The sequence below is a fragment of the Micrococcus sp. H39-S4 genome (assembly GCF_027158145.1).
Taxonomy (GTDB): Bacteria; Actinomycetota; Actinomycetes; order Actinomycetales; family Micrococcaceae; genus Micrococcus; species Micrococcus luteus.
In genome coordinates, this window is the sequence record NZ_JAPVLT010000008.1 from 1 (window position 1) to 107,630 (window position 107,630).

General features: G+C 74.1%; 118 protein-coding genes, 3 pseudogenes and 1 other annotated feature (1 of these 122 running past the window's edge). Of the genes and pseudogenes, 62 read left to right on the forward strand and 59 right to left on the reverse strand.

What is annotated here, in order from left to right:
• Positions 1–363: 363 nt before the first annotated feature.
• The 6 genes and pseudogenes from O3T09_RS08755 to O3T09_RS08780 form a co-directional block, all read left to right on the forward strand.
• Positions 364–903 (forward strand): VOC family protein, encoded by a 540-nt coding sequence (locus tag O3T09_RS08755; protein ID WP_101966174.1) that lies wholly within the window; start codon positions 364–366, stop codon positions 901–903.
• Positions 904–938: 35 nt separating this feature from the next.
• Positions 939–1,241: a primase C-terminal domain-containing protein gene (locus O3T09_RS08760; RefSeq protein ID WP_373271570.1), complete on the forward strand. Its 303-nt coding sequence runs from the start codon at positions 939–941 to the stop codon at positions 1,239–1,241.
• Positions 1,238–1,486: an HTH domain-containing protein gene (locus O3T09_RS08765; protein ID WP_020626395.1), complete on the forward strand. Its 249-nt coding sequence runs from the start codon at positions 1,238–1,240 to the stop codon at positions 1,484–1,486. The genes O3T09_RS08760 and O3T09_RS08765 overlap by 4 nt, the downstream gene beginning before the upstream one ends.
• Positions 1,487–1,724: 238 nt before the next feature.
• Entirely contained in the window at positions 1,725–2,141 is a 417-nt protein-coding gene (locus tag O3T09_RS08770) for a hypothetical protein (RefSeq protein ID WP_144819257.1), read from the forward strand.
• Positions 2,142–2,605: 464 nt separating this feature from the next.
• Positions 2,606–2,845 carry a hypothetical protein gene (locus O3T09_RS08775; RefSeq protein ID WP_101966175.1) on the forward strand — a complete coding sequence of 80 codons (240 nt, stop codon included), beginning with the start codon at positions 2,606–2,608 and terminating at the stop codon, positions 2,843–2,845.
• Positions 2,846–3,005: 160 nt separating this feature from the next.
• Positions 3,006–3,335 (forward strand): annotated as a pseudogene (locus O3T09_RS08780) (helix-turn-helix domain-containing protein); the annotation flags it as partial.
• An 11-nt stretch (positions 3,336–3,346) separates the two neighbouring features.
• Here O3T09_RS08780 and O3T09_RS08785 read toward each other — a convergent pair.
• Positions 3,347–4,594 (reverse strand): IS3 family transposase, encoded by a 1,248-nt coding sequence (locus O3T09_RS08785; RefSeq protein ID WP_101966176.1) that lies wholly within the window; start codon positions 4,592–4,594, stop codon positions 3,347–3,349.
• Positions 4,187–4,316, reverse strand: a sequence feature (AL1L pseudoknot). It overlaps the preceding gene by 130 nt.
• A 103-nt stretch (positions 4,595–4,697) precedes the next feature.
• Here O3T09_RS08785 and O3T09_RS08790 point away from each other — a divergent pair.
• Positions 4,698–5,192, forward strand: coding sequence for a GNAT family N-acetyltransferase (locus tag O3T09_RS08790; protein ID WP_101966189.1), 495 nt, complete (start codon positions 4,698–4,700; stop codon positions 5,190–5,192).
• A 462-nt stretch (positions 5,193–5,654) separates the two neighbouring features.
• On the forward strand, positions 5,655–6,725 hold the full coding sequence (locus tag O3T09_RS08795) for a GNAT family N-acetyltransferase (RefSeq protein ID WP_135101532.1): 1,071 nt from the start codon (positions 5,655–5,657) through the stop codon (positions 6,723–6,725).
• Between the two features lie 24 nt (positions 6,726–6,749).
• Here O3T09_RS08795 and O3T09_RS08800 read toward each other — a convergent pair whose 3' ends face one another.
• On the reverse strand, positions 6,750–7,625 hold the full coding sequence (locus O3T09_RS08800; RefSeq protein WP_036381376.1) for an ArgP/LysG family DNA-binding transcriptional regulator: 876 nt from the start codon (positions 7,623–7,625) through the stop codon (positions 6,750–6,752).
• Between the two features lie 71 nt (positions 7,626–7,696).
• On the opposite strand from O3T09_RS08800, the gene lysE reads away from it, so the two are divergent.
• A complete protein-coding gene (lysE, locus tag O3T09_RS08805) occupies positions 7,697–8,311 on the forward strand; it encodes an L-lysine exporter (RefSeq protein ID WP_101963159.1) in 615 nt (204 codons plus the stop codon).
• A gap of 15 nt (positions 8,312–8,326) precedes the next feature.
• Here lysE and O3T09_RS08810 read toward each other — a convergent pair whose 3' ends face one another.
• The 4 genes from O3T09_RS08810 to O3T09_RS08825 are packed head-to-tail and all read right to left on the reverse strand — an operon-like array spanning position 8,327 to position 13,059.
• A complete protein-coding gene (locus tag O3T09_RS08810) occupies positions 8,327–9,358 on the reverse strand; it encodes a methionine synthase (RefSeq protein ID WP_061867627.1) in 1,032 nt (343 codons plus the stop codon).
• Positions 9,355–10,401, reverse strand: coding sequence for a DUF1852 domain-containing protein (locus O3T09_RS08815; RefSeq protein ID WP_144919323.1), 1,047 nt, complete (start codon positions 10,399–10,401; stop codon positions 9,355–9,357). Before O3T09_RS08815 ends, O3T09_RS08810 begins: the two co-directional genes overlap by 4 nt.
• A complete protein-coding gene (locus tag O3T09_RS08820) occupies positions 10,398–11,708 on the reverse strand; it encodes a cystathionine gamma-synthase (RefSeq protein ID WP_144860141.1) in 1,311 nt (436 codons plus the stop codon). Before O3T09_RS08820 ends, O3T09_RS08815 begins: the two co-directional genes overlap by 4 nt.
• A 1-nt stretch (position 11,709) precedes the next feature.
• A complete protein-coding gene (locus tag O3T09_RS08825; protein ID WP_036381364.1) occupies positions 11,710–13,059 on the reverse strand; it encodes an O-acetylhomoserine aminocarboxypropyltransferase/cysteine synthase family protein in 1,350 nt (449 codons plus the stop codon).
• A 296-nt stretch (positions 13,060–13,355) separates the two neighbouring features.
• On the opposite strand from O3T09_RS08825, the gene O3T09_RS08830 reads away from it, so the two are divergent.
• The 8 genes and pseudogenes from O3T09_RS08830 (at position 13,356) to O3T09_RS08865 (ending at position 17,979) form a co-directional block, all read left to right on the forward strand.
• Positions 13,356–14,084: a class I SAM-dependent methyltransferase gene (locus tag O3T09_RS08830; RefSeq protein ID WP_049145691.1), complete on the forward strand. Its 729-nt coding sequence runs from the start codon at positions 13,356–13,358 to the stop codon at positions 14,082–14,084.
• Positions 14,081–15,406, forward strand: a complete 1,326-nt coding sequence (locus O3T09_RS08835; RefSeq protein WP_269295501.1) for an MFS transporter — start codon at positions 14,081–14,083, stop codon at positions 15,404–15,406. Before O3T09_RS08830 ends, O3T09_RS08835 begins: the two co-directional genes overlap by 4 nt.
• 45 nt (positions 15,407–15,451) lie before the next feature.
• Positions 15,452–15,865: a VOC family protein gene (locus O3T09_RS08840; RefSeq protein ID WP_159833567.1), complete on the forward strand. Its 414-nt coding sequence runs from the start codon at positions 15,452–15,454 to the stop codon at positions 15,863–15,865.
• A 47-nt stretch (positions 15,866–15,912) separates the two neighbouring features.
• Positions 15,913–16,047, forward strand: a pseudogene (locus O3T09_RS08845) (GNAT family N-acetyltransferase); the annotation flags it as partial.
• A gap of 286 nt (positions 16,048–16,333) precedes the next feature.
• Positions 16,334–16,495 carry a hypothetical protein gene (locus O3T09_RS08850; RefSeq protein ID WP_153239435.1) on the forward strand — a complete coding sequence of 54 codons (162 nt, stop codon included), beginning with the start codon at positions 16,334–16,336 and terminating at the stop codon, positions 16,493–16,495.
• Between the two features lie 122 nt (positions 16,496–16,617).
• Entirely contained in the window at positions 16,618–16,797 is a 180-nt protein-coding gene (locus O3T09_RS08855) for a hypothetical protein (protein WP_158184041.1), read from the forward strand.
• Positions 16,798–16,858: 61 nt separating this feature from the next.
• A complete protein-coding gene (locus O3T09_RS08860; protein ID WP_167754990.1) occupies positions 16,859–17,431 on the forward strand; it encodes a DUF2812 domain-containing protein in 573 nt (190 codons plus the stop codon).
• Positions 17,428–17,979 (forward strand): hypothetical protein, encoded by a 552-nt coding sequence (locus O3T09_RS08865; RefSeq protein WP_227717955.1) that lies wholly within the window; start codon positions 17,428–17,430, stop codon positions 17,977–17,979. The genes O3T09_RS08860 and O3T09_RS08865 overlap by 4 nt, the downstream gene beginning before the upstream one ends.
• A gap of 52 nt (positions 17,980–18,031) precedes the next feature.
• Here the strand turns inward: O3T09_RS08865 and O3T09_RS08870 are convergent, their stop codons facing one another.
• The 3 genes from O3T09_RS08870 to O3T09_RS08880 form a co-directional block, all read right to left on the reverse strand.
• Positions 18,032–18,547, reverse strand: a complete 516-nt coding sequence (locus O3T09_RS08870; RefSeq protein ID WP_049145708.1) for a GNAT family N-acetyltransferase — start codon at positions 18,545–18,547, stop codon at positions 18,032–18,034.
• Positions 18,548–18,687: 140 nt separating this feature from the next.
• On the reverse strand, positions 18,688–19,128 hold the full coding sequence (locus O3T09_RS08875) for a hypothetical protein (RefSeq protein WP_119217719.1): 441 nt from the start codon (positions 19,126–19,128) through the stop codon (positions 18,688–18,690).
• Positions 19,129–19,252: 124 nt separating this feature from the next.
• Positions 19,253–19,822: an adenylate kinase gene (locus O3T09_RS08880; protein WP_049145716.1), complete on the reverse strand. Its 570-nt coding sequence runs from the start codon at positions 19,820–19,822 to the stop codon at positions 19,253–19,255.
• 59 nt (positions 19,823–19,881) lie between these two features.
• On the opposite strand from O3T09_RS08880, the gene O3T09_RS08885 reads away from it, so the two are divergent.
• On the forward strand, positions 19,882–20,499 hold the full coding sequence (locus O3T09_RS08885; RefSeq protein WP_036341240.1) for a hypothetical protein: 618 nt from the start codon (positions 19,882–19,884) through the stop codon (positions 20,497–20,499).
• On the forward strand, positions 20,496–21,269 hold the full coding sequence (locus O3T09_RS08890) for a class I SAM-dependent methyltransferase (protein ID WP_010080016.1): 774 nt from the start codon (positions 20,496–20,498) through the stop codon (positions 21,267–21,269). The genes O3T09_RS08885 and O3T09_RS08890 overlap by 4 nt, the downstream gene beginning before the upstream one ends.
• A 31-nt stretch (positions 21,270–21,300) precedes the next feature.
• Here the strand turns inward: O3T09_RS08890 and O3T09_RS08895 are convergent, their stop codons facing one another.
• Positions 21,301–21,765 (reverse strand): NUDIX hydrolase, encoded by a 465-nt coding sequence (locus O3T09_RS08895; RefSeq protein WP_036341256.1) that lies wholly within the window; start codon positions 21,763–21,765, stop codon positions 21,301–21,303.
• A 99-nt stretch (positions 21,766–21,864) separates the two neighbouring features.
• Between O3T09_RS08895 and O3T09_RS08900 the strand changes: the two genes are divergently transcribed.
• Both O3T09_RS08900 and O3T09_RS08905 read left to right on the forward strand, forming a co-directional pair.
• Positions 21,865–22,401: a DUF2243 domain-containing protein gene (locus O3T09_RS08900; RefSeq protein ID WP_145950790.1), complete on the forward strand. Its 537-nt coding sequence runs from the start codon at positions 21,865–21,867 to the stop codon at positions 22,399–22,401.
• Entirely contained in the window at positions 22,394–23,227 is an 834-nt protein-coding gene (locus O3T09_RS08905) for a cytochrome c oxidase assembly protein (RefSeq protein ID WP_010080013.1), read from the forward strand. Before O3T09_RS08900 ends, O3T09_RS08905 begins: the two co-directional genes overlap by 8 nt.
• A 97-nt stretch (positions 23,228–23,324) precedes the next feature.
• On the opposite strand, the gene O3T09_RS08910 is transcribed toward O3T09_RS08905, so the two are convergent.
• Complete coding sequence (locus O3T09_RS08910; protein ID WP_012751108.1) at positions 23,325–23,756, reverse strand: MarR family winged helix-turn-helix transcriptional regulator; 432 nt, start codon at positions 23,754–23,756, stop codon at positions 23,325–23,327.
• 121 nt (positions 23,757–23,877) lie between these two features.
• On the opposite strand from O3T09_RS08910, the gene O3T09_RS08915 reads away from it, so the two are divergent.
• Positions 23,878–24,306, forward strand: coding sequence for an organic hydroperoxide resistance protein (locus O3T09_RS08915; RefSeq protein WP_036341242.1), 429 nt, complete (start codon positions 23,878–23,880; stop codon positions 24,304–24,306).
• Here the strand turns inward: O3T09_RS08915 and O3T09_RS08920 are convergent.
• Positions 24,288–24,749, reverse strand: a complete 462-nt coding sequence (locus tag O3T09_RS08920; RefSeq protein ID WP_098094161.1) for a DUF805 domain-containing protein — start codon at positions 24,747–24,749, stop codon at positions 24,288–24,290. The genes O3T09_RS08915 and O3T09_RS08920 overlap by 19 nt on opposite strands.
• Before the next feature lie 82 nt (positions 24,750–24,831).
• Here O3T09_RS08920 and O3T09_RS08925 point away from each other — a divergent pair, with 82 nt between their 5' ends.
• Together O3T09_RS08925 and O3T09_RS08930 are read left to right on the forward strand one after the other, a co-directional pair.
• The gene (locus O3T09_RS08925; RefSeq protein ID WP_010080009.1) at positions 24,832–25,503 is read left to right on the forward strand and encodes an SGNH/GDSL hydrolase family protein; all 672 of its coding nucleotides are present in this window, start codon (positions 24,832–24,834) and stop codon (positions 25,501–25,503) included.
• A gap of 508 nt (positions 25,504–26,011) precedes the next feature.
• Positions 26,012–26,458, forward strand: coding sequence for a hypothetical protein (locus O3T09_RS08930; RefSeq protein ID WP_269295502.1), 447 nt, complete (start codon positions 26,012–26,014; stop codon positions 26,456–26,458).
• A 238-nt stretch (positions 26,459–26,696) separates the two neighbouring features.
• Here O3T09_RS08930 and O3T09_RS08935 read toward each other — a convergent pair whose 3' ends face one another.
• Positions 26,697–28,178, reverse strand: coding sequence for a PQQ-binding-like beta-propeller repeat protein (locus tag O3T09_RS08935; RefSeq protein WP_269295503.1), 1,482 nt, complete (start codon positions 28,176–28,178; stop codon positions 26,697–26,699).
• Positions 28,179–28,321: 143 nt separating this feature from the next.
• Between O3T09_RS08935 and O3T09_RS08940 the strand changes: the two are divergent.
• A pseudogene (locus tag O3T09_RS08940) lies at positions 28,322–28,492 on the forward strand (acyl-CoA dehydrogenase family protein); the annotation flags it as partial.
• A 43-nt stretch (positions 28,493–28,535) separates the two neighbouring features.
• Here O3T09_RS08940 and O3T09_RS08945 read toward each other — a convergent pair.
• Together O3T09_RS08945 and O3T09_RS08950 are read right to left on the reverse strand one after the other, a co-directional pair.
• Positions 28,536–29,768 (reverse strand): aminotransferase class I/II-fold pyridoxal phosphate-dependent enzyme, encoded by a 1,233-nt coding sequence (locus O3T09_RS08945; RefSeq protein ID WP_134416922.1) that lies wholly within the window; start codon positions 29,766–29,768, stop codon positions 28,536–28,538.
• 156 nt (positions 29,769–29,924) lie between these two features.
• Entirely contained in the window at positions 29,925–33,356 is a 3,432-nt protein-coding gene (locus O3T09_RS08950; protein ID WP_269295504.1) for a DEAD/DEAH box helicase, read from the reverse strand.
• Positions 33,357–33,491: 135 nt separating this feature from the next.
• Between O3T09_RS08950 and O3T09_RS08955 the strand changes: the two genes are divergently transcribed.
• Positions 33,492–35,177: an SDR family oxidoreductase gene (locus tag O3T09_RS08955; RefSeq protein WP_020626545.1), complete on the forward strand. Its 1,686-nt coding sequence runs from the start codon at positions 33,492–33,494 to the stop codon at positions 35,175–35,177.
• On the opposite strand, the gene crtX is transcribed toward O3T09_RS08955, so the two are convergent.
• The 9 genes from crtX to O3T09_RS09000 form a co-directional block, all read right to left on the reverse strand.
• Positions 35,162–35,953 carry a C50 carotenoid glucosyltransferase CrtX gene (gene crtX, locus O3T09_RS08960; RefSeq protein ID WP_020626544.1) on the reverse strand — a complete coding sequence of 264 codons (792 nt, stop codon included), beginning with the start codon at positions 35,951–35,953 and terminating at the stop codon, positions 35,162–35,164. The two genes, O3T09_RS08955 and crtX, sit on opposite strands and share 16 nt — an antisense overlap.
• Positions 35,950–36,501 carry a hypothetical protein gene (locus O3T09_RS08965; RefSeq protein ID WP_169577817.1) on the reverse strand — a complete coding sequence of 184 codons (552 nt, stop codon included), beginning with the start codon at positions 36,499–36,501 and terminating at the stop codon, positions 35,950–35,952. Before O3T09_RS08965 ends, crtX begins: the two co-directional genes overlap by 4 nt.
• A gap of 1 nt (position 36,502) precedes the next feature.
• On the reverse strand, positions 36,503–36,859 hold the full coding sequence (gene crtYh / locus O3T09_RS08970) for a C50 carotenoid gamma-cyclase subunit beta CrtYh (RefSeq protein WP_020626542.1): 357 nt from the start codon (positions 36,857–36,859) through the stop codon (positions 36,503–36,505).
• Entirely contained in the window at positions 36,856–37,245 is a 390-nt protein-coding gene (gene crtYg / locus O3T09_RS08975) for a C50 carotenoid gamma-cyclase subunit alpha CrtYg (RefSeq protein ID WP_020626541.1), read from the reverse strand. The genes crtYh and crtYg overlap by 4 nt, the downstream gene beginning before the upstream one ends.
• A complete protein-coding gene (locus tag O3T09_RS08980; RefSeq protein ID WP_020626540.1) occupies positions 37,215–38,099 on the reverse strand; it encodes a prenyltransferase in 885 nt (294 codons plus the stop codon). Before O3T09_RS08980 ends, crtYg begins: the two co-directional genes overlap by 31 nt.
• Complete coding sequence (gene crtI, locus O3T09_RS08985) at positions 38,096–39,796, reverse strand: phytoene desaturase family protein (protein ID WP_020626539.1); 1,701 nt, start codon at positions 39,794–39,796, stop codon at positions 38,096–38,098. Before crtI ends, O3T09_RS08980 begins: the two co-directional genes overlap by 4 nt.
• The gene (locus O3T09_RS08990) at positions 39,793–40,689 is read right to left on the reverse strand and encodes a phytoene/squalene synthase family protein (protein WP_020626538.1); all 897 of its coding nucleotides are present in this window, start codon (positions 40,687–40,689) and stop codon (positions 39,793–39,795) included. Before O3T09_RS08990 ends, crtI begins: the two co-directional genes overlap by 4 nt.
• Position 40,690: 1 nt before the next feature.
• Positions 40,691–41,767: a polyprenyl synthetase family protein gene (locus tag O3T09_RS08995; protein WP_010079993.1), complete on the reverse strand. Its 1,077-nt coding sequence runs from the start codon at positions 41,765–41,767 to the stop codon at positions 40,691–40,693.
• A 161-nt stretch (positions 41,768–41,928) separates the two neighbouring features.
• Positions 41,929–42,477: a hypothetical protein gene (locus tag O3T09_RS09000; RefSeq protein ID WP_020626537.1), complete on the reverse strand. Its 549-nt coding sequence runs from the start codon at positions 42,475–42,477 to the stop codon at positions 41,929–41,931.
• 146 nt (positions 42,478–42,623) lie between these two features.
• On the opposite strand from O3T09_RS09000, the gene idi reads away from it, so the two are divergent.
• Positions 42,624–43,253 (forward strand): isopentenyl-diphosphate Delta-isomerase, encoded by a 630-nt coding sequence (gene idi / locus O3T09_RS09005; RefSeq protein ID WP_020626536.1) that lies wholly within the window; start codon positions 42,624–42,626, stop codon positions 43,251–43,253.
• Positions 43,254–43,283: 30 nt separating this feature from the next.
• Here idi and trxA read toward each other — a convergent pair whose 3' ends face one another.
• Entirely contained in the window at positions 43,284–43,724 is a 441-nt protein-coding gene (trxA, locus tag O3T09_RS09010; RefSeq protein WP_051995255.1) for a thioredoxin, read from the reverse strand.
• A gap of 213 nt (positions 43,725–43,937) precedes the next feature.
• Between trxA and aroQ the strand changes: the two genes are divergently transcribed.
• Both aroQ and O3T09_RS09020 read left to right on the forward strand, forming a co-directional pair.
• Positions 43,938–44,390: a type II 3-dehydroquinate dehydratase gene (gene aroQ, locus O3T09_RS09015; protein ID WP_100058711.1), complete on the forward strand. Its 453-nt coding sequence runs from the start codon at positions 43,938–43,940 to the stop codon at positions 44,388–44,390.
• A gap of 96 nt (positions 44,391–44,486) precedes the next feature.
• Positions 44,487–44,969, forward strand: coding sequence for a pyridoxamine 5'-phosphate oxidase family protein (locus O3T09_RS09020; RefSeq protein WP_044659290.1), 483 nt, complete (start codon positions 44,487–44,489; stop codon positions 44,967–44,969).
• A gap of 75 nt (positions 44,970–45,044) precedes the next feature.
• Here O3T09_RS09020 and rlmN read toward each other — a convergent pair whose 3' ends face one another.
• Positions 45,045–46,442, reverse strand: coding sequence for a 23S rRNA (adenine(2503)-C(2))-methyltransferase RlmN (gene rlmN / locus O3T09_RS09025; protein ID WP_069941386.1), 1,398 nt, complete (start codon positions 46,440–46,442; stop codon positions 45,045–45,047).
• Positions 46,435–47,307 (reverse strand): oxygenase MpaB family protein, encoded by an 873-nt coding sequence (locus O3T09_RS09030; RefSeq protein WP_144819168.1) that lies wholly within the window; start codon positions 47,305–47,307, stop codon positions 46,435–46,437. The genes rlmN and O3T09_RS09030 overlap by 8 nt, the downstream gene beginning before the upstream one ends.
• A gap of 345 nt (positions 47,308–47,652) precedes the next feature.
• Between O3T09_RS09030 and O3T09_RS09035 the strand changes: the two genes are divergently transcribed.
• A complete protein-coding gene (locus tag O3T09_RS09035) occupies positions 47,653–47,925 on the forward strand; it encodes a three-helix bundle dimerization domain-containing protein (protein WP_223247481.1) in 273 nt (90 codons plus the stop codon).
• Positions 47,926–48,235: 310 nt separating this feature from the next.
• Here the strand turns inward: O3T09_RS09035 and O3T09_RS09040 are convergent, their stop codons facing one another.
• Positions 48,236–49,480, reverse strand: a complete 1,245-nt coding sequence (locus O3T09_RS09040; protein WP_102708757.1) for an isochorismate synthase — start codon at positions 49,478–49,480, stop codon at positions 48,236–48,238.
• 198 nt (positions 49,481–49,678) lie between these two features.
• On the opposite strand from O3T09_RS09040, the gene O3T09_RS09045 reads away from it, so the two are divergent.
• Genes O3T09_RS09045 through O3T09_RS09060 form a run of 4 tightly spaced genes read left to right on the forward strand, consistent with a single transcriptional unit; the run spans position 49,679 to position 53,612 of the window.
• Positions 49,679–50,446 carry an arsenate-mycothiol transferase ArsC gene (locus O3T09_RS09045; protein WP_102708756.1) on the forward strand — a complete coding sequence of 256 codons (768 nt, stop codon included), beginning with the start codon at positions 49,679–49,681 and terminating at the stop codon, positions 50,444–50,446.
• Positions 50,447–50,486: 40 nt separating this feature from the next.
• Positions 50,487–50,867, forward strand: a complete 381-nt coding sequence (locus O3T09_RS09050; RefSeq protein WP_100058590.1) for a metal-sensitive transcriptional regulator — start codon at positions 50,487–50,489, stop codon at positions 50,865–50,867.
• 41 nt (positions 50,868–50,908) lie between these two features.
• Positions 50,909–51,127, forward strand: coding sequence for a heavy-metal-associated domain-containing protein (locus O3T09_RS09055; RefSeq protein WP_100058589.1), 219 nt, complete (start codon positions 50,909–50,911; stop codon positions 51,125–51,127).
• Between the two features lie 4 nt (positions 51,128–51,131).
• A complete protein-coding gene (locus tag O3T09_RS09060) occupies positions 51,132–53,612 on the forward strand; it encodes a heavy metal translocating P-type ATPase (protein ID WP_144819169.1) in 2,481 nt (826 codons plus the stop codon).
• A gap of 51 nt (positions 53,613–53,663) precedes the next feature.
• On the opposite strand, the gene O3T09_RS09065 is transcribed toward O3T09_RS09060, so the two are convergent.
• On the reverse strand, positions 53,664–54,077 hold the full coding sequence (locus O3T09_RS09065) for a DUF4259 domain-containing protein (protein WP_036316745.1): 414 nt from the start codon (positions 54,075–54,077) through the stop codon (positions 53,664–53,666).
• Positions 54,078–54,187: 110 nt separating this feature from the next.
• Between O3T09_RS09065 and O3T09_RS09070 the strand changes: the two genes are divergently transcribed.
• Complete coding sequence (locus O3T09_RS09070; protein ID WP_144819170.1) at positions 54,188–54,745, forward strand: SRPBCC family protein; 558 nt, start codon at positions 54,188–54,190, stop codon at positions 54,743–54,745.
• A gap of 147 nt (positions 54,746–54,892) precedes the next feature.
• On the opposite strand, the gene O3T09_RS09075 is transcribed toward O3T09_RS09070, so the two are convergent.
• Together O3T09_RS09075 and O3T09_RS09080 are read right to left on the reverse strand one after the other, a co-directional pair.
• Positions 54,893–55,210 (reverse strand): putative quinol monooxygenase, encoded by a 318-nt coding sequence (locus O3T09_RS09075; protein WP_020624654.1) that lies wholly within the window; start codon positions 55,208–55,210, stop codon positions 54,893–54,895.
• Positions 55,207–55,647: a hotdog fold thioesterase gene (locus O3T09_RS09080; protein ID WP_020624653.1), complete on the reverse strand. Its 441-nt coding sequence runs from the start codon at positions 55,645–55,647 to the stop codon at positions 55,207–55,209. Before O3T09_RS09080 ends, O3T09_RS09075 begins: the two co-directional genes overlap by 4 nt.
• 165 nt (positions 55,648–55,812) lie before the next feature.
• Between O3T09_RS09080 and O3T09_RS09085 the strand changes: the two genes are divergently transcribed.
• From O3T09_RS09085 to O3T09_RS09100, 4 genes are all read left to right on the forward strand, one after another.
• Positions 55,813–56,820, forward strand: a complete 1,008-nt coding sequence (locus O3T09_RS09085; RefSeq protein ID WP_043279157.1) for an IS481 family transposase — start codon at positions 55,813–55,815, stop codon at positions 56,818–56,820.
• Positions 56,821–56,830: 10 nt separating this feature from the next.
• Complete coding sequence (locus tag O3T09_RS09090; protein WP_043280158.1) at positions 56,831–58,171, forward strand: sensor histidine kinase; 1,341 nt, start codon at positions 56,831–56,833, stop codon at positions 58,169–58,171.
• A 38-nt stretch (positions 58,172–58,209) separates the two neighbouring features.
• Entirely contained in the window at positions 58,210–58,902 is a 693-nt protein-coding gene (locus tag O3T09_RS09095; protein ID WP_020625618.1) for a response regulator, read from the forward strand.
• A 370-nt stretch (positions 58,903–59,272) separates the two neighbouring features.
• Entirely contained in the window at positions 59,273–59,539 is a 267-nt protein-coding gene (locus O3T09_RS09100) for a hypothetical protein (RefSeq protein ID WP_020625619.1), read from the forward strand.
• A gap of 13 nt (positions 59,540–59,552) precedes the next feature.
• Here O3T09_RS09100 and O3T09_RS09105 read toward each other — a convergent pair whose 3' ends face one another.
• Entirely contained in the window at positions 59,553–60,128 is a 576-nt protein-coding gene (locus tag O3T09_RS09105) for a TetR/AcrR family transcriptional regulator (RefSeq protein WP_020625620.1), read from the reverse strand.
• A 165-nt stretch (positions 60,129–60,293) separates the two neighbouring features.
• Here O3T09_RS09105 and O3T09_RS09110 point away from each other — a divergent pair, with 165 nt between their 5' ends.
• The gene (locus tag O3T09_RS09110; RefSeq protein ID WP_020625621.1) at positions 60,294–61,136 is read left to right on the forward strand and encodes an ABC transporter ATP-binding protein; all 843 of its coding nucleotides are present in this window, start codon (positions 60,294–60,296) and stop codon (positions 61,134–61,136) included.
• 2 nt (positions 61,137–61,138) lie between these two features.
• Complete coding sequence (locus O3T09_RS09115) at positions 61,139–63,673, forward strand: FtsX-like permease family protein (RefSeq protein WP_020625622.1); 2,535 nt, start codon at positions 61,139–61,141, stop codon at positions 63,671–63,673.
• A 158-nt stretch (positions 63,674–63,831) separates the two neighbouring features.
• On the opposite strand, the gene O3T09_RS09120 is transcribed toward O3T09_RS09115, so the two are convergent.
• The 5 genes from O3T09_RS09120 to O3T09_RS09140 form a co-directional block, all read right to left on the reverse strand.
• Positions 63,832–64,842 (reverse strand): bile acid:sodium symporter family protein, encoded by a 1,011-nt coding sequence (locus tag O3T09_RS09120; protein WP_020625623.1) that lies wholly within the window; start codon positions 64,840–64,842, stop codon positions 63,832–63,834.
• Positions 64,843–64,960: 118 nt separating this feature from the next.
• Positions 64,961–65,956, reverse strand: coding sequence for a hypothetical protein (locus O3T09_RS09125; protein WP_049147022.1), 996 nt, complete (start codon positions 65,954–65,956; stop codon positions 64,961–64,963).
• Between the two features lie 178 nt (positions 65,957–66,134).
• A complete protein-coding gene (locus tag O3T09_RS09130; RefSeq protein ID WP_101965878.1) occupies positions 66,135–67,997 on the reverse strand; it encodes an ABC transporter ATP-binding protein in 1,863 nt (620 codons plus the stop codon).
• A gap of 58 nt (positions 67,998–68,055) precedes the next feature.
• A complete protein-coding gene (locus O3T09_RS09135) occupies positions 68,056–68,526 on the reverse strand; it encodes an NUDIX hydrolase (RefSeq protein ID WP_060775137.1) in 471 nt (156 codons plus the stop codon).
• 25 nt (positions 68,527–68,551) lie between these two features.
• On the reverse strand, positions 68,552–69,382 hold the full coding sequence (locus O3T09_RS09140; protein ID WP_240756364.1) for a LysE/ArgO family amino acid transporter: 831 nt from the start codon (positions 69,380–69,382) through the stop codon (positions 68,552–68,554).
• A gap of 69 nt (positions 69,383–69,451) precedes the next feature.
• Between O3T09_RS09140 and O3T09_RS09145 the strand changes: the two genes are divergently transcribed.
• Positions 69,452–70,375 carry an ArgP/LysG family DNA-binding transcriptional regulator gene (locus O3T09_RS09145; protein ID WP_101965880.1) on the forward strand — a complete coding sequence of 308 codons (924 nt, stop codon included), beginning with the start codon at positions 69,452–69,454 and terminating at the stop codon, positions 70,373–70,375.
• Between the two features lie 94 nt (positions 70,376–70,469).
• On the opposite strand, the gene O3T09_RS09150 is transcribed toward O3T09_RS09145, so the two are convergent.
• The 4 genes from O3T09_RS09150 to O3T09_RS09165 all read right to left on the reverse strand — a co-directional run bounded on the left by O3T09_RS09150 (position 70,470) and on the right by O3T09_RS09165 (position 74,513).
• On the reverse strand, positions 70,470–70,895 hold the full coding sequence (locus O3T09_RS09150) for a WGxxGxxG family protein (protein WP_101965881.1): 426 nt from the start codon (positions 70,893–70,895) through the stop codon (positions 70,470–70,472).
• Between the two features lie 142 nt (positions 70,896–71,037).
• Positions 71,038–72,615, reverse strand: a complete 1,578-nt coding sequence (locus O3T09_RS09155) for a HAMP domain-containing sensor histidine kinase (protein ID WP_240756365.1) — start codon at positions 72,613–72,615, stop codon at positions 71,038–71,040.
• A 94-nt stretch (positions 72,616–72,709) separates the two neighbouring features.
• Entirely contained in the window at positions 72,710–73,438 is a 729-nt protein-coding gene (locus O3T09_RS09160; RefSeq protein WP_029248286.1) for a response regulator transcription factor, read from the reverse strand.
• Positions 73,439–73,769: 331 nt separating this feature from the next.
• On the reverse strand, positions 73,770–74,513 hold the full coding sequence (locus O3T09_RS09165; protein ID WP_101965882.1) for a ubiquinone/menaquinone biosynthesis methyltransferase: 744 nt from the start codon (positions 74,511–74,513) through the stop codon (positions 73,770–73,772).
• A gap of 202 nt (positions 74,514–74,715) precedes the next feature.
• Between O3T09_RS09165 and O3T09_RS09170 the strand changes: the two genes are divergently transcribed.
• The 6 genes from O3T09_RS09170 to O3T09_RS09195 all read left to right on the forward strand — a co-directional run bounded on the left by O3T09_RS09170 (position 74,716) and on the right by O3T09_RS09195 (position 80,606).
• Positions 74,716–75,792 carry an iron-siderophore ABC transporter substrate-binding protein gene (locus tag O3T09_RS09170; RefSeq protein ID WP_101965883.1) on the forward strand — a complete coding sequence of 359 codons (1,077 nt, stop codon included), beginning with the start codon at positions 74,716–74,718 and terminating at the stop codon, positions 75,790–75,792.
• 9 nt (positions 75,793–75,801) lie between these two features.
• The gene (locus tag O3T09_RS09175; RefSeq protein WP_078025657.1) at positions 75,802–76,857 is read left to right on the forward strand and encodes a FecCD family ABC transporter permease; all 1,056 of its coding nucleotides are present in this window, start codon (positions 75,802–75,804) and stop codon (positions 76,855–76,857) included.
• Positions 76,854–77,924, forward strand: a complete 1,071-nt coding sequence (locus O3T09_RS09180) for a FecCD family ABC transporter permease (RefSeq protein WP_078025656.1) — start codon at positions 76,854–76,856, stop codon at positions 77,922–77,924. Before O3T09_RS09175 ends, O3T09_RS09180 begins: the two co-directional genes overlap by 4 nt.
• Positions 77,921–78,790, forward strand: coding sequence for an ABC transporter ATP-binding protein (locus O3T09_RS09185; protein WP_101965884.1), 870 nt, complete (start codon positions 77,921–77,923; stop codon positions 78,788–78,790). Before O3T09_RS09180 ends, O3T09_RS09185 begins: the two co-directional genes overlap by 4 nt.
• Positions 78,787–79,842, forward strand: a complete 1,056-nt coding sequence (locus O3T09_RS09190; RefSeq protein WP_041104096.1) for a siderophore-interacting protein — start codon at positions 78,787–78,789, stop codon at positions 79,840–79,842. Before O3T09_RS09185 ends, O3T09_RS09190 begins: the two co-directional genes overlap by 4 nt.
• A 98-nt stretch (positions 79,843–79,940) precedes the next feature.
• Positions 79,941–80,606, forward strand: coding sequence for an SDR family oxidoreductase (locus O3T09_RS09195; RefSeq protein ID WP_041104097.1), 666 nt, complete (start codon positions 79,941–79,943; stop codon positions 80,604–80,606).
• A gap of 123 nt (positions 80,607–80,729) precedes the next feature.
• Here O3T09_RS09195 and O3T09_RS09200 read toward each other — a convergent pair whose 3' ends face one another.
• The 3 genes from O3T09_RS09200 to O3T09_RS09210 form a co-directional block, all read right to left on the reverse strand.
• Complete coding sequence (locus O3T09_RS09200; RefSeq protein ID WP_100058928.1) at positions 80,730–81,509, reverse strand: Pr6Pr family membrane protein; 780 nt, start codon at positions 81,507–81,509, stop codon at positions 80,730–80,732.
• Positions 81,510–81,634: 125 nt separating this feature from the next.
• Complete coding sequence (gene glsA, locus O3T09_RS09205) at positions 81,635–83,005, reverse strand: glutaminase A (RefSeq protein WP_020622111.1); 1,371 nt, start codon at positions 83,003–83,005, stop codon at positions 81,635–81,637.
• Between the two features lies 1 nt (position 83,006).
• Positions 83,007–83,669 carry a GNAT family N-acetyltransferase gene (locus O3T09_RS09210; protein ID WP_020622112.1) on the reverse strand — a complete coding sequence of 221 codons (663 nt, stop codon included), beginning with the start codon at positions 83,667–83,669 and terminating at the stop codon, positions 83,007–83,009.
• 86 nt (positions 83,670–83,755) lie between these two features.
• Between O3T09_RS09210 and O3T09_RS09215 the strand changes: the two genes are divergently transcribed.
• From O3T09_RS09215 to O3T09_RS09230, 4 genes are all read left to right on the forward strand, one after another.
• Entirely contained in the window at positions 83,756–85,219 is a 1,464-nt protein-coding gene (locus O3T09_RS09215) for an FAD-binding oxidoreductase (RefSeq protein WP_239074307.1), read from the forward strand.
• Positions 85,216–85,671, forward strand: coding sequence for an acyl-CoA thioesterase (locus tag O3T09_RS09220; protein WP_060974353.1), 456 nt, complete (start codon positions 85,216–85,218; stop codon positions 85,669–85,671). The genes O3T09_RS09215 and O3T09_RS09220 overlap by 4 nt, the downstream gene beginning before the upstream one ends.
• A gap of 65 nt (positions 85,672–85,736) precedes the next feature.
• Positions 85,737–86,579: a GTP pyrophosphokinase gene (locus O3T09_RS09225; RefSeq protein WP_036314511.1), complete on the forward strand. Its 843-nt coding sequence runs from the start codon at positions 85,737–85,739 to the stop codon at positions 86,577–86,579.
• 162 nt (positions 86,580–86,741) lie between these two features.
• On the forward strand, positions 86,742–87,539 hold the full coding sequence (locus tag O3T09_RS09230) for a TVP38/TMEM64 family protein (RefSeq protein WP_020624722.1): 798 nt from the start codon (positions 86,742–86,744) through the stop codon (positions 87,537–87,539).
• A gap of 17 nt (positions 87,540–87,556) precedes the next feature.
• Here the strand turns inward: O3T09_RS09230 and O3T09_RS09235 are convergent, their stop codons facing one another.
• From O3T09_RS09235 to O3T09_RS09245, 3 genes are read right to left on the reverse strand one after another with little or no spacing between them, the layout of a single operon-like run.
• Complete coding sequence (locus tag O3T09_RS09235) at positions 87,557–87,865, reverse strand: hypothetical protein (RefSeq protein WP_036314546.1); 309 nt, start codon at positions 87,863–87,865, stop codon at positions 87,557–87,559.
• Between the two features lie 39 nt (positions 87,866–87,904).
• A complete protein-coding gene (locus tag O3T09_RS09240) occupies positions 87,905–88,459 on the reverse strand; it encodes a TIGR03086 family metal-binding protein (protein WP_020624721.1) in 555 nt (184 codons plus the stop codon).
• 10 nt (positions 88,460–88,469) lie between these two features.
• On the reverse strand, positions 88,470–89,720 hold the full coding sequence (locus O3T09_RS09245; RefSeq protein WP_020624720.1) for a polysaccharide deacetylase family protein: 1,251 nt from the start codon (positions 89,718–89,720) through the stop codon (positions 88,470–88,472).
• A gap of 311 nt (positions 89,721–90,031) precedes the next feature.
• Between O3T09_RS09245 and O3T09_RS09250 the strand changes: the two genes are divergently transcribed.
• Together O3T09_RS09250 and O3T09_RS09255 are read left to right on the forward strand one after the other, a co-directional pair.
• Positions 90,032–90,172: a hypothetical protein gene (locus O3T09_RS09250; RefSeq protein ID WP_017488522.1), complete on the forward strand. Its 141-nt coding sequence runs from the start codon at positions 90,032–90,034 to the stop codon at positions 90,170–90,172.
• Between the two features lie 29 nt (positions 90,173–90,201).
• On the forward strand, positions 90,202–90,732 hold the full coding sequence (locus O3T09_RS09255) for an SgcJ/EcaC family oxidoreductase (RefSeq protein ID WP_020624719.1): 531 nt from the start codon (positions 90,202–90,204) through the stop codon (positions 90,730–90,732).
• 12 nt (positions 90,733–90,744) lie between these two features.
• Here the strand turns inward: O3T09_RS09255 and O3T09_RS09260 are convergent, their stop codons facing one another.
• The 3 genes from O3T09_RS09260 to O3T09_RS09270 are packed head-to-tail and all read right to left on the reverse strand — an operon-like array spanning position 90,745 to position 94,556.
• Positions 90,745–91,305: a GNAT family N-acetyltransferase gene (locus O3T09_RS09260; protein WP_020624718.1), complete on the reverse strand. Its 561-nt coding sequence runs from the start codon at positions 91,303–91,305 to the stop codon at positions 90,745–90,747.
• A 6-nt stretch (positions 91,306–91,311) separates the two neighbouring features.
• The gene (locus O3T09_RS09265) at positions 91,312–93,771 is read right to left on the reverse strand and encodes a YhgE/Pip family protein (RefSeq protein WP_020624717.1); all 2,460 of its coding nucleotides are present in this window, start codon (positions 93,769–93,771) and stop codon (positions 91,312–91,314) included.
• Positions 93,771–94,556 carry an ATP-binding cassette domain-containing protein gene (locus O3T09_RS09270; RefSeq protein ID WP_043279211.1) on the reverse strand — a complete coding sequence of 262 codons (786 nt, stop codon included), beginning with the start codon at positions 94,554–94,556 and terminating at the stop codon, positions 93,771–93,773. Before O3T09_RS09270 ends, O3T09_RS09265 begins: the two co-directional genes overlap by 1 nt.
• A 72-nt stretch (positions 94,557–94,628) precedes the next feature.
• On the opposite strand from O3T09_RS09270, the gene O3T09_RS09275 reads away from it, so the two are divergent.
• Complete coding sequence (locus tag O3T09_RS09275) at positions 94,629–95,237, forward strand: TetR/AcrR family transcriptional regulator (RefSeq protein WP_020624715.1); 609 nt, start codon at positions 94,629–94,631, stop codon at positions 95,235–95,237.
• A gap of 21 nt (positions 95,238–95,258) precedes the next feature.
• Here the strand turns inward: O3T09_RS09275 and O3T09_RS09280 are convergent, their stop codons facing one another.
• Positions 95,259–96,026 (reverse strand): sulfite exporter TauE/SafE family protein, encoded by a 768-nt coding sequence (locus O3T09_RS09280; RefSeq protein ID WP_020624714.1) that lies wholly within the window; start codon positions 96,024–96,026, stop codon positions 95,259–95,261.
• 74 nt (positions 96,027–96,100) lie between these two features.
• On the opposite strand from O3T09_RS09280, the gene O3T09_RS09285 reads away from it, so the two are divergent.
• Positions 96,101–97,363: an NAD(P)/FAD-dependent oxidoreductase gene (locus O3T09_RS09285; RefSeq protein WP_020624713.1), complete on the forward strand. Its 1,263-nt coding sequence runs from the start codon at positions 96,101–96,103 to the stop codon at positions 97,361–97,363.
• 12 nt (positions 97,364–97,375) lie between these two features.
• Complete coding sequence (locus O3T09_RS09290) at positions 97,376–98,065, forward strand: M23 family metallopeptidase (protein ID WP_020624712.1); 690 nt, start codon at positions 97,376–97,378, stop codon at positions 98,063–98,065.
• Here O3T09_RS09290 and O3T09_RS09295 read toward each other — a convergent pair.
• Positions 98,055–98,564 carry a GNAT family N-acetyltransferase gene (locus O3T09_RS09295; protein WP_044659331.1) on the reverse strand — a complete coding sequence of 170 codons (510 nt, stop codon included), beginning with the start codon at positions 98,562–98,564 and terminating at the stop codon, positions 98,055–98,057. The genes O3T09_RS09290 and O3T09_RS09295 overlap by 11 nt on opposite strands.
• A gap of 72 nt (positions 98,565–98,636) precedes the next feature.
• Between O3T09_RS09295 and O3T09_RS09300 the strand changes: the two genes are divergently transcribed.
• Positions 98,637–99,182: a GNAT family N-acetyltransferase gene (locus tag O3T09_RS09300; protein WP_020624710.1), complete on the forward strand. Its 546-nt coding sequence runs from the start codon at positions 98,637–98,639 to the stop codon at positions 99,180–99,182.
• Between the two features lie 35 nt (positions 99,183–99,217).
• Here the strand turns inward: O3T09_RS09300 and O3T09_RS09305 are convergent, their stop codons facing one another.
• The 4 genes from O3T09_RS09305 to O3T09_RS09320 all read right to left on the reverse strand — a co-directional run bounded on the left by O3T09_RS09305 (position 99,218) and on the right by O3T09_RS09320 (position 102,631).
• Entirely contained in the window at positions 99,218–99,430 is a 213-nt protein-coding gene (locus tag O3T09_RS09305) for a hypothetical protein (protein ID WP_010079881.1), read from the reverse strand.
• Between the two features lie 135 nt (positions 99,431–99,565).
• On the reverse strand, positions 99,566–100,681 hold the full coding sequence (locus O3T09_RS09310) for a type I restriction endonuclease (protein ID WP_036314529.1): 1,116 nt from the start codon (positions 100,679–100,681) through the stop codon (positions 99,566–99,568).
• 267 nt (positions 100,682–100,948) lie between these two features.
• A complete protein-coding gene (locus tag O3T09_RS09315) occupies positions 100,949–101,293 on the reverse strand; it encodes a hypothetical protein (RefSeq protein WP_010079880.1) in 345 nt (114 codons plus the stop codon).
• Positions 101,294–101,392: 99 nt separating this feature from the next.
• Positions 101,393–102,631, reverse strand: a complete 1,239-nt coding sequence (locus O3T09_RS09320) for a PucR family transcriptional regulator (RefSeq protein ID WP_036314531.1) — start codon at positions 102,629–102,631, stop codon at positions 101,393–101,395.
• An 86-nt stretch (positions 102,632–102,717) separates the two neighbouring features.
• Here O3T09_RS09320 and O3T09_RS09325 point away from each other — a divergent pair, with 86 nt between their 5' ends.
• The gene (locus tag O3T09_RS09325) at positions 102,718–103,770 is read left to right on the forward strand and encodes a ferredoxin reductase (RefSeq protein WP_036314533.1); all 1,053 of its coding nucleotides are present in this window, start codon (positions 102,718–102,720) and stop codon (positions 103,768–103,770) included.
• Positions 103,771–103,837: 67 nt separating this feature from the next.
• On the forward strand, positions 103,838–105,136 hold the full coding sequence (locus O3T09_RS09330; protein ID WP_061873189.1) for a fatty acid desaturase family protein: 1,299 nt from the start codon (positions 103,838–103,840) through the stop codon (positions 105,134–105,136).
• A gap of 161 nt (positions 105,137–105,297) precedes the next feature.
• Here O3T09_RS09330 and O3T09_RS09335 read toward each other — a convergent pair whose 3' ends face one another.
• Both O3T09_RS09335 and O3T09_RS09340 read right to left on the reverse strand, forming a co-directional pair.
• The gene (locus O3T09_RS09335) at positions 105,298–105,777 is read right to left on the reverse strand and encodes an SRPBCC family protein (protein ID WP_051995337.1); all 480 of its coding nucleotides are present in this window, start codon (positions 105,775–105,777) and stop codon (positions 105,298–105,300) included.
• 71 nt (positions 105,778–105,848) lie between these two features.
• Positions 105,849–106,103 (reverse strand): glutaredoxin family protein, encoded by a 255-nt coding sequence (locus tag O3T09_RS09340; RefSeq protein ID WP_020624868.1) that lies wholly within the window; start codon positions 106,101–106,103, stop codon positions 105,849–105,851.
• A 35-nt stretch (positions 106,104–106,138) separates the two neighbouring features.
• Between O3T09_RS09340 and O3T09_RS09345 the strand changes: the two genes are divergently transcribed.
• Positions 106,139–106,957 carry a spermidine synthase gene (locus O3T09_RS09345; RefSeq protein WP_036318045.1) on the forward strand — a complete coding sequence of 273 codons (819 nt, stop codon included), beginning with the start codon at positions 106,139–106,141 and terminating at the stop codon, positions 106,955–106,957.
• 15 nt (positions 106,958–106,972) lie between these two features.
• On the opposite strand, the gene O3T09_RS09350 is transcribed toward O3T09_RS09345, so the two are convergent.
• On the reverse strand, positions 106,973–107,482 hold the full coding sequence (locus O3T09_RS09350) for a MarR family winged helix-turn-helix transcriptional regulator (RefSeq protein ID WP_036318042.1): 510 nt from the start codon (positions 107,480–107,482) through the stop codon (positions 106,973–106,975).
• Positions 107,483–107,506: 24 nt separating this feature from the next.
• On the opposite strand from O3T09_RS09350, the gene O3T09_RS09355 reads away from it, so the two are divergent.
• Positions 107,507–107,630, forward strand: the beginning of a protein-coding gene (locus O3T09_RS09355; protein WP_036318039.1) for an MFS transporter. It continues 1,112 nt past the right edge of the window; 124 of the gene's 1,236 nt are visible here — the first part of the coding sequence; its start codon is at positions 107,507–107,509; its stop codon lies off the right edge, out of view.

A 107,630-nucleotide genomic window follows, 5' to 3' on the forward strand; every position in this document is an offset into this window, starting at 1 on the left:
CGTGATCCTCGTCAGCGGCGGAGCCTTCGGACTCTGACGTAGCGGCAGCGATCCAAACGGCCCCGACCGGGCGCACCCCTCTCGGTTCAGACCGCGACACCTACCTGCAGCCAGTCCTGCGTGATCGCGGCAACAAGACCGCCACGGAGCGCTGCAAAAACCCCGCCACCAAGCGAACGAAGCCACAGGGCAGGGCGTGTAAAGGGGTATACCCGACTGGACACGAACGGGAGCGGGCCTCCGAGCCGTTCGGCGGGAGGGGGGTGCGACCCTTCTCCCGCACTGGCGGCTAGAGCCGGCGCTCCAGGTGGCCCTATGACCCCACTTGACCCTCACCTCACGTGAGGGCCCAGGCTGAGGCGCATGAGCAACTACTACAACGCAGTCGAGATGAGCCCTGTCCTCGCCCCCGGCCCTGAGGCCACCGCCCCGGAGCGGTTCGAGGGGATCTACCGGATGCCCTCGTTCGTGACGATCCCCACATCAGACCTGACCGCCTCGGTGGACTTCTGGACGCAAGGGCTCGACTTCTTCGAGCTGTTCAGCGTGCCCGGTCAGCTGGTCCACCTGCGCCGCTGGGCCTTCCAGGACGTCCTGCTGGTGCCGACCCCCGTCACCCTGGAGCAGGAGGCGCCGGCCATGAGCGTCAGCTTCGCGTGTCTGCTGGATCAGATCGATGACCTCGAGCAACGGTGCCGCGCCGCAGGTGTCGGCGCAGTCGGCGAGCCCGTGGACACGCCCTGGGGTTCGCGTGACCTTGAAGTGATCGCCCCCGAGAAGGCACGCGTGGTCTTCACGGCCACCAAGCCCTTCGATCCGGCCAGCGCCACGGCACAGAACCTCGAGGCCATGGGGATCACCGCCCCCGACGCCGTCAGGCAGGACAATGAGGTGCATGCCTGAGAAGCCCGACGCCGCGGACCTGCGAGGCCAAACGCATTCGCCAGCGCCACGAGCACGCCACCGCCGAAGACAGCCGCGACTACTACGCCGCCGTGCTCGCCCACGTGCACGAGCTCAACGCCGCCTTCTCCGAGCCACTCCCGGCCAATGAGGCCCGCGACATCGCCGCCAGCATTCACCGATGGGTCACCACGCGCTTCTACGGCTGGACAGACGCCCGCACCGTCCAGCAGGCGTCCCTGTCCACGCTCCAAGCCTTCAGAGGCCGCCAGAGCGGAGCGAAGCGACGCAACGCCGTTGAGGAGCGTGCCCGTTTGATCGTGGGAGAGGACGCATGACCAGCACACCTACACGCGCCAAGCGCAAGCAGACCGCCCGCGAACTAGCCGAGCGATTCGGAGTCTCGCCGCGCACCATCCGCCGCACCGTCGCCCAGGAACGCGCGGACTACTTGGCGGACGCCGCCGCGCGCCATGAACGCATCCGCGCCCTGCGCGCGGAAGGGCTCTCCATGCGCGCCATTGCCGCCAAGGAAGGCGTCACCGTCGGGACGGTGCACTACGCGATCCACAAGGACGACTGAGACTAGCAAGAAAGCCCCTCAGCGTCTCAACGGAGGACCAGCGACATCAGAAGGCTCTGACACGGAAACGTGCTCTACTCCAAAGTGCGAGCTCCTAAGGGCCGCGATGAACGCCAACCGGCCATCAGCATCGCCCAGGAAGAGGTCCTCTTGAGCGAGAGGGATCAGAGAGCAATAGCGGTGCATAGAGAACGCACAGTATGGTGGGGCGCGTCACATCCACTCGAAGGAGACTCTCGTGCCCGACAAGCATCGACCGCGCCTCTCTCGTCTAGCCCAGTCCGGGGCCGCGTTTTCCCTCGTAGGAGCCCTCACCATCAGCAACTTCGGGGCTACCGCCTGGGCGGCCCAGCCCGCCTTCACCCCTCAAGCAACAGACGGGTACGCAGCCGCCGCCTCGCTTCCCGGCGACTTCGAGAATCAAGGAAGCACATCCAGCGAGTGGGATGATTACTTCTCTGATCTTCTAATCGAGGAAAAGAAGACCGGCCCGGAAGTAGCCGAAACGCAGGCGTTGCCCTGGGCTGTCTATAGGTGCCTCATGGGAATCGGTCTCAATGGGCCTCAGATCACCCAGATCATGGTTCGGGGGACCCCTGAGGCGCTTCTCGCCGCAGGAGGACGGGCTGCGCTTGCCTGCCTGAGGGGAAAGTGACCTATGCCACTCCGAGGCATTTCCCGCTCAGCCCTTGAAGAGGAGCTAAGGGCAGTCAACGCGAAACTCTCCACCCACCCTCTAGCATCCGCTCCAGTCAAGGAAGCGCACGCACTCATTGCAACGATGCAAGGAGCAGACAAGACAGAGGTCTCCAAAAGGCTGTCTGACAAGGGGCTCCCATCCCTCGACGAACTTGGAGCCCTCCAGCTCAAGGGGTCAGTTTCTTGGTGGCGCCTAAACAGGAAGAAGAATAAGCTCGAAAAGAAGCTAGAAGAAAAATCAGAATGACGAATATTATAGTCGCTTTGATTGAGAGCCTCGCTTCTAGCTTTGTGACCCCACCCCCTCCTGTGATTAGTTCACTTCTTATGAAGAATTGAACTACTTTTCACACTGGCACGGACTACCCAGCTCCAGCCAATCCCAAATGGCCCTCCCGCGTCCTCGTGGAGCGGTCCGGGGTGCACCCCGGACCGCTCCGGCGCACGGTTGCCCAGCCCTGCGAGAAGTACTTCGTCAAGGTCGCCGCGCTCCATGAACGTATCCGCGCCATGCGCACCGAAGACATGACCATGCGCGCCATTGCCGAGCGCGAAGGCGTCAGCACACGCGCCGTTCATTACGCGATCCACAAGAACGACCCGCCGCGCACCCCGGACACCCCCCAGGCCCCCAAAACGGACGCCTCCGCCGACGCTTGACCCCCTGCGCCTGCACCCCCAGCACAGTGCAACGAATCCCGGCCTGACTAGGTGTTGTGGGTCATGACGTTCTTGACACCGGGGTGGGCATGAAGGAACGGGCCCCCGCTGTCACGATGGGTGGTGTCTAAGCAACCGTCGCGCAATCAGGAGCCCGTTCGTGACCCACCGTAACGCCCCGCTGACCCCCGAAGGACGTCGTCGCGCCGTAGAGGAGGTCCTCCACCGTGGCCGTCCGGTCTCTCACGTTGCAGGCGAGTTCCGGATCTCCCGGACCACGCTGTCGAAGTGGGTCGGTCGCTACCACGCCCACGGCCCGGCCGGCCTGGAGGACGCCTCCAGCGCCCCGGCGCACCGGCCGACGCGGGTGCCAGCTTGGGTTGTCGAGCTCATCGAGTCCTGGCGGCGGGAGCACAAGTGGACTGCCCGCCGGATCGCTCACGAGCTCGCTGAGTCCCGCGGCTACCGGTGCGCGGTGCGCACTGAATCGCCCCGGGTTTGTTAGAGGCTCGTAAGTGCCGCCCCGGCAGGCGCCGGCACGGGATTCTCATGATGGTAGACGTCCTCGAACTCGACCGGAGGGACCAGCCTGATCTCGCCGTGCGCACGACGATGGTTGAACCAGTCGATGTACTCCGCGACCGCGATCTCCAGGTCCTCGATGGACTTGAATGGCCCCTTGTTCCGGATCAGCTCCGCCTTGAACAGCGAGTTGAACGCCTCCGCGAGGGCATTGTCATACGAGTCCCCCGTCGTGCCGACTGAGGCGACTGCGCCGGCCTGGGCGAGCCGCTGGGTGTATCGCACGGCGACGTACTGGACTCCTTTATCGCTGTGATGCCGTAGCCCGGCCACGTCGTGGCCTGCACGCTGACGCGTCCAGAACGCCATCTCGAGGGCGTCCAGGGCCAGGTCCGTGCGCAGCGACTTCGACAGCTGCCAACCCAGCACCCGTCGGGAGAACACGTCGATGATGAACGCGGCGTACACCCATCCGCTGAAAGTGCGGCAGTAGGTGATGTCAGCGACCCACAGCTGGTTCGGAGCCGCCGCGGTGAAGTCTCGCTGCACCAGGTCTTGACGCTCATCCGGGCCGCGGCCTGGGACCGTGGTCCTCGGTCCCTTCGCGCGGCTGATCCCGCGCAGGCCTGCGGCTCGCATGAGCCGCTCCACCGTGCACCTGGCCACCTGCAGGCCCTCCCTCCGCAGTTGCGCGTGGACCTTCCGGGCCCCGTAGACCCCGTAGTTGGCCTCATGCACCCGCCGGATTTCCACGAGCACCTGCTCATCGCGCAGGCTGCGCACTGAAGGAGGGCGCGTCTTGGCCGCGTAATACGTGCTCGGTGCGATCTGTGTGCCTGCCGCGGACAGCGTGGCGCAGATCGGCTCGACACCGAACTCGTGCTTGTGTTCGTCGATGTAGTCCACGATCAGCGCTGTGGGCGGTCGAGCATCCGCCGCGAAGAAAGCCGACGCCGAGCGCAGGATCGCGTTCGCCCGCCGTAGTTCACGGTTCTCCTTCTCCAGCTCGGCCACCCGGGCGGCTTCGCTGGTCGTGCTTCCGGGGCGGTGGCCGTGGTCGATCTCGGCTTGGCGGACCCAGTTGCGCAGCGTCTCGGGATTGATCCCGAGCTGTTCTCCCACACGGCGGAACGCTCCGGTCCTCGTGGCGGGGTCTTGCCGGGCTTCCAGCGTCATCCGCGTGGCGCGTTCGCGGAGCTCGTCGGGGTACTTCCGTGGTGCGGGCATGCTCTGCATCCTTCCGTTGGATCAGAGCCTCCACCAGACCCGGGGCGATTCAGCACCGACGAGCTGGTTGACATCTCTAAACCGCCGGGCTCTGCTTGCCCCTATGACCGAACGGATTCGCCTGCGACCACTGTCCCCTGATGACGCACCCGAGATGACCAGGGTCCTCGCCGACCCGGCCCTCTACCAGTACACCGGGGGCAAACCGCCGACCGTGGAAGGGCTCACCGGCCAATACACCGTTCAGAGTCGGGGCCACTCAACTGACAGGACCGAGACCTGGATCAATCACCTGGTGGTGTTCGAGACCTCCGGGAAAGCACTCGGCTACGTCCAGGCCACCATCCCGGTCTCAGGCCAACCCGCCGAAATCGCCTGGGTCATGGGAGCACCGTGGCAGCGCAATGGTTACGCCTCAGCAGCCGCCGCTCTCCTGCTGGCTGAACTTGCGGAGATGGGCGTGAAACAGGTCATCGCTCATATCCACCCCGACCATGGGGCGTCCGCCGCGGTCGCGCGCCGTATCGGAATGAGTCCGACCGACGAAGTCGTGGACGGCGAAGTCCGATGGGAAGGTCCAGTGACCACCAGGGGATGACCGGCACCTCTCCCACGTCCCACGTCTTGGCTCATCTGCGGCTTCAGACCCAAACGGTCGTTTGTGACCAGGGAGCCCGCCATGTGCCATGTGCGCCACCTCGGGCCCTGTCAGCCCGCCGCACGGCCCGCCACAACCAACCCGCCAGAGCGGCAGCCGCCCGTACGTTTCGGGCGATCCCCGGGACCCGCGGGGGCGCCCACCTGGACACCCAGTGTCACCCCGGCCGGATCCCGCCCGATATGCGAAGAGTTCCCCGCGCGTCGTGGGGAACTTTGCCTGCATCTCGACAGCAAAGGCCCTTGCCCACCGATCCGCGTCGTGACACAGTTCACCCCATGATGCAGCAGCAGTGACCCCGTGGGCCCGACGACCCACCACCGGCCTCCCGGCGCGCCCGTCTCGAGCACGGCTCGACGGGTGCCTCTGCGCCCACCCCTTTCTTCAGAAAGCAGTCACCGCATGCCTGACATCATCGAATTCCCCCTGCCCGCCTCGTCGGACGACCCCCACTGGCGGGCCTACTGCCGCCTCGGAGACGAGTACAACCACGAGCTGATCGGCACGACCGAGTGGGACGAGACCCCCACGGACGCGCTCATCCAGGCCGCCGCCGAGACCGACCACACGCAGCGCCGCTACCTGGCGTACATCGACGGCGAGGCGGTCGGCTACGCCCGCGTCCTGATCAACCACGTCGACGACCCTGACGCGGCCGCCCTCAACGTCTACGTCCACCCGCGGCACCGCGGACGCGGCCACGGCCGCGTACTGGCCGAGCGGCTCGTCCAGGACACCGCCGGCCTCACCCGTTTCGAGACCTGGCCGCTGACGCCGCGGCCGGTGGCCGGGAAACGGACGCTCACCCCGCCCAACGGCGCCGGCGCGGTGTCCGCCGAGCATCCGGGTGTGCGTCTCGCCCAGTCCTACGGCTTCGCGCTCGTCCAGATCGAGCGGGTGAGCCGGTATGACTTCGCCGATCCGGGGATCGACCCCGCCGTCGCCCTGGCCGAGGCCGAACGCGTCTCGTCGGACTACGAGCTCCACGCCTGGGAGGGCGCGGCCGACGCGTCCCTGCAGGACGACCTTGCCGTCCTCAAGGCCCGCATGGCCACGGACGTGCCCTCCGGGGAACGCACCGTGGTGGAGCAGGTGTGGGACGCGGCCCGCGTGCGTCGCATGGACGAGCAGATCCTCACGACCGGGCGCCTCTTCCGCGCGGTGGCGCGGCACCGCGCCACCGGTCGGATCGTCGCCCTGAGCGAGCTGGTGGCGCCCCGCTCGCGCCCGGACGGGCTCATCGACCAGTGGGACACCATCGTGCTGCCCGAGCACCGCGGCCACCGCCTCGGCATGCGCGTGAAGGCGGCGAACCTCATCGCCGTGCGCGACGCGCTGCCCGGGGCCCGCGCGATCATCACGTGGAACGCCGAGGAGAACCGGCACATGCTCGACGTCAACGAGGCGCTGGGCTTCCGGCCCGTGCTGGCCGAGGCGTCCATGGAAGCGCCGGCACCGCTGCGACGTCGCTGACGGCCCGCGACCCGCGGCGCCGCCTCACCCCCGCTCGAGCGTCCGCTGGGCCGCCTCCCGCACCGCCCGCGTGAGCCGCACCAGGCGCGTCACGGGCAGTGTGGCCGCCTGCCAGTACAGGGGCACGAGGACGTCGTCGAGCCCGGGCACGCGGACCAGCCGGCCGGCGCGCACGTCCTCGACGGCCTGGGCGTCCACGAGCATCCCCCACCCCAGGCCGGCCCGGACGGACCGGTGGAACCCGTCGAACGACGGCGCCAGGTGCGTGGGCGGGGCGACGTCCAGCCCGGCGCCGCTCAGCGCGAGGCGCTGCAGGTCGTCCTTCGCGTTGTAGCGCATCATGGGCATCGCGCCGAGGTCGACGACGTCGCCCGCCGCGTGCCGGGCGAGCAGGGCGGGCGAGGCGAGCGGGACGTAGCGCATGCTCCCCAGCGGCTCCGCCGCACACCCCTGCACCGGCTGCGGCTCCGTGGTGACGGCGGCCAGCACCTCGCCCCGGCGCAGCAGCCGGGCGCTGTGGTCCTGGTCCTCGACGTGCAGGTCCAGGACCGTGTCGTCCCAGTCGGCGGCCTCGGCCAGGACGGGCCCGAACCACGTGCCCAGCACGTCGGCGGGCACGGCCAGGGAGGTGACGCTGCGCCCGGCCGCCGTGCGGCCCAGCCCGGCCCACGCCTCCTGTTCGAGCACCCGCATGTGCCGGGCCACGCGCACCAGGCCGACGCCGGCCTCGGTCGGCTCGCAGGGTGTGCCGCGCCGGAGCAGCACCTGGCCCACCTCCCGCTCCAGGGCGCGGATGCGCTGGCTGACCGCGGAGGCGCTGACGCCGAGCTCGTACGCGGCCGCTTCGAACGAGCCCTCGTCGGCGATCGCACGCAGCGCCTGCAGCTGATCCAGGTTCATGAAGCAGAGCTGAGGCACCTGCAGTTCTCTTCGTTTGGCTCAGGCCCGGCCGGGCTCTAGCGTCCTCACCCATGTGGACCCTCGCCGGCACCGGCCTGCTCACCGGGCTCGCCCTCATCGTCGCCATCGGCGCCCAGAACGCCTTCGTGCTCCGCCAGGGCGTGCGCCGGGAGCATGTGGGCGCCGTCGTGCTGGTGTGCATGGCCTCGGACGCCGTGCTGATCCTGGCCGGAACCGCCGGGGTGGGCGCGCTCGTGCAGGCCGTGCCGTGGCTGCTCGAGGTGCTGCGCTGGGGCGGCGCCCTGTACCTGCTCTGGTTCGCGGTCTCCTCCCTGCGTGCCGCCCTGCGCCCGCAGGGGCTCGTCGCCGAGCAGGCGCCGCGCACCGCGGGTTCGGTCATCGCCACCACGCTCGCGCTGACCTGGCTCAACCCGCACGTCTACCTGGACACCGTGGTGCTGCTGGGCAGCCTCGCCAACCAGCACGGTCCCGACGCGCGGTGGGTCTTCGCCGCCGGCGCCGTCGCCGCCTCGGTGCTGTGGTTCACCGGGCTGGGCTACGGTGCGCGCCTGTTGGCCCGGGTGCTCGCCGACCCGAAGGCGTGGCGCGTGGTGGACGTGGTGATCGCGGTGGTCATGGCGGTGCTCGCGGTCCGGCTCATCGCCGGGTCCGGCGTGTGGGGGTGAGCCGACACCGCCCCCTCACTCCCCGCCCAGCTCCTCCCGGAGGATCCGCGCGCCGGCCACGAGCGCGGCGGTCTTGTCCCGCGCCACGGAGCGAGCCAGCGGCGCCATGCCGCAGTTGGTGCTCGCGATCAGCTTGTCCGCGTCCACGAACTCGAGGGTCTCCCGGAGGGTCGCCGCGACCTCCTCGGGCGTCTCGATCTCGTCGCTCGCCACGTCGATCGCGCCGACCATCACCTTCTTGCCGCGCAGCAGGCCGATGAGCTCCGCCGGCACCCGGGAGTGGTGCCGCTCCAGGGCGATCGTGTCGATCGTGGACTCGCGCAACAGCGGGAACGACGTCTCGTACTGGCGCCACTCCTCCCCGAGCGTGGCCTTCCAGTCGTTGTTCGCCTTGATCCCGTAGCCGTAACAGATGTGCACGGCCGTCTCACACGTCAGGCCCTCGGCCGCACGTTCGAGCGTCGCCACGCCCCAGTCGCGGACGTCGTCGAAGAACACGTTGAACGCGGGCTCGTCGAACTGCACGACGTCGACGCCCACCGTCGCCAGCTCCCGCGCCTCCTCGTTGAGGATGCGCGCGAACTCCCACGCGAGCTTCTCGCGGCTGCCGTAGTGGCGGTCGGCGAGGGTGTCGATCATGGTCATCGGCCCGGGCAGGGTCCACTTGATGGGCCGGTCCGTCCGGGCGCGCAGAGCCTTCGCGTCGTCCACGAACACCGGCGCCGGCCGGCCCACCTCCCCGACGACGGTCGGCACACTCGCGTCGTACCGGTCGCGGATCCGCACCGTCTCCCGCCGGTCAAAGTCCACACCGCCGAGGTGCTCGATGAACGTGGTGACGAAGTGCTGGCGGGTCTGCTCGCCGTCGCAGACGATGTCGATGCCCGCACGCTCCTGATCGGCCACGGCGAGGGCGAGCGCGTCGAGCTTGCCCTCGCGCAGCTGCTCCCCCTCGAGCTTCCAGGGCGACCAGAGCGTCTCCTCCTCGGCGAGCCAGCCGGGCTTCGGCAGGCTGCCGACGAGGGCGGTGGGGATCAGGGTGGTCATCGGGTCTCCTCGGTGTCTCGTGCGGCGTGGGCGGCGGCCCAGCGCTCCAGCAGGTCGCGGTGCGGGCCCACGAAGTGCTCCTGCGTGTACTCCCCCTGCTCCCGGCCGAGGCGGGCCCGCTCCTCGCGGTCGTAGGCGATCCGGGTCTGCGAGAAGTCGCCGTGGTCCAGGCGCGGCCGGTAGACCTCGCCGGCCCCGGCGTTCGCGTTGTAGATCTCCGGCCGGTAGATCCGCTGGAAGGTCTCCATGGTGGCGATCAGCCCGGCCAGGGAGAGGTTCGCGTGGTCGTTGAGCAGGTCGCCCCGCGAGTAGAACGCCAGCGGCGCCACGGCCCCGCGCGGCAGGAAGCACCGGATCCCCAGGCCCATCCGGCCGAAGTAGCGGTCCGTGCGGGAGGGCTCGTCCTGGCGGTACTCGACCCCGAGCACCGGGTGCTCGTTCGTCAGCCGCCGGTAGGTGCGGCTCGTGGACACGCTGATGCAGATCACGGGCGGCTGCGGGAACCGCTCCCGGTACGCCTGCGAGTCGAGCAGGTGCCGGAACAGCCGCCCGTGCAGGTCGCCGAAGCCGTCGGGCTCCTCGGTCCCCGGCGACGTCGCCGCGTGCGCGGGCAGCACCACGGAGAAGTCGTGGTCGCGGACGTAGGAGGAGAAGTTGTTCCCCACACTGCGGCCGAGCACGGCGCCCGTCGCACGCTCGACCACCCGCACGTCGAGCATCTCCATGAGCGGGAAGTCGACGTCCGCGCCGTCGTCGGCGGTGAAGTGCACGTCGATCGAGACGATCTCGATCCGCGCCGTGTAGCGGTCCCGCTCCGGGTTGTCCCAGGGGGCGAGGTCGTTGAGGCGCCCGTCGATCATGGCCAGGGCGGCGCGCAGGTTCTCCCGCCGGTCCGCGCCGCGGGCGAGGTTCGCGAAGTTCGTGGTGGCGCGCGTGCTGGCGGCGGGCGTGTAGTCCTCGTCGAACGGCGTGGTGTGGATGCTGAACGTCAGGTCGTCCACGCGGGTGGGCGCGGTGCTCGGGACAAGGGTGGCGTGGCTCATCGGGTCCTCTCCGGGGTGCGGGCGCGGATGGTGCGGTGGTGGGCGGTGGCGGGACGGGGCACCGTGGACGACGACGGCACCCCGCGGCCGGCGGCGACGCGTGCGGCGCACTCGAGGCCGGCCTCGAGGTCCGCCTGCAGGTCAGCCACGTCCTCGATGCCGACGGAGAGCCGGACCAGGTCCGTGGGGACGGCCAGGGGCGTGCCCCGCACGGAGGCGTGGGTCATCTCGGAGGAGTAGCAGAGCAGCGATTCGACCCCGCCGAGGCTGACCGAGAGCGCGAACAGCTCGGTGGCCTCGGCGAAGGCGCGGGCCGCGGCCTCTCCCCCGGCCAGCCGGATGGAGACGATGCCGCCGAAGCCGTCCATCTGCCGCGCGGCGAGCTCGTGGCCCGGGTGGTCGGGCAGCCCGGGGTAGAAGACCTGGGCGACCTCGGGGCGGCCCTGCAGCCAGCCCGCGAGCGCGGCGGCGTTGGCGCCGTGCCGGTCCATGCGCAGGCCGAGCGTCTTGAGGCCGCGGGCGGCGAGGTAGGAGTCCTGCGGGCCGGCGACCGCACCGGCGGCGAACTGCTGGTAGGCCACTGCCTCGGCCAGCGCCCGGCCGCGGAACTCGCGGTCGGCCACCACCACGGCGCCGCCGAGCACGTCCGAGTGCCCGCCGATGTACTTGGTGGTGGAGTGCACCACGACGTCCGCGCCGAGGTCGAGGGGCCGCTGGAGATAGGGCGAGGCGAACGTGTTGTCCACGACCAGCAGCGCACCGGCGTCGTGGGCGATCTGCGCCCAGGCGGCCAGGTCCGCGATGCCGAGCAGCGGGTTGGAGGGCGTCTCCACCCACAGCAGCGCGGTGCGGCCGGGACGGACGGCCGCGGCGACCGCCGTCGGGTCGGTGATGTCCACGGGGGTGTTGGACACGCCCCACGGCTCGAGGACGGTGGTGATGAGGCGGTGGGTGCCGCCGTAGCCGTCGCCGCCCAGCACGATGTGGTCGCCGGGGCGCAGCACGGCCCGCAGGAGGGCGTCCTCGGCGGCGAGCCCGGAGGCGAACGCGAACGCCCGGTCGCCGTGCTCGAGGGCGGCGAGCTGGGTCTCGAAGCCGTTCCGGGTCGGGTTGGAGCCCCGGCTGTACTCATGCCCAGCGCGCAGCACGTTGATGCCGTCCTGCACGAAGGTGCTGGTCTGGTAGATCGGCGGCACCACGGCGCCGGTCAGCGGATCGGGCTCCTGGCCGGCGTGCACGGCGGTGGTGGTGAAGCCGCGGACGGCGGGGCGGGACACGGAGCGGGTGGTGTGGTGGACGGCGGTCATCTCAGCGCACCTCCTGGGTGACGGCGGCGGTCTCGGGGACGGCGGGCGTGGCGGCGGGGACGGCCGGCCCGGCGGCGGACACCGCGGCCAGGGCACGGTCCAGGTCCGCGATCAGGTCGTCGGGACACTCCAGCCCGATGGAGAGCCGGACGGTGGTCTCGGCGATCCCGGCGGCCTCGCGCTGCTGCCGCGTCAGGCGGCAGTGCGTCATGGTCGCCGGGTGGGAGACGAGGGACCGGGCGTCACCGACGTTGACCACCAGCTGGAACAGCTCGAGCGCGTCGAGGAACGGGGCCACGGCCTCGGGGCCGCAGGCCAGGTCGAAGGAGAACACCGAGCCGACGCCGTCCGGGAAGTCGCGGGCGGCCAGCGCCGCGCTGGGATGCCCGGCCACACCGGGGTGGTGCACCCGCGCGACCGCGGGGTGCCCGGCCAGGTGTTGGGCCACGGCCAGCGCGGTGGCGGTGTGGCGGGCCACGCGCAGGTCGAGCGTCTCGAGCCCCTGGATGAACTGCGCCGCGCTCGCGGGGGCGAGGGTGGGGCCGAGGTCGTGCAGGAACTTGCTGCGGGCCAGCGTCAGGTAGGCGCCACGGCCGTGCCGCTCGACCAGCGTCTGCCCGCCGTAGCGGGCCTTGGGCCGGGCCAGCTGCGGCCACCGGTCCGGCGCCGCGCCGTAGTCGAACGTGCCGCCGTCCACGATCGCGCCGCCGAGCACCGCGCCGTGCCCGCCGAGGAACTTGGTGGCCGAGTGCACGACGACGTCGGCGCCGTGCTCCAGCGGCCGGTAGAGGGCCGGCGTCGCGAGGGTGCTGTCCACCACCACGGGCACACCGGCCGCGTGGGCGAGGTCCGCGAGCGCCGGCAGGTCCGGGAGGGTGGCGAGCGGGTTGGTGATGGCCTCGAGGAAGAACGCGCGCGTGTCGGGCCGGACCGCGGCCGCCCACGCGGGCGGGTCCGCCGGGTCCGCGAAGGTGACCTCGATGCCGAAGTCCGCGAACGTGTCCGTCAGCAGGTCCACGGTGCCCCCGTAGAGCTGGCTGGAGGCGACCAGGTGCTTGCCGCCCTGCAGCAGCGCCAGCAGGGACAGCGCGACGGCGGCCTGGCCGGTGGCCGTGGCGATCGCGCCGATGCCGCCCTCCAGTGCGGCGAGGCGGTTCTCGAACACGGCGACGGTCGGGTTGCCCGTGCGGCTGTAGGTGAAGCCGGGGGTCTCGAGCCGGAACATCGATGCCGCCGTGGCGTGGTCCGGGAAACGGAACGCCGTGGTCTGGTGGATGGGCGGGACGACTGGCCGGTGGGGCGCGGCGGGCTCGTAGCCGGCATGGACTTGCTGTGTGGCGTGACGGGGCATCTGCTCTCCTCCATCGGTCCTGGCGGTAGCACCGGGCCTGCCGTTCCCGGGGGGTCCGGGTCCGGCGGGCGGGTTGCTGCGGCGTCGTCGAGCCAGATCTCTCAGCCGCTCTGGATGGGTGGTGAGCCCATCCCACGCGGTGGGCCGCCGCGAGTCCAGCGGGCGACCGGCTCGCGCGTCATATGAGCCGCCACCGCGCCATGCGAGACCAGCCGGAGCCTCTCCGGGGCGCGGCGGGCCGTGGCGGACCCGTGTGACGGACTGGCGTGGAGGGGGGGTGTGTCAGACTCCCGGGCATGACGCAGAGCACACCGGGCGGACCGGCCACGGGCCTGCCCGACTTCCGCCCCTCGGGCAACCAGGGCGTGGACCCGGCGCTGTACGAGATAGAGAACGCGGCCATGGACCGTGAGGGCGCCCTCTGGGCGGCGCTGCAGGAGGCGGCGCCTTGGGCCGGGCGGACGTTGCTCGACCTCGGTGCGGGCACCGGCTTCTGGCTGCCCCGCTACGCCGACGCGGCCGAGACGATCGCCGTCGAGCCGGACGTGCGCCTGCTGGGGGCCGCCCGCGCCCGCCCCGGCGGGGCGCGCGTGCTGTACGGCTCGGCCGAGCAGATCCCGCTGCCGGAGGCGAGCGTCGACGTCGTGCATGCCCGGTTCGCGTACTTCTTCCCGCACCCGCGCTGGGACGTCCGACCCGGCCTGGACGAGGTCACCCGGGTGCTGCGGCCCGGCGGCGCGCTCGTGGTGATCGACAACGACACCGAGCGCGGCCAGTTCGCCGAGCTGCTGCGGGCGAGCACGAACGCGGCGGCGCAGGGCCAGGACACGTACGCGCGCGAGTGGTGGGCCGGCGTCGGGGCGGAGACCCGTGAGGTCATGAGCTCGTGGACCTTCGACTCCCGCGCCGACCTCGAGGCCGTCCTGCGGCTGGAGTTCGAGCGAGGGGTCGCCGACGCGTGGCTCGCCGAGCACCCCGCAGCGACGTCGCTGAGCTACGGCTACCTGCTCCACGTGTGGCGGTGAGCACGGACCCGCGTCGTCAGACGCCTGCCCCCCGCACCCCTGACGCTGAGACGCCCCCGCCGCCGGAAGGACGGGCGCGGTGGCTGGTCGCCTCCAACGCCCTCGACGCGGGTGGCCGGTCCGCCACGGACGTCGCCCTGGACGTCCTGGCGGTGCTCCTGCTCGGCGTGGGCGCCGACGGCATGGGCGTGCTGATGACGCTCTCCGGGTTGGGATTCCTCCTGCTCGGCGTGCCCATCGGCATCGTGGTGGACCGACACCTCAGCCCGCGGCTGCTCGCGGCCACCGGCCTCGCCAAGGCGGCGGTGCTCGGCTCGCTCGTCGTGGCGTGGGCGTTCGACGCGCTCACGTTCGGTCACCTCGCCGCTGTCATGGCCCTGCTGGGCGTGCTCACGGTGCTGGCCGAGACCACCCAGACCGCGCTCGTGCCGCGCGTCGTGCCGGCCACCGCCGTCGCCCGCCTGACGGCGCGGCTCGAGTCCGCCGACGCCGCCCTCGTGTTGATCGTGCCCGCCGCGGCGGGCGTCCTCGTCGGGTCGCTGGGCGCGGGACCCGTGCTCGGCACCGCGACGGCGTTCCTCTTCGCGGCGGCGATCGTCGCGCTCCGGGTACGGCTGCAGCCCTCCGCCGCGGTGGACGTCCCGGACGACGACGGGGACCCCGGCGTCGCGGACGTCCTCTCCCGCTGGGCCCGGTTCGGGAAGGACGCCGCGGAGGGGTGGACGGTCCTGCGGCGCACCCCGGTCCTGTGGCTGCTGACGATGGGGTCGGTGGCCGCCAACGTGGGCATGGCCCTCTTCGCCCCGGTCGAGGCGGTCTGGATCCTGACCGACCTGCGGCTCGGGCCGGAGTTCCTGGGCATCCAGATCACCGCGGGCGCGGTCGGGGCACTGGCGGCCTCGTCCCTGGCGGGCCGGGCCATCGACCGCCTGGGCGAGCGCCGGTGCATCCTCCTCGGCTCGGTCGGCTGCGCCGTGGCCGTGGGGCTGCACCTGCTGGCCTACGTCGACCGCGCTCATGCCGGGCCGTGGCTGCTGGCCGGCGCCGCCCTCTGGGGGTTCATGGTCCTGCTCGGGAACATCACCCAGGCCGCCGTGACCGCCCGCGCCTGCCCCGAGGGCACGCTCGGGCGGGTCACCGCGATGCGCCGCACCCTCACCCGGGGCTCCGTGCCGCTGGCGACCCTCGCGGGAGGTGCGCTCGGGGCGACGCTCGGGGTCGGCTGGGCGCTCGCGGGGTGGCAGGTCCTGGCGGTGGTCTCGCTGGCCGCCGTCGTGCCGGCCGCGCGGTGGGTGGATGCGGGGCGCGACGACGTCGACTGAGGCCGAGACGCTGACGCGGACGCCGAGGTCGCTTAATGTGTGGCCATGGTCAGCCGCCCCGTGCTCCAGCAGCCGGTCGTCGACGCCGTCGACATCCGTTCCGTCGCGGAGTTCTACCGCGAGCTCCTCGGCCTCCACTACCGCGCGGGCGACGAGCTCGCGGACGGCCGCGAGCCGGACAGCGCGGACTGGCTCGTGCTGCTGGACGACGACGGCCGCCGCGTCCTGACATTCCAGCGCACCGAGGAACTGAAGCCCAGCACGTGGCCGTCACCCGAGGTGCCGATGCAGCTGCACCTGGATTTCACCGTGCCGGACCGCGATTCCCTCGACGCGGCCCACGGCCACGCCCTGCGCCTGGGCGGGCGCCTCGTCCAGGACCGCTCCGACGACGAGGACGAGCCCCTGTACGTGTTCGCGGACCCGGCCGGCCACCCCTTCTGCGTCTTCGTGGGGTGAGCGCGGCAGACCGCGGCACGGCTCAGTGCCGTCGGTAAGGTCGTCGGGTGATCCCGCAACCCACCGATCGACTCACGTTCCGGTGCATGACCGACGCTGACCTCGACGACATGTGCCGGCTCCTCGGAGACGCGGAGGTCATGCGCTACTACCCGCGAGCCAAGTCGCGCAACGAGGTGCAGCGGTGGACCCGACCCGGACGCGGCCGATCCGATGGGCCCGATGCCCCACGACCCCTCCTGGGCCGGCGGCGGGGACGACTCCCTGCTCCAGCGCGCCGCCGAGACCGCCCGCGACCTGCTGCCCGGCAAGGACTGACCCGGGGGCCTCCGGCAGGAGGGCCAGGGGTGGGCGTGTCGGCCTGACCCTTGGTTGACTTGCGACGACGTCGGCCCACCCCACCCCGGGCGCCGTCGGGCAGGGGGCGCTCACCCGGCGCCCCTCCCACCACGCCTGAGGAGGGCACCCATGGCTGATCAGCAGATCCCCGAGACGAAGAACTCCGACGCCCCCGGCGACCAGGACCAGGCCGCGCAGCAGGCGCCCGCCGAGGTCGACGGCCTCGCGGCCAAGGCCGAGCAGTCCGAGAAGGAGACCGAGGAGAACGACGAGGGCGGCTACGGCCACTGACCGACCACCTCGTCCCACCGACGACGCCCCGGGTGCCGCGCGCATCCGGGGCGTCGTCGCGCCCGGGGGGGGCGTCAAGGTCGGCATCCGATGCCCCATCCCCTTGCACCCACCGGCAGTCGATGACTGAGTGTCACTCAGAGATATATCCCTCAATGATTCTCGGGGAGTGGCGGGACCCCGATGATCCGCATCTCCACACCACGTTGAAGAAGCTCAGGGATGCCGGGTTCATCGAGGAGTTCGACGGCGACGACGCCCGACGCGTCCATCGCCTCACCCCCGGGGACGCGGCGTCCTGATGAGCGACATCGAGCGCCGGCGCGGAATCCTGGCGATGGCCGACCAGATCATGGAGACGACATGAGCACCACACGCATGAGCAGTGGGCCGGCCTTCACCCCGGAGAAGGACCTCGCGAGGTTCGAAGACACGGCCCGCCGCGGCCAGCGGCTGACCGGGTTCTCCCTGGCCGCCCACGGCTGGCGCTTCGAGGACGCCGAGCCCGAGGACGTCGTCTTCGACATGTCCTACGAGACCGACCCCGACGACCACCACTTCGATCTCTTCCGGGCCGCCGGCTGGACGCCCGCGCTCACCTACGGCCACATCCGCCTCCTCAAGGCCGCCCCCGGTACCACCCCCGTCCACACCGGCACGGAGTCACGACTCGAGGAGGCGCTCGGCAACCGCGCCCTGTTCCTGCGGTACACCGCAGTGACGATCGCCGCCGTGCTCCTGGTGGTGCTGGCGATGGCGGCCGCCGACTGGCCTCTTGCGGCGGTGCTCGCCACCGTCGCGGGCCTCTACGTCCTCTCCTTCACGGACCTCGAATGGCGAGGACTCATCGGCTGGGGGCTCTTGCTGCTGGGTCTGGCGTTCCACATCGTCCGGTTCGGGCTGAAGCCCCCGTCGGACCCGGACCGGCGCCGATGACCACCGCGCCGGCCGAGGCGGCGCGCACCGCCGTCGTCGAGCCGCCGCCCGGCTACGCGGTGCTGGGGTGGGCGTTGGTGTTCGTCACGGCGCTCCCCTTGGTCCTCTTGCTCGTGCTGGATCCGGCCCTACGGTCGGCGGGCATCCTCGTGATCGCCGCGGTGAGCCTCGGGCTGGTCGTGTGGCTGAGCCAGGTGGCGTTCCTGCGCGCCCGCATCGAGCTCGCGGCGGACCCCGCCGCCGGCGTACTCCGCCTCCGGGCCCCGCTGTACTCCCGCGAGCTGCCCCTGGACTCACTGGCCACGGTGGAGGTCCAGGACGACGTCGGGCCGGGCGGCGCCTACATCAACTGGCCAGTGACGGGGCGGGCCCGCTCCCGCCGCGGCGTGCGGCTGGACCTCGGCGGCCCCGCCGGGCTGGTCCTCACCACCCACGACGGACAGCGGTTCACTGTGGTGACCCCGGATCCAGAGACCGCCGCGGAGCTGCAGGCGACGGTGACCCAGGCGACGTCGGGCGGCGACGTCCGGAATCGACTGCAGAAGTGACCCCTCTGACGCCCGCTGACACCCCCAGAAGGGTCACTTCCGCAGTCGATTCTCAGGTGTGCGCGCGACGCCCGTCCGTCGCACCCGCCCCCGCCCGCCGCATCGGCACGTGCGGGATGCCGTCCTCGAGGAACTCCGGCCCGTCCGGCGCGTAGCCCCAGCGGGCGTACCAGTGCGCCAGGTGGGCCTGGGCGTCCAGCACGCTCGGCCGCCCGCCGATCCGGGCGACCGCCTCGTCCAGCAGCGCCCCGGCCAGGGCCCGGCCCCGCGCGTCGGGGTGGGTGACGACGCGGCCGATGCGGGCGACGTCGCCGTCGTCCAGCAGCCGCAGCGTGGCGACGGGCGTGCCCGCCTCGTCCTCGACCCACAGGTGGACGGTGGCCGGCTCGAGGTCGCGGCCGTCCAGGTCCAGGTAGGGGCAGTCCTGCTCGACGACGAACACCAGCGACCGCAGCTGCCAGAGGCGGTAGGCCGTCGTCCGGTCGAGCTCGTCGAAGCCCGCGGCATGGACGGCAGGGGCGGGGCCGGGTGTGGCGGCGGGCGGCGTGGGGGCGGGGCGCTCGGGCATGAGCCGATGGTGCCACGGGAGCGTCCGACGCCCGGCGCCCGACGTGCTCCTGAGTGCTCCGGCGTCGCCGAATCCACTGCGGAACTGACCCTTCTGGCGACCGCCACCGCCCTCAGAAGGGTCACTTCCGCAGCGGATTCTCAGCCGTCCTCGCGGCGCAACGGCACCGGGACCGGCTCGGGCTGCGGCTCCCCGGTGGTGGTGGCCGCGAGCACGCCGTGTGCCGCCGCGGTCAGCACGGCGGCGAAGAGTCCCACACCCAGCGCCGTGGCGGCCCCGTCCGCGAGCAGGGGGATCACCATGCCCGGCACGATCGCGACCCCCACCATCACCACCGCGAACCACGCCGTACTCCCCCGGCCGGCGTAGAACACCTGACGCCCCGCCTCCTCCTGGTCCACCCGGTGGTGCACGTCGCGCAGGGCGAGGGCCACGCCCAGGATGCACGCCGTCAGCAGCCCGACCGCCCATCCCAGCCCCAGCTCGTGCCGCAGTCCGGACACGACGCCGGCGCATCCCACGAGCGCCGCCGCGACGGCGATCCGCACGTGCCAGACCTTCTCCCGCTCCATCCCGTCCATGGCCCCACCCTGTCAGAGCGCGGGACGAAGGGCGAGGCGGCCGCAGGACCTCCCCTTCTGCTCAGGACCGTGTCCTGAGGACGCGGTCCTGAGCACGACGTGAGGTCCGGAGGAGCAGCGTGCTTCAGGGAGCCTGCCGCCTGCCCTCCAGCCGGGCCAGCACCCACTCCCACTGCCGCGGCGTGCTCAGGCGCAGCACCGGCGCCCCCTCCGCCGCGGCCTCCCGCTCCCGGGCCCATGCCCGCTTGCGGTCGAACGTGGCGGCGTGCCAGCGCAGGATCGACTCCTCCCCGAGCACCCGACGCCAGGACTCGCGGTTGCCGTTGCACATCTCCCCCTGCCCCACCACCCGGCGGATCGTGCGCCGCACCAGGCGCGTGAAGGTCCGGGCCCGCGAGTAGTCCAGGGCGATGACGACGTCGGTCCGCTTCATGACCATCGGCCGGTAGAAGCCGTAGGCGGAGTCCAGCACCCAGGCCTCCCCCGCCGTGACCGAGTCCGCCAGGGCGGTCTGCTCGGCCTCCGGCCGCGGGACCCAGCCCGGCAGCCAGCCGAACTCCTCGTCCACGAGGGTGACCGGCAGGCCGAGCACAGCGCCGAGCCGCACGGCCGCGGTGGACTTCCCGGCCCCCGTGACCCCGTGGAACAGGACGCGGCGGGCCTGCCGCACGTGGTCGATCGAGGCGGAGGGCATGGGAGGAGGCTAACGGCCGTGACACGATGGCCCCGGTCGCACACAGCAGGAGGGAAACGATGACACAGGTGCACACAGGCAACGCTCACAGGCAGATCGTGGACGGCCAGCGCGTCCGCGGGATCAGCCGGGCGGGTCATCCGGTGGTCTTCGGCGGGCTGATCGGGGTGGTCGGCGGCATGGCCTTCCTGCTCGCCGGGATCGCCGGGTTGCCCGGCGACGCTCAGAGCATGCTCCGCAGTGCGGCGGTCGCCCTCGCCGTCTTCGCCCTCGCGGCGGTCCTGCTCCGCCGCCGGACCCTGCCCGCCCTGCCGCCCCCGGCGCCCGGGGCGCTGCGGGTGTACGGGGCCGCCGTCGTCGTGATGCTGCTGCTGTTCCCGGTGACCCGTCTGGTGGCCCGGGCCGCAGACGCGCCGACGGCGCAGATCGCCCTGGTGGCGGCCGTGGTGGGCGCGCACTTCCTGCCGTTCGCGCGCGCGTTCGGCGCGCCGGTGTTCCGGTGGATCGGCGGGTCGATGCTGGTCCTGGGCCTGGTCGGCGCCCTGGCGGCGATGCTCCGCGTGCCCGCCGCGGGACCGGCCGGGGCCGCGGCGGCCGGCGCGGCGATGCTGCTGATCGTGGCGGGGCAGGCCCTGCGGCAGGGGGCGCCCGCCCCGGGTGACAGACTGCGCGCATGACCGACGCCCCCTCCCGCGCCGAGGCCAACCGGCGCACCTACGACGACGCCCGCCTCGCCGCGATCTACGACGTGGACAACCCCGCGGGCGAGGACCACGCGTTCTTCCGCCGGGTCGCGGACGAGGTCTCGGCCGCGCGGGCCAGCACCCGCATCGTCGACCTCGGCTGCGGCACCGGCATCCTGACGGTGACGCTCGCGGGCCCGGGGCGGGACGTTGTCGGGATCGACCCGGCCGAGGCCATGCTCGCGGCGGCCCGCGCGCGCCCGGGCGGGGACGGCGTCGAGTGGCGACACGGGGATGCGGGGCTGATCGCGCCGGACTCCGCCGACCTGGTGGTGATGAGCGGCAACGTGGCCATGCACCTGGTCGACGACGACTGGCACGCGTCGCTGCGGCGCATCGGTGCGGGGCTCGTGCCCGGCGGCCGCCTGGTCTTCGAGACGCGCAACCCCGTCCGGCGCGCGTGGGAGGGCTGGCAGCAGGACCCCACGGAGCGCACGATGCCGGCCGGGCGGGTCCTCGAGTCGGAGCGCACCTCCGCCCCGGACCGGCACGGGGTGGTGACGATGCGCGTGCGCACCGAGTTCCTCGACTCCGGGGAGGTGTCCGAGGTGGACCAGCACCTGCAGTTCCGCTCCGCGGAGCAGGTGCGCGCGGACCTGGCCGCAGCGGGGCTGCGGGTGGAACGGCTCTCCGGAGACTGGCACCGCACGGCCTTCGACCCCGCCGAGCACCCGCTCATGGTGGTGGAGGCGGTGCGGGACTGACCGGGCGGTGGACGGCGAGCCCCTATGCCCCTCAGCCCCCGAACCCGACCGCCGTGTCCGGGGTGAGGTCGCCGTCGCGCAGGCCCTCCAGCACGAGCCGCTCGTAGTCCGGAATCGGGCTCGGCAACGAATCCAGGGGGAACCACTCCAGGTGGGGGGCCTTGCCGGGCTCGCAGATCCGCGGCTCACCCGCCCAGGACCGGCAGGCCCAGAACCAGTCCACGCGCTGCTCGCGCGGGGTGTCCGTGCCGTCCGTGCGCTGCATGACGGTCAGCAGCTCGAGGGCAGCAGGCTCGATCTCGACGCCGAGCTCCTCCGCCGTCTCCCGGACCGCCCCCTGCCGGGCCGCCTCCCCCGGCTCCACGTGCCCGGCGGCGCCCGCCACCCAGAACCCGTCCATGTACCCGGTGTGATGCCGGCGCTGCAGCAGCACCTCCCGTCCCCGCAGCAAGAGGACGTAGGAGGAGGGCACGAGGGCGAAGGAGTGGGCGGCCATGGGCACCATCATCGCCTCACGGGACCGCCACTGCGGCCGGTGCGTGGATGACGCCCGTGACCTGGGCATTCGCTGGGAACTGCCGCTAGCGTGGGCGCCATGGCCTCCCCCTCCGTCACGGCTCGGCCCGTCGGCCGCCCCGCCCCCGACCTCCACCGCCGCCTGCTGCTGTCCGGGATCCTCTTCGGGGTGGGCGTGGCCGCCTTCGTCGACGAGGTCGTCCTGCACCAGCTCCTGCACTGGCACCACTTCTACGACCTGTCCACCGCGGCCGTCGGCCTGGTCTCCGACGGACTCTTCCACGCCTTCGGCTGGTTCGCCGCCGTGGCCGGGCTGTTCCTCTTCGCGGACGTGCGACGCCGCGGCGGCCCCGGCGTCGGCCGGTGGTGGCCGGCGGTGCTGATCGGCGCGGGCGCGTTCCAGGCGTGGGACGGCACCGTCCAGCACAAGCTCATGAGGATCCACCAGATCCGGTACGAGGTCATCCCCACGGAGCTGCAGGGCACCGGCCCGTACGCGCCCGTGGACGACATCCTCGTGTACGACCTCGTGTGGATGGCCATTGCGATCGCCTTCCTCATGATCGGCACCCTGGCGTGGCGGCGCGGCTCCCGCCGGGCGGCCGCCCGTGCATGAGCACCCCGGCGGGATCGGGGCGGAGCTCGGCGCCCAGGCGGCGAGCGCCCCGTTCCCGCTGGCCGGCGTCGTCATCGGCGGCGGACTCCTGCTGTTCCTGGTCGCCTATGCGGCGCTGGTCCGCGCCGGACGACGCCGGGGCCGCGCCTGGTCCGACGCGCGCACCCTGAGCGCGGCCGCGGGGGTGGTGGCCGGCGTCGTGGCGGTGGGACCGCTGGGGGTGCTCGGCCACCACGACTTCACGGCCCACATGTGGGGGCACCTGCTGCTGGGCATGCTCGCCCCGCTGCTGCTGGTGCTGTCCGCGCCGGTGACCGTGGCCCTGCGGGGCCTGCCCGTGGCGTGGGCGCGGCGGCTGTCCCGGGTGCTGTCCACGCCGTACGTGCGGGTGGTCTCGCACCCGGTGGTGGCGGGGCTGCTGAACATCGGCGGGCTGTGGCTGCTCTACACCACACCCCTGCACGCCTGGATGCATGCCTCCGCGGTGGGGCATCTGCTGGTGCACGTGCACGTGCTGCTGGCCGGGTGGGTGTTCACCGCCGCGATCCTGCAGGTGGACCCGGCACCGCACCCGCACGGACACCCGCTGCGGGCAGGTGTGCTCGTGGCGTTCCTCGCGCTGCACGCGATCCTCTCCAAGCACGTCTACGCGCATCCGCCGGCGGGCGTGGGCGTGGCGGAGGCCCAGGCCGGCGCCCAGCTCATGTACTACGGCGGCGACTGGATCGACCTCGTGCTGATCGCCGTCTTCTGCCTGGACTGGTACCGCCGCACCGCGCCGGTGCGGTCGGGGCGGGGCGGTGTGGTGGCCCGGGCGGCGTCCTGAGAAGACCGCTCGATGTGCTCAGGACCGCGTCCTCATGACGCGGTCCTGAGCACAGCAGGCGGTCGCGGGGATCCTGCGCCCCCGCCCGCGCCCCGGCTCAGTCGAGTCCCGCGGCCAGCTCGTCCAGGAAGGCCTTGAGCTCCTCCCGCTGTCCGGCCGGCCCGGGGTAGAGGTCGGCCATGCGTGCGGGGATGTCGGCGGCGGCCTCGCGCAGGTCCCGGCCGGCGGGGGCGAGGGAGATGAGGCGACGCCGCTCGTCGTCGGCGCTGCGGGCACGGGTGACCAGGCCGGCGTGGTCGAGGCGGCGCAGCAGCGGGGTGAGGGTGCCGCTGTCGAGTCCCAGGCGCGCGCCGATGTCGTTCACGCCCACCGGCCCGTCCTCCTGCCAGAGCACCAGCATCACGAGGTACTGGGGGTAGGTGAGGCCCAGCTCCTCGAGCAGGGGCCGGTAGGCGCGGGTCACCGCCCGGCTGGCGCGGTAGAGGGAGAAGCACAGCTGGCGGTCGAGGTCGAGGGGGGTGACGTCCACCCGGACAACCTACCCCGCAGACAACTGGATTGCACACAACCTGATCGCGGACTACTTTGGACCGTGGCCGCCGTCGAGCGGCCCCCGGCACCCCGGGCCAGACACCGTCAAGGAGCACACCGTGATCGAGATCGAGCCCCTCTACACCACCGAGGCCATCGCCACGGGCGGCGGCCGCAACGGCCACGTCCGGACCGCGGACGGCCGCGTCGACATGGACCTGGCGATCCCCGCCGAGATGGGCGGCAGCGGCGACGGTGCCAACCCCGAGCAGCTCTTCGCCGCCGGCTACGCCGCGTGCTTCCACTCCGCCCTGCAGAGCGTCGCCCGCCAGGCCAAGAAGAAGCTCGGCGACTCCTCCGTGGGCGCCCGCGTCTCGATCGGCAAGGCCGGCGAGGGCTTCGGCCTGGCCGTCACCCTCGAGGTCGTCATCCCGGACCTGCCCCAGGACGAGGCGCAGCAGCTCGCCGACGCCGCCCACCAGGTCTGCCCCTACTCCAACGCCACCCGCGGCAACATCCGCGTGGACGTTCAGGTCGTCGACGACTGACCGCTCGGCGCGGCGGCCTCCGCGGCCACCCGCGGATCCGAGGGCTGGAGCACCATCACCAGCAGGGCGATCGCACCGAGCACGGGCAGCAGCGCCAGGAGCAGCCAGGCGCGGCTGAGCCCGGCGTCGTGCAGGCGCCGGGCCGTCAGCGCCCAGGCGGGCACCAGATGAAGCAGGCCCCAGACCCCCGAGAAGGCCTGGTAGGCCTCGGTCATCGAGTCGACGGCGGGGACGCTGAGACCGCTGACCGCGAAGCCGGGGAACACGACGGCGGAGGGGGCGGCCGTCGTCGTGTCCGCCCCGAGGGCCCCGAACAGGAGGGTGATGCCGAGGGACGCGAGGGACAGGTACAGCACCACCCACCAGAACTCGGCGCGCCCGGCCCGGCCGCCGAACTGCGCGTAGCGTCCGTAGAAGCGGCCCACGGCCCGGAGGAACGTCATGGCCGGATCCTGGCCCATGAGGTGGCCCGAGTCGAGGCCCTCCCGCGTGTCCGCACGTCAGGGCGCCGGTAGCCTGGCGCGCATGCCCTCCCCCTCCGGCTGGCAGGCCCAGCACGACGCCGACTACCGCGCCCACTGGCACGCCCTCGCCGCCCGCGCGGACCCCGACGCGCTCACGTGGGTGGTGCTGGGCGACTCGGCCGCCGTCGGGATCGGGGCCGAGAGCGTGGAGCGCACGTACGTGGCCCAGGTGGCCGAGCGGGTGGCCGCCGAGACCGGCCGGCCCGTGCGGGTGGTGAACCTCGCCGTCAGCGGGGCCATGGCGAAGGACGTGCTCGCCGACCAGCTGCCCCTCATGCCGGCGAGCGGGGTGGACGCGGTGACGTGCGTCGTCGGCGGCAACGACGTCACCTGGGCTTGGCGGTTCCGCGAGGCCGCCTTCGAGGAGCCCCTCGAGGCGATCGCCCGCGCCCTGCCCGCCGGCGCCACGCTGGGCCTGGTCCCGACGTTCCGCATCCCGCCGTTCGAGGCTCGCGTGCGCCGGGCGAACACGGTGGTGCGGCGGGTGGCCGCCCGGCACGGCCTCGGCGTGGCGGACGTGCACGCGGCCACGTGGCGGCGGAATCTGAGGCACCAGGTCAGCCGCCTGGCCCGGGACCTGTTCCACCCCAACGGCGCCGGCTACGAGGACTGGGCCGCGGCGGTCGCCCCCGAGGTGCTGCGGCAGGTGCGGGGTCAGGCACCGGCCGCCTGAGGACTCCTCCCCGCCGCGCGCGAAGCGCACATCCGGCGTCCCTCACACCGGGGGCTAGACGGGGACCCATGCGATGCATAGTCTCCCCTCACGCACTGCACGACGACCGGTCGGGCCGGCGTCCGGGAGCACGGGCTCCCCCGACCGACGGAGGTCCGCCTTGACCCCCTCACCCCCTTCCCTCCGCTCCGCCCGCCATGCCCTCCCGGCCACGACGGCGGCCCTGACCCTGGCCCTCACGCTCGCCGGCTGCTCCGGCGGCGGGGGCCCAGCGACGGCGTCCGGCACCACACCCTCCCCTGCGGCGTCCTCCGACACGACGCCGTCCCCGTCGAGCACGTCCGAGACCACCACGCCGTCCGCGGGCGGGCCAGCCTCCGGCACCACGGCGCCGAGCACTCCGGCGCCGGCCTCCGGGAGCGCCACGCAGGGTTCGGGCGGCGGCTCCACCGCCGGTGCCGGGTTCGTGCCCGAGGGCGCCGATCCCGCCAGGAACGGGGCTCTGCCGTTGAGCGAGGGCTTCCTCGCCGCCCTCCCGGAGGCCGCCGTCACGCACCGGGCGAGCAGTCCGACGGAGGACCCCCTGGCCCGGGCCCTGGAGGGCGTCGAGCTGCCCGGCACGCCCACGACGGACGTCAACGTGATCGCCTCCGAGCTGCAGGGCCTCCAGACCCCCGGGGAGGGGGGCGCGGCGATGGGCGGCGAACGCCCCGAGGGCACCCTGCGCCTGATGCTGCTGTGCGACGACCCGGACGCCGGCCCGTCCTCGGTGGGCATCCTCGGGGCGGACGGCTTCGCCGCCTACCAACCCCTGGGGTGGTCGGACCGCTGCGGCGGATACGTCGTCATGGTGCCGGAGTCGGACGCGGAGGACCTGGTGGTGAGCGCCGAGGCCCCCGAGGGCACCCGGTACCGCCTGAGCGTGATCACGGACCACGATCCGGTGGCCAACTGACCCCACCATCCCCGGGGCATCCTCTCCGGCAGGCCCTCCTGGATCCGGCAGGCCCTCCCGGAGCGGGGCCTGCGGACAGGCGGGCGGGGCCGCGTCCCCACGACGCGACCCCGCCCTCCTCCATCCACGGGCCGGCGGCAGGTGCCGGCCCTGGCCGTCAGCGTCCCCACGACGCCCCCGGCCGCCGACCGGGCACCCCTCCCCACGAAGGGCGCCCGGCCGGAGTCTCGTCACACGATCAATGGTCGTGCCCCTCGTGGCCCTCCGAGGGCTCGGCGCCGTGGTCGTGGCCCTCGTGGCCGTCGTCGTCGTGGTCCTCGTCACCGTGCGCGCCCTCCTCGGGCTTCACGGACTCCGGCTGGCCGGTGACCACGGCCATCTCGACCGGGGCGAACTCCAGGTCCTTCTCCAGGACGGTCTCACCGGTCTCCAGGTCCACGGCCACGAGCCTCCGGTTCTCCGCGTCCGTCACGTAGGCGGTGTTCCCGGCGACCTTCAGGATCGGACCGGGCTCCTGCCACTCGTCCTTCTCCTTCCACGGCTCGATCACCGGGTACTCGGCGGTGACCTCACCGGTCTCCTCGTCGATCACGTTGACCTCGCCGTCGTAGGTCAGCACGACCGCGGAGCCGTCCTCAGCGCGGCCGAGCGAGCGGAACCAGTAGGACGAGCCGAGGTCCACGGTGGTGAGCTCATCGGTGCGGGTGTCGATGAGGGCGATCCCCGTGGGCCGCTCGACGGCTTCCTTCGGCTCCTCCTCGACCTTGTGATCACCCAGGACGATGGGTGAGTCATGCAACCCGAACAGGTTCCCGGAGCGCTGGTACTCGGTCTCGACGTCCACCTTGTGGAACTCGCCGTCCCGGTACACGACGGGCCCGTTCTCGCAGCCCATCACGACGACGTCGCCCGCCTCCGTCGGCTGGGCCGCGGCCTCGCCGTGACTGCCGGGGCAGTCGTCGGTCTCGGCCGTGACCTCGCCGGTCTTCGGGTCGATCACCTGGAGCGTGTTCCGGGAGTCCTCGGTGCCCTGCGTGGTGAAGAGGGTGCCGTCGGAGAGCTCGAGCGCCACGCCGTGGTGCGGGTCCTCGGTCTCGGCCTCCGTCATGACGGGCATGAGGTCCGGGGTCGCCTTGTCCAGGTGGGTCGAGTCGAAGGTGCGGATCGCGCCCGTGCCGTCCGCGAAGAGGGTGGTCTTGCCGTTGTGGGTGACGACGTGGCCGGGATGCTCACCCGGGAACGTTACGCCGGTCATGCCGGGCGCGGACTCGTAGTTGTGGAAGTGATCGCCGTGGGCCTTGGCCTGGATGCCGGTGGAGAACACCTCCCAGCCCTTCCCGGTGGTCACCAGGACGTCCTTGCCGTTGCCGGCGTTGCTCAGCCGCTTGAAGCCCGTGATGTCCTGCTCCTTCACCACCTCACCGGACTCGGCGTCGAGCAGCGTGAGCCCGTCCTCGTGCGAGAGCAGGATGCGCGGCGTCACCGCGGAGACCTCGGTGGTCTGGGTCGGGTCGACGCGGTCCTCCGCGGAGACGGAGGAGGCCGCCGTCGCCTCACCCGCCGGCGACTCGGAGCCGCCCGCGGCGGAGGCGGGTGCCGACGTCGGGCCGGACGGGTCGGCGTCCGCGCCGCACGCCGTCAGGGCGATGGCCGCGGCGGCGAGGGTGGCGGAGAAGGTGGCGGTGCGCGTGGAACGGCGCTGCGGGGCGAAGTGGGACACGGGGAGCCTTTCACGAGAGCGAGAAGATGCGACTGATTCACAATAAAGACTGTTGCGGATGATTCGCAATACTGCGGTGGACCTCACCCCGTCATCCCGGCGGCGCCGACGGCGCGCCCCCGTCGCGGGAACCGGCACGTGACGCCCTCGAGCGCGCGGCGACCCGCCTGTTCGAGGTGGGCGGGGCCTCCGCGACCCTGCGCACACGCGGGCTGGACCGGCATGGGCGCAATGCGCGGGTGCTGGTCAGCCACAACCCGCTGATCTACCGCGCCCGACTGCTCGGCGACCGGGCCGTCACGGACACGCCGGTCGGGCGGCTGAGGCGTCGGGCGGTGCGGCGCGCGGCGGAGCCCGTCAGGCCAGGCCGCGCGCCGCATGCCAGGCGGCGATCCGCTCGAGCGCCTCGTGGACGGCGTCCGGGCCGGCGGCGAAGGAGAGCCGGACGGACTCGGGCCCGTGGACGGCGTCGAAGTCGTCGCCGGGGGTCAGCGCGACGCCGGCCTCCTCCAGCAGGGCGGCGCAGTAGCCGACGGCGCTGCCGAACTCCGCCAGCATGCCCGGGGCGAGACGGGCCCAGAGGTAGAAGGCGCCGTCGGCGGGGGCGGCGTCGGCCCAGCCGAGCCGGGGCAGGGCGGCCAGCACTACGCCGCGCGTCGCCGTGAAGCCGCCGGCCTGCTCGGCACAGAACGCGTAGGACTCCTCGCTGAACGCGTGGACGGCCGCCTCCTGGGCCGCGGCGGGCGGGCAGAGGGCGACCGAGCCGGCGAGGCCGTCGACCGCGGCGGCGAGGTCGTCCGGCATGAGCATCCAGCCCAGCCGCCAGCCGGGCATGCCCCAGTACTTGGAGAACGAGCTGACCACGAGCGCGGTGCGGGAGGTGCGCCATGCGCAGGCGCCGAGCCCCTCCCCGTCCGTGTGCACGATGCCGTGGTAGATCTCGTCCGAGACGAGCCGCACACCGCGTTCCTCGCACCAGCGGGCGAGTTCGGCGAGCTCGGCGGCGCTGACCATCGTGCCCGTGGGATTGGCCGGGGAGGCGAGCACGAGCCCCGCGACCGGGCCCTCCGCGAGCGCCGCCTCCAGGTGGGCGACCGTGGGCTGGTAGCGGGTGCCGGCGTCGACGTCCACGTCCACCACCTCCACCCCGAGCGCCGTGAGGATGTTGCGGTACGCCGGATAGCCGGGGCGCGGCAGGAGCACGCGGTCCCCCGGGGGGAACGCCGCGAGGAAGCCGAGCATGAACGCCCCCGAGGAGCCCGTGGTGATCGCGACCTGCTCGGGGCGCACGTCGAGCCCGTACCAGCGGCGGTAGTGGCCGGCGACGGCGGCCCGCAGCTCCGGCAGGCCCAGCGCCGGGGTGTAGGTGAGGGCACGGCCGGAGGCGTGGACGGCGGCGGCCGCGGCGTCGACGGCGGGCGGGGCGCCCCCGCCCGGCTCCCCCGCGCACAGGCTGACGACGTCGTGGCCGGCGGCGCGCAGTGCGGCGACCCGGCCAAGGATGCTCATCACCGTGAACGGCGGCACCTGCGACCGGGCGGACGGCACGAAGGTGGGGGTGGTGGTGCTGGAACGGGACGGGCGACGCATGGCCCGAGGCTACCCCCCGCTTTCGTTCGGGAAACGGCGCCCCGGGGACGACTTTCGTTGACGAAACGGGCGGGCGGGACGCCGTTTCATCAACGAAAACGTCGCGACACGCCGCCGTTTCGTGAACGAAAACGTCCGGCCCGCCTCGCGCGGCCCTCACTCCTCGGCGCCGAGCATCTCCCGGATGTCCTCGGCGGTGAGGGAGTCGGTGAAGGCGCCGGCTCCGGAGTCGTCGGACTCGTCCATGAGCGCGCCGAACAGCTCGGCCTTGCGCCGCTGCAGCTCGAGCACCTTCTCCTCGATCGTCCCCTCGGACACGAGCCGGTAGACCATCACGGTCCGCTCCTGCCCGATCCGGTGCGCCCGGTCCACGGCCTGCGCCTCCGCAGCGGGGTTCCACCACGGATCCATGAGGAACACGTAGTCCGCCTCGGTCAGGGTCAGGCCGAAGCCGCCCGCCTTCAGGGAGATCAGGAACACCGGCGCCTCGCCCTCGCGGAAGCCGCGGATCACGTCGGCGCGCCCGCGCGTGGAGCCGTCGAGGTACGCGTGCTCGATCTCCAGGTGGTCCAGCTCCTCGGCGATCACCCGCAGGAAGCTCGTGAACTGGCTGAACACGATCACGCGGTGCCCCTCGCCGATCACCTCGGTGAGGTCGTCGAGGAACCGCTCGAGCTTCGAGCTGGGCACGGAGGCGTACTGGTCGTCGACGATCTGCGGCGCCAGCGCGAGCATCCGCAGCAGCGTGAGCGATTTGAAGATGGTGAACCGGTTGCCGTCCATGTCCCCGAGCAGGCCCAGCACCTTGCGGCGCTCGCGCTGGAGCACGCGGTCGTAGAGCTTGCGGTGGGCCGGCTCGAGCTCCACCTGGAGGATCTGCTCCTGCTTGGACGGCAGGTCCTTCGCCACGAGCTCCTTGGAGCGGCGCAGCATGAACGGGCGCACGCGGCGGCGCAGGGCCGCCATCCGCTCGGGGTCCCCCCCGGTCTCGATGGGGGTCACGTAGGTCTCGCGGAACCGGCGGTGGCTCGGGAACAGGCCCGGCACGACGACGCCCAGCAGCGCCCACAGGTCGCTGAGGGAGTTCTCCATCGGCGTGCCGGTGATGGCCAGCCGGAAGGGGGCGCGCAGGTCGCGGGCCACCGTGTGCACCTTCGCGGCGCGGTTCTTCAGGAACTGTGCCTCGTCGAAGACCACCCCGCCCCAGTCGAGTCCGCCGTACTGGCCGGCGTCGATCCTCAGGAGCGTGTAGCTGGTGACCACCACGTCCGCCCCCGCCACCTCGTCCGCCACGGCGGTGCCGCGCTTGCGGGTGGTGGTGTCCAGGACGCGCACGTCGAGGTCCGGGGTGAACTTCTCGGCCTCGGCCGCCCACACGGACACCACGGAGCTCGGCGCGACCACGAGGAACGGCGGCCGCTCGGGCCGGGCCTGGCGCGCGTGGGCGAAGAGCGCGAGGGTCTGGACGGTCTTGCCCAGGCCCATGTCGTCGGCCAGGATCCCGCCGAGGTCCTGCTCCCACAGGAACGCGAGCCAGCGCAGGCCCTCCTCCTGGTAGGGGCGCAGGTCGGCCTTCAGGCCGGCGGGGCGCGGGGCCTCGGGGAGGCGCTCGACGGCGGCCAGACGCCCGACGGCGGCGGTCCACTCCGGGTCCTCGTCCACCTCGTCCGCGAGCTCCTTGAGGTCCTCCCAGAAGCCGACCTGGTGCCGTGAGACGGGGGTGTGCTCCGGGGTCCACTCCTGCAGGGTGGCGGCCTCGGAGAGCAGGGCGCGCAGCCGGTCGAAGGCGGGGTGATCGAGGCCCAGGTAGGAGCCGTCCGAGAGGATCAGCGTGGTCCTGCCCTGCACGAGCGCGGTGAACAGCTCCACGAACGGCAGCACGTGCCCGTCCACGGAGACCTGCACGCCCAGGTCGAACCAGTCGTTCTGCGTGGCCTTCGTGCCGACCTCGATGCGCGGGGCGGCCTTCAGCTCGCGGTAGTCGGGGCGGTCGCCGGTGACGTCCACGCGCACGTGGTCGGCGCGCTGCAGCAGCGGCAGCACCTGCTCGGAGAACCGGGCGGCGCCCACGCCCTCGAGGACCTGCTCCTCCGCACGGCCGGCGCGCGGCCAGAGCTCGGCCACGGCGCGCAGCACCGCGTCCTCGTGCCGGGTGTCCCGCAGGGGGTCGCCGCCGGCGTCGAGACCGAGTTCGCGGGGCGGGTCGAAGTAGAGCCAGGACCAGCGCAGCACGAGCTCGTGGCCGGGTCGGAAGTCGGCGCGCAGCCGCAGCACGGGCGGCTCGAACTCGGGCAGCTCCACGGAGGCGTCGCCGCTGGTCACGGGCAGGGCGCCACGCAGCCGCGGGTAGATCCGGCCGAGGAACTCCTCGCGGTCCGCGGCGGGCACGCGCACGGGCCCGCCGGCGAGCACGAGCTGCTGCACGGCCTCGGGGACGGGGCGTGCGGCGGGGATCAGGTGGAGCACGGCCTCCTCGTCCGTGAGCTCCACGCGGTAGAAGCCGATGCCGCCCACGGCGTGCACACCGCTCAGCCCGGGGCCGGGCGGGGCCGGGTCCAGGGACGGGGCCACGTCCAGACCGCCGTCGGGGGCGGCGGTGACGTCCAGCCCGACGGCGACGGGCGCCTCCAGCACCACGTCCGTCAGCAGCCCCAGCGGCACGAGCTCCACCCCGACCTCGCGGGCCTCCGCGAGCAGCTGCCAGATCCGCGGGGAGTCGAAGACGTGCAGACCGAACCAGGCGTCGCCCGGGTAGGAGTCCTCGGCCTGGACCTGACGCCAGATCAGGCGCATCGCCCGCTCCTGGGCGGGGGCGAACTCGGCGCGCGGGAACTGGAACGCCTTCCACGTCAGCCCGCCCTTGATCCACGTCCCCTTGGCCCCGCGCTTGAGCGGGCGCACGGTCACGTACAGCGGGCGGCCCTCGCGCACCTGCTCCTCCCCGGCGGTCGCCGGGCCCCACTGCTGGAACGCGTTGCGGGAGGACTCGGCCACGAGCTCCACGCCGATCGCCAGCGCGGGCGGCGTGCCCACCCGGCGCGGGCCGTGGAGTCCGGCCAGCGGCTCCATGACCCGTCGCCAGTCCAGGCCGGCAGGGGGTGGGGGTGCCGCCCCGTCCGCGGCCGGGGCGTCGAGGCCGGCCGGGCCGCCGCCGTCGTGGCCCCGGCCGGCGGGCGCGGGCAGCGCGTCCGCCGTGGTGACCATCTCGGCGAGCTTGCGGCGGGCGTCGTCGAGGGCCTGGTCGGCGTCGAGGCGGACCACCTGGTAGAGCGCGGCGGCCACGTGCTTGCAGTCCGTCCCGACCGGGCACGTGCAGCGCCCGCCCACCGGCTCCATGAGGGCGCCGGCGCCGTCCTCGGCGGCGTCGTCGTAGGCCTCCTGCAGCTGCACCTGCACCCGGTAGGGGCTGGGCGCGGTGCCCTGGACGGAGGCGCTCAGACGGCCGGTGGCGGCGTCATAGCGCAGGCGCCCCACGGCACCCGACGCGGCCACGGCGAAGCCGCGGTCCGCACTGGTGGGCCCGACGACGGCGCGGATGGCCTCGGTGCGCAGGTGCGGCAGGACGTCTCCGGAATCTGCAGTGGCCATAGCGAGCAGTCTTTCACGGACCGTGCCGGGCCCGCTCCGACCGACACCGGCCCGGCGGCGTGCCGACCACCCCGTTCCCGGGCCCGCACACCTGAGACCTTCAGCCCGACCCGCCCCGGACCCTAGAGTGCGCCCATGGCGTCCACACAGCCCTCCCCCGTCCCCGCCGGTGCCACGCCGGCGTCCCACACCTCCCCCCTCGGCCTGTCCCTGCCGGACGGCCGGGGCCGTCGCGTCCTCGTCACCGGTGCCACCGGGTACGTGGGCGGGCGCCTCATCCCCGAGCTGCTCGCCGCCGGCTTCGACGTCCGGGCCGGCGCCCGGAACCCCTCCGACCTCGCGGACCGACCGTGGTCGGACAGCATCGAGGCGGTGGAGCTCGACCTCACCGAGGTGGACCTCGTGGAAGCCGCCATGCAGGACGTGCACACCGTGCTCTACCTCGTGCACTCCATGGGCGGGGGCGGCGACTTCGTGGCCCAGGAGCAGCGGATCGCGGACATCGTGGGCACCGCCGCGGACACGGCCGGCGTGGCCCAGCTCGTCTATCTCTCCGGCCTGCACCCGGACACGGTCCCCGTCGCGGAGCTGTCCGACCACATGCGCTCCCGCGCCCTCGTGGCCGAGCGTCTCGAGCGGGCGGCGACCCCGGCGCTGACGTTCGAGGCCGGGGTGATCATCGGCTCGGGCTCCACCTCGTTCGAGATGATCCGCCATCTCGCCGAGCGGCTGCCCGTGATGCCCGGCCCGTCCTGGCTGAGGAACCGGGTGGAGCCGCTGGCCATCCGCGACGTCCTGTACTACCTCCTGCAGGCCTGCGCCCTCCCGGAGCCCGTGCAGCTGAGGGCCCAGATCGGCAACGGACACCCCCAGTCGTTCGCGAGCGTGCTGGTGGACTACGCCAAGGCCGCCGGCCTGTCCCGACGCATCGTGATCCCCACCCCGTTGCCCTTGAAGACCCTGGCGGGCTTCTGGATCGGCATGGTGACCCCCATCCCGGTCGCGGTGGCCCTGCCCCTGGCCGCATCCCTCGCCGAGGAGGCGGTCGTGGAGGACCGCTCGGTCCGCGACCTCATCCCGGACCCGCCGGGCGGGCTGACCTCCTACATGGACGCCGTGCGGCTGGCGCTGAAGCGGGAGAAGGAGGGTCCCCTGGACGTCACCTTCGACGCGGACCTCCAGAGCTCCGCGGACCCGGCCGCCTCCCTGCCCTCGGATCCCGAGTGGGCCGGCACCACGGTCTACACGGACGAGCGCGAGCGCGAGTCCGACCTGCCCGCGCAGGAGGTGTGGCCGGTGATCGAGTCGGTGGGCGGCGCCAACGGTTGGTATTCCACCCCGCTGCTGTGGAAGATCCGCGGGCTGATGGACAAGTTGGCCGGCGGGCCCGGCCTGACCCGCGGCCGGCGGGACCCGAACCACCTGCGACGCGGCGACGCCGTGGACTGGTGGCGGGTGGAGGACGTGGAGCCGGGGCGGCGGCTGACCCTGCGGGCGGAGATGAAGGCCGGCGGGCGGGCCTGGCTGCAGCTGAGCACCGAGCCGCGGGAGGGCGGAGGCTCCGTCTACCGCCAGCGGGCGGTCTTCATGCCGGACGGCCTGCTCGGACGCGCCTACTGGACCGCCATCCTGCCCTTCCACGCCGTGGTGTTCCCGGAGATGGCCGCGAACATCCTGGCCGAGGCCAGGCGCCGGCACGACGGCGGCGAGCGTCCCCGCACCCGCGGCCTGCTGCGGCCGCTGGTGGACCGGCTGCCCCTGCGTCGCAACCCGTTGGACAGGCGAGCCCGCGGCGCCGGCGGCGCTCAGTCGCGGGACTGACCGTCGGGGCCACGCCCCCAGTGGGGCCGGGGGCGTGACCGGGCCGCCCGGCGCAGCCACCGCCGCCCGGGGGACAGCCGGGCCCAGTTGACCTGCAGGGTGGTGACCGCCATCCGGCCCTGCCGCACCCGCTGGCGCAGGGAGTGGAAGATGCGCCCGGCGACCTCCACCCGCAGGTCCGGATCGAACCGGATCCGGCGGCCGGCCAAGGCCAGCTGGAAGGACAGGTCCAGGTCATCGTGCACGTCCCCGCGCTCGCGGTGGACGCGGGTCCGCACAGCCTGCCACGCCTCGGCGCGCAGGGCGCAGTTGGAGCCCCAGACGGGGGTGGCCGCCACCGCGGCGCCCGCCCCCCAGCGGTACGCGCCGGTGTAGAGCGCCGCCCGCACCCGTCCCCGGAGGCCGGGCTGGTCGTGGAAGGTCCCCGGCCCGGTGAGGGCGTCGAGCCCGGGGTCGGCGTCGAACCGGGCCACGATCCGTTCGAGCCAGTCCGCGGGCATCCGCGTGTCGGCGTCGCAGCGCGCCAGCAGCTCCCCGACCGCGGCGTCCAGGCCGGCGGCCGCCGCGGCCGGGACCCCGCGGCGCGGCTCGCGCACCACCCGCGCGCCGGCGGCGCGGGCGAGCACCGCCGAGTCGTCCACGCAGCCGTTGTCCACCACCACCACCTCCAGCGCCGGCCGGCTCTGGGCGGCCAGCAGGGCGAGACACACGCGCAGGTGCTCGGCGTCGTCGAGCACCGGGACGACCACGGAGACCGTGGGGCGGGCCGGGGTCACCGGATGCGCTCCCGGCGCACGGCGAGGGCGGCGCCGATCCCGGCGCCGACGAGATCGGCGGCGAGGTCGCCGATGGTGTCCGTGTAGCCCACACCGATCTCGGGGGTCACCGCCGTGTGCCCCCACCATTCGGCCAGCTCCCACACCACGCCCAGGGCCACGGCGGCGGCCGCGATCCCCAGCCCGGCCAGGCCCGGGCCGAGCAGGGCCACGGCCTGCCCGGCCTCGGTCCCCCGACGCCGGAGCCATGCCCCCACCACCAGTGCCGTCAGACAGGCGACCACGGCGGAGGCGGCGGCGTGCACGAGCAGGTCCAGCCACGGCACCCGCGGGTAGAGGCCGATGACGCTCAGCCACCCGGCCAGCAGCAGGACCGCCTGCGCGGCCCAGTCCAGGGCGCCGCCCGGGGCGAGCCAGCGGGTGAGCCACTGGGAGCCGAACACGAGCAGCATCGCCGCCGCGGACGGCCATCCGGCGTGCACCGCCGCGACCGGGACGAGGATCAGGCCGAGCGCGCGCAACAGGTCTGCGGGGATCAGCGGCAGCATGTCAGCGATCGTCCGGGTGGGGGCGGCGTCCCGGCCGAGGGCCGCGCCGACCGGCACGACCACGGCTCGTCAGCAGCAGCCAGAGCGCCGGCAGCAGCAGGGCGGAGCCGAGCGGGTAGGCGAAGTCCTCCACGGGCGCCTGGCCCACGTAGGCACCCACCAGCAGCTCATGGCCGTAGTCGAAGAGCCCCGCGGCGATCATCACGTTGTCGAAGACCGCCGTGAGGGCCCACAGGGCCACCAGGGTGGCCGCCACGGCCCGCAGGTGCTCGCCCCGCACGCGGCCGACGAGGGCGGCGCCCACGAGCACGGCCAGGGCGAAGCCCACGAAGACGAGGACGAGGTCGAGGAAGGTCACCGGCTGCCCCCGTCGGTCGGATCGGCCGGCGTCGCGGCACGGGCGTCGCGTCCCCGGCCGCGCAGCAGGCGCAGCGCCCCGGTGAACAGCACCATCGTGATCTGGCTGAGGAAGAGCAGGAAGAACCCCTCCTCCAGGGGCAGCTGGGGGGCGAGCATCACCCCGGTCATGTAGGGCGACTGCCGGTGCAGGAACACGCCTTCGGCGATCCCCCACAGGTCCCAGGCGACGAAGTAGGCCACCCCGGCGGCCAGCACCAGCAGCGCCGGGAGCGGGCGATGCCACAGGAACAGCTCGAAGCGCCGGTCCACCAGCAGCATGCAGCCGATGACACCCAGCAGGGCCAGCAGGTAGATCATGCCGCCGCCCCCCGGGTCAGCGCCCACCCGATCAGCAGCAGGGTCACGAGGAAGCCGGTCACGTAGTTCAGGGGGAGGAACAGCTGCCAGCCGCGGTGGGCCGCGCCCGAGGTGGCGTCCGTGATGCGGCGGAAGCGCAGGGTGTTCACCACGTAGGGCACGGCCAGCAGCGCCGCGAGCGGGCCCGGCGGGTCGGTGGCCAGCAGCAGCAGGCCCGCCGCCGCGTACAGGCCGGCGGCGAGCAGGACGGTGCGCCGGGCGCCCAGCACGGTAGCCACCGAGGCCAGGCCCCCCTCCCGGTCCGGCACCACGTCCTGCACCGCCCCGAACATCTGCGAGGCCATGCCCCACAGGAAGAAGGCCCCCAGCAGCGCCGCCAGGGCGGGCGTGGGGGTCGCCCCGGCCAGCACGAGGCCGTAGACCGCGGGGGAGACGAAGTGGGTGGCGGAGGTCGCAGCGTCCAGGAAGGGCCGCTCCTTGAACCGCAGCCCGGCCCAGGAGTACGCCACCACCGCGAACAGGCTCACTGCCAGCACCAGCACGGCGGCCCACTCGCCCCGCATGGCGGACCAGCCCGCGAGCACGGCCACGAACGGCACGGGCAGCAGCACCGACCACGCCAGCACCCGGCGGCGCACCGCGGGGTCGCCCAGCACGGAGCCCTCCACGCCCCCCTTGCGGGGGTTGCGCAGGTCCGAGGCGAAGTCGAACACGTCATTGATGCCGTACATGGCCAGGTTGTAGGGCACCAGGAAGAACACGACGCCCAGGACCACCAGCCACGCGGGCAGCCCCCCGGTCAGGATCGCGGCGGCGGCGAACGGGTAGGCCGTGTTCACCCAGCTGACCGGCCGGGACGCCCAGAAGAGGGTGCGGATCATGTGCCGCTCCCCCCGGGGCCCGCGGGCCGGGCCCTGCGCGCGTCGTGGCGCAGTTCGTCCCGGACCACTTCGGCGGAGATCAGGCACATGGGCACCCCGATGCCCGGGCGCACCGAGGAGCCCGCGTACATCAGGCCGGCCACGTCCGCGTCCCGCACCGAGGGGCGGAACATGGCCGACTGCGCCAGCGTGTGCCCGGGGCCCAGCAGCGAGCCCCGCCAGGCGTGCACGTCCGCGGCGAAGTCACCGGGCCCGTAGGTGCGCCGCACCACGATGCGCTCGGCCAGGTCGGGGATCCCGGCCCAGCGGGCCAGCTGATCGAGGGCCCGGTCCGCCACGGCCTCCACCTGGGCGTCCCCGGTGCGGTCCACCCGCCAGCCCTGGCCGTCACGGACCCGGATGCCGCCGCGCCCCCACCCCGGCTCGGCGGGGGCCGGGACGAGGATGAACAGGTTCTCGTCGCCCTCCGGGGCCACCCCCGGGTCCGTGGCGGAGGTGCGCGAGACGTAGATCGACGTATCCGCGGCGAGGTCCTCTCCCCGCTCGATGCGCCCGAAGTTGTCCTCCCAGTCCGCCGTGAACAGCAGGGTGTGATGGGCCAGCTGGGGCAGGGATCCGCGCACCCCCACGCACACGAGCACGCCGGAGGGACCGGGGTCGCGCCGGTCCCACGTGGACTCCGCGACGCGCCGGCCGGGAGGCAGCAGACGGGTCTGCACGTGGTGCAGGTCCGCGGCGGCCACCACCACATCGGCGTCGAGGCGTCCCGCGGCGCCGTCGTCGGACCGCCAGGCGACGCCGGTCACCTGGCCCGGGCGGCGACGTCGGCCCTCGTCCCCGCGGGCTGCTCCCGGCCTGGGCAGGCGGGCGGCCAGGCGTCCGAGGCGGCCGGCGGGGGCGGGACGGTCCACCACCTCGACGGCGGTCGCCTCGACCCCGGTGCGGATCTCCACGCCGGCCTCGCGCACGACCTCCGCCATGGCGTCCACGAGGGCCGCGAACCCGCCGAGGGGGTACTGCACGCCGTCGGCGAGGTCCAGATGGGACATCAGGTGGTACATGGCGGGGGCACGGTCGGGGGACGTGCCGAGGAAGACCGCCGGGTAGCCCAGGATCTGGCGCAGCCGGGGATCCTGGAAGCGGGCCGCCACGTGGGAGCGCAGGCCCCCCAGCAGCTGGGGCCCGAGGGCCGGCAGGGCGCGCAGGACGTCCGGGTGGGCCAGGGCGGCCGGCCGGCGGAAGTCCGTGTAGAGGAAGTGCTCCTTGGCGAGCCCGTAGATCCGGGACGCGGAGTCGAGGTAGGCCCGCAGCCGGCGCCCGGCGCCGGGCTCGAGGGACTCGAACAGCGTCTCCGCGTGGCCGGTGCGCACGTCCACGGGGGGCTCGTGGAGGTGCCCCTCGAAGTACACCCGGTAGCCGGGGTCCAGACGGCGCAGGTCCAGCCGTTCGGCGGCGGAGGTCCCCATGAGGCGGAACCAGCGGTCGATCACCTCGGGCATCAGGTACCAGGAGGGCCCGGTATCGAAGGTGAACCCCGCCTCAGACCAGCGTCCGGCACGGCCGCCCAAGACGGCGCCGCGCTCCAGCAGCGTCACCCGGTGCCCGTCGCGGGCCAACAGGCCCGCCGTGGCCAGTCCGGCGAACCCGCCGCCCACCACCACGGTGCGCGGGCCGAGAGCGGTGTCCCGGGCGCTCATCGGCGGCCTCCCCGGCGGCCCCGTGCCAGGACGCGGGCGGCGATCCGGGCCTTCTGATGGTCCGGCACCCGGACACGGCGGTGGGCCAGCTCGGCCGCCGGGGTCGCCTCGATCCGGTCCACCAGGGCCGCGAACAGTCCGTGCGCCAGGGCCACGGCGCGCCCGGCCCCGGGGTCCAGGACACGGATGCCGGGCAGGGCGGCGTCGAGGTCGGCGCGGACCTCGGCCACGAGCTCGGCCTTGCGGGCCTCGGTGAGCACGCCCGGTGCGGCACCGGGCAGGTAGGTGCGGCCCAGCTCGTGGTGGTCCGCGGCCAGGTCCCTGAGGAAGTTGACCTTCTGGAACGCCGCCCCCAGCCGGGAGGCCTGCGCGCGCAGCTCCTGCCGCTGGCCCGGGGTCCGGGCCCGCGTGCCGGGGAGGGAGAGGAAGACCTGCAGGCACATCAGCCCCACCACCTCGGCCGAGCCGTGGATGTAGGCGTCCAGCGACTCGGCGCCGTGCTCGCGGATCCCCAGGTCCGCGCGCATGGAGGCGAAGAAGGGACGGGTCAGCTCCGGGGTGATGCCGTGGCGACGGGCCACGTCGGCGAAGGCGTGCAGGACCGGGTCGGTGGCGAAGCCCGACGCCATCGCGGCCTCACACGCCCGCTCGTAGTCGTCCAGGGCGGCGCGGACCCCGGCCTCGTCGAGCCCGGCGGCCACCACGACGCCGTCGACCACCTCGTCGGCGACGCGGACCATGGCGTAGATCGTGGCCACGTCCTGGCGTGCCTGCCGGGGCAGGGTGCGGCAGGCCCAGGAGAAGGACGTGGAGTAGCGGCGGATCACCTGGGCCGCTGCGGCGTGGGCCGTCCGCGTGTACAGCGCGGCAGGGCTCGGGGTGGGCGCGGCCATCTCAGGACCTCCGGGTCAGCACGGCGTGGCAGGCGTCGGCGAACTCCGCCCGGACCGTCTCGTCCAGGGGCAGGGCCGCGATGCGCTCGCGGGCGCGGACGGTGAGCTCGGCGGCGACGTCGAGGGCGTGCTCCCGGGCACCGGCCGCCTCGAGGGCGCGGCGGGCGGCCTCGATGTCCGCGGGGGTGGCCGGGCCCGCGTCGAGCAGGGCGCGGACGGCGGGGATGCGGCGGCCGTGGGCGGTGAGCACGGTGGCCTTGCCCTCGCGCAGGTCGCCGTCGGCGGACTTGCCGGTCTCCCCGGGATCGCCGAACACGCCGAGGACGTCGTCGATCACCTGGTAGGCGGCGCCGAGGTCGGCGCCGGCCTCGCCCATCGCCCGGGCGAGGTCGGGATCCGCCCCGGCCAGGAGGGCGCCGGCGCGCAGGGGCGCGCCGACCGTGTAGTGCGCCGTCTTGAGCCGTTGCATGGCGAGGATGCGGTCGGGATCGGGCTCCTCACCGGTGTGGCGGGACAGCCCCAGGAGCACGTCTTCGAGCTCGCCGGCCGCGGTCACGGCGGCGGCGTCGAAGACGACGGCGGCGGCCTCGGCGGCCCGGGCGGTGTCGGCGGCACAGGTGGCGGCGAGCCGGAACGCCTGGGTGAGCAGGACGTCCCCCGCGATGAGGGCGACGGCGACCCCGGCGTGGGCGGCGTCCGCGGCGGGCACCCCGCGGGCCTCGAGGCGGTGCCGGGCGGAGGCGTGCACGGCGGGCTGGCCGCGCCGCAGCACGTCCCGATCGATGACGTCGTCGTGGACGAGCAGCGCGGTGTGCAGCAGTTCGAAGGCGGCCCCGAGTCGGTCGACGGCAGCGCGGCCGGACGGAGGGACCGGGTCGGCGGTCGCCAGGCGCCAGCCGAGCTCGACGAGACGGGGGCGGATGAGCTTGCCGGCGCCCACATGGACGTGGAGCGAGTCGAGCAGCTCGGCGAAGGCGGCGGATCCGGGTGCCTGGGCCGCGGCATGTCGGAGCGCGGCGTCCAGCTCGGCGGTCACCCCGGAGAGCGCGGCCTCGCCGCCCGTCCTCGCTTCACCCATGGCGCCTCCTCGGTGGCGGACACGACGCGGCACCGACCGCCGCATCTGTTCGACCGTCTAACTTCTGGACGCAGAAGACACTACGGGCCTCGCCGGTCCCGCGTCCATGCGCGGCGGTCCCGGGCGGCGCGATCTCACGACGCACGGGGCCGCCGTCGGGATCAGGCGTCGGCGGACGCCGTCTCCAGGGTGATCTCCGGGTCCACGATCTGACCCTCCCACTCACCGGAGACCCCGTACACGACGCAGTGCTTCTCGTCGGTGCCGTAGTTGCCCAGCTCGGAGGAGGTCAGGACGGCCCCGTTCAGCTGGTCCTCCTTCTCCTCGCTCAGGCGCTGGGCCTGGGCGGTGCAGGTCTGGGCGGCGGCCGGGTCGGCCTCCTCGCCCTCGGCCACGGCCGGCACGGCCCACAGGTACTCCGCGGTGTGGGCGCCCTCGCAGTCGGTGGTCTCGAAGGAGGACAGGTCACGGGCGCCGAGCGGGGCGGTGAAGCACGTGCCGGCCTCGTAGTCGGCCGGGGCCGCGGACAGCGACGACGCCGAGGCGGACGACGACTCCGCACCCTGCGCGGACGCGGAGGCGGGCGCCGTCGTCGAGGCGGACGCGTCGGCGTCGGACGAGTCCTGACCGCCGCACGCGGTGAGGGCCAGCAGCGCGGCAGCGGACAGGCCGGCAAGACGGGCGGAACGGGACAGGGCGGCGAAGGCCATGGGGGTGCTCTCCTCGAGTGACGTGGGACGCGCCGGGGTGTGGCGCCGACCTCAGCACTCTAGCCACGCCCGGCCATCAGGATCGGGCCGGGGTGACATGGCCCACATCTGATGGGCGGCCCGGCTCGCCTGCCACACTGAGAGGCATGCAGACCCCGGCCACGCCCTCCCCGCACGACCACCCCTCCCCCGTCGCCCGACCGTGGATGGCGGCCTCGGACGTCCCGGTCGCAGGCCCCGACGACGTCGAGCGCGTGGTCCTGCTGTCCCCGGCGGGCGAGGCCGTGGGCACGGAGGCCAAGGCCACGGTCCACCGCCGCACCGAGGACGGCGGCACGCCCCTGCACCTGGCCTTCTCCTGTCACGTGTACGACGAGGCCGACCGGTTCCTGCTCACCCGCCGGGCGCTGGGCAAGGCGGCGTTCCCCGGGGTGTGGACCAACGGGTTCTGCGGGCACCCCGGCCCCGGCGAGTCCCCCGCGGAGGCCGTGCTGCGCCGCGCCCCGCAGGAGCTGGGCGTGGAGGTGTCCGACGTCGTCGAGGTGCTCCCCGACTTCCGCTACCGGGCCGCGGACGCCTCCGGCATGGAGGAGCACGAGATCTGCCCGGTGTTCCGGGCCCGGATGCACGGCGACCCCGCCCCGGAGCGGGACGAGGTCGCGGAGTGGTGCTGGGTGGAGCCGGCCGATCTGGCCGCCGCCCTGGCCGCCGTCCCCCGGGCGTTCAGCCCGTGGCTCGTGGAGCAGTGGCAGCAGGGGGCGTTCGACCCGCGGTGAGCGGCCGGCGCGGCGACGCCGCGCGGGCCGTCAGCGGCCGTTGACGTCGTCGAGGTGGGCGGCGGTGGACTGCACGGCCTCGTCCTGCCCCGGCTCGGCGTCGCCCTGCTGGCCCTGCTGCTCCTCGGCCAGGCGGCGGACCTCTGCGATGTCGAGGCCCTTGACCTGGTCGAGCAGCTGCTCGAGCGCGGTGCCCGGCAGGGCGCCGGCCTGGGAGAACACGAGCACGCCGCCGCGGAAGGCCATGAGCGTGGGGATGGAGGTGATGCCGGCCATCGCCGCCAGCTGCTGCTGGTCCTCCGTGTCGACCTTGGCGAACACGACGTCGTCGTGCTTCTCCGAGGCGGCCTCGAACACGGGGGCGAACTGGCGGCACGGGCCGCACCAGCCGGCCCAGAAGTCCACGAGCACGGTGTCGTTCTCGGCGACGGTGGAGCCGAACTCCTCGAGGGTCAGGTCCTTGGTGGCCACGGTGGGTCCTTTCGTCAGCGGGGCCGACGCGCTCACGCCGGCGATCGTCCTGCCGACCACAACGGACACCCCGCCGCACCTATTCCGCCCCACCCCGCTTTCGTTCGGGAAACGGCGGCGTGTCCCGGCACTTTCGTTCGGGAAACGGGCGCCTCCCCGCACACCTTCGGGGCCGAGACGGGAGCCGTCGTCGTCGCTTCCTAGACTGACCGCATGACCGCCACTCCCGCCCTGCCCCTGCTCGTGCTCAACGGCCCCAACCTGAACCTGCTCGGCACCCGCGAGCCCGAGGTCTACGGCACGGCCACCCTCGACGACGTCCGTGCGCTCACCGAGGCCCGCGCGGCCGAGCACGGGCTGACCGTGGACTTCCGACAGTCCAACCACGAGGGCGAGCTCATCGACTGGATCCAGGAGGCCCGCACCTCCCACGCGGGCGTCCTCATCAACCCCGCCGCGTACTCGCACACCTCCATCGCCATCCGGGACGCCCTCGCCGCCGTCGACCGGCCGATCGCCGAGGTGCACATCTCCAACGTCCACCGGCGCGAGGCGTTCCGGCACCACTCGCACGTCTCCGCCGTCGCCGACGTCGTGATCGCCGGGGCGGGAGTCCAGGGCTACGCCCTCGCCGTCGACTGGCTCGCCGCGGCTGTGCGCGGCTGAGCGCTGGTCAGGACCCGCCTGGCCGTGCCTAGGGTCGGTGGTACGAGCCGGTGGCCACATCAGGGCGCCGGCACCCGACGACGAAGGAGTCACGCCATGGGCACCCAGGATCCCCGCGCCCGTCTGCTCGAGAAGCTCGCGAAGGTGAACGTCTGCATGCTGACCACCGCTGAGCGGGACGGCACGCTCGTCACCCGCCCGATGGGCCTGCAACAGGCCGAGGACGGCGGCACGCTCTGGTTCCTCACGCGCGCCACCTCCGACGTCGCCGCGGACGCTCCGCAGCGCCCGGTCAACGTCGCCGTGCAGGACAAGGACTTCTGGGCCTCCCTCGCGGGCCACGGTCAGCTCGTCCGCGACGACGCGCGCAAGAAGGAGTTCTGGAACCCGGCCACCGAGGCCTTCTTCGGTGAGGGCTCGAGCCCCGAGGATCCGCAGATCGTGCTCGTGCGCGTGGACGTGCAGACCGCCCAGTTCTGGGAGTCCCCGGGCGCGGTGGCCACCGCCGTCGAGCTGGTCAAGGCCAAGGTCACCGGCGGGACCGCCGAGCCGGGCGACAGCGAGACCGTCCGCTTCTGACGGCGCTCCCCGACGCCGGCCCCGCGGCTTGCCCGAGGACGGGCCGGTGGGCGCCGCGCGCGGGGCCTCGGCAGGTCAGTCGACGTCCTCGGCCGCCAGCTGGCCGCATGCGCCGTCGATCTCCTTGCCACGGGTGTCGCGCAGGGTGGTGGGGATGCCGGCGGCGTTGAGCCGGTCCACGAACTCGCGCGTCACGTCCTTCTCCGAGGCGGTCCAGATGGAGCCCGGCGTCGGGTTCAGCGGGATCGGGTTCACGTGCACCCAGCCCTTGCCCCGGGCGTTGAGCTTCTTGGCCAGCAGGTCGGCGCGCCACGCGTGGTCATTCATGTCCTTGATGAGCGCGTACTCGATGGACACCCTGCGCCCGGTGGCCACGAAGTAGTCGTACGCGGCGTCGATCGCCTCGTCCGCCTTCCAGCGTGAGTTCACGGGGATCAGCTCGTCGCGCAGCTCGTCGTCCGGCGCATGCAGGGACAGCGCGAACGTCAGCGGCACGCCCTCCTCGGCCAGCTTCCGGATGGCCGGCACCAGGCCGACGGTGGACAGCGTGATGTTCCGCGCGGACATGCCCAGGCCCTCAGGCGAGGGGTCCACCATGCGGTGCACGGCGGCCATCACGCGCTTGTAGTTGGCCAGGGGCTCACCCATGCCCATGAACACGACGTTGGTGACGCGGTCGGCGTCGTGCCCGCCATCCTTGCGCTTGCCGCCCAGTCCGCCCTGGGCGATCACCTGGTTGGCCAGCACGATCTGCTCCACGATCTCCGCCGTGGACATGTTGCGGGTCAGCCCGGCCTGGCCCGTGGCGCAGAACGGGCAGTTCATCCCGCAGCCGGCCTGGCTGGACACGCACAGCGTCACGCGGCCGGGATACCGCATCAGCACGGACTCCACGAGCGCGCCGTCGAACAGCCGCCACAGGAACTTGATGGTGTCCCCGCGGTCGGTCTCCATGCGCCGGACCTCGGTGAGCAGCGGCGGGAAGAACGCCTCCGCGATCGCCTCCCGCTTGTCCTTGGGCAGGTCCGTCATCTGCTCCGGATCGGTGGTGTAGTGCTCGAAGTAGTGCACCGAGAGCTGCTTGGCGCGGAACGCCGGCAGCCCGATCTCCTTGGCCTTCTCCTGCCGCTCCTTCAGCGTGAGGTCGGCCAGGTGCGTGGGCGGCTGGGAGACGCGCGGCTGCTTGAACTGCAGCTGCGGTCGGCCGTCCGGGCCCATCGGCTGGGTCCAGCCCTCGGTCTTCGGCATCACCTGGGGGCGCTCGGCGGTGGCGGCCTCGCGGCGCTTGGGCGCGGAGAGCTGGTGGCCGACGCCGGCGCGGCGCATGCGCTCCCGGTCCTCGGCGAGCTGGCGCGCCTCGGACTCGTCGATCAGGCCGCGCTCGGGGCGGCCGAGGGCCGGCTTGCCGGCGCGGTCCCTCTGGCGGTTCGGGGTGGGCTTCGATCCGGGGCGGCGGGGCTGGTAGTCAGACATCGGCACCATTCTCCCAGACGGGGCGGACATCGCGGCGGGTCGCCTCCGCGACGACGGCGCCGCGCGGCTCCGGCATCCGGGACAGCCCGCGCAGGGCCCAGCCCACGACGACGCCGCGCACCGTCGCCGGCAGCGGCCGGTACACGGTGCGCGCCAGCCCCCAGAGGCGTGCCTCCCGGACGGAGTCCCGCCCGCTCCAGGACCAGCCGAGGCCGGCGCGCACGCGCCCCGGGAGGAGACCGGCGGTGACGAACCGGGCCAGGGGCATAGCCGCTCGCAGCGGCGCGGGGACGCCATGGCCGGAGAACAGGTCGGCGGCGACCCGCCGCGCGTCGTCCGTGACCTCGAGCCGGGCCACCCGGTCGTCCCAGTAGTCCGCGAACGCCGCGCGGTCGACCGGCCAGGCGGAGGCGGGGACCCCGAGGCTCGTGGCGAGCGGGGCGTACCCGCGGTAGAGGCGGTCGGCGTCCTCGGCGTCGAGGGCGCCCCACATCCGGCGGCGCACCTGCTCCCCCATCGCGTAGAGGGTGGCGGCCACCCAGAGCTGGGCGTCCGGGTCGGCGGCGTCGTAGGGCTGGCCTTCGGCGTCGACCCCGCGGACCGGGCGGTGCGCCGCCCGCACCCGGTCGACGACCGCGTCGCGCGCCGGCGCGGCCTCGGGGAGGGTGACCGCGTAGATGTAGGCGAGCGTGTGGCGGAGCCGGCGCATCGGGTCCTCGGTGAACCGGGAGTGGACGGCGACGCCGGCCCCCACCGGCCGGTGCGCCACCTGGAGCAGGATCGCCGCACCGGCGCCGGCGAGGATCACGGCCTCGCGGGCGAGGGCGGCCGCGGAGGTCGGGGCGGAGTGGCGGTCGGGGCGCATGGTCCCAGCCTCGCACCGGGCCGGGCGGAGGGGCAGGGGGCCGAGATGAACGGTGCCGTTCACCTTCTGTTCATCCTGCTGTTCGCCTGCCGCTCGTGGCACCTCGATCCGAAAACCGCATGATTGCGCTGATTTTGCGCCATCCAGGCATGTGTGGCGGAGTGCCTCAGGTCACGTTGGTGAACACGGAGTTGCACTCTGGGAGGAAATCTGTAAACTTGTTCACAAGCAGTTCACCTAGCGTTTACGGAACGCGAGGTCGGGACTCCACCGAACTCATCACCCGCGGCCCCGCCGCGACGATCCGCCGGACTCGTGGTCCGGCAACCGAAGGAGGTGCTCACCGTGAGCATCAACACGACCAGCCACCACCTGCCCACCGCCCCGAGCCCCCTCATGCAGCGCCACGTGCTCCAGCGCGTCGAGGAGACCCTCCTCCGCCGCTTCGAGGGCACCGTCACCGCCGAGACCGTCCGCTCGGTCGTCCGCGAGGTCGTCGCCGACCTCAAGCGCGGCGCCCGCATCACCACCTTCCTGCCGGCCCTCGCCGAGCGCGAGGCCACCCGCCGCCTCCAGGCCACGACGCCGGCCCACGAGGCCATGGCCGTCGCCGCCTGATCCCCCACACCGACGCGAAGACCCGTCGGCCCGCCCCGCGAGGGGCCGTGGCCGGCGGGTCTTCTCGCGTCCCAGACGCTTTCGTTCGGGAAACGGCGGGCCCCAGGACGCTTTCGTTCTGGAAACGGCGGGCCCCAGGACGCTTTCGTTCGAGAAACGGCGTCACCGCTCCTTGCTGACGAGGTCGACCGGCACGTCCGCTCCGGGGCGCCGTTCCATCGCCGCTCACGCGAATCCGGCGTGCGGCGCCGTTTCCCACACGAAAGCACCGCGACACGCCGCCGTTTCCCGAACGAAAGCGCGGGAGACCTCAGTCCTCGGCGACGCCCAGCGCTCGGCGCATCGGCAGGAACTTGGCCCGGATCTCCGTGACCTCCTCCTCGGGCACCGCTCCCGGGACCATCCCGCCCCCGGCCTGCAGCCGCACCCCGCCGGGCACCTGCTGGCCGCAGCGCAGTGCCAGGGCGATCTCGCCGTCGCCGTCCTGGTCCAGCCACCCGACCGGACCCGCATAGCGTCCGCGGTCCACGGGCTCGACCTCCGCGATCACCCGCACCGCGTCCGGCGTGGGGGTCCCGCCGACGGCCGCCGTCGGATGCAGCGCGGCCACCACGTCCAGCACGGTCCCCCGCCCGTCCCGCAGCCGACCGCGCACGGACGTGGCCAGGTGGTGCACGTTCGGCAGGGTCAGGACGGTGGGTGCGGGGTCGTCGTCGGCGAGGTCGACGACGGGCGCCAGCGCGTCCAGCACCGACCGCGCCGCCCAGCGATGCTCCTCCGCCAACCGCGGATCAGAGGCCAGCCGCTCCCGCAGCGCGGCGTCCTCCTCCTCGTCCGCGCCGCGCGGCATGGACCCCGCCAGCACCCGCGAGCCCACGAGCCCCGCGTGCCGCGTGGCGAGGACCTCGGGCGTAGCGCCCAGCAGCCCGCCGACGGCGAACACCCACGTCTGCGGGTACTCGCGGCGCAGGGCCCCGATCGCTCGCCACAGGTCGGCGTCGTCCGCGGGGACGGTCATCGTGCGGCTGATCACGACCTTCGCCAGCTCCCCGCCCGAGTCGGCCATCCGCGTCAGCAGCTCCCGCACGCCGGCCGCGTAGCCGGCGTCGTCCCAGGCGCGGTCGGCGACGTCGGCGGGCAGGGGCACCGCACCGTCGGCCAGCAGCCGGGCTGCACCGTCCGCGGCGACGGCGGCTGCGAGCGCGTCCGCGTCCACGTGCTGGGCCACGTCCCGCACGCCGGACGGCGTGGCGCGGCGCAGATCCGCGGGGATGCGCAGGACCGCGGGCTCGGGCGAGTCGTCGGCGAAGGTCGAGGAGATCCAGCCCCGCAGCGGGGCCGTCGCGTCCGGTCGCCCGGCGACGGCGGCCTGCCACAGCACGGAGAGCCGGCGGAGCCGGTCGGTGCCGTCCAGGAGCACGGTCCAGCCGCCCTCGCCCCGCCACGCGTCGTCCCCGTGCGCCCACAGCACCGCCCGGGCGAACGGGGGGACGGCGGCCTCGGGGGTCCCGGTCGCGGGGGTGCCGAGGTCCGGGAGCAGGGAGCGGACAGACATGGCCCCCATTCTCTCCCACCTCGGCGGACCCCCGCTCCGGGCCCGGGCCTCGGCCGCCACCCCGACGACGGCGGCGAGCGGCGTCGTCGTGCGCGGTGGGATCCCGCCAGGGCTTGCGCCGGCACACCCGCCGTCGCAGGGTGGGGGCACCTGTTCACCTCGCGTCCAGCCGACCGCCTTCCCCGGAGGACTCGCACCATGGCCCCCATCCCCCCGGACCCCCACGCCGATCACGCACCGGCGGTGGACGACATGCCGCTGGACACGCCGGCCGCGCCAGACACCCTCGCCGCGGTGGACCCCGTGCCGCACGGGATGGCCGCGCACGTGCTGGAGCGGGAGGTCGGGCCGCTGAGGGCGCGCTTCCCCGGCGTGGCCGACGAGGCGACGGTGCGTCAGCTCCTGTTCGACTCCTACGCCGAGCTCGCCGCGACGAGCCGCCACCCGGAGATGCTGCCGACCACCGCGGTGCAGCATGCCGCCTCGCGCCTGCGCGCAAGGGCGATCAACCAGGGCAGCATCGAGTCCCGCCACCCGCGCGTGCTGTTCGTCTGCCACGGCAACGCCGGCCGCTCGCAGATGGCCGCGGCCCTGCTCGAGAACCGCACCCACGGCGAGGTCAGGGCCCGCTCGGCCGGCACGGAGCCCGCCGGCGAGGTCATCTCCACCGCGTTCGAGGCGATGAACGAGATCGGCATCCCGCTGCACCACACGTACACCAAGGGTCTGGACCCGGACGTGCTCCGGGCCGCCGAGATCGTGGTGCTCTTCGACGGCGCGGATCCGTTCGAGATCCCCGAGGGCGCACAGGTGCAGAACTGGTCCGTGCCGTCGATCCGCGGCATGAGCCTCGAGCAGGTGCGCGGCGTGCGCGACGCCCTGGACCTGCAGGTCCGCGGTCTGATCGCCGATCTGGGGGAAGCCGCCGCCGCCCCGCTGCCGAGCGCGGACACCCGCGCCGGCTGACCCCTTGACCTATACCCCCCTGGGGTATAGAACAGGGGGTATGAGCACGGACAGCACGACGACGGCGCCCGCCGCCGCCTCGCCCCTCCCGTCCGCCGCGGCGGACGCCTGCGACGGCCACCGGCCCCCGCACCAAGTCCACCGGGACAAGGCGAAGCACCTGGCGCGACTGCGCCGCATCGAGGGGCAGGTGCGCGGCCTCCACCGCATGGTGGACGAGGACGTGTACTGCATCGACATCCTCACGCAGGTCGCCGCCGTCACGAAGGCGCTGCAGTCCCTCAGCCTGAACCTCACCTCGGAGCACCTGCGTCACTGCGTGGCCGAGGCCGCGGTGCAGGCCGAGGCGGAGGGCCGCACCGAGCTCATCGACGAGAAGGTCGCCGAGGCGACGGCCGCCCTCGGCCGCCTGCTGCGCTGACCGGCGCCGTCGCCCACCCACCACCGCACGAGGAGTTCGAGATGACCACCACCGACCTGAAGATCACCGGCATGACCTGCGGCCACTGCGTCGCCTCCGTCCGGGAGGAGCTCGGTGAGATCGCCGGCGTCTCCGCCGTGGACGTCGACCTGAACACCGGGGGCGTGTCCACCGCCACCGTCACCTCCGAGGGCCCCCTCGACCCCGCCGCCGCGCGCGCCGCCGTCGAGGAGGCCGGCTACACGCTGGTGGAGGCCTGACCCCATGACCCACCCCGCCTCCTCCACCCCGGCCGGCCCGCCGGACGAGACCACCCGCCGCGTCGACCTGGACGTCACCGGCATGACCTGCGCCTCGTGCGTGGGTCGCGTCGAACGCAAGCTGGGCAAGCTCGAGGGCGTCACGGCGTCCGTGAACCTGCCGCTCGAACAGGCCACCGTCACCGCGCCCGCCGGCGTGTCGGACGAGGAGCTCGTGGCCGCCGTCGAGAAGGCCGGGTACGGCGCCACGGTGCGCCGTCCCGCCCCGCCGGCCGGGCACGCGGGGCACGCCGGGCACGGCGGGCACGCGCACACCTCCGAGCACGGCGAGGGCCACGGCGAGGAGCACGCCGCGGACCATGACGGCGTGGACCACCACGACCACATGGCCCACGGGCCGAGCGAGGACGTGCTGAAGCCCCGCCTGATCGGCGCGGCCCTGCTGACCGTGCCGCTCGTGCTGATCTCCATGGTCCCGGCGCTGCAGTTCCCGCACTGGGGCTGGGTCGCGTTCGCCCTGGCGGCACCCGTGGCGCTGTGGGCGGCGTGGCCGTTCCACTCGGCGGCGTTCCGCGCGGCCCGGCACGGCTCGTCGACGATGGACACCCTCGTGTCCCTGGGCGTGCTCGTCTCCTTCTTCTTCTCGGCCGTGGAGCTGATCCTGGCGCCGGACATGACGGCCCACGTGGGCGGGACCATGGCGGAGATGGCCCACCACAGCCTGTACTTCGAGGCGGCCGCAGTCATCACCACGTTCCTGCTGCTGGGCCGCTGGCTCGAGGCCCGCGCCAAGCGTGAGGCCGGCGCCGCGCTGCGCGCGCTCCTGGACCTGGGCGCGGCCCGGGCCACCCTCTACGACCCCGAGACCCACGACGAGCGCACGGTGCCCGCCGAGTCCCTCGCGCCGGGCGACGTCGTGCTGATCCGCCCCGGCGAGAAGGTGCCCACGGACGCCGAGGTGCTCGAGGGCACCTCCGCCGTGGACGCCTCCCTGCTCACGGGCGAGTCCGTGCCCGTGGAGGTCGGCCCCGGGGACGCCCTCACCGGCGCCACCCTGAACACCTCGGGCCGGCTCGTGGCCCGCGCGACGCGCGTCGGCTCGGACACGACGCTCGCCCAGATGGGGCGGCTCGTCTCCGAGGCGCAGACCGGCAAGGCCCGCGTGGCCCGGCTGGCCGACCGGATCTCCGCCGTGTTCGTGCCGATCGTGCTCGGGATCGCCGTGCTGACCTTCGTGGTGTGGATGCTCGTGACCGGCGACCTGCCGTCCGCGCTGCGCGCCGGCGTGGCCGTGCTCGTGATCGCGTGCCCGTGCGCCCTCGGCCTGGCGACCCCGGTCGGCCTCCTGGCCGGCACCGGCCGCGCCTCGCAGCTGGGCATCCTCATCCGCGGCCCCGAGGTGCTCGAGGACTCGCGCACCGTGGACACGATCGTGCTGGACAAGACCGGCACCGTGACCGAGGGACGCATGGCGCTGGCGGACGTGCTCGTCCTCGACCCCGCTTTCGTGGCCGAAACGGGCGCCTCCCGGAGCGCTTTCGTTGACGAAACGGCGCCGGACCAGGCCGCCGACGTCCTGCTGACCCTGGCGGCCGCCGTCGAGCGCGGGTCCGAGCACCCGATCGCCCGCGCGATCGTGGCCGGCGCCGAGGAGCGTGGCCTGACCGTGCCCGGCGTGGCGGACTTCGCCTCCACGGCCGGCGGCGGCGTGTCCGGGCTGGTCGCCCTCCCCCACGACGACGGCGCACCCGGCTCCGGCGCGCACGGCGCCGCCGGCCCGGATCCGGTCCGCGTGGCCGTCGGCCGCGGCTCCGTCCTCGAGACCGCCCTCGACGGCGGCATCCTCGCCGAGCACCGGGCCGCGTTCGAGGCGGCGGAGCAGGCCGGCGCCACGGCCGTGTGGGTCGCGGTCGGCGGCCGCGTGGCGGGCGTCCTGTCCGTCCGGGACACCGTGAAGGACACCTCGGCGGACGCCATCGCCCGGCTCAAGGAGCTCGGCCTGCGCCCGCTGCTGGTGACCGGGGACAACGCCGCCGTCGCCACCCAGGTGGCGGCCGCCGTCGGGATCCCGGCCGAGGACGTGGTGGCCGGCGTGCGCCCCGAGGACAAGGTGGACGTGGTGACGCGCCTGCAGTCCGAGGGCGCCGTGGTGGCCATGGTGGGCGACGGCGTCAACGACGCCCCGGCGCTCGCCGCGGCGGACATGGGCATCGCCATGGGCTCGGGGACGGACGTGGCCCGCGAGGCCGCGCAGATCACCGTGATGGGCGACGACCTGCACCAGGTGGTCCAGGCGCTCGACCTGAGCCGCCGCACCCTGGGGATCATCCGGATGAACCTGTTCTGGGCGTTCCTCTACAACGTGCTCGGCATCCCGGTCGCGGCCCTGGGCCTGCTCAACCCGATGATCGCCGGCGGCGCGATGGCGGCCTCGAGCGTGCTCGTGGTGCTGAACTCGCTGCGGCTCACCCGCTACGCGCGCTGAGCCGGGGCGGGGCCGAGCGCGGGCCGGGTCCACCCCGGCCCGGCCGGCCGGTCAGGGCAGGCATTCGCGGGAGTACTCGAGCCACTGCTCGAGCTCCCCGGACTCCTCCCAGAGCTGGTAGAGCTCGGAGCAGGAGGGCTCGCGGATGACCACGCCGATCAGCTCGCGCAGGGTCTCGACGTCCTCGTCCGAGAACTGGTCGATGAAGGCGGTGAGGTCCACCTCGTCCGTCTCCGCGTGCTCGAGCAGGGCCTCGAGGTCCGCGTGGTCCTCGTTCCGGGCGATCCGCACGAGCGCCCCGAGGGTGAGGAGTGCGGCGCCCTGGCTCGCGGTCAGGTGGCCCTCGTCCTCGTCGCGACGGAAGTTCTTGCGGAACTCGTCCAGGTCGAAGGTGCCGTCGAGGACCTCGTCCACGATGTCCAGCGCGGTGTCGTTCTGGAAGACGTTTCTGCCCCATGCGCCCATGACCTGACCCTAGGCCCGGGGCGGGCCCCGGCAAGAGTCCTGTGGTGTCCCGCCGAGGGGTGCCGTCGCCTCCGCTTCCGGTGTCCGCGGCGGTTCCTAGACTGGGCGGCATGAGCACCGAGCCGACCCCCTCGTCCGCCACCCCCGAGACCGAGTCCGCCGCCGCGCCGTCGTCGTCCGGGCTGCCGCAGGCCGCCCCGCAGGCGGCGTGGCCCGAGCGCGTGGAGACCGGCGAGCACCAGGTGTCCTACCGGGCCACCGTGGCCGCGCCGGCGCACGAGCTGTGGGCGATGCTCGCGGACCCGCACCGCCATCACGAGGCGGACGGGTCCGGGACCGTGCGGCCGAAGGTGAGCGGGCCGCACCGGCTGGCCGTGGGCGACCGGTTCCGCGTGGCCATGCGGAAGTACGGGGTGCCGTACACGATGACGCTGACCGCCACCGCCGTGGACGAGGACGAGCTCGTGGAGTGGGCCCACCCGGGCGGACACCGGTGGCGCTGGGCGTTCCAGGACAACGGGGACGGCACCACCGAGGTCACCGAGACCTTCGACTACTCGTGGGCCCGGCCGGCCGTGCGCCGCGCGTACGAGCTGCTGCGCGTGCCGGCGGACAACGGGCGGGGCATCCAGTCGAGCCTCACGCGGCTGGCGGGCCGCCACCTCTGAACCGACCGCGTCTCCGCACTTTCGTTCGGGAAACGGCGGCGTGTCGGCGCACTTTCGTGCGGGAAAAGGTCAGCCCTCGCGCCGTTTCCCGAACGAAAACGCGCTGACGACCGCCGTTTCCCGAACGAAAGCGGGGGGGTGCGGGGGTCAGACGGCGGACCAGTGGGTCGCGGCCGGCGGCTGCGCCAGGTGCGGGGTGACGAGCGCACGCCACGCGAGGAACGCGTCGGACTCGCGGAAGGCCACGGTGTGGTCCTCGAGCGTGCGCCAGCCGATCAGCAGCCGGTAGCGCGCCGGGTCCTCCACCTGCCGGGACAGTGCGAAGGACGTCGCGCCCTTGTCCCGGAACAGCGGCTCGGCCTCGGCGACGGCGGCCTCGAACGCCGCCTCCGCCCCCGCGGCCACGTGCAGCTCCACCGACTCGACGACCGGCCCGGCCGTCGTCGCGTCCTGCCCGGCGCTCACGCGTGCACCCGCGGGCTCGTGGAGTGGCCGGTGAACCAGGCGACGAGCTGGCCGTCCGCCTCGATGCCGACCTCGATCATGCGGTCGCGGCCGAACTCCACCGACTGGCGGGCGGTCGCCACGAGGTGCGCGCCGAGCCTGGCGGGCGCCACGTAGGTGATCTCGGCGCGCCGGGTGACGGGGGCGGCGCCGAAGGTCGCCACGCAGTACGCCAGCGCCGAGTCCGCGAGGTGGAACAGGAAGCCGCCGTGGCAGATCTCGTGGGAGTTCACCATGTCCGCGGTGACGTCGCGGTGCAGCACCACGCGCCCCTCGGCCACCTCGCCGAGGGTGACGCCGTGCTCGCGCACCGCGGGGTCGTTCGCGTAGATCTCCTCGAGGCGGGCGAGGATCTCGTCCCGGCTCTGGCCGGACGAGCTCTGGGGGGTCTCAGTCATGGGCCCATTGTGTCGCAGGTCTGTGTCGCAGGTCGCGCCGCCCCGCGCCTAGGTGTTGTGGGTCATGAGGTTCTTGACATGGGTACCGGGCTGAGATGAGACGAGTGGGCCTCTCCCGCAGGATGGAAGTTCCTACACCACCGACCTGCCAGAAGAGACCCGCTCATGACTCACGCTAACGCACCCCTGACTCCCACCGGCCGTCTCAGGATGGTCCACCGCCACCTGCACGACGGGATCCCGCAGGCGCACGTGGCCGCCGAGTTCCGGGTGAGCCGGCCCACGGTGGCCACTTGGGTCGCCCGCTACCGCGCCCAGGGAGAAGCCGGCCTTCAGGACCTGCCCAGCCGGCCGCACCGTTCACCTGCCCAGCTCGATCCGGTCTTGGTCGCCCAGATCCACGCCCTGCGGCGGGAGCGCAAGTGGTCCGCACGGCGCATCCATCACTACCTCGTCTCCGAGGGCCACCGGGTGTGTCTTCGTACCGTGGGACGGTGGCTGCACCGACTCGGGATCTCCCGCCTACGGGACCTGACCCCGGCCGGAGAAGACCTGCGCCAACGACCCCAGAAGATCACCGCGAGAGGGCCGGGGCACATGGTGCACCTGGACGTGAAGAAGATCGGGAAGATCCCAGACGGGGGCGGCTGGCGCACCCACGGACGTGAAAGTGAAGCAGGCCGTGCTTCCAAGCGCGGGCCTGGCCGGCGGGTCGGGTACACCTATCTGCACTCGGCGATCGACGGGTTCACCCGGCTGGCCTACACCGAGGCGTTGGAGGACGAGCGGGCGGCCACGACCGTGAGCTTCTACTGCCGGGCGAGGGCGTTCTTCGCCGCCCACGGCATCACCGTGGACCGGGTGATCACGGACAACGGAAACAACTACCGGGCTGCGGACTTCACCGCCAAGGTGGTCTCGCTCGGGGGCCGGCACCACCGGATCCGCCCCTACACCCCGCGCCATAACGGGAAGGTGGAGAGGTACAACCGGCTGATGGTCGATGAGGTCCTCTACGCCCGCCCGTATACCTCAGAGACAGCTCGGCGTGAGGCGCTGGCCGTGTGGGTGAACCACTACAACTACCATCGGCCTCATACCTCCTGCGGGAACGCCCCGCCGGCCTCGTTGGCACCGGCCCGAGTCAACAACGTCATGCCCTCCTACACCTAGGCTGGCCCGCGTGAACCCCCTGCGCCGCCTCGACCAGTGGACGCGCCTGCACCCCGTGCGCACCGACGTGATGGCCGCCGCGGCACTGTTCACCGTGCTCGTGGCGCTGCCGTGGATCGCGCTCGGGCCGATGGTCGCCCCGGACCCCCAGGGCCGGCAGACGGCCGTCTCCCTCCTGGCCGGGGCCGGCATGGTCCTGCCGTGGGCCGTGCGTCGGGTGCGCCCGGTGGCCTCGGCCGCCGTCGTGACGGCCGCGGCCGTCCTGCACCTGCTCGCCGGGCCCGAGTTCAGCCTGTCCCTGCTGATGGTGCCGCTCACCGTCTACAACCTCGCCGCGAACGCGCCCCGGAGCGTCTCCGTGGCCGGGCTCCTCCTGGGGCTGGTCGGCGGCGTGGCCAACGGGGTGAAGGTGTGGCTGTTCCCGGCGCAGTTCGTCACCCCCGACGGCCTCACCGTCCGCTCCCCCGCGGAGCCGCTGGCCATGGTCATCATGGCGATCGGCTGCGGGCTCGTGGTGCTCACCGCGTGGGCGTTCGGCGACGTCGTGCGCAACCGCCGCCTCGCCGTGCGCGCCCTCGAGGACCGCGCCCACCGCCTCGAGGTGCAGTCCCGGCAGGAGCGCGAGCTCGCCGCCGCCGACGAGCGCAGCCACATCGCCCGGGAGATGCACGACATCGTCGCCCACTCCCTGCAGGTGGTCATCTCCCAGGCCGACGGCGCCCGGTACGCCGCCGCCGCCAAGCCCGCGCTCGCGGTCACCGCGCTCGAGACCATCGGCCAGACCGGCCGCTCCGCGCTCGCGGACATGCGCCAGCTGCTCGGCGTGCTCCGCGAGACCGGCGAGACCGTGGCCGGGGTGCCCGGCGTGACGGACGACGACGCCCGCCGTCCCGCCGCCGTCGTCGCCTCCCCCGACGGCCGCGGCACCCGCCTACCCCCGGGCCGCCGACCCCAGCCGCGGCTCGCGGACCTGCCCGCGCTCGTGGAGACGATGCGGCTGTCCGGACTCGAGGTGTCCCTGCTGGAGACCGACACGCCCCGCCGTGCGCTGCCGGCGGGCGGTGAGCTGGCCGCGTACCGGATCGTGCAGGAGGCGCTCACCAACACGCTGCGCCACGGCGGGCCGGACGCGGACGCGTTCGCCACGCTCGCCTGGACGGCGCGCGGCCTGGACCTGCAGATCGACGACGACGGCTGCGGCGCCGCCGCCGACCCCGCCACCCGGGGAAGCGGCCAGGGTCTGCGGGGGGCCGCCGAGCGGGCGGCCCTGTTCGGCGGGACGCTCGAGACGGGGCCGCGCGTCGGGACCGGGTACCGCGTGTCCGCCCACCTGCCGTACTCGGCGGTGTGAGGGGTGGCCGCCCCCGCCCGACTTGAGAGGATGACCCCATGAGCTCCGAGGAGACCGCCCCCGTCCGCGTGGCCCTGGTGGACGACCAGGCGTTGATCCGGTCCGGGCTGGCCATGCTCGTGGACTCGCAGCCGGACCTGACGGTCGTGGCGGAGGCGGGCAGCGGGCGCGAGGCGGTGGCGTCGGTGTCCGTGGCGGGCGCCGACGTCGTGCTGATGGACGTGCGCATGCCGGAGATGGACGGCATCGAGGCCACCCGCGCGCTGCTGCGCCGGCCGGACGCCCCGCGCGTCGTGGTGCTGACCACCTTCGACCTGGACGAGTACGCCTTCGACGCGATCGAGGCGGGCGCCAGCGGCTTCCTGCTCAAGGACGCCCCGCCCGAGGAGCTGCTCGCCGCGATCCGCACGGTGCACCGGGGCGACGCCGTGATCGCCCCGTCCACGACGCGCCGGCTCCTGACGCACATGGCCCCGCGTCTGCGCTCGGACCAGGTCCGCAGCGCCGAGTGCGAGGAGCAGCAGGCGGCCGTGGCGTCGCTGACCCCGCGCGAGCACGAGGTGCTGGTGCTCATGGCGCAGGGCGCCGCGAATCTGGAGATCGCCGCCGAGCTCGTGCTCTCCGAGGCCACGGTGAAGACGCACGTCGGCCGGGTGCTGGCCAAGCTCGGCGCCCGCGACCGCGTGCAGGCCGTGCTCATCGCCCACCGCGCGGGCCTCGTGCAGTTCTGACCCGCCGTTCCGGCACGCCCTGCAGCCCCCGCCCTAGCCCCTGCCCCACCCCTCGTCGAGGCCCGCAGACACGCCGCTACGCCGTCGTCGTAGCGGCGTGTCTGCGGGCCTCAACGGCCGGCCTCGACGGTCGGCCGGGGCGGTCGGCCGGGGCGGCGGGGCCCTTCCCTGAGCCACTCCCCAGGCGCCTGCCAGCACAATCACAGGTCATACCTGGGTATGAGTCGGACGCCCCGAGGTTCATCCTCATGGCCCTGCCGGTGCGCCCACCCCCTCCGCGATGCTGGACGCAGGCCCCGCAGCGGGTCCGCCGCCGGGGTGCACGCGCCGATGGCCGCCCCGGCCCGACGCGCACTGGAGGAGAGGCACCATGACCGGCAGCATCCTGGACCACCCCACCCCGACGACGTCCCGCGCCTCCGACCCAGCCGCCGAGCAGGCGCAGCGGGACAGTGAATGCGTGGCCTTCTTCGTGGCGCTGGTGACGGCCGCCGTCGTGATGCTGGGCCTGAGCCTGTTCACGGGGGTCGAGGGGCTGCTCCGCCTGGCGCTCACCGCGGGCGCCGGCCTGCTCGCCGGCGCCGTCGCGTGGGCCACCGCCCGCCCCGTCCTGGAGGACGACGCCCCGGGCGACTGACCCGGCCGCGCCCTCAGGGCCGCAGGCCGCGCAGGTACGTGTCCAGCAGCCAGCCCCGCTGGTCCGGGCCGTGGCCCAGCAGCGCGCACTCCGGCGACCGGGTGACCATGAGCAGGCCGAACAGGTAGTCCGCCCCGGTCACGTCCGGGCCCACGAGCCCGGCCCGCCGCGCCTCGGCCACCACCTGGTCCGCGAGCTCGAGGATCACACGCTCGGCCTCGGCGATGAGGGCCTCGGGCGGCCGGTCGGCGGGGTCGAAGTCGTCCCGGGCCGCCGCGAGCGAGGCCAGGTTCACGGCCCCCAGGTCCTCCGCGAGCCTCCGCCACCGCGCCTCGGTCCCACCGCCGTGCCCGTCCCCGCCCACCCCGTCGAGGAAGGCCTGCAGGATCCCCCCGGTGCGGGCCACGACGTCCTCGAGCACGGCGTCCAGCAGATCCCGACGCGTGGGGAAGTGCCGGTACAGCGTCCCCACGCCGACCCCGGCCTCCTGCGCCACCCCGCGCAGGGACATCGCCGCCCCCTGGGTGGCGATGAGACGGCCGGCGGCCGCCAGCAGGTCCTGGCGGTTGGCGCGGGCGTTGGCTCTCATGTCCCCATCATCCCACTCCACCCCGCACCGCCCGGCGGCGGGGACTTGACGCCCTCGGGCCCACGCCCCGGTGGCCCGCCTCATCCCCAGGCATGACCCGCCGCCGACGGAGGTGGTCCCCTCCTCCGATCCGCTCCGCCGGGTCCGGGCGGGAGAGTGGCCGCCATGGACACCGCTTCCTCCGCACACCCCGCCTCCCCCACGACCGCCGGCCCCGTCGCGCCGGGGCCGGGCACGCCGTCGTCGTCCGCCACCACGACGACGGCGCCCGCCGTCTGCGCCCGCGGCCTCACCCGCGCCTACGGGCGCGGTGACGCGCAGGTGCACGCCCTGCGCGGGGTGGACGTGGACTTCGCCTCGGGCGCGTTCACCGCGATCATGGGGCCCTCGGGCTCGGGCAAGTCGACGCTCATGCACTGCCTGGCCGGGCTGGACGCGCCGACCTCGGGCTCCGTGAGGATCGGCGGCACCGAGATCACCGGGCTGGACGACACCGCCCTGACCCGGCTGCGTCGCGACCGCGTGGGCTTCGTGTTCCAGGCCTTCAACCTCGTGCCCACGCTCACGGCCGAACAGAACATCGTGCTGCCGCTCGAGCTGGCCGGCCGCACCCCGGACCGCGCCTGGCTGGACGAGATCACCCGGGCACTGGGCCTCGCGGACCGGCTGGGCCACCGCCCGCACGAGCTCTCGGGCGGTCAGCAGCAGCGCGTCGCCGTCGCCCGCGCCCTGCTCACCCGACCGGACGTCGTGTTCGGGGACGAGCCCACCGGCAACCTGGACACCGCCACCTCCACCGAGGTGCTCGGCCTGCTGCGCCGGTCCGCGCGGGAGATGGGCCAGACCGTCATCATGGTCACCCACGACCCCGTGGCCGCCTCCGCCGCCGACCGCGTCGTGCTGCTCGCGGACGGCCGCCTGGCCGGTGAGCTCGTGGACCCCACCGTCGAGTCCGTCACCGCGGCCCTGACCGCCCTGTCCGCCCCGGCCGAGGGCGGGGTGCGCTGACCGTGTGGACCGTCGCCCTCTCCCAGCTGCGCACCCAGCCGCGCCGCTACGTCTCCCTGGTGCTGGCCATCCTGATCGGCACCCTGTTCCTCGCGGCCTCCTTCCTCGTCTCCTCGACGGCGCAGGCCACCCTGCGCGCCACGCTCGGCAGCACCTACGCCGACGCCGACCTCGTGGTCCTGCCGGGCGGGTCCAAGGACATCTCCGACCTCGCCGGCACCTCCGCCGAGCCCGGCCCGCTGGCCCGCCTGGACGGCGTCGAGGAGGCGTACGCCCTGCGGATGGCGTGGGCGACGGCCCGCGCCGCGGACGCCGAGTTCGGCACCACGGTAATGCCCCTGCCCCGCGACCCGGCCCTGGCGGGCCTGACCGTGACCGCCGGCGCCCTGCCCGCCGCCGACGACGCCCGCGGCGTCACCCTCGACACGCAGACCGCGGACCGGCACGGAGTGGCCGTGGGCGACGTCGTCACGCTGGCGAGCGAGTCCGGGCCCGCCCCGGCCACCACGCCGGTGGACGCGGTGGTCACGGGCCTGACCCAGCCCTCCCCCGACCCGATGCTCTCCGGGCAGGCACAGGTGTGGGCCTCACCCGCGGCGCTGACCGCGGTGCAGGGCCAGGACGGGGAGGCCGGGTTCACCCCCCACCTGCTGCTGCGCCTGGCCGACGGAGCGGACGTCCCCGCCGTCGCCGAGGCCGCCCGCGCCGAGGCCACCGCGGCCGGGGTGGACGTCGACGTCGCGACCCCGGACGAGGCCGTGCGCTCGGCGGTGACGCAGCTGAGCGGCGGCACCGACCTGCTGGGCTGGGTGCTCGGCGGCTTCGCGGCGCTGGCCCTGCTGGTGACCGCGCTGGTCATCGCGAACACCTTCCAGGTGCTCGTGGCCCAGCGCACCCGTGACCTCGCGCTGCTGCGCACCATCGGCGCGACAACGGCCCAGGTGCGGGCCTCCGTGCTGACCGAGGCCGCCGTCGTGGGCGTGGTGGGCTCCGTGCTGGGCGCCGGGCTCGCCGTGGCGATCGTGGCCGGCGTGGCCGCGGCCGCCCGCGAGATGCTGGACCTGCCGTTCCTCACGTTCGGTCTGCACCCGGCCGGGCTCGCCGTCTCGGTGGCCGTGGGTGTGGCGGTGACGGTCCTGGCCGCGCTGGCCCCCGCGGTGGCCGCGACGCGCGTCGCCCCGCTCGAGGCCCTGCGGCCCAAGGACGAGGTGACCGCCGGATCGCGCGGCGGCCGGGTCCGCACGGCGATCGGGCTGGTGCTGGCCGTCGGCGGCACCGCGCTCATGCTGGGGGGTGTGTCCGTCCGGGAGCCGGTCTCAGCGATCGGCGGCGGCGCGCTGTCCTTCGTGGGCGTGCTCCTGCTGGCACGGCTGTTCGTGCCCGCCGCGGTGCGGGGGGCGGCCGTGCTGGCGCGTCCGGCCGGCGTCCCCGGGCACCTGGCCGGGCTGAACGCGGTGCGCCACCGGTCCCGGACCGCTGCCACCGCCGCGGCCCTGCTCGTGGGCACCACCCTCGTGGCGCTGTTCCTCACCGGCGGGCGCACCGCCCAGGAGCAGACGGCCCTCGCCCTGGACACCGCCTACCCGGTGGACCTCGTGGTGCAGCTGCCCGCCGACGCGGACCCGGCCCACGCGGCCGAGGCCGTCGCCGCGACGGCGGACGTGCAGGCGGTGGCCCTGGCCACCCCGGTGGGCGCCACGGAGAACGGGTCCCCCGTGCTGGCGACGCCGGCCGCGGACCTGCGCGCCGTCGTCGCGCGCCTGCCCGAGGCCGTGACCGGCCTCGGCGACCCCGGCACGGCGCTCGTGCCCGACTGGGTCGACACGGATCAGGTCCGCGCTGAGGTGGCGGGGGCCGCGCGGACGTTCGTCCCGGTGCGCGCCGGCTCGCTGAGCTCCGGCGTGTACGTGGCGGCCGAGCCGCTGCGCGAGGCCGGGTGGGACGGGACCGCGGACGCCGCCGTGCCGGGCCAGCTGCTCATCGCGCTCGACCCCGGTGTCCCCGTCGACCGCCTGCAGGGCCTGAGCGAGGACGTGACCCGGGCCGCGGGCGCCGGGGCGGCCGTGATCGACGGCGGGGCCGGCGAGCGCGCGCTCTACGCCCGGATCATCGACGCGATGCTCGGGATCGTGGTGGCGCTGCTGGCGGTGTCCGTGCTGATCGCGCTGATCGGCGTGGCGAACACGCTGAGCCTGTCCGTAATCGAGCGGACGCGCGAGAACGCGCTGCTGCGGGCCCTCGGCCTGACGCGAGGCGGACTGCGCGGGGCGATCGCGATCGAGGCCGTGCTGATCGCGGCCGTGGCCGCCGTGCTGGGCTGCGCCCTCGGGGTGTGCTACGGCTGGGCGGGGGCGCAGCTGGTCCTCGCCGACCTCTCCGCGACCGCGGGCGCCGGGACCGCGGTGCGCCCGGCCGTGCCGTGGCTCGAGCTCGGGCTGGTGGTGGCCGTGGCGGCGCTGGCCGGCCTGGCGGCGTCGCTGCTGCCCGCGCGTCGGGCGGCCCGGCTGAGCCCCGTGGCGGGCCTGGCCGCGGTGTGAGCGAGCGGGGCGCGGTGTGAGCGGGCGGGCCACGGTGTGAGCCGGGCCACGCCACGGCCCTCACTCGCGCGCTGCCCGGCGGCCGGCGTCGTCGTCGACCGTCCGGAATCGTCTGCGGAACTGACCCTTCTGGGGGGTCTGATCCCGCCTCAGAAGGGTCAGTTCCGCAGACGATTCGCCGGGGCCGAGCCGGGGGCGCCCGCGGCCCTGCGGCCGTCGGAACGGCGGTAGGCCATCGCGAGCACGGCCCCGGAGAGGTTGTGCCAGATCGAGAACACGGCGCCCGGCAGGGCTGCCGCCGGCGAGATGTACTGCGCGGCGAGGCCCGCGGCCAGGCCCGAGTTCTGCATGCCGACCTCGATCGAGACCGTGCGCGCCACGGGCGTGGGCAGCCGGAACAGCTTCGCCGCGCCGTAGCCGAGCAGGTAGCCGAGCCCGTTGTGCAGCACCACCGCTGCGAACACCAGCAGGCCCGCCGACAGCACGCGGGAGGCGCTGTTGCCGACGACGGCGGCCACCACCAGCGCGATGAACACCACCGAGACCCACGGCAGGGCGGGCAGCACGCGGTCGACGACGCGGCGCAGCAGCAGGCGCACGACGAGTCCGCCTAGGACCGGCAGGAGCACGATGTTCACGATGGACTTGGCCATGGCGCCGCCGTCGACGGCCATGTACTGGCCGGCCAGCCACAGGGTGAGCAGCGGCGTGAGCAGCGGGGCCAGGAGCGTGGACACGGAGGTCATGGCCACGGAGAGGGCGGTGTCGGCGCGGGCGAGGTAGCTGACCACGTTCGAGGACGTGCCGCCCGGGGCCGAGCCCACGAGGATCACGCCCGCCGCGAGCTCGGGCGGCAGCTGGAGCACGACGGCGACGCCGAGCCCCAGCAGCGGCATGATCGCGTACTGCGCCACCACGCCCAGCAGCACGGGCAGCGGCCGGCGGGCGACGAGGCCGAAGTCCGGAAGGGTCAGCGTCAGGCCCATGCCGAACATGATGATCCCGAGGAACAGGTTGACCTGGGGCAGCAGCGTCTTCGCGGCGGTCGGGGCGAGGAAGCCCACGAGCGCGGCGGCGAGCACCAGCAGCGGGAAGACGGTGACGGCGATGCGGGCGGAGCGGTCTTCCGCGCGGCGGGCGTCGGTGGGGGCGGGATCCGGTGCGGTCATCCCGTCATGGTAAGAGCGGGGCCGCGGTGCGTCGTCGCGTGACGCGGCGCCGTCGTCGGCCTTCCGGAATCTTCTGCGCCCCTGACCCTTCTGGACGTCCGCTCCCGCCCCAGAAGGGTCAGTTCCGCAGACGATCCTCCGCGCCACCGGCGTCGAGACCGCCACGCTCCGCGATCGCGGCCCGCACCAGCGCCGCCGTCTCGACGAATCCCCGCCACCGGTCCGTCCCCGCCACCCGGATGTTGAGCCAGCCCTGACGCAGGAACACCGCGTCCCGGCGGGTGTCCTTGCCGACCTGCGCGGCGCCGTCGTGGGTCTTGCCCTCGTAGTGGATCGCGATCCGCCACCGCCGGTAGCCGAGGTCCGCGCTGGCGGGGTGCCACAGCGAGTAGTCCGGGTCCCAGAGCTCGATCTGCAGGTCCGGCTCGGGCAGCCCCGCGGCCATCAGCGCCAGGCGCAGTTCGGTCTCGGCCGGGGAGTCGGAACCGGTGCGCACGAGCGCGAGCGCCTCCCGCGCCCGCACGATCCCGGCCTCGCCGGTGTGCCGCTCGAGCGCGGCGCCGAGCTCCCGGCGGGTGGCCAGCGCGACCTTCCCCCGCCGTTCGTCCTCCCGTGCCAGCCGATCTCCGACCGCCACGAGCGCGTCTCGGTCCAGGACGGTGGCCAGGTGGAACCAGGTGTCGGCGTGCGAGGTCCATCGCAGCCCGTGCAGCCGGTCCCTCCGCACGAGGACGCGGTCCAGGTCCACGAGCCGGGTGCGCACGCCGGGCTCCCGTAGCACCCGGCGGGTGCGGGACCGCAGGACGGTAGGACGCACCCGGGCCTTCACGTCGTCCGGGAGGGGCCAGCCCAGCAACCGGGCCACGGACTCTCCGGTCACCACGACGTCGGGACGCATCGCCGCCAGGTCCTGCAGCCGGGACAGCTCGGTGGCGAGGGGACGCGCGGGCGGCGTCGCCCCGGTGACGGGGCCGATCCAGCGGTAGTGGCCGTGCGCGACGCGTTCGACGTCCCGGCTGCGCAGCCGCGACCCGGACACCCCGGCGGCCAGCGCCTGCGCCCGCGTGAACGGGGCGTCCTGGAGGTGGGCGGGGAAGGGTCCGGGCACGCGCATGGCCCCGATCCTGCTCGCTCCCGACGTCGGCGGGCCCGGTTGTCCACAGGCCCTGCGGAGGCGTCGGGCCGACGTCGTCGTGGACGTCCTGCCGCGCGCTGGGAATCCGTTGCACATCTGACCCTTCTGGGCCGCCGCGCAGCGCTCGGAAGGGTCGGATCCGCAGAAGATTCCGGGATCACCCGCTCAGCCCGTACTCCTTCAGCATCTTCCGGGCCTCCTGGGTGCCGGCCCTCTGCAGCTCGAGCAGCTGCGCGTAGATCCCGCCGGACGCGGCCAGCTCGGCCGGGGTCCCGATCTCCTGCACCTGCCCGCCGCGCAGCGTGACGATCCGGTCCACGGACGCGATCGTGCTCAGCCGGTGCGCCACGATCAGGCTCGACCGCCCCACCATCAGGTCCTCGAGGGCCGCCTGCACGAGCCGTTCTGACTTCGTGTCCAGTGCGGAGGTGGCCTCGTCCAGCACAAGGATCGGCGCGTCCTTCAGCACGGCCCGCGCCACCGCGATCCGCTGCTTCTGCCCGCCGGACAGCCGCAGCCCGCGCTCGCCGATCACCTGTTCGTAGCCGTCGTCGAACGCCGCCACGAACCGGTGCGCGTACGCGGCCTTGGCGGCGGCCCGGACGCGCTCGTCGGAGGCGTCGGGGTCCGCGTAGGCGATGTTCTCGCGCACCGTCCCGGAGAACAGGCTCGGCTCCTGGAACACGGTGGCGATCCGCCCGCGCAGCGCGGCCAGGTCCAGCCCGGCGACGTCCTGTCCGAACACCTCGATGCGTCCGCTCGTCACCGGGTACAGACCCAGCAGCAGGTGCGCGATGGTCGACTTCCCGCCGCCCGACTCGCCCACGAGCGCCACCCTGGCACCCCGCGGGATGTCGAAGGACACGCGGTCCAGCACGGGGCGGGAGGCGTCGGCGTCGTAGGCGAAGGAGACCTCGTCGAAGCGCACGGCCGGCACGTCCGCGGGGACGTCCGGCGCACCCGGCACGACGTCGGCCCGCGGCTCCGCCGGCGCGCGGGGCTCCTCCGCGCTCGCCGCCGCGAGCGCCGCCCCGCCGGCCCGCTCGCGCTCCTCGGCGAGCACCTCGAAGTAGTCCTTCGACCCGGCGACGGCGCGCTGGGCGGAGTCCACGAGGAAGCTCATGGAGAAGATCGGCTGCCGGGCCATGTTCATCAGCTGCAGGAGGATCACCATGTCGCCCACGGAGAACAGGCCCTGCGCGGTGCGGACGAACACGATCAGGTACATCGCGCCGAAGGCCACGTTCAGGGCGAGCCGGCGCCCGGCGTCCATGCCGTGCCAGAACCGGGACTGCTGCCGGGTGATCTCCACGGTCCGCAGGAACCGGTCGCGGAACCCGGTGAGCTCGTGGTCCTGCCGGTTGTAGGCCCGCACCACGGACATCTGGGAGACCACCTCGGCGAACCGCCCCGAGGCGACGTCCACCTCCGTGTTCTTCTCCCCCTCCCACACCTGCCACTTCGCGGACGTCCGCGCGGTGAGCCACATGTACACGGGGAAGACGACGGCCAGCAGGATCGCCAGCGGCCACCAGTAGAACGCCGTGATCACGAGCACCGCGGCGGTGGTGACGAGCATGGTGAACGCGTTGTTCGCGAAGAACTGCAGGAACTGGGTGATCTCGTTGATGGTGCGGTTCAACCGGTTGACGACCCGCCCGGTGATCGCGGTGTCGAAGTACCGCTGGGGCAGGTGCAGCAGCTGCTCGAAGTACCGCGTGGAGAGGATGGTGCGCATGCGCGCGGCCATCACGTCGCCCCAGTAGCCGCCCACGCTCACCACCAGGGTGGTCGCCACCTCGACGGCGAGGAACGCGACCGCCAGCCAGGTCACCGCGGTGACGGCCTCGGCCACGTCGGTCTCCCCCGCGACGGCGGCGACGATCCGGTCCGTGGCCGCACCGATCAGGAACGGGGTGGCCAGGGCCAGCACCGCGGCCAGCACGGAGCTGACGGCGATGCCGAGGTAGAGGCGGTGGAGCTGGGGCGCGAAGCGCAGGATGCGGAGCAGCGACGTCACCCGGCCAGGCTAGTGGCCGGTGCGGACGTCAGCGCGGGCCGGCCGGCCCGCGCGGACGTCAGAACGGGGGCGCTGCGGCGACGGCGGCCAGCACGGGGTGCAGCAGCGGGGCCACGCCGTGCCCGCCCGGTGCGGCCGGGGCGGCGGGGTCCATCCAGTGCAGCTCGACGATCTCGTCCGTCGGCTCGGGGACCTCGTGCCGGGCGACGGGCCGCCAGAGCGCGAACACCTCCGAGTGCAGGGCGGCGCCGGGCTCGTTGGCGGCGGCGGTGTCCCACGCGCCGAGGCGGGTCAGCTCGTCCGGGCGCAGGCGCAGCCCGGTCTCCTCGGCCACCTCGCGGACGGCGGTGTCCACGGGGGCCTCGCCGGGCAGGTGCTTGCCGCCGGGGAACATGAACATGGCGGTGCCGGCCTTGCGGACGGTCAGCACGCGGCGGTCCGGGCGGGCCAGCACGACGGCGGAGACGCGGATGACCTCCCCGGCCGCGACGGTCGGCGTGCGGGCGGAGTCGGAGGGGGAAGGACTCATGTCCCCATCATCCTCCCCGGGCGGCTCAGAGGAGCGTGAGCCCCACCTTCACGGCGATTCCCAGCATGAGCACGCCCACCACGGCGTCCACGATCCGCCACGTCCGCGCCGAGTCCATGGACGGGGCGAGCTTCGTCCCGCCCCAGCCGAGCGCGGTGAACCAGACGAGCGAGGCCGCCACCGCGCCGCCCACGTACACCCACTTCGCCGCCCCGAACGTCTGCCCGAAGGTGCCCATCATCACCACGGTGTCGAGGATGGCGTGCGGGTTCACCAGGGAGACGGACAGCGCCAGCAGGATGATCCGCGGCAGCGGCGTCTGCGGGCGGTCCAACGCCACGCGGCGCGGCTGCACGCGCTGCCGCACCGCCACCGACCCACCGCCCGAGGGGGTGCCGAAGCCGGGCGCGCCGTCGTCGTGACGCCCGACGCCGGCCCCGGCCGGCTCGCGATCGGCCAGGCGGCCGGTCGCCGGGTCGATCAGCGGCAGCTCGCCGGTGAGGACCGCGAGGTCGATGCGGTCAGGGCCGTGCCCGGTCCCCTCGACGTCCGCGGCCGCGGTGGTGAGGGTCCGGTCCCCGCGCCAGGCGGAGCGCAGCGCGCCCACGGCGAACGCGAGGAGGTAGACCACGCCGGCCACGGTCAGCGCGGGCACGAGCCACGGCCAGCGTTCGGCCACCACGCCCACGCCGCCGGCGCCGAGCACGAGCAGCGCCACATCGGCCACGAAGCACACGGTCAGGACGGTCCACACGCGGTCGCGTCGGACGATCTGGCGCAGCAGGAACAGGGTCTGCGCGCCGATGGCGACGATGAGGGCGAGGTAGGTCAGGAAACCGGTGGCGAAGATGGTCACCGAGCGAGGATAGGAGCCGTCCCACGTCCGTGCCATCGCGATCTTCTTCAAGATCTGAAGACATCCTTCATGACCACCCCTACCCTGGACCGCATGAACTCCGACCACCTGCGCGCCCTCGTCGCGGCCGTCGACCACGGCACCTTCGACGCCGCCGCGGACTCCCTGCGGATCTCCGGCTCGGCCTTCTCGCAGCGGATCAAGGCCCTCGAGCGGCAGGTGGGCCAGGTGCTCCTGGCCCGCACCGTCCCCGTCCGGCCGACCGCGGCCGGAGAGCGCCTGCTCCGTCTCGCCCGGCAGACCCTCGCACTCGAGGACGAGGCGCTCGCCGCGCTCGGCCGGGGCGACGGCGGCCGCGTGCCGCTGCGCGTGGCGCTCAACGCAGACTCCCTCGACACGTGGTGGGAGCCCGTGCTGCGCGAGGCGGCGACGTGGGACGACGTCGTCCTGCAGATGCAGTCCGAGGATCAGGAGCACACCGCCGTCCTGCTGCGGGACGGCGCGGTCGTGGCGGCCGTGACGGACGACCCCACGCCCGTGGCCGGGTGCACCTCCACCCCGCTGGGCACGATGCGCTATCACGCGGTGTGCGCGTCCTTCCTGCTGGAGCTGCACCGCGACGCGCGGGGCCGGGTGGACTTCGGCTCGCTGCCGATCGTGGACTACGGCCCCCGCGACGGCCTGCAGCACACGGTGCTGCGCCGCGTCACCCGCGGCCGGCCCGTGGCCGACCCGCCGACCCACCTCGTGCCCTCCGTGCACGCGTATCTGCGGGCGGTGGAGCTCGGGCTGGGCTGGGGCATGCTCCCTTCGGCGCAGATCCCGCCGGGCGTGCTCGAGGGCCGGCACCCCGACCTCGAGCCGATCGTGGCCCTCGGCGCGGCCGACGTGCACCTGCACTGGCAGCGCTGGACGGCCGGGACCGCGGCCCTGGACCGCCTCACGGACGCGGTGCTGCGCGCCGCGCCCTCGGCGGGGGACGCCGCGGACTGAGGAGCGCATTCGAGACCCGCCCCCGACACGCCGCGACCCCCGCCTCAGGGGCGGGGGTCGCGGTCACGGGCCGCTCGACGCGGCCGGGGTCGGGTCAACGGCCGTCGCCGGTGCCCGGACGGCGGGTGGCATCGCCCAGGGTGCCCTCGGCCTCGCGGCGGCGGGCGTCCACGCCCTCGGTGCGCACGTCGCCGGCACGGTCGTCCACGCGGTGCACGTCATGGTCACGGTGCGCGCCGGCCACGTGGTGGTCGCTCCGCACGGGCTCGGCGTGCACCTCACGCTTGCGGCGGCCGGCCAGGCCCGCCAGGCCCAGCAGACCGGCCAGGCCCCACAGACCCCAGTTGCCGTTGTCGTCCTTCTCCTCCTGCTGGGGAACGGGCGACGGGGAGGCCGGCGCCGTGGTGGCGGTCTCGGTGGCCGGGGCCGTGGTCTGAGCGACGGCGGCGGGGGCTCCGAGGCCGGTGACGACGGCGGCGCCGAGGGTCAGGGCGGTGGCGGTGCGGCGGATGTCGGTCATGATCGTGCTCCTCTCACCGGCGGCTTGCGCCGACCGGCGTCGGGAAGGATCGGCCGGAAGTCCCGGACGACCCTTTCTGGGTCATGCACAAGCACCGTACGCACAGGAGGGTGGGGGTCCGTCAACGGTCGCCGACCCGGGGTCAGGGCAGGCCGGCCCGGGCGGGGCCGCAGCAGGAGCCCGCAGCCCCCGGCCCGGCGCGCCCCGGGGCGCAGGGCACGACGACGTCGAAGCGCGTCCACCCGCCCTCGGACGCCACGGTCACGTCTCCGCCATGGCTGCGCGCGATCGAGCGCACGATGGCCAGACCCAGACCCGTGGACGGCTCCGTGCCCGGGGCGCTCGTCCGGCCCTTCCCGGGGCCCCGGACGAAGCGGTGGAAGAGGGTGGCGTGTCGGTCGGCCGGGATGCCGCCGCCGTCGTCGTGGACGCTGACGAGCATGAAACCGGGCCGGGGCTGGTCCTGCCGCACGGAGGCCGTGACGGTGGTCCCGACGGGGGTGTGCTTGGCCGCGTTGGAGAGCAGGTTGCCGACCACGCGGGCCAGCTGCGACCGGTCGCCGGTGACGCACCGCTGGGTGCCCGGCTCCACCCCTGCGGGCAGGTCCACCACCCACGTGTGGTCCGGCCACGCGGCGCGGGCGTCCATCACGCCCTCGAGGACCACCTCGGACAGGTCCACCTGTTCGGCCAGCGCCACCTCCCCGGAGGGCGCCAGGCCCATGGCCCGGCCGCGGGAGACGGACTCGAGCCGTTCGAGCAGGAGCATGTCGTCCACGAGGGCGGCCATGCGGTCGGCCTGGAACAGCACCCGGTCGAGCGACCGCCGGCCAGTCGCGGAGAGCTCCTCCGTCATCGCGATCATCTCGGCGTAGCCGCGCACCGAGGCGAGCGGCGTGCGCAGCTCGTGGGAGGCGTCCGCCATGAACCGGCGCATCTGCTGCTCCTGCACGCGGCGCTGCTCCAGGGCCGCCTCGACCGAGCCGGTGAACCGGTCGAGCGCCTGGGCGACGACGGCCACCTCGTCCGGCCCCTGCAGGAGCCGAGGCGGCATGCGTGAGTCCTCCGGATCGAGCCCGGCGCGGGCCATGTCCACCTGGGCGACCCGCTCGGCGACGGCGGCGACCTCGCGCAGCGGGGCCAGGCCCCGACGCAGCCACAGGGTCACCAGGATCGCGGTGGTGAGGACGGTGACGGACAGTCCGACGGCGACCGCGACCAGCGCCTGGCGCGCGACGTCGGACATGGCGCCCGTCGGCGCCCCCACCACGAGCACCTGGTCCGCGGCCACCCAGGGGCCCGGCGCGCTCAGCAGTTGGGCCTGGACGCGATAGGAGACGTCACCGACGACGGCGTCCAGCATCGGCCCACCCGGCCGGTCCCGGACGGCGCGCAGAAGGTCGTGGGCCTCCCGCGCCGTGAGCGGCACGGACTGCCCGGCGTCACCGACCCGGTGCCCGGTGAGGGCGTCCTGCCGATGCTCCTCCAGACCGGAGAGCGGGACGAGCGCGACCACCGTGCCCTCGGGCTGGCCGAGGGTGCCTGGCGCGCGCAGGTACCCCTCCCCGGGGCCGACGTCGTCCCCTCCGCCCGGCGAGGGGACCGTCAGCTGCTCCGAGGCGCGGATCCAGGCTTCGGAGGCATCCCGAGAGGCGGATTCGGTCAGCAGGGCCTTCGTGATGCCGGTCGCGAAGAACGAGTAGGCCAGGATGGTGGCCACCAGGATCAGAAGGACGCCGGCGCCGATGCGGCGGGCCAGCGACGTGGGCCGCCTGCGGCGGGTGCTGCCGTGCCCCGAAGGGACCGCGGCGGTCTCAGGCAGGCCGGATGACATACCCGGCGCCGCGGATGGTGTGGATCATCGGATCCCGATCCGCGTCGATCTTCTTCCGCAGGTAGGAGATGTACAGCTCGACGATGTTCGCGCGGCCGCCGAAGTCGTAGCCCCAGACGTCCTGCAGGATGCGCTCCTTGGAGAGCACCGTGCGGACGTTGGCCATGAGGAACTTCAGCAGGTTGTACTGCGTGGCGGTCAGCTCGATCTCGTCGCCGCCGCGGGTCACCTCGTGAGTGCGGGTGTTCATCACCAGGTCGCCGACCACGAGCACCTCGGAGCCGCCCGAGACCACGCCGGAGCGCTGCACGAGCCGGTGCGCGCGGATGAGCACCTCCTCCATGGAGAAGGGCTTGGTCACGTAGTCGTCGCCGCCGGCGGCCAGGCCCGCCACGCGGTCCTCCGTCGCGTCCTTGGCGGTGAGGAACATGGCGGGCATCTCCGACCAGTGGGCGCGCAGGCGCTCCAGGACGTCCAGGCCGTCCATGTCCGGCAGCATGACGTCCAGGATCGCCAGGTCCGGACGGCCCGCGGTGCCCAGCTCGACGGCGGTCGCGCCGTCGTGGGCCACGATCACCTCCCAGCCGCAGAGGGTGAAGCCCATGGAGAGCAGGTCGGCGATCATCGGCTCGTCGTCCACGACGAGCACCCGCACCGGTGCGCCGTCCGGATGCGAGAGCTCGGGCAGGACCTTCTTCAGCTCCGCCATGGATGACGGGCCGGTGGTGCTCTGGATGGGACTCACAAGGTTCCTCTACGTTCGGGAGACGGTTCACGGTGCCCACGCGGACGTCGCGGACTGCGGGGACGAGCGCCTCGCGACGGAGGGGCGACGCCGTTCCGGGGGATGACGGACGGGCGGCGACCGGGGCCGGGGGGTGCGCGGATCCCCCTCGACGGGGCCCCATGCTACGCGGACCAGCCGGGTCGGCCCAGAGTCTTCTCGGAACGCGGACATCAGCGTGACTCGTCACAGCCCTGACACATCCGGCGGCGCCACCGGGGCCGCCCTGTGCTGACGCCGCGCCGCGTGGCCGGCGTCAGTCGACCGGCTTCATGGCCCAGTGCGTGGCCAGGGTGTCGAACATGTGGGTCTCGTGGCCGATGTTCACGAAGCCGGCCCCGGCGAAGAGGTCCGCGACCTCGTCCGGCGTGTGGAACGCCTTCGTCGAGGAGGACAGGTACGCGTAGGCCTCGGGCCGGTCGGCGATCAGCTTCGCGAGCTGCGGCATCACCCGGTGGATGTAGAAGGAGGAGAACGGCTTGAGCACGTTGTCCGGCGCCGGCGACGTCTCGAGGGCCGCGACCCAGCCGCCGGGGCGCAGCACGCGGAACTGCTCGGCGAGAGTCGCCGGGATGTCCGCGACGTTGCGCAGCAGGTAGCCGTGGGTCACGGCGTCGAACGAGCCGGACTCGAACGGCAGGTCTGTCGCGTCCGCGACGACCCACTCGATGCGGTCCCCGCCCGCGCGGGCACGGCCGACCTCCATCATCTCGGCGGCGATGTCGGCGCCCACCACCTGCGCGTCGGGGTGCTGCTTGAGCACCTCGAACGCGAGGTCCCCGGTGCCGGTGGCCAGGTCGAGCACGCGGGCCTGCGCGGGGATGTTGGCCCGCGCCACCGTGCGGCGCACCAGGCGCGGCTCCTGACCCCATGTCATGACGGCGTTCATCAGGTCGTAGCGGCCGGCGATGGCGTCGAACATCGCGGAGACCCGGTCGTGGTGGTCGGCGGCGCCGCGCTGCGCGTCGCCGCGCGGGGCGGGGAGGGGGTTCTGGCTCACCAGGCCACCGTATCCCGCCCACCTCCCCCGACGACGCCCCTCACCGGGATTGCACAGGGGAGTTAGGTTGCCCTAATCTTCCAGAGTTACCTCACGTCGGTGTTTGCTAATACCGGCCCGGCAGGGCCGACGCATCCTCCGACCGCAGACCCGACCCCCTCCGCCCGGCGCCCGCGCGTCGCGACCGTGAAAGGCCACCACCATGGCACCGTCCCCCCTGTCCCGCCGCTCCCTCCTCGCCAGCGGGGGAGTCGGGCTCACCCTCCTGCTCGCCGCGTGCTCCACCGGCCCGGCCGGAGGCTCGGCCTCGTCCTCGTCGGCCGGTGCGTCGTCGTCGGACGCCGCGGGCGGGGACGCCGCGTTCCCCCGCAGCATCGAGCACGTCTACGGCACCACCGAGATCCCGCAGCGCCCGACCCGCGTGGCCACCGTGTCCTGGGTGAACCAGGACGTGGCCCTCGCCCTCGGGGTGGTGCCGGTGGGCATGGCCGCCGTGGAGTTCGGGGGGAACGCGGAGAAGTCCACCGACTGGTTCGACGCGAAGCTCGCCGAGACCGAGGGCGCCCAGAAGCCCGTGCAGTGGTCCGAGGCCTCCGGCATCGACGCCGAGGCGATCGCCGCCGTGAAGCCGGACGTCATCCTCGCCGTCTACTCCGGCATCACGCAGGAGGACTACGACCGCCTCTCGAAGATCGCCCCCACAGTGGCCTACCCGAAGGACGTCCCCGCCTACGGCACCTCGTGGCAGCAGTCCACGGAGGTCATCGGCCGCGTGCTCGGCAAGGAGCAGGAGGCGGAGGAGCTCATCGCGGACCTCGAGCAGCAGATCAAGGACGCCGGCGAGAAGCACGCGGGCCTCCAGGGCGCGTCCTTCGTCTACGGCACCATCGACCCCGCCGCCGCGGACCAGATCAGCATCTACACGGACGTGGACAACCGCCCGAAGTTCCTCGAGCTGCTCGGCATGGAGCAGGCGCCGGTGGTGACGGAGAACTCCCCGGAGGACCAGGCGTTCTTCTTCACGTGGTCGCCCGAGCGCGCGGACGAGCTGGAGTCGGACGTGTTCGTCTCCTGGGCCGCCCAGGACTCGGTCCGCGAGGCCATCGAGTCCGACCCCCTGCTGGGCTCGATCCCGGCCGTGAAGGCCGGCGCCCTCGTCCTGCAGACGGACGAGCAGGAGGTCCTCTCCGTCTCCGCGATCTCCCCGCTGTCCATCCCGTTCGCGCTCGAGAAGGTCGTCCCGCCGATCGCCGAGGCCGCGAAGACCGCGCAGGGCTGATCCCTCCCCATGCCGTCCACGGCCCTGGCCTCCCCGGCCCGCGTCCGCGCGGGCGTGCTGATGGGCGCCCTGCCCGCGGCGCTGCTGCTGGCGGCGCTCGTGGCCGGCGTCGCCCTCGGCGCGCGCACCGTGCCGGCGACGACGGCGCTCGACACCCTGGGCGCGATCCTCACCGGGCACCCCGTGCCGGAGGGCATCGAGGCGGCGGCCGTGGCCTCCCGCGTGCCCCGCGTGGTGACGGGGGCGCTCGTGGGGGCGGCGCTGGCCGTGGCCGGCGCCGCCCTGCAGGGGGCCACCCGCAACCCGCTCGGCGACCCGGGGCTGCTCGGGCTCTCCGCCGGCGCGGGGCTGGCCGTGGCGGCGGGCATGGCGCTCGGCGTCGCCGGGTCCACGTTCGGAGTGCTGGCGCTGGCCGCCGTCGGGACGCTGGTCGCGGCCGCGCTCGGCTACGCGGTGGCGGCGGCCGCCACACGGAGTGGCCGGACGCCCGGCGCCCCCTCCCCCATGGCGCTCGTGCTGGCCGGCGCGGCGCTCACCGCCGGCGCCACCGCCGGCACCACGGCCCTGCTCGTGCTCTCCCCCACGGTCCAGGACCGACTGCGGTTCTGGGCCGTGGGCACGGTGGCCCGCGCCGACCTCGGCGAGGCGCTCGCCCTGGCACCCGTCATCGCCGTCGGGCTGCTCGCCGCCGTCGCCGTGGCCCCCGGGCTCGACGCCCTCGCCCTCGGCGACGACCTCGCGCACGGCCTGGGCGGGCGCCCGGAGCGGGTGCGCGCGGTGCTGCTGGGCGCGGTCGTGCTGCTCACGGCCGCGGCGGTGGCGCTGGCCGGGCCGGTCGGGTTCGTGGGACTGCTCGTGCCCCACGCGCTGCGCCGTCTGCGGCCGCCGAGCACGCGGGCCCTGATGGTCGGCTGCGCCCTGTGGGGCGCCGTCCTCGTGATCCTCGCGGACCTCGCCGGGCGGCTCGTCGTGGCGCCCGGGGAGATCCACCTCGGGGTGACCACCGTCCTGCTCGGCGTGCCCGTGCTGCTGGCGCTGCTGCGCCGCCCGGGGGTGGCCGCATGAGCCTCCAGTGCACCGCCCCGGACGACGTCGTCGCCCGCCTGCGCCGCGCCGACCGGCGCCGCCTCGGAGGGGCCTGCGCGGGCCTCGCCGTGGCCGTGCTGGTCCTCGCCCTGCTGCGCGTGGTGTGGGGCACGTACCAGGTGACCGTCCCGGACCTCGTGCGGATCCTGGGCGGGGAGACGATCCCGGGAGCGAGCTTCATCGTGCTGGAGGAGAAGCTGCCCCGCGCCGTGGCCGCAGTGCTCACCGGCGCCGCCCTGGGCGCGGCCGGCGCGCTCTACCGGCGCACGCTGCGCAACCCCCTGGCCTCGCCGGACATCCTGGGCGTCACCCAGGGCGCCGCGGCGGCGGTCGTGCTGGGGATGCTGGCGACCGCCGGGCAGACCGGCGGAGGATCGGACCTGATGCGCGCCGCCACGGCACTGATCGGTGGCCTCGCGGCGGTGGTCGCCGTGTTCGCCACGGCCCGCTCGGTGGGGGGCGAGCGGTTCGTCGTGGCCGGCATCGCGGTGGCGGCGGCGGGCCAGGCCGTGGTGGCCGGGGCCATGCTCTCGCTGGCCCAGCACGACCTGCAGTCGGCCACCGTCTGGATCGCCGGCTCGCTCAACGGGGTCACGTGGGGCCGCATCGCGCTGCTCGCGGGCGTGCTCGTGGTCGCCCTGCCGCTGGCGGGGGTGCTCCACGCGCGGCTGGCCCCCGCCGACGTCGGCCCGGACCTCGCGCACGCCCTCGGCGCCCGGCCGCGTCCCACCTCGGCCGCGGCGCTGGGGCTCGGCGCGGTGCTGGCCGCCGTGGCGACCGCCGTCGTGGGGCCGCTGGCGTTCGTGGCGCTGCTGGCCACCCCGGTGGCGCGCGGGCTCACCCGTGGCCTGCCCTCCCTGCCCGCGGCGGCGCTCACGGGCGCCGCGCTCGTGCTGCTCGCGGACCTCGTGGCCGGTGAGGCCGTCCCCCTGCTCACCGGCGCCGCCCTGCCCACCGGTGTGCTCACCGGCGCCGCCGGCGCCCCGCTCATGCTCTGGCTGCTGCTGTGCCAGGGCCGGACCCCAGGAGGCGTGCGCTCCGCATGACCGCTCCCCCGCTCACCGTCCCGTCCCCCGCCGCACCGCGCGCCGGGGCCGCCGACGACGTCGCGATCCGCCTGCGCGGCCTGACGCTCGGCTACGGCCCGGCCTCGGCGCCGCCGATCGTCGCGGACCTCGACCTGGACGTGCCCGCCGGGCGCGTCACCGCGATCATCGGCGCCAACGGCTGCGGCAAGTCCACGCTGCTGCGCGGCCTGACCCGCCAGCTCGCCCCGCGCGCCGGGAGCATCGAGGTGCTCGGTCGGGACGCCGCCCGCGTGTCCGCGCGCGACTACGCCCGCACCGTGGCGCTGCTGCCCCAGCATCCCGTGGCGCCCGAGGGCATGACGGTGGCGCAGCTCGTGGCGCGCGGCCGTCACCCGCACCGCGGGCTCCTGGGCGGCCGGGCCGCCGGCGACGACGCCGCGGTCGCCGCGGCGCTCGAGAGCACCGACCTCGTGGAGCTCGCCGAGCGCGAGGCCGGCACGCTCTCCGGCGGGCAGCGGCAGCGGGCGTGGCTCGCCCTCGTGCTCGCCCAGCAGACCCCGGTGGTGCTCCTCGACGAGCCCACGAGCTACCTCGACCTCAGCCATCAGGTGGAGGTGCTCGACCTGGTGCGCACGCTCCCGGACCCGCGTGGCGAGGGCCGGGCGACCGTCGTCGCGGTGCTGCACGAGCTGAACCTGGCGGCGCGCAGTGCGGACCACATCGTGGCGATGGCCGCGGGCCGGGTGGTGGCGCAGGGCACGCCGGGCGAGGTGATCGTGCCGGAGGTGCTGGCCGAGGTGTTCGGCCTGGACGCGGACGTGGTGGCCGACCCGCTGCTGGGCCACCCCGTGGTGCTGCCGCGGGGGGACGGGGACCGCCGATGAGCGCCGACGGCATGATCGTGGCGCACACGCGCGTGGTGTCCGTGGAGCAGCCGTGCCGCGGGTTCCGGCGGATCGTGCTGGCGGGCCCGGACCTGGAGGCCGCCAGCGGGGACCTGCTGGGACTGCTGCCGCCCGGCGTCGCCGACCTGCACGCCCTGTACCGGGGCGCGCGGCCGCGCCGGGACGCCTATGTGAAGCTGCTGATCCCCCCGCCGGGCGGGACGTCGGCGGACCCGGACCTGTCCGCCGGGTTCCGCGCCGGGTTCCTGGCCATCCCCGAGGAGGAGCGCGGCTGGATGCGCACGTACACGGTGCGCTCGGCCGGGCTCGTGCGGCTCGACGGGCGGCAGGTGCCCTCGCTGACCGTGGACGTGGTGCTGCACGGCGACCCGGACGACCCCGCCGACCCGCATCAGGGGCCGGGCCTGCGCTGGGCGCGCGCCGTCCAGGCGGGGGACGCGGTGAACGTGCTGGTGCCCTCGGCGGAGGCGCCGGCGTGGTCCGGCTGGCGGCAGACGGGGGCGCACCGTGTGCTGGCCGTGGGCGACGAGACCGCCGTCCCCGCCCTGGTGTCCGTGGCGGAGGAGCTCGCGGACCCGTTCGGCGGGTTCGACGGCGAGGCGGACCTCGTGCTCGAGCTGCCCCACGACGGGCAGGCCGCCGACCTCATCGCCGAGCGCCTGGCCGTCCCCGAGCCGTGGGACTGGCGGGCCGTGACGGAGCTGACGGACCGGGGCCGCGTGCGCCTGCACGTGGGCCGCCGGGCGCCGGGGGCGCCGTCGGGGTCCTGGGCGCACGCCCGCCTCGCCGCCCTGCTGGGCGTGGACCCCGACGACGCCGGCGGGCCGGTCGCGCCGCCCGCGGCCTCCGTCGAGCGCGAGTGGACCGTCGCCGCCCTCGAGGCCGACGAACGGCCCGAGGCCTACGTGTTCCTCGCCGGGGAGTCCGCGATGGTGCGCGCCCTGCGCCGGCTCAGCGTGGGCCCCGGCGGCGTGCCGAAGAAGCACGTCTCCTTCATGGGCTACTGGCGGGAGGGCCAGGCGGAGAGCTGAGGAGTGGGGTGGTGGAGCGCCGCTCCGCCCTCGCACCGGCGTCGGGCTCTCCCTACTGTGGGAGTTCAGCACCCGATCGAACCGAAGGAGAGATTCCCATGACCCGCACCGTGATCATCGGCGGCCACGGCAAGGTGGCCCTGCTCGCCGCACCTCTGCTGGCGGAGGCCGGCCACGACGTCGTCTCGATCATCCGCAACCCCGATCACGCCGAGGACGTCCGCGCCGCCGGCGCCGAACCGCTCGTCCTGGACATCGAGAAGGCGGACCAGGAGGAGCTGCTCCACGCGCTGCGCGACGCGGACAACGTCGTGTTCTCCGCGGGCGCGGGCGGCGGGGACGCCCAGCGCACCCGGGCCGTGGACCACGACGCCGCCGTCGCCAGCATGCGCGCCGCCGAGGCCGCGGGCGTGCGGCGCTACGTGATGGTGTCCTACCTCGGCGCGTCCCTGCACCACGACGTGCCCGAGGACGACCCCTTCTACACCTACGCGCAGGCCAAGGCCGAGGCGGACGAGGCGCTGCGGGACTCCGGGCTGGCCTGGACCATCCTCGGTCCCGGCGCCCTGACCGACGAGGAGCCGTCCGGCCGCATCACCGTGGACCCGGACCTCTCCGACTCCGATGCCCCGCAGCGTGGGGCCAGCCGCGGCAACGTCGCCCGGGCGATCGTGGCCGTGCTCAGCGAGCCGGGCACGGTGGGCCGGAAGATCGACTTCGTGGACGGCGACGTGCCCGTGGCCGAGGCCGTCCGCGGCGACTGACGCGCCGCCGCCGTCGTCGGCCCCTCCCACCCGCGCTTTCGAACGTGAAAGGGGGCGAATGGGGGCTTTCGAACGTGAGATAGGCCCTCTCTCACGTTCGAAAGCGCCGGGGACCGCCCTCGCTCAGGCCGGGCCGAGGCGGCGGTCCACGGTGCCGAGCACGCCCATGAGCCCGGTGAAGCCGGCCAGGATCCCGGCGAGCACGACGCCCACGCTGCGTCGGCCGAGCCGCGGCACGTCCAGGAACGGGTACGGGTACCAGTCGATGCGGGGCCCGCGCGCCATGGTCGCCGCCGCCCACATCAGCGGGATGACCGAGGCCAGCCCGGCGCGCCGCGGCGTGATCTGCCCGCGGGGGTCGCACAGCGCCCACACCGCCGGGGCGAGCACGGGGTTGACGATGTGCTGCAGCGCGTCGTTGAACCGGTAGAGGAAGGTGTCCTGCTCGCGGCCGCGCAGCACCGCGTTGTAGACGATCCCCGTGACCATCACCGAGCCGAGTCCGGCGGTGCGCACGGCCCAGAACGCGTCCGACGTGGGCGCCTCACGACGCGCGGCCAGCGTCAGCGACGTGCCCGCGACCAGCGCGTTGGACAGCCACGTGAAGTACGCCGGCTGGTTGAGGGCGTGGGACCAGCCCGCGGGGAACCCGCCCTGATAGCCGACGCCCGGGATCACCATGGAGTCCTTGGACATCCCGATGGGGAACGAGGTCAGGCACCCGATCAGCGGCAGTGCCCCCGAGACCTGCCACGCCAGGCGGGTCCGACGGTCCACCGGCGGCACGGGACGCGGCTGCAGCCGGGACACGACGGCGTGCGCGATCCGCCCACGGACCCCCTGCGGGGCGGGGCGGGTGCGGCGGAGGGAGGGCAGGCTGACGCGGAGGGTGGAAAGGGGCATGGGGGTCGTCCTCGAACAGCGGGGTCAAGGGATGAGACCGCCCATTGTCACATGAACAGCAGTTGAACGAAAGGGAGCGAGACGGAGAGCACCGCCACGCCCCCCCTCCTGCCCGCCCCGCCGCCTCAGTGGGCGCCGGCCTCCTCCAGCGGCAGGATGCGCTCCGGATCCTCGACCTCCACGCGCACGCCGTCCGCCTGCAGCCGGCGCACGCCCTCGGCGATCAGCCGCCGGCCGACGTCGTCGATCCGGTCCACCCGCGTGAGGTTGAGCACCACGGTGCGGATGGGCCCGTCGTTCTCATCTCGGGCGGCCACGGCGGCGGCCTCGTACACCGCCCCGCCGCCGGTCGCGGCCGCGAGCGCCGCGCTGTCCGCCGCGGCCTCCTGCCACCGCGGGTAGACGGCGGCGTCCCAGCCGGTGCCGGGCTTCTCCGCACCGGTGCGCAGGTCCGTGAGCGCGTCCAGCACCGCCTCGGCGCCGCCGAACCGGATCACGCCCTGCAGGTGCAGGAACACGCGGTCACCCTCGCGTTCCACGAAGCGCACGGCGGTTCCGCCCAGGCTGTCGCCGTCCATGAGGTGCAGCCGGAAGTCCTCGGAGAGGCGGCGGCACGCCAGCACGCCGCGCGCCGAGTTGCCCACCTCGTCCAGGCGCGGCGAGAACACGCCGATCCCCACGCGGCCCGGCAGCGCGCCGAGCACACCGCCGGCCACCCCGGACTTGGCCGGGATCCCGACGTCGGCGAGCCACTGCCCGGCGGCGTCGTACATGCCGGAGGAGGTCATCACGGACACCACGCGCCGCGCCACGATGGACGGCAGCACGCGCTCACCCGTCATCGGATGGATGCCCCCGGTGGCCAGACACGCGCCCATCACGGCGAGGTCCTTGGCGGTGACGAGCACGGCGCACTGCGCCACGTACCCGGCCACGATCTCCTCGGCCGAGTCCTGCAGCACCCCGTAGCTGCGGAGCATGTGCCCCAGGGAGAGGTTGCGGTCCGAGACCGCCATCTCGGACTCGTACGTCTCCCGGTCCACCGCGAGCCGACGCCCGGCGAGCAGGGACATGATCTCCACGGCCCGGTCCAGCCGCTCCTTCCGGCTCGCCTCCGGCCCCACCAGCAGCTGGTGCACCGCGAGCGCGCCCGCGTTGATCATGGCGTTGTCCGGGCGGTGCGACTCCGCCTCGAGGGAGAGCTCGTTGAAGGCCTCGCCCGAGGGGTTCAGCCCCACCTGTCGGTCCACGGCGGCGAAGCCCCGGTCCACGAGCGCGGCCGCGTACGTGAACGGCTTGGACGCGGACTGGATGGTGAACTCCACGTCCGCGTCCCCCGCGGAGTGCAGCCGCCCGGTGGGGGTGGCCAGCGCGATGCCGAGGCGGTCCGGGTCCGCCTCCGCGAGCACGGGGATGTACTGGGCCGTCTCTCCCGGGTTCACGGCGCCGAGCTCGGTGATCAGGCTCGCCAGGTAGTCGGGGATCGGGTGTCTCATCTCAGGCCTCCCAGCGCAGGCAGGTCAGGGGCTCGCCCCCGGGCACGGGCACGTGGCCGGTCGCACGGAAGCCGAGCCGCTCATAGAACGGGACGGTGGCGGGCACGGACGCCTCGAGGTGCACGGGCAGACCCGACGCGCGGCGCTGGCCGTGGCGCACCAGCGCACTCGCCGCCCCGCGCCCGCGGGCGGACGGGACGGTGCCGACCTCCTCAAGGTACCAGTGCCGGCCTGCCGGGCGGGCACGCTCGCAGGCGGCCTGGATCCGCTTCAGGGCGAGGGTGTGGCGGCCGTGGACGGCGACCGCGGTGGGCAGCCCCGCCAGCAGGCCCGGCACGTCGACCCCGCGGGGGGCGGCGGGGGAGGTCCACACGGCGGCGCCGAGCAGCGTGCCATCGTCGGCGTCCACGGCGACGTCCACGGCGCCGAGCGGGGCGCCGTCGGCCCCCGCGCGCAGCCCGTGGCGCACGGCGGCGGTGAACTTGCGCTCGAGGCGGGCCTCGCGCCGGTCCTCGGGCACGAGCCCGAGCGTGTACGGGTCCGTGGCGAAGGCCTCGGCGAGGACGGCGCCCACGCGGCGGGCGGTGTCCTCGCGGGCTCCACCCGGGCGCAGGGTGAGCACGTGGACGCGGGGGCGCGGCGCAGCGGGGTCCGGGGAGGTCATGGTCGCCAGTCTAGGGACGGGGCCGGGCGCGTCATCGGACCGGCCGACGCACGTTCCACCCCGTGTGATCGGCGACACTGGTGGACATGGACTCCTCCGCACCCCTCGACCCGACCCGCGCCGCCCCGCCTGCCGCGGACGCCCCGCCCGCCGACGTCGTCGCCCGCCTGCAGGCGGAGCTGCCCGGCCGCGTGGACGTCTCCGCCGCCGCACTCGAGGCCGCCCGGGCGGACCGCTCGGGGCATCGCTCCCCCGCCGCGCCGCTGGCCGTGGTCCGCGCGCGGACGGTGGAGGACGTGCAGGCCGCGTGCCGGATCGCGCACGGGACCCGCACCCCGCTGGTCACCCGCGGAGCGGGCACGGGGTTGGCCGGCGGCGCCGTCGCGGGGGCGGGCGAGATCGTCCTGGACATGACCGCGATGGACCGGATCCTGGAGGTCTCCCCCGCGGACCGCGTGGCCGTCGTCGAGCCGGGGATCCTCAACGGGGCGCTGAACGCCGCGCTCGCCGAGCACGGGCTGTGGTGGGCCCCGGATCCCGCGTCGAAGGACATCTCCACGGTGGGCGGCAACATCGCGATGAACGCCGGCGGGCTGCTGTGCGCCAAGTACGGCGTCACGCGCGAGGCGGTGCTGGGCCTGGACGTGGTGCTCGCGGACGGCACCCTGCTGCGGCTGGGCCACCGCACCGTCAAGGGGGTGACCGGCTACGACCTGGTCGCGCTGATGATCGGCTCGGAGGGCACGCTCGGCGTGATCGTGGGCGCGACGCTGGCGCTGCGGCCGGCCGTGCGCGGCGTGCCCGTGACGCTCGGCGGGTTCTTCCCGGACGTCGTCGCGGGCGCCGCCGCGGCCGAGGCGATCACCGGGGCCGGTCACGTGCCCGCCCTGATGGAGCTGATGGACGAGGCGACGCTCGCCGCGGTGCGCGCGCACGCGGGGCCCGAGCGCGGGGCCGCCCTGCCCGAATCCGGCGCGTTCCTGCTGGTGCAGGCCGACGGCGCCGGCGCCGAGGCGGACGGGGAGGCCATGGCCGCCCTCATGCGCGCCCACGGCGGGGACGTCACCGTGACCGTGGACCCCGCCGAGGGGGAGGCCCTCATGGCCCTGCGCCGCACCGCGTTCCCCGCGCTCGAGCGCCTCGGCACCCCGCTCGTGGAGGACGTGGCCGTCCCGCGCAGCCGCATGGCCGAGATGTTCGCGCGGATCCGTGAGATCGAGGCACGCACCGGCGTCGCCATCCCCACCACGGCCCACGCCGGGGACGGCAACCTGCACCCGATCCTGCTGTTCGGCGCGGCGGCGCAGGTGGGCGGCGCGGCCGAGGACGCCGCGTCGATCCCGGCGGACGTGTGGGAGGCCGCCGGCGAGCTGTTCCGCGCGGGCCTGGAACTCGGCGGCACGCTCACCGGCGAACACGGCGTGGGCCTGCTCAAGCGCGCGTTCCTGCGAGACGAGCTCGGCGACGCCCAGCACGACCTCCAGCAGCGCATCAAGGCCGTGTTCGACCCGCACGGCATCCTCAACCCAGGAAAGGTGTTCACCCCGTGACGCAGCCGACCACCCCCGAGACCCCCGCCGACGCCGGCACGCCGACCCCGTTCGAGGTCGGGCTGCAGCTGCGCTGGTCCGACGAAGACCGCTACGGCCACGTCAACAACGCCCGCCTGCTCACCCTCGCCGAGGAGGCGCGCGTGCGCGCCCTGGCCGCGTGGGCCACGACGACGGCGTCCCCGGACGTCCAGCGCGTCGTGCGGTCCATGGAGGTCCAGTACGAGGCGCCCGTGGTCTACGCCGGGCCCGAGGTGACGGCGCGGGTGTGGATCCTGCGGATCGGCCGGACGTCCTTCACGCTGCGCCACGAGCTGTGGCAGGACGGGCGGCGCTGCGTGCTGTGCGACGCCGTGTTCGTGCAGGTGGACCCGGCGGCCGGGCGGCCCGTGGCCGTCTCCGACGAGGAGCGCGCCGCCTTCGAGCGCGTGCTGATCCCCGCCGAGGACTGACGGGCCGCCGTCGGGCCTGTGGACGGCCTGCCGTCTCGCAGGATCCCGCCGTAGGCTCTGAGGCCATGGAGCAGGACCCTTCCCCGGACGCGCCCGCGCCCTCGGCGGACGTCGAGGCGCTGCGCGGCACCCCCGTGTCCGAGTTGACGCAGCTCACCCCCGCGGCGTCAGGGGCGCTGGAGCGGCTGCGCCGAGACGTCGAGCGCTTCGACCTCGAGTACCGCTCGGCCCTGCTCCAGGTGGAGGCGCGGCTCGAGGTGCTGCGGGACGAGTTCACGCACCTGCACGACTACAACCCCATCGAGCACATCGTCACGCGGGTGAAGTCGCCGGAGTCGATCCTGCGCAAGGCCTCCGCCCGCGGGCTGTCCCTGGACCTGGACGCGCTGCGCACCAACGTCACGGACATCGCCGGGGCGCGCGTGATCGTCAGCTTCGCCCGGGACGTGTACCGCGTGTTCCGCCAGTTCACGCAGCAGCCGGACATCCGGGTGCTCGAGGTGGAGGACTACATCTCCCGGCCCAAGCCCTCGGGCTACCGCAGCCTGCACTGCCTCGTGCAGGTGCCGATCCACCTGTCCACCGGCACGATCCCGGTGACCGTGGAGATGCAGTTCCGCACGAGCGCCATGGACTTCTGGGCCACGCTCGAGCACAAGATCAACTACAAGTTCGACGGCGGCGTGCCCCCGGACATCGCGACCGAGCTCGTGGCCGCCGCCCGCGTGGCTGCGGACCTGGACACCCGCATGGAGCGCCTGCACGACCAGGTGCAGGAGACCGACAGGGACGACGACGCCGCCGCGGCCTGGGAGGACGACGGCGGTCCCGTCTTCGAGGACGAGCCGGCGGCGGGGCCGGGCGAGGCGCGGCCGGGTGACGACGCGCCCGGCGCGTCCACCGTCTGAGCCCCTCCGTCCACACCCGGCGGGCCGCGTGCACAGGGTTCTCCACAGAGTTGTCCACAGGTGTGGATGAGTCACACGCGTGTGATCCAGCAAAGCAGAGCAGGGCGTGACCGCAGGCCAGGGAGGACATGCGGAGGGAGCGGCTGCCGGTAGCCTGAGCCGATGCCCTCCACCGCCGTGCCGCCGCGCGACTCCGGCGCCGCCTCCACCCTGCCCGCCCGCACAGGGCACCGCGGGGTGTCGATCCTGCGCACCGCCGCCCTCGTCCTCGTGGTGGCGGCGTTCGTGTGGCTGGCACTCACCGTGCGCCTGCCCGGCGTGGACGAGCTGCGCGCCCAGCTGGACGGCTTCGGCTGGTGGAGCTGGCTGGCGTTCACCGTGCTGTACGCGGCCGTGGCGCTCACCCCCATCCCCGTGACGATCATGGCGGTCACCGCCGGTGTGCTCTTCGGCGCGATCGAGGGGACGGTGCTGTCCGTCGTCGGAGCCCTGCTGGGCTCGCTCGGGGCGTACGGCATCGCGCGCGCGGTCGGACGCGAGGTGGTCCTGCGCGGGCTCGGCCGCCACGCCGAGACCGTGGAGCGGCGGCTCGAGGACACCGGGTTCCTCGCCCTGCTGGCCCTGCGCGTCGCCCCGGGGCTGCCGTACTGGCCCGTGAACTACGGGGCGGGCGCGCTCGCCGTGCCGCTGGGGATCTTCGCCGGCTCCACCGCGGTCGGCGTGATCCCCGGGCAGCTCTCCCTCGTGGCGATGGGGGCGTTCGCGGTGCGCCCGGGCGTCGTGAACGGCGTGCTGCTCGGGGTGGGCTGGCTCGCCGTGGGCGGTCTGACCCTGTGGGCGGTGCGGCGCTGGCGACGGGCAGCCCGGGCCGCGGAGGGGCCGGCGGGCTCGGAGGGGCCGGAAAGCCCGCGGAGTGGTCAGGACACGCCGTCTCCGCGTGCGCGACGCGGCGTGTCGTGACCACTCTGCGCCGGACGTCAGCCGAGGGTTGTGTACCGCACGCCGAACTTGCTGCTGACCTGCAGGAACACGAGCACGTCCGTGCCGCGCGCGTAGGCGGGCATGCCGTACCAGGTGCGGGGTTCGAGCTCCGGGGCCGCCTCCGTGACGATCCGGTGCACCCCCACCGCCATGGCGCGGTCCTGCTCGGGCATCTCCTCGATCTTCACCAGCAGGTCCTGCAGGGCGTCGGCCTTCTTCCTGCCGCCGCGCTGGGCGCGCAGCTCCTGCGCGCGCTCGGCGATCGCGGCCTGCTCCGCGGCGCTGAAACCGGTGGACTCGCTCACGGTGCCTCCTGGGGTGCGGGGACGGGTCCTGCCCTGGTCTCAGCCCCGACGGCCCAGGCGACCGAGCAGGCGGGTCTGCCGGTCGGCGTCGTCGGCCACGGGGACGGGCTCGCCCAGGATGCCGGGCGTGTAGGCGGCGTCGCCGAACAGTTCCAGCGACTCCTCCACGCAGTCGATCTCCGCGTCCGTGAACCGCGCGTCCACGCCCTGCGAGCGGGCCAGGTCCCAACGGTGCACGATCACGTCGAACGCGTGGAAGCGGATCAACGCCTCACCCACGGGCATCTCCCCGAGCGCGGTCTTCATGGGCCGCAGGATGAACTCCTCGTCACCGGCGAGGGCGGACATGGCGGCGGCGTGCTTGGCCCACTGGGTGGCCATCTGCTGGCGGGAGCCGTCGAAGAGGGGCACCTCACGGCCCTGGCGGGCGGCGAAGTCGCGCTGGCCGGCGATCACGTGGTCCAGCAGGTCCAGCGCGTCCCAGCCCTCGCACGGGGTGGCGGCGTCCCAGTCCCGCACCTCCCGGACGACGGCGGTGAACGGCTCGGCGGCCGCGTTCCAGCGGGCCTCGACCTCGGTGGCGGGGATGGACATGGTGCTCTCCTCAGGGTCGCGGGGTTCTCGGGGCCGCGGCGGGCGACGACGGCGCCGGGCTCGGCTTCTTCGGGCCGCGGATGGACTCGGGGCGGGCCGGGTCCAGGACGGACCGGGGGTCGAAGAACTCCTCCAGCACGGGCCGCTCGCCCGAGACGGCCGCGGCGAGGCTGATGCCGTCCACGTTGATGCGCGAGCCGCGGTAGTAGCCGGGCTCGAGCTGGCCCCACGCCTTGGAGGTGCCGTCCACGAGGAAGAAGGAGCGGTAGCCGAGCTCGCGGAAGTAGCGGTACCGCTCGTTGTCCTCCGTGTACGTGCCGGGGCCGGTGACGTCCGCGCCGAACGGGTAGATGAGCATGTCCGTGGGGCCGAGGATCGGCTCGACCTCCTCGTGCCAGTGCCCCATGTCGAACTCGAGCTCCTCCATGGTCAGCTTCGGCACCGTCCGGTGGCCCCACGTGTGGGAGGCGAACTCCCAGCCGCTGTCCTTGAGCGCGTCGGCGACCTCGGTGGCGGCCGCGACGTCGGCGTCGAACGTGGGGCTGTCCCCGAACTCGCGGGCCGAGGTGCGGTAGCCGAACACGCCGTCGTAGCCGGTCATGGCCAGCACGCCGCGGGCGCCGTTGAGGCTGAAGTCCGGGTGCTCGGCGAGGAAGTCGTCCAGGCGCGGGACGACGTCGAACGCCCCGACGTGCGTGGTGCCCTCGGCGTCCGTGTACTCGTTGCGGACGCGGCCGTCCTCGGCCACGATCAGGCGGTCCGCGAAGCCGTCGCCGTCCATGTAGAGGTAGTACGAGCAGTCGTCCAGGGAGAGGATCAGCGGGGTCCGGCCCTCGGGGACCATGAGGGTCTTCGGGCGCACGACGTCGTCCTCCCCCACCTCGTACAGCTCGTGCGGGGAGACCAGCACGTAACCGCGCTCGTAGACCTGCCGGATGACGGCGTCGAACTCGTCCACCGTGACCATGAAGTCCAGATAGCCGCCGGCCTTGTCGTCGCCGTCGAAGGCGCGGGCCGGGTCCACCACGAGGGAGTGGAAGAACAGGTGCGGAACCCGGGCCACGTCCGACCAGGCCACCGGTTCGCCGGCGGGCGGCGGACCAGCGGGGGCGGCGGAGGTGGGCGCGGACGAGGTCGGCACGGACGACGACGCCGCGTCCTCCCCGTCCTGCCCGCAGGCGGCCAGCAGTCCCGATCCGAGCAGGGCGGAACCGGCCAGGAGCATCTGTCGGCGGGTCGGCTGCGGCACGGGCGGGGGCATCGGGCACCTTTCTCCGGGGGCACCCATCATCCCAAGGCCGCCCGGCCCGGGACCACCCCTGCCGGGCGGGCGGGCGGAGGTGGGAACCGGCCGGGCATGGGAGGCCGGCCGGCGGCGGGGCTCGATCCGCCGTAGACGGCCCAGAGTGGTCACGCGGACGACCCGAGCTCGGCGCGGACCGTGTTCGACCGCTTCGTGTTCAGCAACCACATCCGCAGCTTCAGCGTCGACTGAGCCCCGGCTGGGAGGCGCCTTCGACGCGCGCCGACGCACGCGCCCCTCGCGCCGTGCCGCGTGCCACACTGGCGAGCGTGACCCGACGTCCGGATGCACCGCCCCCGGCCGACCCGCGCACGCGTGCGGCCCTGCGCGCCGTGCTCACGGTCCTGGCCGTGATGGCGGTGCTGTTCGCCGCCGTCGTGCTGACGCTGGCCTACGGACCCGCCCGCTGAACCCGCCCTTCCCCGATCCAGGAGCAGCCATGTCCCCCGCGGACCCCACCGCCGACGTCGCGGCCCGACCGACCGGCCCCGCCGCGGTGGCCGAAGCCTTCGCGGCCGCCTGGAACGCCGCCGACGCCGACGCGCTCGCCGAGCTGTTCGCCGAGGACGCGGACTTCGTGAACGTGGTGGGCGTGTGGTGGAGGCGGCGTCGGCAGATCCGGGTGAACCACGCGCTCGGCTTCCGCTGGATGTTCCCGCACTCGCGGCTCGAGCTCGGGCGCGTGCGGGTGCGGGAGCTCGGGGACGTGGCAGTGGTGCACGCGCCGTGGACCATGACGGGGCAGACCGCGCCCGACGGCGACGAGGCCGGCGAGCGCACCGGCGTCCTGTTGCTCGTGGTGCGCCGCACCGAGACCGGGGCGTGGGAGGCGGTGGCCGGGCAGAACACGGATTCCGTGCCCGGGGCCCAGACCCACCTGGCCGACGACGAGGGGCTCGCCGCGGTGCACTATCACCCGTCCGCGTGGTTCGACCCCGACGAGGACCCGGACGGCCCGGAGGCCTGCTGAGCGGCGACCGGCTCACGCCACCGTCAGCAGCCGCACCCAGTCGTCCTCGACCCGCTCCCCGCCGACCACGAACTGCCGCGCCCCGACCGTCTCGAAGCCGAGGCGCTCGTAGAACCGGTTGGCCCGTGCGTTCTGCGCGTTCGTGCCGAGCCACACGTGCCGGAACCCCAGCCGCCGCAGCCGCTCGACGCCGTCGTGCACGAGGGCCTCGGCCAGCCCGGTGCCGCGCCCCTCGGCGAGCACGTACAGCTTCGAGAGGTGGCCGGCCGGCACGTCGCCGAGCCGCTCCGTGACGGGTGCCTCGGGGGCCGCGGCGGTCTCGTACATGGCGTAGCCGAGCAGGGTCTCCGGGGCGTCGGCCGCGGCGCCCACGAGCACGATCCGCTCCGGGTCCGCGATCCACGCGGCCACGGCGGCCTCACTCAGGTGCAACGCGATGTGCGCCTCCACCGCGGCACGCGGCAGCGAGGCCGGGGAGGCGTCCGGGAAGGTGGCCGCGGCGATCGCGGCGATCGCGGGCGCGTCCTCGGGGCGGGCCGGACGGACGACGGCGGCGCGGGGTGCGGAAGTCATCCCCGCTCAGGCCTGCAGCGCGGGGTGCAGGTCCTTCATGCGGAACCGACGCCGGCGCCGCACCACGAGCACGTCCAGGGCGAGCGCCGCCGCCCCGATGCCCATCAGCACGACCACCGGCACCCAGAAGCGCTGGTCCGGACCGCCGGAGATCGCGTTGCGGAACGCCTCGATGGAGTAGCTCATCGGCATGAACGGGTGCAGCGCCTGGAAGAAGCCGGGCAGCACCTCGGCCGGGTAGGTGCCGCCGGTGGAGGCCAGCTGCAGGACCAGCAGGACCAGCAGCAGCGCCGAACCGGGGGTGCCGAGCGCCGTCTGCATCAGGTGCGCGATGAGGGAGAACACCACGGCCACGAGCACCGTCAGGGCCACGGCCCGCACCGGGTGCACGGGGGCCAGGCCCAGCGGCAGCGTGGCGGCCAGCATGAGCAGGCCGCCGCCCACGGCCACGATGCCCACGGGCAGCCACGCGGCCAGCGCGATCGCCACCGGGTTGCGGCGCCCGGCCAGCAGCCGCCCGCTGATGGGCCGCATGATGTTGAACGCGGCGATGCCGAACACCCACAGCGCGATGGAGAAGAACATCGGCGCCATGCCGCGGCCGTAGACCTCCGCGGAGTTGTCCACCTGCATCACGGCCTCCACCGGCCGGGACATCACCAGGGCGGCCTCGTCCCGCTCGTCCTCGGTCAGGGCGGGGACGCGGTCGACGCCGTCGGAGAGCCCGGAGGCGAGCTCGTGGGCGCCGTCGTCGAGGGTGCCGAGGCCGGCGCGCAGCTCCCCGGCGCCGTCCTGGAGCTGGGCCAGGCCGCCGTCGAGCTCGGTGGCGCCGGACTCCAGCTGCCCCGCACCGTCCTGCAGGGTCAGCGCCCCGTCGTGGAGCGCGGCGTTGCCCTCGGCGAGGGTGGTCGCCCCGTCCGTCAGCTCGCCGAGGCCGGACTGCAGCTCCCCGGCGCCGTCCTGGAGCTGGGCCAGGCCGCCGTCGAGCTCGGTCGCGCCGGAGCCCAGCTGCTCGAGGCCGTCCGCGAACTTCCCGGCGCCGTCGGCGAGGGAGTCGGCCCCGTCCTTCGCCTCACCGATCCCGCCCTGCAGCTTCTCCGCGCCCGCGGCCACGGCGTGGGCGCCGTCGTTGAGGTCCGTCAGATCCGCCTTGGCGGAGGCGGCGACGTCGTCCTCGACGAAGCCCTGGACGCGCTCGTTGGCGGCCGCGGAGGTCGCGGCGGCCTCCTCGGCGCGGCCGGCGACGGCGGTCACCCGCTCGTCCGCGCCGGTGAGCGCCTCCTGGAGCGCGGCGTACTGCTCGGACTCGGCGAGCGTCGGGTCCTCTTCGGCGAGCTCGGCCAGGGCGGCCTGCGCGTCGGCGATGCGGGCGCCCGCGCCGTCCTCGGCCGTGCCGGCCACCTCGGCGACCCGCTGGACGTCCTCGTCCACCGCGGCGACGTCGGCGGCCACCGCGTCCTGCCGCTCGATCACCTGGTCCAGGCCGGGGATCACCGTGTCGTAGAGCTGCTGGGTGCCGTCGGCCACCTGCGTGGCGCCGTCGGTGAGCTCGGCCGATCCGGTCTGCAGTTGGGCCAGCCCGTCGGAGAGGTCCGTGGCGCCCTGACGCAGGGCGGGGGCGTTCTCGGCGAGCTGCCCGGCTCCGTCGGCGAGGGCCTGGGATCCCTCGCGCGCCTGGTCGAGCCCGTCGGCCAGGCGGCCGGCCCCGTCCTGCGCGGATGCGGCGCCCTCGGCGAGTCGCTGGGCGCCGTCGTCGGCCTGGGCGGCGCCGTCCGCGAGGTCACCCGCACCCGTGGCGAGCTGGCCCGCGCCCTCGGCCAGCTTGCCCGAGCCGTCGTGGGCCTGGACGATCCCGTCCTCCAGCTGGCTCGCGCCGTCCTCCGCGGAGGCCGTGCCGTCGGCCAGCTGCGCGGCGCCGTCGGCGGCGTCCACCATGCCCGACCGCAGCTCGCCGAGGCTGGAGAAGACGGCCTCGAAGTACGCCTCGATCGCGGACCGGTTCACGGCGGCCTCGACCTTGGCCTGGCTCGCGTTCGTGACGGAGCCGATCACGAAGCCGTTGGCGTCGTCTCGGCGCAGGGTGATCTGCGCCTGCCGCGGTGTCCCGCCGCCCTCGGGGCTGACGAGGTCACGACTGAGCTCGGCGGGGATCTCCAGGACGAGGTAGTACCGGCCCTCCCGCAGTCCCTCCTCGGCCTCCTCGCGCGTGGTCTCGCGCCAGTCGAAGGCGCGGTCGTCCTTGAGGCGTTCGGTCATGTCCGCGCCGGTGCGCAGCGTGGTGTCGCCGCGCTGGACGGGTTCGTCCTCGTTGACGATCGCCACCGGCAGACGGTCCATGGCCCCGTAGGGGTCCCAGTTCGCGGACAGGTAGAGGGCGCCGTAGATGGCGGGGACGAGGAAGATGAACAGCAGGGCGAGCAGGGGCAGGCCACGGCGGAAGCGTCGCAGCTCGTAGCGGAACAGCATCAGTTCTCCCGGACGGGGGGCAGGGTGAGGACGACGGCGTCGCGCGGCACGGGCGCGGAGGCCACGGCGCTCACCGCGAACGGGTGGCCGTGGTCCTTGAGGACGTCCAGGGCCGCGTGGAGCGCGACCAGCTGATCGAGGGTCAGGGTGGCGTCCACGTCGTCGAAGGTGACGAGGCGGGCCGGGCGCAGGCAGGCGACGACGGCGGCCAGCAGCGCGCGATCGGGCGCGGACAGCTCCCCGACGACGGCCTCCGGCGCCACGGTCAGCCTCACCGCGTCGGCGAGGAGGGCGAAGCGTGCGCGGCCGGCGCGGCGGCGCACGCCGTCGGTGAGACAGCGCTCGTCCACGACCTCGGCCGCGGTCAGCGCCGGCTCGAGCTCCACCACGTCGGTGGTGTGGGCGACGGCGGTGCGGGCGCGCAGGGCGTGCGGGTGGCGCGCGGCGTCGATCGGGGGCCGGTACGCGCGGGCGGCGGGCCGCTCCGGCCCGTCCAGTGCGACGTCCACGGGGCCGCCGGTGAGCACGAGCTCGCCCCGCACGCCCTGCAGGCGCCCCGTGAGGGCGAGCAGCAGGGCCGAGCGGCCCGAGCCCTGGGTTCCGAGCACGGCCAGGTGGGTCTGCGGGGGCAGCACGAGGTCGAGGGAGCCGAACACCGGCCCGCGACTGCCGCGCAGGGTCAGACCGCGCGCCACGAGGGTGGCGGGCGGGAGGTCGTCGAGGTGCGCCGGGTCGGGGGCGGGCCCGGGGCCATGGTGATCGGCGTCGGTGGGAGTGGAAGACATGGGCCCTCTTTGCCGAGTCGAGGCGGATTCAATACCATCGGTATTCAATACCATCGGCATCGAGAGGGCAACATGGCGACCCGACCCCGCCGCGAGGATGTCCGCGCGGCCATCCTCGACCACGCGGCTCGGGTGTTCGGACGGGAGGGTTACGCGCGCTCCTCCCTCGCCCGCATCGCGGCGGAGGCCGGCTACACGAAGGGCGCCGTCTATTCCGGTTTCGCGGGGAAGCCGGACCTCTTCGCCGCCGCCTGCACCGTCCAGTTCGAGCGGGCGACCACCCGAGCCATGGACGGCGTCGCCGACGCCCTGGACGACCCCGACCTGCCGCGCGAGGACCTGGTGGCCCGCGTGGCGGAGGCCCTGGCCGACGTCGTGCTCGAGACCACGGGCTCCTGGCCCCTGCTCCTCCACGAGTTCCAGGCCGTGGGCCTGCGCGAGCCCGCCGTGGGGAGAGCCTACCGGACGCTGACCGTCCGGCGGCGGGACTTCCTGGCCGGCCTGCTGCGCGAGCACCGCGTGCTGGCCGACGTCCCGGACGAGCAGGTCACACACACTGCGGCCATGCTCCTGATGCTCGTGCACACGCTGTCGGTCGAGCGGCACCTGGCCCCGGAGGACCTGACGGTGGACGACGTGCGGGACACGCTGGCCGCGGCCGTGCGCTCCCTCCTGCCCTGACGCCTGCGCGCCGGCCCCGCCTCAGCCCAGGGTGCCGGCCACACCGCGCACCAGCGCCAGCGTGCCCCCGACGCCGGCCAGGCAGATCGCGAGGACGCGCGCCTTCGCGGGGTCCACCCGGCGGGCCACCACCGAACCGGGCAGGACACCCAGCGGGCCGCCCACCACCACGGCGACCCACACCGGCCACGGCACGTGCAGCCCCGCGGGCACGGCCGCGCCGAACAGCGACTTGGTGACCAGCGAGGTGAGATTGGCCAGCAGGAACACGGGCTGGAGGGTGGCCGCCCACGAGCGCTGGTCCCACCGGCTCGCCACCGCGTAGACCGCGAGCGCCGGCCCGGCGATGCCCGCGGTGGTGTTCATGAACCCGGCGACGGCGCCGGAGGCGAACACGGCCCCGTCCCCCTGGGCGGTGAAGCGCTGCTGCAGGCCCAGGACGGCGGCCACGGCCACCAGCACGGAGGACCCCAGGAGGATCTCGAGTGCGTGGGCGTCCAGGACCCGCACGGCCCACGCCCCCGCGAACGAGCCGGTCACGAGCAACGGCGCGAGGCGGACGAAGCGCGGCCAGTCCACATGCCGGTGCAGCATCGCGAACAGCAGCACCGCGGACACCGAGGCGGCCACGTTGGACAGCGTCACCCCCGCCACCGGGCCCAGGAGCAGGGACAGCGTGGGTGCGGCGATCATGCCCACACCCATTCCGCTCACCCGCTGGAGCGTGCCGCCCAGGGTGATCGCGGCCAGCGCGACGACGGCCGGCAGCCACACCAGGGAGGGGTCCATGCGGGCAGTATGCCGGAGCCGGGGGTGCCCGTCGGCCCTGGCGCCCGCCCGTGACGGGTGCGCATGCTGGCCGTATGGCCCAGCACAGCTCCACCCCGTACCCGCTCGTGATCGTGGGCAGCGGCCCCGCCGGCGCCAGCGCCGCCCGCGCCTACCTCGACGCCGGGGGACCCGGCCCCGTCCTCATGCTCACCTCGGACGTGGACCACCCCTATGAGCGTCCGCCGCTGTCCAAGGAGCTGCTGCGCGGCATGGCGGCCCCCGAGGGCACGCCGATCGCCGGGGAGGAGCTGCCGGACGGCGTCGAGCTGCGCCGCGGCACCACCGTCACCGGCGCGGACCTCGCCGCGCGGACGCTGCGGGTCGGCGAGGAGCCGGTCCGCTTCGAGCGCCTGATCCTCGCCCTCGGCGCGCACCCGAAGCCCCTGCCCGTCGCGGACGACGACGCCGAGGTGCACCTGCTGCGCTCTCTCGACCACGCCCGCCGCCTGGTGGCCTCCGCCGGGCACGCGCGCTCCGCCGTCGTGATCGGCTCGGGGTTCATCGGCTGCGAGGCGGCCGCCTCCCTGGCCCTGCGCGGGGTGGCCACCACGCTGGTCACCCCGGACGAGGTGCCGCAGCAGAAGCGGCTCGGCCGCGAGGCGGGCGATCGGATCGCGCAGTGGCTGATCGGCGCCGGCGTCGAGCTGCGCACCGGCGTGCGGGTGGGGCAGGTGCGCGCCCCGCGCACCGTCCACCTCGACGACGGCGCCACGCTCGCCCCGGACCTGATCCTCGCCGCGGTGGGGGTCGAGCCGGGGGGCGGGTGGCTCGAGGACTCCGAGCTGACCATGCACGAGGGGCGGATCGTGGCGGACGAGCACCTGGCGGCGGCGCCGGGCGTGTGGGTGGCCGGGGACGTGGCCCGCGCCCACCACGCCGTGGCCGGCCGGCCGATCCCCGTGGAGCACTGGGGCGACGCCCTCGGCATGGGCGAGGTCGCCGGGCACAACGCGGCCCGCACCGAGGTCGGCGTGCCGGGCGGCGCCGGCCAGGCCTCCGTGCTGGCCCACGCGGCGACGGCGGACCCGGAGTCCCTGCGGCGGTGGGAGGCCGTGCCCGGGTTCTGGAGCACCATCGGCGAGCACACGCTCAAGCACGCCGCGTGGGGCGACGGCCACGAGCAGGCCCGCATGGTGGAGCGCACCGGCGGGTTCACTCTCTGGTACACGGACGCGCAGGACCGCGTGGTGGGCGTGCTGACCTACAACGCGGACGAGGACTACGAGCGCGGGCGGGAGCTGGTGGCGGGCCGGGATGCCGTGGGCGAAGGCCGGGGCCGTCCCGACCCTGCATGACAGACTGAGGGGATGACCACCCCGACCCCCGGCGCCGGCTCCCCGGGCAGCGGTGTGGCCGGGGGCGTGCTGGCCGCAGTGGGGGCGCTGGCCCTGATCGCGACCGTCCTGGCGCTGGTCCTCGCGTTCGGTCCGGCCGGCCGGGACGACGCCGGCGCGGGCGCCGAGCGGCGGCGCTGGAACGGCGGCTTCACCCCCGCCCCGCCCACGGTGAACACGCAGGGGTACGCCGAGCCCGTGCAGGGCCGCGTGACCTCCCGCTTCGGGCCCCGCCCCAACCCGTTCGGCGAGGGCGTGGTGCCCTCGGGGGTGTCCGAGGAGGCCCTGACCCGCCACGACGGCGTGGACCTCGGCGGGGTGCCGGAGGGCACGCCCTTCCACTCGGTGTCCGACGGCCGAGTCCTATTCGTGGAGGCCGGCGGGGACGCGGGCGGCAACCTGCTCGCCGTGGACGCCGGGGACGGCCACGTGTGGCGCTACCTGCACGCCGCCCCGGACTCCACCGTGGTGGACGCGGGCCAGCGCGTCTCCGCCGGGGACCACCTGGCCGGCGTCGGGCAGACCGGCGCCGCCACCGGCGTGCACCTGCACCTGGAGCTGCGCGTGGACGGCGAGCCGGTGGACCCGGAGGCCTACCTGGCCGAGCGGGGCGTGGAGCTCGGCGGCTCCTACCCGGAGCGGCGCCGCGGCCTCAGCCGGTGACCGGGCCGCCGCCGTCGTCCACGGACCCGGCCCAGCGGACCTCCCCGTCCACGACCTCGTCCGTCGGCGCCAGGCCGATCGCCTGGGCGACCCGCTGGGAGGCCGTGTGCTCGGGGTGGACATCCGCCACGAGGCGCCGCACCCCCCGGTCCCGCAGCTCGCCCTTGAGGAGGCCGGCGGCCTCCTTCGCCAGCCCGCGGCCCTGCCACGGCGTGCCGATCAGCCAGGCGATCTGCGTGGGTCCCCCGTCCACGGGGATGGTGGCCTGGACGTAGCCGACCGGCCGGCCCTCCGGCTCCAGCACCACGATCCAGTTGGCCCAGTCCTCCGCGCCGTCCTCGGAGCGACCGCGCGCGAGGATCGCGTACCGCTGCCGCAGCTCCTCCTCGCCCGGCGGCGTCCCGCCGGTGTACGTGTACAGGTCCGGGTCGGCGAGGACCGCGGCCATGGCCTCGGCGTCATCCACCCGCAACGGGCGCAGGGAGAGGGAATGCGGCATGGGCACAGTCGACCAGCCCGGCCCCGCGCAGACAAGAGGCGGGGCGCATCCGCCCGCCGCTAGCCTGGGCGCATGCCGCCCGCCCCCACCGCCCGTCTGCGCTTCCGCGAGATGGCCGACGCCGACCTCGACCACCTGGCCGGCCTCCTCGCCGATCCCGTGGTGATGCGCTTCTACCCCGCCCCGCGCACGCGCGCGGAGGCGGCGGCGTGGATCGCGGGCAACCGGCGCCGGTACGCGCAGGACGGGCACGGGCTGTGGATCATCGAGACCCACGACGACGGCGGGCCCGGCTTCGTGGGCGACTGCGGCCTGACGTGGCAGGAGGTCAACGGGGAGCCTCGCCTGGAGGTCGGCTACCACGTGCGGGCCGACCTGTGGGGGCGCGGCTACGCCACCGAAGCGGCCGCCGCCTGCCGGGACCACGCCCGGGACGTGCTGGGGCACCACGAGCTCGTGGCGATCATCCACCCGGAGAACACGGCCTCGCGCCGGGTGGCCGAGCGGATCGGGATGACCGTGGTGGGCGAGGACCGCACCGGCGCGCCCGAGGCCCGCGCGGCTCTGGGGCTCGAGGCGCGCACCGTGCTGGGGATGAGGCTCCGGCCGGGCGCGTGAGGCGCGGCCCGGCCGGACGTCTCAGCCCCGGTCGCTCACTTGGCGTGGCGGGCGAGCAGCTCGCGGGCGGCGTCCAGGCCGCCGGCCTCGACGTCGTAGGAGCCGGTGGACGCGTGGTGGGCCTCGACCGCGTCCGTGATCCGGTAGTGGTCCGGGTTGCCGGGCGGATCGGAGGTCTCCAGCACGTGGATCAGGTAGGTCTCGCCGGCGGCCAGGGCCTGGCGGTCGTCGCGCTCGTGATGGGTCATGACGTCCTCTCGGGTCGGCGCCCGGCGGGTCTGTCCCACCGGGGCGTGCGCACCAGGGTGGCGCATCGACGGCGGCGGGGCACAGTCCTGCCCGCCCGCGGGCCGGATCCGGTCAGTAGGCGGGTCAGAGTCCGCTCAGGCCCCGACGTAGGAGCTGACGACGCTCCGCAGTGCCTCGGCGGATTCGTAGATGTCCTCCAAGTTCTCGAGGTCGGCCCGCGTCCTGTTCTTGTCCGCATCGAACAGCACCAGATATTTCACCTTCCCGTCGAAGTGAAGGCGCGCGATCGGCTTCCGATTGTTGTCGTCCAGGATGACGCTGCAGTACGAGGCTGCGTCGCGCATGTAGACGCGGTTCATCGGCACGATTCCGGCGAGAATCGCCTTGATGATGCGGAAACCCTCGATCTCCTCTTCGGTCGTCACCACGCCCGGCTTGAGCTGGCCCTCCTGACCGTTCTCCTCGTCGGACAGGACCGTCTGATCGCCGGTGGCCACGGGCTCAGCGGGAGCCGCCAGTACCGGAGCGACCTGGTCGCCCAGGGCAGTCTTCAGCCGCGCGTTGACGCGATCGTTGATGTACTGGCGCGCAGCCTCCTCGGTGAGCCGGGTGAAGGTCTCCACCGCCTTGGCGTTCATGTACCCGGAGTACACGCGCTTGGCGAGGACCTTCACCAACTCATCGCTCGGCGCAGCCATCTCGGCAGAAATCTCGCGCTTGATGGCCGATACGTACTTCAGCTCCTCGGCTGCGGCGATGACCGAGTCGAGATCGAAGGATCCCTTCGCCAGCTGCTCGAGCTTCGGCACGGTGACCGGGTCGATGTCCAGAAGATCGAGGACGAGGAACGGACGCTCGTCGAGGATGTTGGCCTTGTCGAGGTCCGTGTAGAAGTTCCACACCCGCCCGTTGGTGAGCACGCCGATCCGCGCTTCACTGGTGTGGAAGTAGCGCACCAGCTGGCTCGCGTGCGCCAGGGACAGCTCCGAGCCGACCTTCTTGGCCTCCACGAGGATGTTGACCTTCCCCTCCCGCATGATGGCGTAGTCGATCTTCTCCCCCTTCTTCAGGCCCAGATCTGCGACGAACTCCGGGACGACCTCCTGGGGATCGAACACGTCGTAGCCCAACACCTGCGAGATGAATGGCATGACGAGCGCGTTCTTCGTCGCCTCTTCCGTGTCCAGGGAGCTTGCGTAGTCGCGGGCTCGCCGAGCCACTTGCGCAAGCTTGTCCTCGAATTCAGTCATGCCGTTTCACCCATCCGTGAGTAGGAGCCGGACAGCCGGGAATCCGGCAGCCTCGCACGTCAGCGCCCGAAGGCCCGCCGCAGCTGTGTCGAAATATAACCCAGCTCACAAACACGCTACGGGGACCCTCGCAGGCGCTCCGTGGCCGGGCCGCGGGATCGCCCGGAACGCGAGGCGGCCACGACGCGTCGCCTCTCACAGGAAGGAGACGGGGCGTCGTGGCCGCGTTCCGCGGGGGGCCGCCCTGTCAGGCGACGCCCGGCCGGCTCAGCGGTTGCCGGGGTGCTGCGGGTCGGCCGGGATGCCGCGGCTCAGGGGCTCCACGGGCGGGCCGCTCGTCTCCGGGGTCACGGGCGAGCCGGTGCGGGAGCCGCCGACCTCCGGGGTGTCCGGCACCTGATCGCCGGAGGGCTGGGCGCCGGAGCGCAGCGCCTCGAGCCGCGTCTCGAGGACCTGCACCACGGGCAGGCGGTCGCCGTGGGCGCGCTCGTAGGCGAGCAGCTGCTCCACCTGCGACTCGTCGAGGCCGGTGATCCGGGTCGGCAGCGTGCCGTTGGGGATGTGGTCGTAGTCCGGCAGGGGGAGCTCGTCGCGGTTCGGGGCGTTCGTCATGGCACTGTCCCTCTTCTCTCGTCGGGGTCCCTCGTCGGGATGCGTGGTCCACCCACGCTAGTGAAGGCCCCCGTCAGACGGCACCCCCTGCCGCCCCGCTCACCCGACCCCGTCCCGCCGCGCCCGCAGCACGATCTCCAGGTCGAACCGCGCGTCGGGGTCCTCGAGGGCCTCCCCGAACAGCTCGCGCAGCCGGCCCACCCGGTACCCCACGGTCTGGGGGTGCACGCCGAGCTCCGCGGCGATCGGCGCCCGCTGGCCCCAGTGCGTGAGCCAGGCGAGCAGGGTCTCCTCCAGCACCGCCCGCTTCGCCTCGCTCACCTCGTCCAGGGGCGCCAGCACGCGTTCGGCCAGCTGCGTCACGACGCGCGGCTCGGCCCCCAGCACCACGCGCGCCAGGTGGTCCGCGGCGAGGATCGGGGACGGGGCGCCGTCGTCGTCCTCCCCCTGCGCGGGCTCCGCCGTCCGGCCCGCCGCCTCCTGGACGGCCAGCGTGCGGGCCACCCGGTAGGAGTGGGGCACGAGCGGCCAGTCCACGGCCGGCCCGACGACGGCGGCCGTCCCCGCCAGCAGGCGCAGCATGCGCTCGCGGCGGCCCTGGGAGGGCGTCGCGTCGATCACGGCGACCACCTCCGAGTCCCGCTCCACCACGAGCCCGGCCCGGCCCAGCCTCTCCCGGACGGCGACGCCGGCGTCCGCGGGCAGCACCACCACCGCCAGCCGGCGCGGCAGCCGCCAGTCCGCGAGCGCGGCCAGCCGTTGCACCTCCTTCTCCTCGGTCCCGCCCCGGACCAGGGCGGTGGCGAGGGCGGCGCGGTGCAGCTCGAGCACGCCCGCCTGGGCGGACTGCGCCTCCGCGTACGCCTGGGCGCTGACCGAGGAGAGCTCGTCGATGTAGGCCCAGATGGACTCGCCGAGGTCGATCACCACGGACATGCCCATGCCGAGGTGGGCGCATTCGGCGGACAGGTCCCGGAACACGATCCGTGCGGAGGCCCGGTAAGCGCCGAGCAGGGCGTCCATCGTGCGGCCCTCCCGGAACTCCCCCGCGCCCAGGTAGGCCATGAGCGCCCGCGTCTCGGGGCTGAGCGCGGGACGGGCGGTGCCTGGCAGGCTCATCAGCTGCTCGAGCGCCGCGGTCACCCCGCGCGTCAGGTTCTCGCCGTAGCGGCCGTCCCGGGCGCTCACGTACGCCGGGATCTGCTCCGGCACCGTCTCGATGATGCGCTGCATGATGGCCGGGATCGCGGGGGCCAGCCGGCCGGGGAGGTCCGAAGGCAGGGACAGCCACGGCGGGTGCCAGTCGGTGCCGCGCGTCGGGGCGGGGGTTGAGGCCATGATCTTGTCTCCTCACGATGAATCCTGCGGGTCGATCGTACGTCCGACATGAAGAATCATGGCGCGCTGTGCCATAGCGTGGGGGCATGCCCGGCCCCTTCCTGCTCACCCGCCTGGTCACGACGCTCCTGCACCCGCTCACACCGCAGGACGTCCTCGGCCTGTTCGACCCCGTGCACTCCTCCCGCCAGCTGCGCGGGGTGGTCACCTCCGTCGCCCGCGCGACGCCCGGCGCCGTCACCATCGCGTTCCGTCCCGGACCGGGTTGGCGGGCCCACGACGCCGGCCAGTGGGCACGCATCGGCGTCGACGTGGACGGGGTGCGGCAGTGGCGCTCCTACTCGCTCTCCGCCCCCGCGGGCGCGGACCCGGAGATCACGGTGTCCGACATCGGCCTCGTCTCCGGCACGCTCGTGCGCCACACGAAGCCCGGCGACGTCCTCTTCCTCGACATCCCCGAGGGCGACTTCACCCTGCCGGACGAGCCGCGCCCGCTGCTCATGCTCACCGCCGGCTCAGGCCTGACCCCGGTGATGTCCATGATCCGCACGCTCGTGCCGACGCGCCGGGATGCCGACGTGGTGCTCATCCACTCCTCCCGCACCCCCGAGGACGCCCTGTTCCGCGAGGAGCTGGCCGAGCTGGCCGACCAGTTCCCGGGCCTGCGCGTGGTGCACCACCACACCGCGGAGGCGGGCCGCCTCGACCTCTCCTCCCCCGCGCAGCTCGAGGGCCTCTGCCCCGACTGGCGCGAGCGGGCCGCCTACGCGTGCGGGCCGGCCGGGTTCCTCGACGACGCCGAGGCCCTGTGGCGGCGCGAGGCGGCCGCGGACCTCACCATCGAGCGGTTCCAGGCCGACTTCGCCCCGGGCGTGGCGGGGGCCGGCGGCCGCGTGGTGTTCGAGCACGCCGACGTCGAGGTGGACGCCCCCGGCGACGTGCCGCTGCTCGTGGTGGCCGAGGACGCCGGCGTCGCCGCGCCCGCCGGCTGCCGCATGGGCATCTGCCACGCATGCCTCACGCCGCTGCGCTCGGGCCAGGTCACGGACCTGCGGACCGGACAGGTGCACGGCGAGCCCGGCGAACTGATCCAGACCTGCGTGAGCGCCGCCGCCGGCCCGCTGAGCCTCGGCCTGTGAACCTGACGCCCGGCCCGCGACCCGGGCCTCCCTGACCATCCCCGCCTCCCGCCCCCAGGAGCATCACATGACCCAGACCCCCACCGCCCCCGACCGCACCGGCGCCACCGCCCCGGACGATCTGGCCCTGGCCATCCCCGGCACCACCGTGCGCGGCCGCGCCGCCCGGGTCCTGCCGCAGGACCGCCCCGACACCACGAGCTGGGCTCCCCACACCGCCGAGTCCCGTGCCGCCACGTCCCGCTCCACCGCCGCCGCCACGACGCCGGGGCTGCCGGGCGTCGTCGGGAGCCCGGCGGTGCGCCCGCCCGGCGCCGCCCACCTGACGGACGCGCAGGTGGCCGAGCTGGGCCGTGAGCTGGACGCGATCCGCGACGACGTGCTCGCCCGCCGCGGCGCCTCCGATGCGGCCTACATCCGCCGCGTCATCCGCTGGCAGCGCCGGCTCGAGCTCGGCGGCCGCGCCCTCCTGCTCAACGCACGCCACCCCGCCGCGTTCGTGGCGGGCACAGCCATGCTCACGGTCGCGAAGATCGTGGAGAACATGGAGATCGGGCACAACGTGCTCCACGGCCAGTGGGACTGGATGCGCGACCCGGACATCCACTCCACCACGTGGGAGTGGGACTTCGTGACGCCGTCGCGGGCGTGGCAGAACACCCACAACGACCTGCACCACCGCTGGACCAACGTGGTGGGCAAGGACCGCGACGTGGGCTACAACGTCCTGCGCATGGACGAGTCCGAGCCGTGGCGGCCCCGCCACCTGCTCAACCCCGTGATCAATGCGGGGCTGGCGCCGATCTTCGAGTGGGGCATCGCCCTCTACGACCTCGAGCTGGACCGCGTGCAGAGCGGCGAGAAGTCCCGCGAGGAGCTGATGACGGATCTGCGCTCCGTGGGCGTCAAGGCGGCCCGGCAGTTCGCCAAGGACTACGTGGCCACGCCGGCCGTCGCCGAGGTGCTGACGGGCTCGGGCAAGGCCACGCTCGCGGGCACGCTGCTGGCCAACGGCCTGCGCAACATCTGGGCGCACGCGGTCATCTTCTGCGGGCACTTTCCGGAGGGTGCGGAGACGTTCTCCGAGGAGATGGTGGACGGCGAGACCCGCGGCGACTGGTACGTGCGGCAGATGATCGGCTCCGCGAACATCTCCGGTTCGAAGCTGATGCACTTCATGACCGGCAACCTCTCCCACCAGGTGGAGCACCACCTGTTCCCGGACCTGCCGTCCAGCCGGTACGCCGAGGTGGCGCCCAGGGTCCGCGAGATCTGCGCCCGCTACGGCCTGCCGTACACGACCGGCCCGCTGCTGCGGCAGGTGGGCTCCGCGTGGAAGAAGGTGTTCCGGCTGGCGCTGCCGTGAAGCGGCGCACGACGGGGCAGACCACGTCGGCACCGTCCCGCGCCCGGGCCGGGGCCGGGGCCGGGGCCGGATCTTCTGCGGATCTGACCCTTCTGGCCGCCGGTTCGGCCGTCAGAAGGGTCAGAACCGCAACGGATTCCGTATGAGCCGAGGCAGGCCGGTCAGCCCTGGCGCTCGGCCAGCTCCGCGAGCCGGTCGATCGACGCGCGGAGCTGCTCTTCGCCGGTCCGCAGCGCCTTCTGGATGCGCTTCGGGTCGGCGAGCCGCGTCCAGTCATAGGTGTGGGTGACGCGGCAGCCGCCGTCGTCGTCGCCGTCGACCTCCCACCGCCACAGCTGGCCGAACGGCTCCCCGCCGACCTCGGAGGGCTTCCAGGCGATGCGACGGCCCTCCTCGAACTCGACCACGTGGTTCGCGCGGTCCACGCCCTTCTGCAGGGTCATGACGAACACGTCCCCGACGGCGGTCACCCGCTGCCCGGGGGCGGCCTCGGCCAGGTTGTCGTTGCCGTCCCACTCGGGCTGGCGGGCCGGGTCCGCGATCAGCTCGAAGACGACGCCGGCCGGCGCGTCGACGTGACGGGTCGCGGACACGACGCGGTCCTCGGGGGCGGGCAGGGCGGTCTCGTCGATGTGCTCCATGGGGAGAGCGTAGACCCCGGTGCGCGCCCACCGAGAGCGCCGGCGGGGCTCGCGCCGGGGGCGGCCCGACCTCAGATCAGGCCCAGCGCGGTGAGCTTGGCCGCGGTCTCCTCGTTGGTCGGCTCCACCTGGTGGTCGCCGTCGGGGAACACGACCACGGGGATGTTCTTCCGGCCGGAGATCCGCTCGGCGGCATCGGCCTGGGCCGGGTCGGCGACGAGGTCCACGTAGTCGTAGGCGACGCCGAGCTCGTCGAGCTGGCGCTTGGTGCGCAGGCAGTCGCGGCACCAGTCGGCGCCGTAGACGGTGAGGACGTTCTGACTCATCCGTCCAGCGTACTGAGGGGTGGGATGCTGGGGGCATGCCCGCCCAGCCCTCCCCCTCCGGCCGCACCGTCCACCTGTCCACGTCGGGCGTGGACGCCCGCATCGCCCCCGACGAGTTCGGCGGGTTCGTCCTGGAGATCGGCGGGGCCGTCCAGTCCCACGTGGACCTGGCCGACCCCTTGCGCATTCGCTACGAGTACCTGCGCCGCATGGCCCACGTGCTCGACGGCGTCGCTCCGGCGGGCGCGCCGGTGCGGGTCCTGCACCTCGGCGCGGGCGCGCTGACCCTGCCGCGCTACCTCCAGGCGACCCGGCCCGGCTCGGAGCAGACGGTGGTCGACCTGGACCGGGAGCTCGTGTCCTTCGTGCTCGCCGAGCTGCCCCTGCCGGCGGGCACGGACCTCGTCTCCGTGGTCGCGGACGCGCGCCTGGCCGCCGTCGACCTCGCGCTGGACGGGGAGCGGTTCGACGCCGTCGTGCTGGACATCGGCACCGGCGAGGAGGGCGCCGAGCACCTGCGCGGCGCCGTGTTCTACGGGGAGCTGCTCGAGCTGCTGACGGCGGGCGGGGTGCTGCTGGTGAACATCGGCGACGACGCCGGCCTGCGCTTCCTGGGCGCCGAGCTGGGCGCCCTCGAGGAGGCGGCCGCCGAGGCCGGGGTGCCCGGCCCGTGGACGCTCGCGGACCAGGGGATGCTGGAGCGCCTGGACTGGGGCAACGTCGTGCTGGCCGCGGGGGCGCCGCTGGGAGAGGCCGGCTGCACGGAGCGCCTCGCCGCGGCGGGGCCGCATCCGGCGGCCGTGCTGGACCCGGCGGAGTCGGCCGCGCTGGCCGACCGCATCCGTCGCGCCTGAGGGCGGGCGCGGTGCTCAGAGCCGGGGGTCCTCCGCACCGGGGCCCGTCTGCGGTCGGGGCCACGGGTGGCCCCGGCGCTCCTCCGCCCCCTCGTTGAAACGCCGCAGGAGCCTGCTGAACTCGACGACGTCCTCGGCGGGCCAGGAGGAGACGATCTGCGCCACGTTGTCCGCGCGGGAGCTCAGCTCCGCGGCGAGGCGGGCGCGTCCCTCCTCCGTGGGACGGTGCAGCCGGGCGGAGCCGCCGTCGGGGTCCACCACCCGCTCGACGAGGCCGGCCTTCATGGCGGCGGCCACCTGCCGGTGGACGGTGGAGACGTCGAGGTCGAAGGCCTCGGCCAGCTCGGCGATGCTCATGGCCCCGCCCGCCTCCAGGCGGGCGAGCAGCACGGTGGCGCTGCGCTCCAGCGCGCTCGACCGGCCGTAGGGGGCCACCCCCTGCGTGGCCACCCGCAGCAGGAGCATGTGCTCGTACATGATCCCTTCGACCGGGTCGACCCACGCCCCCTCAGATGATTGCATCATGCAAACGATGCTACCTTTTGCATCATGCAAATCGCCGAGCAGGAACGCATCGCCTCCCCCACCTTCGTCCTCGCCTGGGTGGTCTCCTTCCTCCAGTTCCTCGCGTTCTACGCCCTCGTCACCACCATGGCCGTGTACGCGGTCCGGC

Coding starts and splice junctions, on each gene's coding strand:
- O3T09_RS08800 (WP_036381376.1), bottom strand. CDS start 7,625: ATGAACCTGGATCAGCTGCAGGCGCTGCGTGCGATCGCCGACGAGGGC.
- O3T09_RS08850 (WP_153239435.1), top strand. CDS start 16,334: ATGGCTGATCAGCAGATCCCCGAGACGAAGAACTCCGACGCCCCCGGC.
- O3T09_RS09045 (WP_102708756.1), top strand. CDS start 49,679: ATGGCCCCCATCCCCCCGGACCCCCACGCCGATCACGCACCGGCGGTG.
- O3T09_RS08795 (WP_135101532.1), top strand. CDS start 5,655: ATGCCTGACATCATCGAATTCCCCCTGCCCGCCTCGTCGGACGACCCC.
- O3T09_RS08880 (WP_049145716.1), bottom strand. CDS start 19,822: ATGCCCTCCGCCTCGATCGACCACGTGCGGCAGGCCCGCCGCGTCCTG.
- O3T09_RS09170 (WP_101965883.1), top strand. CDS start 74,716: ATGGCACCGTCCCCCCTGTCCCGCCGCTCCCTCCTCGCCAGCGGGGGA.
- O3T09_RS09315 (WP_010079880.1), bottom strand. CDS start 101,293: ATGACGAACGCCCCGAACCGCGACGAGCTCCCCCTGCCGGACTACGAC.
- O3T09_RS09265 (WP_020624717.1), bottom strand. CDS start 93,771: ATGCTGTTCCGCTACGAGCTGCGACGCTTCCGCCGTGGCCTGCCCCTG.
- O3T09_RS09095 (WP_020625618.1), top strand. CDS start 58,210: ATGAGCTCCGAGGAGACCGCCCCCGTCCGCGTGGCCCTGGTGGACGAC.
- O3T09_RS09255 (WP_020624719.1), top strand. CDS start 90,202: ATGTCCCCCGCGGACCCCACCGCCGACGTCGCGGCCCGACCGACCGGC.
- O3T09_RS09275 (WP_020624715.1), top strand. CDS start 94,629: ATGGCGACCCGACCCCGCCGCGAGGATGTCCGCGCGGCCATCCTCGAC.
- O3T09_RS09350 (WP_036318042.1), bottom strand. CDS start 107,482: ATGATGCAATCATCTGAGGGGGCGTGGGTCGACCCGGTCGAAGGGATC.
- O3T09_RS09215 (WP_239074307.1), top strand. CDS start 83,756: ATGGACTCCTCCGCACCCCTCGACCCGACCCGCGCCGCCCCGCCTGCC.
- O3T09_RS09065 (WP_036316745.1), bottom strand. CDS start 54,077: ATGGGCGCATGGGGCAGAAACGTCTTCCAGAACGACACCGCGCTGGAC.
- O3T09_RS08945 (WP_134416922.1), bottom strand. CDS start 29,768: ATGCGTCGCCCGTCCCGTTCCAGCACCACCACCCCCACCTTCGTGCCG.
- O3T09_RS08765 (WP_020626395.1), top strand. CDS start 1,238: ATGACCAGCACACCTACACGCGCCAAGCGCAAGCAGACCGCCCGCGAA.
- O3T09_RS09305 (WP_010079881.1), bottom strand. CDS start 99,430: ATGACCCATCACGAGCGCGACGACCGCCAGGCCCTGGCCGCCGGCGAG.
- O3T09_RS08755 (WP_101966174.1), top strand. CDS start 364: ATGAGCAACTACTACAACGCAGTCGAGATGAGCCCTGTCCTCGCCCCC.
- O3T09_RS08895 (WP_036341256.1), bottom strand. CDS start 21,765: ATGGCCGCCCACTCCTTCGCCCTCGTGCCCTCCTCCTACGTCCTCTTG.
- O3T09_RS09325 (WP_036314533.1), top strand. CDS start 102,718: ATGCCCGGCCCCTTCCTGCTCACCCGCCTGGTCACGACGCTCCTGCAC.
- O3T09_RS09300 (WP_020624710.1), top strand. CDS start 98,637: ATGCCGCCCGCCCCCACCGCCCGTCTGCGCTTCCGCGAGATGGCCGAC.
- O3T09_RS09340 (WP_020624868.1), bottom strand. CDS start 106,103: ATGAGTCAGAACGTCCTCACCGTCTACGGCGCCGACTGGTGCCGCGAC.
- O3T09_RS08885 (WP_036341240.1), top strand. CDS start 19,882: ATGACACAGGTGCACACAGGCAACGCTCACAGGCAGATCGTGGACGGC.
- O3T09_RS09310 (WP_036314529.1), bottom strand. CDS start 100,681: ATGACTGAATTCGAGGACAAGCTTGCGCAAGTGGCTCGGCGAGCCCGC.
- O3T09_RS09125 (WP_049147022.1), bottom strand. CDS start 65,956: ATGCGCGTGCCCGGACCCTTCCCCGCCCACCTCCAGGACGCCCCGTTC.
- O3T09_RS09135 (WP_060775137.1), bottom strand. CDS start 68,526: ATGAGTCCTTCCCCCTCCGACTCCGCCCGCACGCCGACCGTCGCGGCC.
- O3T09_RS08875 (WP_119217719.1), bottom strand. CDS start 19,128: ATGGACGGGATGGAGCGGGAGAAGGTCTGGCACGTGCGGATCGCCGTC.
- O3T09_RS09335 (WP_051995337.1), bottom strand. CDS start 105,777: ATGGAGCACATCGACGAGACCGCCCTGCCCGCCCCCGAGGACCGCGTC.
- O3T09_RS08820 (WP_144860141.1), bottom strand. CDS start 11,708: ATGACCGCCGTCCACCACACCACCCGCTCCGTGTCCCGCCCCGCCGTC.
- O3T09_RS09240 (WP_020624721.1), bottom strand. CDS start 88,459: ATGTCCATCCCCGCCACCGAGGTCGAGGCCCGCTGGAACGCGGCCGCC.
- O3T09_RS09200 (WP_100058928.1), bottom strand. CDS start 81,509: ATGCCCCTTTCCACCCTCCGCGTCAGCCTGCCCTCCCTCCGCCGCACC.
- glsA (WP_020622111.1), bottom strand. CDS start 83,005: ATGAGACACCCGATCCCCGACTACCTGGCGAGCCTGATCACCGAGCTC.
- rlmN (WP_069941386.1), bottom strand. CDS start 46,442: ATGTCTGACTACCAGCCCCGCCGCCCCGGATCGAAGCCCACCCCGAAC.
- O3T09_RS09260 (WP_020624718.1), bottom strand. CDS start 91,305: ATGACTTCCGCACCCCGCGCCGCCGTCGTCCGTCCGGCCCGCCCCGAG.
- O3T09_RS09160 (WP_029248286.1), bottom strand. CDS start 73,438: ATGGCGGAGCTGAAGAAGGTCCTGCCCGAGCTCTCGCATCCGGACGGC.
- O3T09_RS09110 (WP_020625621.1), top strand. CDS start 60,294: ATGGACACCGCTTCCTCCGCACACCCCGCCTCCCCCACGACCGCCGGC.
- O3T09_RS09320 (WP_036314531.1), bottom strand. CDS start 102,631: ATGGCCTCAACCCCCGCCCCGACGCGCGGCACCGACTGGCACCCGCCG.
- O3T09_RS08925 (WP_010080009.1), top strand. CDS start 24,832: ATGCCCTCCCCCTCCGGCTGGCAGGCCCAGCACGACGCCGACTACCGC.
- O3T09_RS08950 (WP_269295504.1), bottom strand. CDS start 33,356: ATGGCCACTGCAGATTCCGGAGACGTCCTGCCGCACCTGCGCACCGAG.
- O3T09_RS09330 (WP_061873189.1), top strand. CDS start 103,838: ATGACCCAGACCCCCACCGCCCCCGACCGCACCGGCGCCACCGCCCCG.
- O3T09_RS08785 (WP_101966176.1), bottom strand. CDS start 4,594: ATGCCCGCACCACGGAAGTACCCCGACGAGCTCCGCGAACGCGCCACG.
- O3T09_RS09105 (WP_020625620.1), bottom strand. CDS start 60,128: ATGAGAGCCAACGCCCGCGCCAACCGCCAGGACCTGCTGGCGGCCGCC.
- O3T09_RS08870 (WP_049145708.1), bottom strand. CDS start 18,547: ATGCCCGAGCGCCCCGCCCCCACGCCGCCCGCCGCCACACCCGGCCCC.
- O3T09_RS09000 (WP_020626537.1), bottom strand. CDS start 42,477: ATGGCCTTCGCCGCCCTGTCCCGTTCCGCCCGTCTTGCCGGCCTGTCC.
- O3T09_RS08955 (WP_020626545.1), top strand. CDS start 33,492: ATGGCGTCCACACAGCCCTCCCCCGTCCCCGCCGGTGCCACGCCGGCG.
- O3T09_RS09100 (WP_020625619.1), top strand. CDS start 59,273: ATGACCGGCAGCATCCTGGACCACCCCACCCCGACGACGTCCCGCGCC.
- O3T09_RS09195 (WP_041104097.1), top strand. CDS start 79,941: ATGACCCGCACCGTGATCATCGGCGGCCACGGCAAGGTGGCCCTGCTC.
- O3T09_RS09120 (WP_020625623.1), bottom strand. CDS start 64,842: ATGACCGCACCGGATCCCGCCCCCACCGACGCCCGCCGCGCGGAAGAC.
- O3T09_RS08790 (WP_101966189.1), top strand. CDS start 4,698: ATGACCGAACGGATTCGCCTGCGACCACTGTCCCCTGATGACGCACCC.
- O3T09_RS09030 (WP_144819168.1), bottom strand. CDS start 47,307: ATGCGCCCCGACCGCCACTCCGCCCCGACCTCCGCGGCCGCCCTCGCC.
- O3T09_RS09055 (WP_100058589.1), top strand. CDS start 50,909: ATGACCACCACCGACCTGAAGATCACCGGCATGACCTGCGGCCACTGC.
- crtI (WP_020626539.1), bottom strand. CDS start 39,796: ATGAGCGCCCGGGACACCGCTCTCGGCCCGCGCACCGTGGTGGTGGGC.
- O3T09_RS09270 (WP_043279211.1), bottom strand. CDS start 94,556: ATGTCTTCCACTCCCACCGACGCCGATCACCATGGCCCCGGGCCCGCC.
- O3T09_RS08855 (WP_158184041.1), top strand. CDS start 16,618: ATGACTGAGTGTCACTCAGAGATATATCCCTCAATGATTCTCGGGGAG.
- O3T09_RS08995 (WP_010079993.1), bottom strand. CDS start 41,767: ATGGGTGAAGCGAGGACGGGCGGCGAGGCCGCGCTCTCCGGGGTGACC.
- O3T09_RS08810 (WP_061867627.1), bottom strand. CDS start 9,358: ATGACCACCCTGATCCCCACCGCCCTCGTCGGCAGCCTGCCGAAGCCC.
- lysE (WP_101963159.1), top strand. CDS start 7,697: ATGTGGACCCTCGCCGGCACCGGCCTGCTCACCGGGCTCGCCCTCATC.
- O3T09_RS09210 (WP_020622112.1), bottom strand. CDS start 83,669: ATGACCTCCCCGGACCCCGCTGCGCCGCGCCCCCGCGTCCACGTGCTC.
- O3T09_RS08920 (WP_098094161.1), bottom strand. CDS start 24,749: ATGACGTTCCTCCGGGCCGTGGGCCGCTTCTACGGACGCTACGCGCAG.
- O3T09_RS09180 (WP_078025656.1), top strand. CDS start 76,854: ATGAGCCTCCAGTGCACCGCCCCGGACGACGTCGTCGCCCGCCTGCGC.
- aroQ (WP_100058711.1), top strand. CDS start 43,938: ATGACCGCCACTCCCGCCCTGCCCCTGCTCGTGCTCAACGGCCCCAAC.
- O3T09_RS09345 (WP_036318045.1), top strand. CDS start 106,139: ATGCCCGCCCAGCCCTCCCCCTCCGGCCGCACCGTCCACCTGTCCACG.
- O3T09_RS09290 (WP_020624712.1), top strand. CDS start 97,376: ATGACCACCCCGACCCCCGGCGCCGGCTCCCCGGGCAGCGGTGTGGCC.
- O3T09_RS09245 (WP_020624720.1), bottom strand. CDS start 89,720: ATGCCCCCGCCCGTGCCGCAGCCGACCCGCCGACAGATGCTCCTGGCC.
- O3T09_RS08990 (WP_020626538.1), bottom strand. CDS start 40,689: ATGGCCGCGCCCACCCCGAGCCCTGCCGCGCTGTACACGCGGACGGCC.
- O3T09_RS08830 (WP_049145691.1), top strand. CDS start 13,356: ATGACGCAGAGCACACCGGGCGGACCGGCCACGGGCCTGCCCGACTTC.
- O3T09_RS09080 (WP_020624653.1), bottom strand. CDS start 55,647: ATGACTGAGACCCCCCAGAGCTCGTCCGGCCAGAGCCGGGACGAGATC.
- O3T09_RS09070 (WP_144819170.1), top strand. CDS start 54,188: ATGAGCACCGAGCCGACCCCCTCGTCCGCCACCCCCGAGACCGAGTCC.
- O3T09_RS08865 (WP_227717955.1), top strand. CDS start 17,428: ATGACCACCGCGCCGGCCGAGGCGGCGCGCACCGCCGTCGTCGAGCCG.
- O3T09_RS09295 (WP_044659331.1), bottom strand. CDS start 98,564: ATGCCGCATTCCCTCTCCCTGCGCCCGTTGCGGGTGGATGACGCCGAG.
- O3T09_RS09175 (WP_078025657.1), top strand. CDS start 75,802: ATGCCGTCCACGGCCCTGGCCTCCCCGGCCCGCGTCCGCGCGGGCGTG.
- O3T09_RS08900 (WP_145950790.1), top strand. CDS start 21,865: ATGGCCTCCCCCTCCGTCACGGCTCGGCCCGTCGGCCGCCCCGCCCCC.
- O3T09_RS09020 (WP_044659290.1), top strand. CDS start 44,487: ATGGGCACCCAGGATCCCCGCGCCCGTCTGCTCGAGAAGCTCGCGAAG.
- O3T09_RS09085 (WP_043279157.1), top strand. CDS start 55,813: ATGACTCACGCTAACGCACCCCTGACTCCCACCGGCCGTCTCAGGATG.
- O3T09_RS08825 (WP_036381364.1), bottom strand. CDS start 13,059: ATGCCCCGTCACGCCACACAGCAAGTCCATGCCGGCTACGAGCCCGCC.
- O3T09_RS08965 (WP_169577817.1), bottom strand. CDS start 36,501: ATGCTGCCGCTGATCCCCGCAGACCTGTTGCGCGCGCTCGGCCTGATC.
- O3T09_RS09225 (WP_036314511.1), top strand. CDS start 85,737: ATGGAGCAGGACCCTTCCCCGGACGCGCCCGCGCCCTCGGCGGACGTC.
- O3T09_RS08815 (WP_144919323.1), bottom strand. CDS start 10,401: ATGAGCCACGCCACCCTTGTCCCGAGCACCGCGCCCACCCGCGTGGAC.
- O3T09_RS09230 (WP_020624722.1), top strand. CDS start 86,742: ATGCCCTCCACCGCCGTGCCGCCGCGCGACTCCGGCGCCGCCTCCACC.
- idi (WP_020626536.1), top strand. CDS start 42,624: ATGCAGACCCCGGCCACGCCCTCCCCGCACGACCACCCCTCCCCCGTC.
- O3T09_RS09190 (WP_041104096.1), top strand. CDS start 78,787: ATGAGCGCCGACGGCATGATCGTGGCGCACACGCGCGTGGTGTCCGTG.
- O3T09_RS09285 (WP_020624713.1), top strand. CDS start 96,101: ATGGCCCAGCACAGCTCCACCCCGTACCCGCTCGTGATCGTGGGCAGC.
- O3T09_RS08840 (WP_159833567.1), top strand. CDS start 15,452: ATGGTCAGCCGCCCCGTGCTCCAGCAGCCGGTCGTCGACGCCGTCGAC.
- O3T09_RS09040 (WP_102708757.1), bottom strand. CDS start 49,480: ATGTCTGTCCGCTCCCTGCTCCCGGACCTCGGCACCCCCGCGACCGGG.
- O3T09_RS09050 (WP_100058590.1), top strand. CDS start 50,487: ATGAGCACGGACAGCACGACGACGGCGCCCGCCGCCGCCTCGCCCCTC.
- O3T09_RS09185 (WP_101965884.1), top strand. CDS start 77,921: ATGACCGCTCCCCCGCTCACCGTCCCGTCCCCCGCCGCACCGCGCGCC.
- O3T09_RS08860 (WP_167754990.1), top strand. CDS start 16,859: ATGAGCACCACACGCATGAGCAGTGGGCCGGCCTTCACCCCGGAGAAG.
- O3T09_RS08980 (WP_020626540.1), bottom strand. CDS start 38,099: ATGATCCGCACCCTCTTCTGGGCGTCCCGGCCGGTCAGCTGGGTGAAC.
- O3T09_RS09060 (WP_144819169.1), top strand. CDS start 51,132: ATGACCCACCCCGCCTCCTCCACCCCGGCCGGCCCGCCGGACGAGACC.
- O3T09_RS09145 (WP_101965880.1), top strand. CDS start 69,452: ATGACCACCCCTACCCTGGACCGCATGAACTCCGACCACCTGCGCGCC.
- O3T09_RS08890 (WP_010080016.1), top strand. CDS start 20,496: ATGACCGACGCCCCCTCCCGCGCCGAGGCCAACCGGCGCACCTACGAC.
- O3T09_RS09280 (WP_020624714.1), bottom strand. CDS start 96,026: ATGGACCCCTCCCTGGTGTGGCTGCCGGCCGTCGTCGCGCTGGCCGCG.
- O3T09_RS09150 (WP_101965881.1), bottom strand. CDS start 70,895: ATGACCGACATCCGCCGCACCGCCACCGCCCTGACCCTCGGCGCCGCC.